Origin of the sequence: Tatumella sp. UCD-D_suzukii (assembly GCF_000611875.2) — a bacterium.
Taxonomy (GTDB): Bacteria; Pseudomonadota; Gammaproteobacteria; order Enterobacterales; family Enterobacteriaceae; genus Tatumella; species Tatumella ptyseos.
Genome location: NZ_JFJX01000012.1, coordinates 115,343 through 229,906 on the forward strand (window position 1 = coordinate 115,343; position 114,564 = coordinate 229,906).

Sequence of the window (114,564 nt, forward strand, 5' to 3'; positions counted from 1 at the left end):
GGCGCTTTGCTAATTCTTCCTGTGTTTTAGCAACATGCCTTGATATCGTATGGCCGCCGGGTTTCCCCCCTGGTGCTGATTCATGCTGGATCAGTTGGATTCTTCCCACCCGAACAGAAACTATTCTCACAGCTCCAAGCCCAAGAGAAAAAGCTACCGGCACACCTACATCTACGGTTAATCCAATGTTCCAGGCAGTGTCATCATCAGCGCCGAATTTTTTAGCCATAGCAACGGCTAAACGGAAAGTTGCACTTTGTACATTTTGACCTGAAAAAACCCGTACAGCAGTATTAATACTGTCCATACTATGGGCTCCAATAACGACACATGCAGCCTTGGTCAGGCCGGTGGGTTCCGGCACCATGCACAATGCGCTCGCGCCAGCAAGCTCCAACGTCCCCATTACAAGTCCCAGCCCTCCATAAAGACGATTACTTAGCGTTTCACCGTCTGTGACTGAGCTATCGGTCAGCACTGCAGCAAGCTGAACCGGAGAAATCACGATTTTTATGCCATCATCCATGATTAATCCTCATGTAAGTAGAAGATATATGTTCAGTGAGTTTCCATTTTTCTGGCTAAAAATACAGAGCCAGCTGTTGTTTTAATGTATTAGAAATTCCCGGATATCTGCTGCAGAAGGCATCTGAAAACAACGTCCGGGAGTCGTCGCTCCCGGAAAGTAAGGCTTAATCATATAACCAGCGTCCTGCTCTGGCAGATTCAGCAAACATTCTCAGCGTGAATGGAGGGCGCTCAGAGATTATTTTTTTCATGATTTCACGGCCTTCAGTTAATCGCTTCAGTAATGGTATTTTTATTATCGGACAGTAACGATTCATATTGATTTTAGAAACATCAATATCAAATTTCTGACCAAAATCTTCGATCACATAAGGAAGTTCATCGGGAGCGCAATAGTCCTGTAGATGCGTGTCTAATTCCAGAGGGATCGGACGCCACTTCCGGTTAAGCGGAGTTGATAGCTCGTTACGAAAAAATTCAAGAACCTCTTCGTCTGTTACCATACCTTATCATTACCCCTGGCAATTTTATTGTAATCACGAACGGTTTTATATGAAATTTGTGACACGTCAGAGGCTAAAATTACCCAGCCAATGACAGGAATAGTTCGGCCAACAAACGTACCTACTTTGGCTACCATTAGGGGTTTCATTGTCCAGGGAGTGTAACCGCCGATGAAGGTTGGTAATCTGATCCCGTACGGTAATTTAGCGTTGCCAAAGGCTCTGCGTGATGCTTTTGATAGGTGCGAGATTCCGTCGATTGCATCGCGAGGCTTGGTTCTCGTTGGCTGATCATTCCTTCCAGCCAGTAAAGCTACAACAGCGGAAAAATCAGCTACCCCTAACCCAAACGGCCCTACAAATTTTTCACAAAAAATCATGAAAAATAGTTCGCTTGCTTTGAGGTTAGATCTTCCTGCGAAAAAATAAGCTCCATTTAGTTCTGCAACCGTGTCCATATGATCTCCCTATCTTCCCCGGTCATATTTACCTTACGGTAAGACCAAATTTTGTACAATTGCTACTTTTACAGGCTCCAGATATTTTTGTAGCAAAAATCTGATTAACCATTGGGAACTGAGGCAAGATTGCGCCTGAGCGCCGCTTGCAACAATGCTTTTAATTGGGAGTGTGGAAGTTACTCATCATTAGGCGATGTTGAAGCATAAGGCTATTAAACTGCCGGGAACGCTACAGTATTCAGTTGAGCAGAGTGGATACTGGTACTGCAGATATTTCCTGGCCTTATGCCCCAATAACGACCGGCTAAAGAACAGAAGCCAGCTGTTGTTTTAACGTATTAAAAATTCCCGAATGTTTGCTGCAGAAGGCATCTGAAAACAAGGTCCGGGAGTCGTCGCTCCCGGATAGAGAGGGTTAATCATATAACCATCGGCCTGATCTTGCGGATTCAGCGAACATTCTGACGGTGAGCGGTTTTCTGGATTGGGTTACTGGTTTTTGGGTAAACCAGCTTCGGAAAAACCACGGAATATTCCACGGGAGATAATTTTCAATATTTAATGATGAGACATCAATATCAAATTCTTCAGAGAATTTATCTATCGCAAGCGCCAGGTCTTCCGCTTCAGCATATTCCTGCAGAATGGTATCTGCATCAAGTGGAATGGATTTCATCAGTAACGATTTAACCACCGGTAGCTCCCGGCGAAAGCAATTGAGGACTTTTTCATCGGTCAGCATATCCTTTCCTCTGCAATTTATTTCAAGACTGTTATCAGTCGTGGCCTATACCTGTAGTGGGTCATTCAGGGTACGAAGCCAGACAAGCAGGTCTGCCTGCAGGCTGCCAGGCTCAAACGGCTCCGGAGATAGCAGGTAGTAGCGGGAACCGTCCTCTGCGAAACCCAACGGAGCAGACAAAACGCCGCTCTCAAGATCGTCACAGACCTGATACCACGAACCAATGGCTACGCCAAGTCCGGCAACGGCGGCCTGCAGGCTAAAGTAAAAATGATCAAAACTCTGGCCTCCCGGGCCGACTGCAGGCTGACCTGCGGCGCGGGCCCACGCCTGCCATGCATCGGGGCGTGTGCGGGTATGCAGGCACTCAGTCCCCGGGGTAAGGACGGAGCCGGAGGCATTAGCGGTAAACCAGCGGGAAACTTTCTCCGGGCGACATACCGGTCCTACCTTCTCTGCGAAGAGAGGCGCGGCATAATAGCTTTCCGGCCAGTCAAAGTCATCGCGCCGGATCGCCAGGTCCAGGCCGCCGGCAAATGAAAAAGGCCCGCCACCGGCCGCAAGGCATATCTCAGTCCCTGCATGCTGTGCCTGGAACGCGGGCCAGCGAGGTAGCAGCCAGCGCATTAGCAGTGTGGGTTCGCAGGAAAGTACCCACCGCTGGCGCTGCCGTACGCTGGCGCGCAAGGCATCAACAGCCTGCTGCATGACGTCTAACCCTTCGCCGACCGCACTGGCAAGTTTATGACCGGCATCGGTCAGAAAGACGCGCCGGTTGCGCCGCTCAAACAGCGGAACGCCCAGCTCCTCTTCAAGCAGCCGAACCGCCCGGCTGACCGCGCCATGGGTGATATGCAGCTCAGTGGCGGCCCGGCTAAAGTTTTCGTGGCGTGCCGCCGCTTCAAAACTGCGTAAGGCGATCAGAGACGGCAGACGTGCCGACGCGAATGGTGATCCAGACTCACAATCTTTGTCAGATAACATCGTTATTCACCGGAGGCTATGTACAGTAAAGTCGGTACATTCATTAAGTTACAGAGGAAGATATTATGACTGAACTGCTAGCTGTAATCACTATAACAATACTCGCTGTTATCAGCCCCGGTCCCGATTTTGCTATGGTTTCACGCAACAGCTTGTTGCTTTCCCGTCGCGCGGGACTGCTGACGGCATTCGGGATTGGACTGGGTGTGCTTGTCCACGTCTCTTATACCTTGCTTGGCGTAGGGCTGCTGATACAACGGTCGCTCTGGTTGTTTAACGGCATCAAGCTGGCAGGCGCTGTTTATCTTCTCTGGCTGGGCATAAAAATGCTTCGCACAAAGGCGGGCGGTGCAGTGACGGATAAGCGGTTGGTACCCCTGTCAGATGCGGGAGCTTTACGTACTGGCTTCCTGACCAATGTGCTGAATCCCAAAACAACTATTTTTATCGTCAGTTTGTTTATGCAGGTAGTAAAGCCTGAAACCCCGCTGATGGTGCAAATCGGGTATGGACTTTTTATCTCGGTGACTCACATGGTCTGGTTCAGCCTCGTGGGACTCTGCTTTTCTGCGGTAGGGATCCGTGAGCGCTTTCTGGCGGTGCGTCACTGGATAGACAGAACTTTTGGTGGATTGCTGGTGATTTTTGGTGTGCTGCTGGCAGTCGCCTCCGGGACGCGTTAAGCCATCACGGCGATTAAAACAATAGATAGTCAATATTGCAGGGGAGTTAACATGCAGGAGGGGCACTTCCCGGGTCAGTTATACAGCAGCATAAAACGGTATTTTTCCTAAGGTTATAAAGCGCTTTCAACTAACCGGCCTGAATATCAGATTTTCTCATCGCTGACCACAACCCGGGCCTTACCGCTGGCATCGTGGTATTCAGACATACCGGCGGAAAAAACTGTCGGATTGTTTTTAAACGATATTCCACACCGGATTTCCTTAATATTCAATGGTTCTGTAACATAGTGCTTCCGGGTTTAAGTAAGTGTTATTATTGGATTTAGTGACATCAATAAGGTTACTATAAGAGGATTAATTTTCTCTAAGGAAGGCCCTATGAGGATAAGAATCGAAGGAAAGTTTTTTAAAGTAATGGTACCGGTTCCTTTTTTCGTGCAGTCAGGTATTAAGTAATGCAAAGTATTATACTGGGTGTATTCGCAAGCTTGTTATCTGCTGCAACTGCCTGGGTAGTTTCTTATTCCAGCAATGATTATATTAGTCCTCTTTGGTTGTTATTGGGGCAATATATCGTCGGGATAATATTATCCCCTCCTAAGCTGAAACCTGTTGCGCCTTTTACGCTTCATGGGATCAGGTTAGCTGCCGGGATTTGGGCATTTGCCGGATATTACATCGCCCTGGCGACTCCCGGCGCAAGTGCTGCAGATGCGTCAATGCTATTGAATACTGCCCCCATTTTCGCAACGTTCTATGCTGTAAAACAAAACCGGGCAAGGCTCAGTGCAATACTTGCCTTTGTTGGTGTCGCTCTGACGATAATTTCCGAACATAAAGGCGGGTTACATTTTGCTATTTGGCAGTTTTTAGCGTTAACTTCAGCTCTTGCTTATGCGGCATCTTTTATTATATTGGGTCTGTTGGCGGATAGAGGTGAAAATCCTAAAACAACCAGCTCGGTCTATAACTTACTTTCAGTGCTGGTCATCATTATACTCATTGCGATTTACAGGCCATCATTGCCGATACATTGGTGGCCAGTGATAGTGGTCGGTGGGATCGCAGCATTGAGAATACAGGTTCTTACTATTGCTGTAACATCCCCTGAAGCTTCTGCAAAAGTATCCATTTTGACAAATTTAGCGTTCGTATGGTTAGCCATTGCAGAGGTGATTCAGGGAACTCATTATACGTTGTTACAATGGGTTTCCATGGCACTTGTTATTCTGGGGGTTGGGATCAGTCCCGGAAGTAATGCGGCTCAGAAAAATAAGATCCGGAATCGGACCCGACGCTCTCAACGGACTGATGGGCAACATTAATCTGCTGAAGTCCTCCAGGTTCGTTAATGCGATTATTCGTCGCAGGTAATCCGGAGTGATTACCATTACAACCGAAAGATAAGTGCGGGCTCTGAAATGAGCCCTTTTTTTCCCGTCATGTTCTCCTCATCCACATTCCGTATTCACCGGCATTCTTTACTTTCCCGTATCCGCCAGCCATTCAGGCAGGAAGGGGCAAAAGAGTTTAGCTGGCGAATTGGTGACCCCGGGGACATGTCCGGACAGTGTTCGAAGGTGAGTCAGGGGGGCACTGTACAGATGTCCGGAAAGCAAGCATTGTTTATTAAAGGTCGGGGCAGCACCCGGTGGCCGGCTCAGGCCGGAGTTATCCCGGGTTTCAGAGAACGCGATGGTAAGGTATCCCGTCAGTGACCCGACCACCCCCGGAGCCTGTGAACCGTCATGTTGATAATGCGCAAGGTACTCACTCATATTAAGGCCCTGGCATTATGTGATGGCATTCACCGCATCAGGATACATGCGGAAATATTGCTCCTGAATTTCTCTAGAGACAAGGACATAAGGAAAATGTCTATATAAAATAAAATCCTGATTTGACAGTGATTAATAATTGATATTTAATCAAAAAATAACCAATGCAGATTATCGTTATGCTTAATTCCAATGAATTATTGTCAGCCATCGGAAGTGAAGATAGAGGTGCTGTTATCTGATGTATTTCGGGTAGGGAGACCAAAGTTTTTTTAATGATGACGACTACGGTAGGAATATCAGGGAGATTAGCATCATTTGGTTATTGACCTCCTGAGGTGACAGGGAAAAGGTTGGCAGTTATTATTGAGTTGATGATGAGACCATCCTGCATGGCATGGATTTTATAAATTTTGAGAAAATACAGAGAGGTTTCCGGGGATGTAACTAATAGCATGTAAAAATGATTTTACCTATCAGGGATGCTATTTTTTATTGTTCCGGGAGTGCTCTTATGATTGTAAAAAACAGGTATTTTTTCGTATGCGTATTACTTATTATTATCCAGCAGGCGCTGGTGGGCTTATCGACTTACTTTATAGGGTTAGCCGGGAAGTTTGCTTACCTTGCACCCGAACATTCTTTTCATTATATAGTCATTTTCTTTTCAAGTATTGCTGTCTGTTATCTTTTTGGTTCTTGCTCACTTTATTTCAGAGTGAAGTTATCAAACTCCGTCTGGTCTGGCTACTACAGGGAAACTCTGAGTCGTGCTAAGGAAGACTGGGGGGTGAACTCTGCTAAAAATAAAGAAAAAGTGAGTCATTGGATTATCGGAGAGTCGCTTCCTACTATTGAGGAGGCTTCATTTTATTATATAGAAATAATAGCTCTGTATTTGAATGTCATATTTACAGTTGCAGCACTGTATGCAGTTCTGGGGCAGATGATAACTATCTCCATACTTTCCTGTATGGTGGCATCATTGTTCCTTATTTTTTTAACAAAAACAAAAATAAATAAGCTATCGACAGAGATACAATCATCCAGGATAGAGGCGTTCAGAGCAATAAATAAAATATGGGATAATGCTTTTTTCGGAATGATTAAGCATTTCGATGCATCGCTGGCTAACGCCAGGGATAAAGAGAAAGTATATTTTGATAATCAGTTAAAGTATAAGTGCATTGAGCAGGTTGTTGCTTGTTTACCTGTACTGACATCCATCCCTCTGATCATTTATTCCTCGCATCATACTGTAATGATGCACCCGTATATAATGGGGTCATTGGTAGCTGTACTCCCAAGGAGCTTACAGTTATATCAAAGCATTCATGCAGCAAGTATGCATACAACACAATTGATGGTGATAAGAAGTAAGGTTAAAAACTTAGAGCATTTTCATACGACCCTGGAGAGGGCTGATTTTTTCAATGACGCAGATGACAGGATAAAAATTTATTGTCATAGTTCGGGATTGGATATCAGTCCAACGGAGCTGTGTGCCGTTTTATTTTCTGATAGCGCCGATCCGGGCAGGTATACCATCACAGGGCCGAACGGTACAGGAAAGTCTTCATTTTTAAAGAAATTAAAGTCTCAGTTAACTAACGCAATATTAGTTAGTCATGAAAATCAGATAGGAGTTAATGATGATGTCGGCTCCTCCGGTGAAAAAATAATGAAATCATTAGGCAGGTTGTTTGCTGATGATGCAGTGAGGTTTTTTCTTCTTGATGAGTGGGATGCTAACACCGATAGTGAAAATACTAAAAAAACAGATGATATAATAGGGGGGCTTTCAAAAAGAGCAATTGTCATTGAAGTCAGGCACAAAAAATCGATAGAAAGATAATTGCATCTGTTCCTTATGCCGGTAGCGTGCCTGTTCGGACTCTGCCGGCCGGGTTAGGGCTGTTTACCCCACGGGATAAGAGAACCAAGAATAGGGCTTCACGGGATCCTTTCTTATACAACGGTATCATTGATAGTGTATGCTGGTCGTTCCGCGATGTGATTCAGAACAATGCTACAGCGGATGAGACTATGTTCTGCTTAACTTCAGGTATTCCCTTCTGAAGTCAGAATTCTGCCAGTATTTGTTTTCGGCGGAGGTTTTAGTAAAAACAGGAGTGGTGGTTAAGGAGGTTAGAAAAATAACCTCTTATTCTGAGCGGATAAGTCCTGAACAATGCGGGTACCAGTGACATGAATACAGCTATCTGAACCCTCCGGCAATATCAGTTTTGCTGTTCGCGGAACGCGACATCCAGCCAGACGACAAAACGCATCACTCTGTTTTTAAAAAAAGCGATATCTCCGTCAGGCTCATGACCCATAGCCATCAGGTAATCCATATCCTCCGCTAATGCCGGAAAGCGAAGATTGAATTTAACCCGATGTTCATTGAGTGTCTCCGGCCAGTCCAGATCCTGTTCGTCGCGAAGAATGCTGGTCGCCCGGATTAGCTTTCGAGCAACGGCACGTTGTAGCTGTAATCTGACTTTATCGTCGGTTGTGGCATCAGTTTGCGCAATTAATTGCTCCGCTACCTGCCGGAAGTCACTATTCACGGCAATGGCAATGGTTTTTGACGGTTTAAATGATTCAAACTGGTCTCCCAGGTCTTCACCGTAAATACAGACACAATGATGCCTGAGCCAGTACCCCCAGCTAAATTTATTTTCCGGGAGCATAACCTGATGCAGCAGACCGCAATCGAAATCGATTTTGCTGATAACAGGGTAAGTTATCTCAAGTTCATTTTTAATAGCTGCCAGATGTTCTGAAGTTACCCCGTCAGGCTCATCGTTGAAAATGAGTGATACATCGAGGTCAGACTTTCCTGGCGTTGCGCGGCCTTCGGCGACGCTCCCGTACAGGTAAAGGCTGTGTATGAGGTCGGGAAAAGAGCAGGTGAGTTTTGTGACCAGATCTGCAACGACCTCAGAGAATACCGGTTGCATTTCATTGCTTTTCGACCGGGTAATATAGCCATGGCAATCAACTGCCATCAATGTCTCGCTTCATCACATTATTCTCCGGGGGATTGTTTGGCACGGTTCTGAAATTATCATTGGAGACAGAATGCTGCAAGGTCTGCGTCTTTCAGCCAGCAATCCGGTTGTTCAGTGGAGAAAATATAAAGTTATCCTCAGCGCTTATCTTTACGTCTTACCCCGGGGCATTTTAACGGGTAAAACAGCAATAATGGGCAGCACAGTGTGTAGTCCGTGAGAAGGAAAGTCTCCGAAACAGCAAGATAAACAGCCACCCCGGAGACGTTCTTAATGTCCGCAGAACCAAAATCCCATTGAAAATAAATGTTTTTCTCAATCATTCCGGTTTGCTGAACGGTGTTTTTATGTAGTGAATAACAAAAAATATCCGTTTACTACTACACCGCCTTGTGGTGGAATGATTCTCAATTACATTAAGGGATGCTGCTGATCGCCTTTCACCTACCGGAAAGATGCCCGGATAGTTGTGCCCAAAAAGCCTGATGCGTTTCCTGAAAGCTCTCAACAAAAAAGCGTAGATAATAGTCCGGGAAAAAAGTAACAATGAATCAAAACAGAAAGTCTAAATACTGTATGCCTCCCCTGTGCAAAATAGGGCTTGCAGTGTGTAGTGGTTTATTAATTTCGTCAGCTGAAAGCTACGCCGCTGAAAATACCAATGTGTTAACCGTAACGGCTTCTGATAAAAAAGCGCAGACGGGTGACAGCTATTCCAGCCCGACCACGTCGGTCGCCAGTAAAACACCGACCTCTAAACTGGATGAGGCGCAGTCCATCAGTGATGTAACCAATAAGCAACTGGAAGACTATCAGTCGACGAATTTATCGGATGCTATGCGTTTTGTCAGTGGTACGTCACAAGCGAATACCTTAGGCCAGACTGAAGATGGTATTGTTCGCCGTGGGTTTGGCTCAAACTCCGACGGTTCAGTCTTCCGTGATGGTATCCGAAGCAGTCAGGGGCTTAATCTTGATGCCACAACGGATCACGTCGAAGTATTAAAAGGTTCGTCTTCTCTGCTGTACGGAATTTTAAATCCGGGCGGGATGATCAATGTGGTCAGTAAAAAACCACAATATGAATGGCATACCATTGTTGGCGGTCATTATAATAGCACCGGCGGCGGTGCAGGAAATATTGATATCACGGGTCCCTTAGGAGATGGTTTTGCTTTCCGTTTGATTGCCGAAAAGCAGGACCAGAATTACTGGCGCGGATTCGGTAATGACAAACATAACCTGATAGCACCTTCCCTGCAGTGGTACGGCGATAAAGCCAGTTTTAATATCAGCTATGAAGATTATCAGTACGATATTCCCTATGATCGGGGAACAGCGTTTATTAATGGTAGTCCTATCGATATCGGCTATAAAACACGTCTGGACGATTACTCGAATCATGCATGGGGACGTAACCAGACATTCAGCTCTCACTGGGATTATCAGTTCAATGATATCTGGTCGACCCGGGTGACTGTCGGCCTTAACCAGCGTAAGTATAATAGCAATACGATGACTGCGACGGCGGTGAATACCACGACCGGTGTTGTCACCCGACGTCCGGATGCTTTCCGCGGGTTTAACCACAAAACAAAATATGTCTCCTGGGACGCCATCGGCACGCCTGAAATCCTGGGTATGACGCATAATATGGTATTCGGGACTGATTATGAGATGAATCAGACTTATCGTGCCCATGCGTATAACGGTACAAAGAATAACGATTTCACGCTGAGTCACCCGGTCTATGGTCTGGAAACCATCACTGACAGCTCCACCGAAAAAACGGCGGACAGTAATTTACTGAACCGGTTACACAGCCGTTCGGTTTATTTCAAAGACAGTATCGACCTGACAAACGACTGGACGGCGGTAGCCGGAGCCCGTTATCAGCATTACGAGCAGCGTGAATCCCGTGGAGCGCAGTCCACGCTGACCTATAGCGACACAGGGAATAAGTTTCTGCCGCAAACCGGGCTTATTTATAAGCTGACTCCGGATGTTTCGTTTTACGGCAGTCTGAGCAAATCATTTACACCGTCAACGACGCCTGATGATTATGGCAATGTCGCGGCACCGGAGCAGGGAACCACTTATGAGGTTGGCAGCAAGTGGCAGATAACGCCTGCATTGTTGTCGACGATTGCGTTGTACCGTATCGATGAGCGTAATGTTGCTCTGGCTCTGAATGGCAGTACCTATGCTGTGGATAGAGCACGTTCCAGCGGGGTCGAGTTCGAAGTGAATGGTGAAATTTATCCGGACTGGGATATCAGTGCCAATTACAGCTATGACCAGGCTGAAATTGTTAATGATAAGACGAACTCAGATAACAATGGCAACCGCCTGCAGAATGCCCCGCGCAATTCAGGGTCACTTTATTTAAGTCATAATATCCGGTTTAACGCTCTGCCTGGCAGCTTCCGTATCGGTGGTGGTGTCCGGTATATGGGTACCCGTGCCGGTGATGCGGATAATAGTTTTACCCTGCCAGCCTATACCGTGGCCGACAGCTTTATCGGCTGGGATAACCAGTTCATGGGTCAGAAAACCCATTTACAGCTGAATCTGAATAATCTGTTTAATAAAGAATATTACACTTCAAGCGGAGGCAACCTGCGGGTCATCGAAGGTGAAACCCGTAACGTAGTTCTCAGCGCAAGCGTTGAATTCTGATACTGAAATCTGCTGGCCACTGATACCCGTGAGTGGCCTTATTTGACTTACGATACCGCAGGGATCCGTGTCTCTGCGGTATTTAATCGATACCGGCCGGTATCCTGGGTATTCTGCTGCCGTGGTCGCCTGTTAATTATAGCTCCTCCCTTTTCCGGTTATCCGGTGTCATTTCTTTGTATCTGTAGAAAATCACGGCCGTGAGAACCGGGCAGAGAGCATGCTGTTTTCTTATTCCAGGCCCGCCTCACGGATCACTGCTGCTACCCTGGCGACGTCATCCCGGCTCAAGGCTTTCAGAGGACGAGGCAAACATTCCGGCGACACCAGCCCGAGAAGGGCGGCTGCGGCAGCCATTACCCGGATCCCTCCGCCATGCTGAGTAAAAAGCGCCCATAAAGGCGTTAAGCGCTCACTTAAAACGGCGACCTGCTGTTGATCATGACGAGCTGCTGCTTCGGCAATGGCCATTGCGGTGCGGGGAAACAGCCCTCCGCAGACAGAAAACCAGACGTCACAGCCCGCATTCAGTCCGTCAGCCGCAAAGGCATCAGCACTCACCCCGAGAGCAACGCGCTCTGGTACACGGGTACGCAGGCTCCGGACCCGGTCGGCAATCGTCCCGGCATCAGTCGGTGCCCTCGGCATTTTTATGGCGCTGATCTGCGGCAACGAAGCAACCCGGCTGAGCAGGGATCCTGAGAAACTGAAATGTGTACAGCGGGGATTATCATAAACACAGATCGGCACGGAAACATGGGCAGAGACGTCTTCATACAGGCTGTAAACTTCGTCATCGGTGAGCGGCTGGTAAGACATTACCGGCAGCAGTAAAGCATCTGCACCGGCTGACTGAGCATCCTCCGCCAGGCGCAGGACTTCGGCAGTACTCACCGCACCAATACTGGTCATCACCGGAATATCGCCGGCATGTGCTTTAGCGATAGCAGTGACGCGTTTACGTTGCTCCCGGGACAGATAAGCATAGCTGCCTGTAGAGCCCAGCACACCCAGTGAGTTTACCTTCGCGGCAGCCAGTCGCTGAAGCAGTCGGATAAACGCTCCCTCATCAATATCATCATTTAAGAGAGGCGTCAGGGGAAACGCGCTAAGACCTTTAAACATTATTTAACCTTACCCGGAAGGTGCAGAGGAACGGGGATCCAATATAAATAGCGTTAACACTTAATTCAACGCCCCTCTCCGGCCGGTTTATGCAAGTCAGAGGAGAGAATAGCGGAGCATATCCGGACGCTGGCCGCTACGTCAGTGTATTTGTGACGAAATTATAACCAAGTGGTGTGGCGTTTCCGCAACCTCCTGCCTGCCAGTCCCCCCTTAACCCTGGCCGTGGCCGTTACGTATTTGATCCTATTGTTAAGAATAACTCCCCATACGTTGGAATGATCACAAGATTAGCCTATGCTTTATACGCAAGTGATTACTAGGGTATTTGTGTTTTAAGGAAAAAGAATGCTTAAAATAAAACGTAAAAAGGTAAAGCCCATGCGGCTGAAGGACGTCACGATTATCGATGACGCCCGCTTGAAAAAGGCAATTACTGCCGCCGCATTGGGTAATGCAATGGAGTGGTTCGACTTCGGGGTTTATGGATATGTTGCAACGGTATTAGGTAAAATCTTTTTCCCTGATGCCTCACCGGGTATCCAAATTATCGCCGCATTAGGGACGTTTTCTGTACCCTTTATTATCCGTCCGTTAGGGGGGATGTTCTTTGGTGTTCTGGGAGACAAATACGGGCGTCAAAAAATTCTGTCCATCACCATTATTCTGATGACCCTGAGTACCTTCAGTATCGGGTTGATCCCCTCCTTTGCCTCCATTGGTGTCTGGGCACCTGTCCTGCTGTTAATTGCCAAAATGGTGCAGGGTTTCTCTGTCGGAGGCGAATATACCGGGGCTTCCATCTTCGTGGCGGAATACTCCCCCGACAGGAAGCGTGGCTTTATGGGGAGCTGGCTTGATTTTGGTTCTCTGGTTGGCTTCGTCTGTGGCGCGGGGATTGTGGTATTACTTTCCACAATGCTCGGCCATGAAAGCTTCAACGAATGGGGCTGGCGTATTCCGTTCTTCCTGGCTCTGCCGTTAGGGTTTGTTGGCCTGTATCTGCGTAATGCGCTGGAAGAAACTCCTGCCTTCCAGAAACACGTTGAATCGCTGGAAGAGGGCTCTAAACAGGGCCTCAGTGAAGGTCCTTCTGTTCCTTTCAAAGAAGTGGCCCGTAAACACTGGCGTAACCTGATTTCCTGTATCGGTATCGTGATCACCACTAATGTCGCTTATTACATGCTGCTGACGTATGTGCCAAGCTACCTGACACATGATCTGCACTATTCTGAAGATCGGGGCGTATTAATTATCGTCGTTATCATGCTGGCAATGCTGTTTGTTCAGCCAGTGATGGGCTTGCTGAGTGATAAGTTCGGACGTCGTCCGTTTATCATTATCGGCAGCATCGCGATGGTTCTTTTCTCTATCCCGTCGTTTATGTTAATCACGCATCACAGTTTAGCGGCGCTGTTTTTCGGCCTGCTGATCCAGGCAATTATTCTTAACTGTCTGATTGGTGTAATGGCATCAACGCTGCCGGCATTGTTCCCGACCGAAGTGCGTTACAGTGCGTTAGCCAGCACCTATAACATCTCTATTCTGGTCGCCGGTATTACCCCGACACTGACCGCATGGATGGTTGAGGCGACGGGTAATCTCTACATGCCTGCCTATTATCTGATGATTGTTGGTATCATCGGGGTAGTCACCGGTATCAGCATGCGGGAAACCGCGAACAAACCCCTTTACGGAGGAACCCCTGCAGCGTCTTCTATTGAGGAAGCCAAAGAGTTACTGCAGGAGCACCATGATAATATCGAACAGCGTATTGAAGATATTGACGAACAAATTGAGACATTACAGAGTAAACGTCGCAATTTAGTCGATCAGCATCCGGATATTAACGGCTAACTCTGAACCGCCGCTATCCTGTCGGATAGCGGTTTTTTTTCTGCATCGCGCAGAGTCGGTATTTCTTCTCCTGCCGTATTCCTGATAGCGGGTGACCATGCAACAGCACACGCTGTCCGCCTCATTTCACGGCATCCGTCCTTCGCTTTTCCCTGTCTGATCATATTCACCATCTGCTCTGTAAATATGTGTTATTTTCACGTAGCCTGGTACCCGCACAAGTGGTTTCTCCGGTAAGAATATCGTGCCGGCAGAGTTCAGCGCCCAGGTATCGCGAAGGCGGGGCTGGCGTCCATGATTTCATGGCACTCGCTCCGGTTATCGTGCTGGTCGCAGGAATATTTCTGACAGGATAAGATCGTTATGAACGCCTTTTTTTCGCCAACAGCACAATGTATTGTTCGCTGGCAGGATCTCCCGGGAACGGGTATCCCGCTGGTGTTTGTTCATGGTTTGGGGTGCGCATCCTCATATGAATATCCCCGGGTGGTCTGCGACCCTCAGTTCGGAAGACGGCGGGCGATCCTGATCGATTTACCAGGTTGCGGTTACAGTGAGAAACCGGAAGCTTACAGTTATGCCCTCACAGACCAGGCGAAGGTTGTGGCTGAAGTGGTGGAGCATCTGCAGCTTGAAAAATGCTATCTGTACGGACACAGCATGGGCGGAAGTATCAGTATTGAAGCTGCCGGAATGCTGAACCCGCGTTTACAGGGACTGATCGTTTCAGAGCCTAATTTCCATCCCGGCGGCGGATTTTTTAGCCGTAAAATTTGCAGTTACAATGAATACGCGTTCATCAACGGCGTCTGTCAGCAGATGGTAAAGGACGAACCAGGTCCCTGGGCCGGTAGTCTGGCGGTGGATGCCCCCGAGGCTGTCTGGCGGGGAGCCGCAGATATGATAAAGGGCAAAGAGTGGCTGGCGGATTTTATCGGATTGCCAGTGCGTAAGCAGCTAATTTTTGGTGAAAACTCGTTACCTGATGATGATTTCAGCTTACTTTGTGAGGCAGGGGTTTCTGCTGTCGTTTTGCCGGAGTGCGGTCATTGTATGTCATGGGAAGCTCCCGCAGCATTGGCCCGGGCGCTCTCTGCGTTTTGCTGCGGGGAACGGGAGTGAGAATGCTCTCTTATCTGTAATCTATTGATTTATCATAGGGGATAAGTGCATCTGTCAGCGGCTACCTGCCTGCATGTACAGTCGCAGGGTTTTGAACCTCAGGCAGCGGTATATACTTTCCCCGAAGGGTATTACACACAGGAGAGGTCATGAAGGTCACCCAATGTACTGCCAGCGAATGGAGGATGCTGGTGGATATTTTTATCGAAATGGAAACCTATTACCATGGCCCGGTACCGGTCACTCCGGAGGAGATGTCGGATTATCTGCAGCAGAAAGTCTTTCATCCGCAGTCCGGAACACGGGTGTTTAAAGCAGAGCAGGAGGGTGTGGTGGCCGGATTCGCCTGTGCCGCTATCCAGTTCCCGGCACCTCGTTACAGCGGGCAGATGTTTATTAAAGAGCTGTTTGTCTCTGAAAAATTCCGGGGGCAGGGGACGGGAACGCTGCTGATGAAAACGCTGGCGGCGGCAGCTCTGGATGCCGGTTGCCTGCGGCTGGACTGGCTTTCGGATAAACATGATGCGGCAGTACAGCTATTTTATCATGGCGTGGGCGGAGAGGTGATTGAATCAGTGAATTACTTCAGATTATCGGGGGAGCGTTTACGGTCACTGGCGAATAAGGAGCCTTCCGGTAACTCAGAATTTCCCTGATCTTCCCGATGTTGCTCCCTTTGACTGCGGGGGCTACCTGCGTTCACTGAAGAGATGTTGCAGTCAACGGTTTTTTTATGCCTGCCTACTCACCACGGTGACTGTGGCCATCTGCATCTGACCGGGAGTACGACACGGGTTCAAAACAGTATGCAGCAGGCCTCGCATTATCATCTTTTATGATGGCGCTGCCGGCTTCCATAAGGGCTTCACCGGCGTAAGTTTCCGGAAAAAGCCCTTATCACGGCAGGTAAGCAGGACGGTCATACCCGCCTTACTTTGCGGGGATCGCGGCAAATACCTCACTCACTGCTTTGGCTCCCGGATCAATATGTCCCTTCAGGCTTCCGGCACTCAGGTAAGAAGAACGGCCTGCACCCGCTTTTTGCATTTTTGACGTAGATTCAGCGCCTTTCTTCGCGGCCTTAACTACGTTAACCCAGCTTTTTTTACCGGCCAGTGCTTCCAGGGCAGGTTGCAGGGCATCGATCATTGTGCGATCACCGGGACCGGCACCACCGTATTTTTTCATTTGTTCAAGACCGGTCAGTAAACTTTTACCGATATCTTTGTCTTTTTCATAACCCTCTGCGGCAGTGCTGAACAGTAATGACAGCAACACCCCGCCGGAGCCTCCCATCGGCGTCGTAATACTTTCCCCCAGCCAGCGCAGCAGTGCCGGGGTATCATCCAGCGGAAGTTTGCCGGCTTTCAGGGCTTTCCGGACAAACCGTGCTCCGGTGGCCAGTGTGGACCCGGTATCACCATCACCCACATGGCTGTCCAGACTGTTGAGCTCATCTTCATTATCTGTCAGCGCCTTGCAGGCCGCATTGAGGATGGCAGCCACCCGGGCATTATCTGACGGAGTAACGTCGGTATTGTCAGGTAAAGATTTGGCCTTTTGCCAGGCCATTTTTGACGGGGTATAGAGCGGAACCCAGCCACTGACTTCCACCGGAGCCTGCAGGGCTTCAGTCAGCTTCGCTGTGAGCGGAAGAACGGTCAGTGAGATCCCTTTCATATCCAAAGCGCTTACCAGGGTGGCGGGGCCTTGCAGAAAGCGCACACGTTTCCCCAGCGGGGAGTCAAGTACCGCCTGACTGACCAGCGCCAGTTCCAGGACGGAAAATCCGCCCAGATTGTTAATCATCAACAGAATATCAGAGGTTTTGTTCAGGTGCTCTGTTAAAGCGTCACACAACCGGGTGACAATTTCCCGACTGTTCTGAGTCTCCAGGGTAATAATACCGTGCTCGCCATGGATCCCCATACCGAGCTCGCTCTTCCCGGCCGGAACACGTTCACTATCCTCAGCACCCGGCTGATGGCAGGAGGAAAGCGCGACACCGATAGTGGCGACTTTTTTCAGTGCTGCCCGCGTGATACGTGCGACTTCTTTCAGTGAAGCCCCCTGGCTTGCGGCATAGCCTGCAATTTTGTGGGCCAGGATCGTTCCTGACAGCCCGCGAGGCTGAGGATTATCCGGCAGGGCGATATCATCTTCCACCATTACTATCCCGACATCATAGCCGAGCGCCCGGGCTTTTTCGGCGGCGAGTCCGAAATTTAAACGGTCTCCGGTATAATTTTTGACGATCAGCAGGCAGCCTGCATCGCCGGTGACATTGATGATTGCGCTAAGGACCGCATCGACGCCCGGAGATGCAAAAATATCGCCACAGATAGCCCCGGTCAGCATTCCTTTACCGACAAAGCCGGCATGCATCGGCTCATGACCGGACCCGCCACCGGAGAGGATAGCGACCTGAGACTTGTCCCAGTCTTTACGCACCACAACCCGTAATTCCTGATCTGTTTTCAGCCGGGCCAGATTTCCGTACGGCGAAGTACGGATAATTCCTTCAAGGGCATCGTCTATAAGGGTCTCTTTCTTGTCATAGAAAAAATGACTCATCACTATCACTCCTGATAACTGCATTAAGTCGTGTGTAGAGTGTGGGTCAGAACGGGGTTTCCGGCGGGGATTTGAGTTCTTTATGTGATGCAGATCACTTTCCAGTCAGCGAACGGTGTGGGTGGCCCTCCCCGGGGGATGGGCGGTATCGGTTCTGCAGAGGACAGCAAAGGATCCGCGAACGAGGGATTTCCTTTATGCCTGCGATATCAATACCGCTCAGTTCACATCAGTTTTTCTGCCAGAAATGATACACTGAATTTTCTGCAGATGTCCGGGGGAGGTGGCTGTAACCCTCCTGCCGGCCCTGTTTATATTGACCAGAGAGGATAATAGTGACCGTTTCTATAGGTGTGCTTGCCGGGATGGGGCCACGTTCCACCGCTCCGTTTATCGATATGCTGATTTCCGCCTGCCAGTCTCAGTACGGGGCCTGCAACGATGAAGATTTTCCACTGATGCATATTATCTCATTACCCACACCTTTCCGGCCAGGGCATCCCATTGACGAGGCTGCGATGACTCATGCTCTGTGTCAGGGGATCGAGTCTCTGGTCAGTGCACAGACAGATTTTATAGTGGTGCCATGTAATCTGGCACACTGCTATTTCGCAGAAATGAGCCGTGCTGCCGGAACGACCCCTTTACTGCATATTGCGGAAAGTGCAGTACAGCAGCTTCCGGCAACGGTGAAGAACGTTGCGATATTGGCGACGGAACCCGTTATGGCAGCGGGGTTCTGGCAGGATAAGATACGGGCTGCCGGCAAAGAGGTCACCGATTCAGCGCAATTAAGAACGTCAGTGACAACGCTTATCCGGCGGATTAAAGAATACGGTTTTTCAGACCCGGTGGTCAGGGAGTGCTGGCAGACCGTGTTATCACAGCCCGAATTCTGTCAGGCCGACGCCGTTCTGGTTGCCTGCACAGATATCAGCCCGTTGATACCACGACACACCGGCCGGCAAATATTTATTGATACGGCGGAGAACCTCGCGGGATCTGCAATTCGCTACTATACTCAATTAAGATCATTGCAGGGTGACGATTGACGTCACCGTTCTGGTCAGGAAAGGCAGGCCGCAGGTGCGGCCCGCAACGGCTCCCGCAAGTGCAACAAATACGACGCCGTCATCCGTTTTCTCTGAAAAGATATTCCTCACGGTACTGAAGAGCCCGTCACGTTACGCCGTTACAGACTCAGCTACGGCTACGTCAGGGGACCGATGTCGTTATCTGAATTTATCGCGGGCCATTGGCTCACGAATATGTTCATCGGGGATTTCTGCAGTGTCTGATACCGTCGGTTGCCGGTAACCTGCATGTACCGGAGCTTCCAAAGAATGAAACTGCAGAGATTTTGCAAAAGGCGCAACAGAAATAAATAAAAGCAGTAAGGCAAAGGATTTTTTCTTCATGCATTGCTCTCCGTGAAAGTGTCCACAGCATCCTAAATGACCGACAGTAAATTACTGTCATTGAGATTTAAATTACTGGCAGTCGCTGTAACAGCGGGAGAGCGCCATGTTTCTGGTGCTCATAGCTATCGGGATTACCGGAGGGTTAAGCGCTGACCAGAGATGTCCTGGTGCCCGGACGCGTCAGAGAATAGCGGTGGATCCGGCTTAATCGGCAGATTTTACCGGAGAATGACGTTTTTATGATCCGGGTCATGGGGGTTATCCCTTCGATAGGGCATGTTATGGTCGCAGAATCTTTCTGTTGCCACTTTGGAAAAAACACACTGCAAACTGGTTGTAACATTGGTAAAGGATAATTTACCTGTAATCAAAAAGGAGTCTTTATGCTGGCAAAAATGTTTTTACACGGGCGTTATTGTTATGTGGCTGTCACGGAAATGACAGAAATTGAAAACGGTCACCTTAACAGCGATAACAAATCGTTTATGGTCAAACTGGCCAACGGCATGCAGGAAAAAGTTGAAATGAATCCTGCCGGAGTCGCAAACCTGGCCAATGGTTGTATCCACCTCGGCTAATACTTATCATCCTGAGTGCTGTCAGTGCTTCTGACAGGCTCTGTCAAACGGACCTTTCCCTCCTCTGTCATCCTTTCCGTAAATTTCACGACGTGCTGACCTTTTTCCGGGCAAAAAAAAGCCCGCGGTCAGCGGGCAAAGATAACTGGAAGCAATGTGAGCAATGTCGTATCGAATACCTGATTAAATCAGTCAACTATTCGATAGGAATAAAGATAGTGGTAATCATTCTCAATTGCAAGCCCGTTCATTCAATTCATTGAAATTTTTTTCGATGTGTGAATGAAAATGATAAAAATAATTTAATTTCAATGGGTTACATTGAATTTTACGGGCGGTTTAGGTTGTTGCTCACGGGCGGGGAAAAGGGTATCAATAGCGGCGGACAATGGGTGAAGAACGCCATACTGCGAAAATAAAAACCCCGCAACCAAAGTCACGGGGTAAGGGAGTGATACCTGATCCGAAAGAGCCTTGCGGATCAGGGACTCATTCAAAAAATTATTTACGGCCCAGCAGGTAACCGAAGACGACGCCTACCGCCGCTGCAATAGCAACACCGGCATAAGGCTTATCAGATACCTGAGTTTTAATTGTATCTGCAGCATCGCGAACAGCATAGCTTGCTTGAGAGGCATATTTACGTGCCGCACCTTTGGCAGAATGTTCCGGTGAATCAGTCACATCACCAAAAGCTTCCTGTGCTGAGCCTGCCAGTTCTTCAGCTTTATCCTGTACTTTACCCATCATGCAAACTCTCCTTTTTTTCACTGTTATGTAAAATCAATTTAAGTATAGCAGGGGTTTTGTCACTGACTATGGAACCAGAATTTTCTGATGAATTGATGTTTATTTATACAGTCCGGAACCCTTAGCGTACCAGTAATCCCTGAACAAGACTGGCTTTTACCAGTGTGACTTCAGGAATATTCAGGGCGCGCATATAGCCTTCCACCAGCAGGAGGTTACTGACATCGGTGGCCCGATAATCACCATGCAATTCATCATCACGCTTCATTACCTGTTGACCCGCCAGGGTGGATAATTGTGTCAGCGTATAGCTGTCAGGCTTGTTCCCGAATTGCTGACGTATGGAATAATCATGCACTCCGCCAATGCCTATAATTTTACGATGCGGGATCAGTCGCTTCAGTGAGGCATCTACGTCGTTGCTGGCATAGAATTCAACAAACTTCACGGCATTACCGGCATCATTACCAATAGGGTTGGGCGAACTGTCAGGACGCAGTGGCTGGTGTTTTAGCAGGCTGACGATATAATTTTTCAGTGTGACTGACGCCAGTTTTCCCTGGTAAATAACGGGGTGAGGGTGCCCGTGCTGCTTATCCCAGGTGGTCATCTGCATGGATCCTCCGCCGATATCCCAGACAAGAATATCGTCTTTCTGTACACCGGATTGATTCAATGCTGCCCTGGCCGATGCAAAACCGAGCAGGGCTTCCTGCTGCTGGCTGATAATACGAATATGCGCCGATGATTGCTGATTAAATAACTGAATAATTTGCTGTCCGTTTTCTGCATTGCGGAAAACAGCGGTAGCGACGCCTTCAATACTGACCGGATGGAAACGACTGGCCTGTTTTATTTCCTGCTTCAGGGCACTCAGTCCCTGACGGATGATGCTATCCGGTAAGCGATTATCTGCCGCATGCATCAGCGCATCATTATAAGACACCGGGAGCTGCTGCTGATAAAGCATCTTGCGAATTTGATGCTGGCAGGTATCGACCTCGGCCACCGCAATTTTCGTACTGCCGGAGCCGATATCAATCGCTGCACGATTTTGCAGACATGGGGAGGCTGAAACTGAAACGCAAAAGACGACCGGCACAACACTCAGTAGTAAGGTTGCCCATTTTGGCAGCGTCTGCATGGCTTAACTCCTTGTTATCTGTAGACGGATAGAAAATTACTACAAAATATGTCACAGCAACAGAAGAACCTTCGCCTGCCAGCGACTATTACAATCCAACCGAAAAGTGCGGGCGTGACCTTATCACCACAAGATCCCGCGGGGCATCGGGTCGCCGAAAATGTTTCCCCGTCAGTCCCGATGGATTTCCTGTTGTAACCAGCTAAACAGAACATCACAGATGTATTGCTGCAGGTGCTCATCCAGGGGCTGATGTTGCGCTATGTTGTGCCATTTTTGCAGGCATCCCCGGCAACAGGTCGCGGTCGCATGTTGTGCAATAAATACCGGATGTCCGCGCATCGGTGTCTGCTTGCCGTCATTCACCGGTTCAGCGGCGGAAAGCCGGTCGCGGACAAAATCCGCAGCGTGACTCATCACGGTAACGGCACCTTTTTCCAGACAATACTGCCTTTCTTTCTCGCCGAGATGAAAGCGACTGCGGAATCGTGAGGCGGCCAGGCGCCGGAACAGTTGTGGGCGGGCAGGTAACGGCCCGGTCTGAATGCTCATGAGATAGTCATAACCCGTCATGAATTTTATAACATTGTAACGCACTGCGACTTTTTCTGTCGTGCAACAGAGATATTCTGGGCAAGACAATACAGATTTTTCTGACAGAAGATATTTCGGGATACACGATGAAAAAAATACTTGCCACCACACTGGCAATATTTCTGCCGCTGACCGCTGCATTTGCATTAACCCCGCCCAATGATGGTGACGAATTTCAGATCTCCTGTCCGGGACGGGATACCATGACCGTTGACCGTGCGGAGTACGGCATTTCAACACTGATGTGGGGAACCGATAATTTCCAGATAGCGGCAGGGCAGGAAAGGACCCGGCTCAGTGACGGACAACCGGTATGGATCACCATGTTTCGTAACGGAGACCAGTTGATGGTAGATAAAGCCACGCAGAATACCTTCTTTGTTTATGCAGGCACCACGGCACTGGTACCTTGCGAAAGAACGTTTACCCGGCCTGACCCGCTACTGACTCTGACACCGTGGAGTGACACCCACATGGCACAAAATAACGATTCCGGGAACGGGCGCCGGGGAGAACATCGTTACTCGTGAGTCAGTGACGCGGGCGGAAGCGGATGGCCGGTCAGTGTCAGTGAACAACTGTGACCCTGTACCTGCAGGTGAGCGTTAGCGCCGATAGGGAGTGTAACGGTGTCCTGCTCGTGCCCGAAGGGTAATCCGGTGATAAACGGGACTCCGCTCAGGTCACGCAAAGTTTGCCATACCGTGTCGTGGCTGAACCCCTGATCGTACTCAGAGAGTGTGGCGCCACTGAAGTTACCGAGGATCACGGCCTGTTGTTGCTGCAGGATACCGGCATGCCATAGTTGCAGCAGCATCCGCTCAATACGGAAGGGATGTTCATTCACATCCTCAATCACCAGGATCCCTTGTTTCACTTCCGGCATCCAGGGAGTCCCCGTCAGTGAGCAGAGCATGGTCAGGTTACCTCCCCAGAGAGTCCCTGTCAGTGACAGATTTTCTGTTGTCTTTGCGCGCCAGTGGATGGTATAACTTTTTTTCCTCAGGATCTCCCTGAAGTGTTGCAGGGTAAATGCTGAAGGGCTTTCCGCCCCGAAATTTCCGGCCAGCATCGGTGCACTGTAGGTAATTAACCCGGTCTGAGCGAACAGCGCCAGTTGTATGGCAGTAAAGTCACTGTGTCCGCAGAGGGCAACGGGATGATGTGACAGGCGGTCAGCCAGGGCGGTATAACGGATGTCGCTGAGTAATCTGCCGGCACCATATCCTCCCCGTACCGCGAGAGCGATATCAGGCAGTGATGTGCTTCCGGTCAGTTCATTCAGGTCTGCCAGTCGTTCAGCATCGGTTCCGGCAAAACGCTGGAAACGGCGAGTGATAATGTCTGTGTTTTCCAGCCGGTGGCCCTGGTCTCGCAGGTGTTGTACGCCGCGCCAGGCCGCTGCCTGATTGATGCAATAACCGGAAGGGGCAATCAGTCGGATAATATATCTGGCAGTCATAGCATTATCTTCTTCAGGAGAAAGTAAACAAAACACAGATATCACATCATGAAGAAAACAATCGTCGAAGTCACGTTTTTAAACCCCAGGTGATTTCAGACAAACGGTAATTTTACCCGGTTTATAACCCTGTATCATAGGCGACGCAAAATTATCAGGATAAAAACACGTGAAGATAAAGTATCTTGTGCTTTCTGCCTTATTTCTGGCAGGTTGTGCCAGTCAGCCACCCCGGCAACCCACAGAACAGCAAAAATATACACCGTTAATAGAAGCTCCACCTTCAAGAGTACTGACCAATAATGATTGGTCTATTTTCACTGAAGACGCTGCCAGTCATTATGGTGTTGATCAACGTTTAATCAGCGCCATTATTAGTGTCGAGTCCGGTGGAAATCCAAATGCGGTAAGTCGTTCTAACGCCATCGGCCTGATGCAGATAAAAGCGTCTACCGCCGGACTTGAAGTCTATAGGGCTCAGGGAAAGCACGGTGAGCCAACCCGCAGGGATTTGAAAGATCCTGCGAGAAATATTGAGATCGGTACGGCTTATATCAAAATCCTGCAGAAGACCATGCTGTCAGGTATCCATAATCCTGTGACGCTGCGTTATGCGACGATAGTTTCTTATTCAAACGGCGCAGGAGCGTTATTACGTACGTTCTCACCTAACCGCGAACGTGCGATTGCGATGATCAATGACATGACGCCGCAGCAGTTCTATCGCTTTATTGAGCGCAGTCATCCGGCCAGCCAGGCACCCCGCTATTTATGGAAAGTGACCAACGCATACGAAGATAGCTAATGTCTGTGATTGGGCAGAGGCTGAACGCCTCTGCCCAATCATGCATTATGCACCCGGCCGGGCATTATTTCCTTTTTGTTACATGGCTGACGTTTAGTGGCTCCGGGGGGGGATTTTCTGCCGCTTTTTATAGCAATCACTCCGGGGTAACGTGACAATACCTGAAAATGTGCCAGGCTATATCTCTGATAACTTCGGTGTATTGTGAAGTTATCGTTACCACTGGACGGGGACCCGGCCCGGTGGATTAATAATTAATGCTGATTAATTTATGTAAGGAGCAGTTATGGGCATTATTTCATGGATTATCTTTGGTCTGATTGCAGGTATCCTCGCCAAATGGATTATGCCAGGTAAAGATGGCGGCGGTTTCATTGTAACCGTTATCCTGGGGATTATCGGTGCCGTTGTCGGTGGTTGGATCAGTACACTCTTCGGTTTCGGAAAAGTGGATGGATTTAACTTCGGAAGTTTTGTCGTCGCAGTGATTGGTTCACTGGTCGTACTGTGGATTTACAGAAAAATCAGAAGTTAATTCGTCTTTCAGAAAAAGGCCATCTTCGGATGGTCTTTTTTTATGGCATTTTCCGGCGAGTACCGTTGTTATCCCCTCAGGCTGAACCCGTTCACCGGGAAAGCACAAAATGGCCCGTGAAGTCAGCTAGCCCCTCTGTCGGCGAAAGGGGCGGGGTTATCCGGATCTCCCCGGAGGAACAATGCCTCAGGGGATAAATCCCCCCCGGCATTGACAAGGCGGGGCAGGCAACATTAAATACGGCGCTTTGAGAAAGCGTGGGGTGAATCGCTGAGTTTGGTGATCTGCGGCCCGCATCAACACTGAACTTTGCAAGAGATAACCTGAATGAATGAATTTTCGCTGATTTGCCGTATTCTTGGCTCATTGTTTAACCGTGCCCCGAATGATCCGGTGTTACAGCCCCTGTTCACACTTATCCGCGAAGGTAAGCTGCAGCCCGTGTGGCCGCTCGAACAGGACGACCTGCTGAAAACATTACAGAATAACTGTGACCAGCCTGCGCTGGAAGCCGACTACCAGGTCTTGTTTGGCGGTGAACAGCCTGCAGTTTCCCCGTACGGCTCTCAGTGGGAAAATGGTCCCCGGGAAGAAGACGTACGGGCGTTTCTTCAGCAGCGTGGTATGCCTCTGACCGATGCCCCGGCAGATCATTTCGGTATGCTGTTACTGGCAACGTCCTGGCTGGAGGACCAGTCTCAGGAGGATGAATATCTGGCGCAGTTCACGTTATTTGATGAGTATCTGTTGCCATGGTGCGGAGCATTCCTGGGGAAAACAGAAGCCCATGCACGGACTCCGTTTTACCGCACGCTGGCATCCATTGCCCGTGGTGCGATTCAGGCGATGTATGAAGAGCTGGCAGAGCAACAGGATCCGGAGCCGGCAGAGTAATCTGCAGGAAGCCCGGGCCGGGTGTTCTCTTCTGACACCCGGAATACCGCACCCGTCAGGTGTCGGACCAGTGGTGAGTACAACTGTAGACCCAGGCAGGTGGCACGTTTTTTAATACCCGTCGCCTCTGCCAGGTGAAATAGCGTGAAAGCTCTGACTGGGTGAGTGACGTATACTGAAACTGCACGAAAACCCCGCCGGGTGTCAGGGCCTGATGAACCGCGGAAAGTATGGTATGCCGCACCGGGACCGGCAGCGAAAGCAGCGGTAAACCGGAAAAAATCGCATCATACTGACCTGTCAGACGTTCAGCAGATTTGGCGTGAACCTGCAGGCGGGGATCATTGATTGTCCGTAACCGGGAGACCAGGGGCTGACTGATCTCAAATACATCTATCGTCGCTTCTGCTGACATACGGTTCAGCAAAATTTTAGTCAGAACACCGTCACCGGCACCCAGTTCAGCCACTTTCTGAATAGCTCCCCAGTCGGCACAGCCGGCCATAGATTCACACAAGGCCATCGATGATGGGGTAATGCTGCCTACTTTCCGGGGGTTACGGATAAACTGTTGAACAAAACCTGCCTTAGAACGTACCAGACTGATGGCAGAAGCCAGCATGTAAACCTCCATGATCAAGTTAACCTTATTACTATGTACCCGATCCACAGATAAAGTGCCTGCACTGATGACAAAAGAGATCATTATCAGAATAGTCTGCACGTTGTAAACGAGGCCGATGTTGCCGGAAGTATACTGGCGACGGCAATCTGCAGCAAAAATCACTCTCTGCAGGGCTGTCTTTCTCCTCAGGCCGGATATCTCTTCCGTCAGTCAGAAAGGGTTTTCGGGGACTTAGGGAGACGAGTGGTGACGTTCTTCTCCGCTCTGGCGGCTTGCGGCAACCCCGGTCATCACTCTGCTATAAGGTGTAAACCGTCAGGCCGGGGATGTGGCCGGAGGGGAGAGTTGCGGATCCGGCAGGAGAGCCACGGTACAGGTCTGTGGCGGAAAACATGAGGGCGGAAGGTGGCCCGCCAACTGACGGGCCACAGAACAGCTTATTTAAAAAACATCACCGAAACACATAGCAGACCCACAACCAGCACCAGGAAATTGGCCACAGACCGGTAAGGGCGTAACGCGGGTACCAGCCAGGTCGAAAGCGTCGGCATAATAAACAGGATCAAAGCGATCAACGGGCCGCTGATGGCATAAATCATCGACAGTGCATTCGGGTTAATACAACACACAATGAAGGTGAACAGAGACACTATCGCCAGTGATAATCCGCGGCTCAGTTTAGGTCCGGGGTTAAAACCGGCAAACTGTGCAGTGGAAGATACGACCTGGGTTGCACCTTCAATGACTCCGAAATAGGTCCCAAGGAATGATTTCGACATCGCTACCACGGCGACAATGATCCCCGAGGCGCTGAGCCAGCCCGCCGACGAAGACATCATCGATAATGCAGATAAAATGGTCAGCCCCTGGGTTTTAGCGATTTCCACATCCTCTGCCGGGATCGCCATAAAACAACTAAAGACGAAGAACAGTACACTCAGGCAGATGATCAGATAGGCCACTTTCATGATTTTTTTGCATTTGGCCATCGCCTGATCATGATATTTCTCGCGCTGAGCCACGGAAAAAGTAGAAATGATTGGGGTATGACTAAACGCGAAAACCATCACGGGAATTGAGAACCAGATGTCATGCAGCGTATCCGGCGTGTAGGTTAACCCGGAGGTGAGCAGGGAAGGCTGCCAGTGACTGCTGAGATATACCGAAAGAAACAGGAAGTAGGCAATCAGCGGGAACACCAGGAATCCCATGACTTTTATGGTGACATGGCGGCCGGTCAGGAAAATCAGGTTCAGAGTTGCGACCACGCCCAGACTGAGCAAGACTCTGGTGCCTTCACCGACCACCTGATGTCTGGCCAATTGTTCAGCCAGTGAATTGGTGATGGCGACAGCATAGATCAGGATAACGACAAAGAACGCGACAAAGTAAAGGATCGAAATCAGATTACCTATTTTTTTACCGAAAAATTGCCGGACTGCAGAGGTGATACCGTCCTGCTGATCACCGGCTTTTGAGGCCAGAATAAACTGACACAAGGCTTTGTGCGGCCAGTAGGTTAAGGGCCAGGCCAGTAAGGCTGTCAGAAATAACACTACCGCTCCGGCCGATCCTAACTGAATAGGCAGAAATAACGTCCCGGCGCCGACAGCAGTACCATATAGCGCAAAGCTCCACAAAGTCTCTTCTTTTGACCAACATTTAATCATTCTGCGAATGTATCCACCTGGTGAGAAAAAGTAGGGTAATTTACCATAATAAAAACTTATATGTTATCGGGCTAAGGGCTGTGATGGAATGAACGGGAAATTAAAGTGATAAATCGGTGTCAGAGGTTCTGATTTTAGGAGTAATTCGGCATCATTCGGGCTGTCATTGTTGTGACGTTATCAGATAAAATAGTAAATAAATCGTCAGGTTATGGCAGAGCCCTGAGTATTTAGCGCTATAATTTCCCTCCCGGCCCTCTGTCGGTGAAGATTTCAGACTAAAAAATAAAATGAAGCGTCGGGCTGTGGATAATGCGCATGGCTGGCCATCAGTAATGAGGATATATGATGAAAATTTGGGCCCTGGGTGACGCCGTCGTCGATTTACTCCCTGCCGGTGATATGAATTACCAGGCCTGTGCCGGAGGAGCGCCACTGAATGTTGCCGTGGGTGTTGCCAGACTTGCGGGTGACAGTGCGTTTATCGGCCGGGTCGGTAATGATCCTTTCGGCCGCTTTCTGAAACGTACGCTCGAAGAGCAAGGGGTCGGGGCGGAATTCATGCTCACCGATGAAACTTACCGTACCAGTACGGTGGTGGTGGATCTGGCAACCAGCGGTGAACGCAGCTTCTCATTCCTGGTGAATCCTTCCGCTGACCAGTTTCTGACTTCCCGTGACCTGCCGGTATTCGGTAAAGATATCCTGCATTACTGTTCACTGGCACTGGCGGCTGAAAATTGCCGTGAGGCGGTGGTTCAGGCCACAAGCAAAGTGAAAGCCCGTGAAGGCTGGGTCAGTTTTGACTTAAACCTGCGTGAACAAATGTGGTCAGATAAAGCAGAGATGCGCCGCGTTATCGAACAACAGTGCCGGAGTGCAGATATTCTCAAACTTTCAGATGAAGAATTACTCTGGCTGACGGAAGAGGAAACCTCAGACTGGGAGGAAGCGCTGGCATTACTGGAGCGCTATCCGGCCCCGCTGAAAGTGATCACCCGTGGTAAAGAGGGCGGGATCGTCTTCTGCGGGCAGGATAAATTCAGCTTCCCGGGCTACAACGTCAAAAGCATTGATACGACCGGTGCAGGCGATGCCTTTATGGCCGGCCTGTTATCATGGCTTGCGAGACACGGGCTGCCTGAAACTGAACGTCTGAGCGCTCTGCTGTCGCAGGCGGGGGCCTGCGGGGCACTGGCCACTACCCATAAGGGGGCCTTGCCGGCCTTACCGACACCCGCCCGGCTGAACGATTTTATCCGTGCGGCTGGCCTGCTGACGCTTCACCCGTTGTGATCTTCCGGCAGATAAGCCAATACAAATTCACGGCTTATCTGCTTTTACCCCCTGACTGACCTCTGCTGATAAATTCCTTTTTCTGACGTTTTCATTTTTCTCCCCGCTTGTCTTATATCAAATTTCATGAGAACGATTCTCATTATACTAAAGATCTACCGCCCGTGACGGGGGATCATCAAGTGAGGACGGCTTATGCCAATAAAACCTTTCTGCCGCTATCGGATCCGGGCTATCAGCCCTCAGACACCACCGGCATTCCGCCAGAAACTCTTTTCGCTGGGCCTGCTGCCGGGGGCAGAGTTTGATGTCGTCAGGGTGGCACCGCTGGGCGACCCGCTTGAAATCAGTGCGCCGACGATGACTATCATGCTACGCCGCAGAGATCTGGCCCTGCTGCAGCTGGAACCTTTGCCGGTCAGTGAAGGGAGCCCGTCAGCATGAGTCAGCAAGCATTAACTATCGGGCTGGCGGGTAACCCGAATACCGGAAAAACCACATTATTCAACCAGCTGACCGGTGCATCGCAGCGGGTAGGGAATTGGGCCGGGGTGACCGTAGAAAGAAAAGAAGGCTTCTTTACCGCCGGGGAGACACTGGTCAGACTGGTGGATTTGCCGGGGCTTTATTCGATGACCATGACCTCGCCGGAAAGCTCACTGGATGAACAGATTGCCAGTGCGTTTATTCTGCAACAGGATGCTACGTTACTGATTAACGTTATTGATGCCGGTGCACTACAGCGGGATCTCTGGCTGACGTTACAGCTCAGGGAAACGGGGATCCCCTGTATTGTGGTCCTGAACATGATGGATGTTGCAGAGCAACGCGGAGTCTTACCGGATATTGAGCGGCTAAGACGCGCACTGGGCTGTCCGGTGATCCCGATGGTTTCAACGCGCGGGGAAGGGATCCGGGCGCTGAAACATGCCATCGATCACCTTCAGACATCCGGCCCCGGTACCGCCTGTTCACTGGCTCTCCCGGCGGAAACAGAAGCTATTCGCCGGCAACTGTCAGACAATATTACCGGACATTTCTCACCACAGATACAGCGCTGGATGGGGCTGCAGGTACTGGAAGGTGACCTTTACAGCCGCCGGTTTCTGCCACCGGACATAGTCTCAGAGATACTTCCTGATGCAGATCTTGCGGATAAGCTGGCGTTACAGATAGCCGGATATCGTCAGCAGCGTTGCCGGGAGCTGGCGCAGGAAGTGACCCACCGGCAGGTGGCGAAACCCCATCGACTGACTCTCCGGCTGGACCGGCTGGCAATGGATCGCTGGCTGGGGCTGCCGGTATTTTTACTGCTGATGTACCTGATGTTTTTCCTGGCCATCAATGTCGGCGGGGCCCTGCAGCCTCTGTTTGAAAACGCGTCGGTCACGCTGTTTGTGCATGGGATCCAGTGGCTCGGGTGGATTTGCCAGCTCCCGCCCGGGGTTACCGACTTTTTTGCCAGTGGCATTGGTGGCGGGATCACTACCGTATTACCCCTGATACCGCAAATCGGGATTATGTACCTGTTGATGGCGTTTCTGGAGGATGCCGGCTATATGGCCCGGGCGGCCTTTGTGATGGACAGACTGATGCAGTCTCTGGGGCTGCCGGGGAAATCCTTTGTCCCGCTGATCATCGGCTTCGGGTGTAACGTCCCCTCGGTAATGGGATCACGGACACTGGATGCACCCAGAGAGCGATTAATGACCCTGCTGATGGCACCTTTTATGTCCTGTGGTGCCAGGCTTGCTATTTTTGCTGTCTTTTCATCGGTCTTTTTTAGCAGCCACGGGGCCCTGGCGGTCTTTGGTCTCTACCTCTGCGGCATTTTCGTGGCGGTACTGACCGGATTATTACTGAAATATACCCTGCTGCGCGGTGAAGCTACACCTTTTATCATGGAGTTACCGCTATACCATTTGCCGCACCTGAAGAGCGTTGGCTTACAAAGCTGGCAGCGTCTGCGTGAGTTTGTCTGGCGTGCCGGTAAGGTCATTGTGCTGGTCAGCCTGCTTATCAGCGGGCTGAACAGCTTTACTCTGCAGGGGCACCCGACCCGCCCCGGAGATGAGGCTGCTCTGGAAACGGTCAGTAAAGCGATAACACCGCTGCTGGGGACTTTCGGGGTACAGCCGGATAACTGGCAGGCAACGGTCGGACTGATCACCGGGGCGATGGCGAAAGAGGTGGTTATTGGTACGCTGAACACACTCTATACTTCTCAGGCCATTGATGAAGAGCGCTTTGATCCTGAGACGTTCAGTCCTCTTAGTGAACTCACCGGGGCCTGGCAGGCGACCCTGGAGAGTCTGGCGACAACCTTTAGCTGGCAGGTGCTGGAGAACCCTATCGCCGCCAGCCAGGGAGATACGGAGATCAGCAGCAGTGCATTAGGGGTAATGCACCAGAAATTCCCCGGTAGTGGCGCGGCTTTCTGTTATCTGCTGTTTGTCCTGCTCTATGTACCCTGTGCCTCTGTAATAGGGGCAATTGCCAGAGAGAGCAGCCGTGGCTGGATGTTGTTTTCGGTGTTCTGGGGGCTCAGTATTGCCTGGTCGGTATCGACTCTGGTCTGGCAGCTCATGATTTTCTCATCTTCCCCGCTCAGCGCCGGGCTCACACTTTCTGCGGTGATTATTTATAACCTGATCCTGGTCGGGATACTGGCGAGGTGTAAACCCCGCATTTCCATGCCATCTGTGCCGGTCTCAGCCTGCGGGGGATGTCGGGGATGCGGTTCACAGTCAGGATGCCATTAAGCGGTATATCGCCACGGACGTCACGGTATGGTAGGGTTCCCGGACAGCACTGACCGGTTATTTCAGGAGATCCTATGCGCAAATTGATGTTGATGATATTGCTTGTCCCGCTTTCAGGCATCAGTCTGATGACACAGGCAGCTACCCGCGATGATGGCCGGATGATGAAACCCTATCCGCTGGCAGAAGCTGAAATGCAACGTAATGTCATAGTATTACCGGCAGTCAGTCATGAGCAGAACTACCGTGTGGAGCTGATTGTCGGTAAAAAAGTGATGGCAGACTGTAATCTGGTACATCTGGCCGGGTCGTTCAGCGAAGAAACTGCAAAAGGATGGGGATATCCCTATTATCGCGTCACGCTGCAACCCGGGCTTATCTCTACACGCCGGGCCTGCATTCCTGCACAGAAGACCTCCCGATGGGTGACTTTACCGGCTGCCTCCGAAAAGCTGTTGCGCTATAACAGTAAACTTCCGCTGGTGGTGTATGCCCCGCAGGGGATACAGGTCAGTTATCGTCTATGGAAAGGCGGTGATGATGTGGTGAAGTCAGAGCCGCGTTAAACGTTCTGCTGTGCGGGGCCTGGCTGAATGGTTATTATTGCAGCGATCATCAGGCCACAGACCGGTTTCTCTGTAAACGTACAGAATGCTTTGTGGCGGTTTTTCGGGGGGCGGATATTTCAGCAAGATTACGCTATGTCTGCCGGGAAGAAGACGATGCAGAGTCATTGTTTCGTGACGGGATCATTGACCGGCAGAGCGGATGACTGGTTGTCCGATATTCCGGTGATGTGCAGCAGGTCACGTAGTTTCAGAAGGGGGGGCACATTGTGCCCCCCCTTGGTGTTCAGGAAGGAACCGCGCTCTGTACCGGTGCCCGGCGCAGCAATGCGTACATTCCGCCGGTCACCAGGCTGCCGGCAATGATAGCCACTAAATACATTCCGACATGCCCGACGGCATGGGGAATGGCCAGGACAAATAATCCGCCGTGAGGTGCCATCAGCGTACACCCGAAATACATCGATAACCCGCCCGCCAGGGCACCACCCGCCATGGTGGACGGAATAACCCGCATCGGGTCGCGGGCAGCAAACGGGATAGCACCTTCAGAGATAAAGCACAGCCCCAGTACAAAGGATGCCTTACCCGCCTGAAGTTCCGGAGGTGTGAACCGGGATTTTGCAAGCCAGGTGGCAATGCCCATCCCCAGGGCAGGAACCATCCCGGCCGCCATAATGGCCGCCATTGGCTCATAAGACTGTGACGCCAGCAAGCCGACACCAAAGGTATAGGCTGCTTTATTGACCGGACCACCGAGGTCGAAACATTGCATAGCCCCGAGCAGGACGCCGAGTAACACTGCATTGGCGGTGGTCATACCGGCCAGAAAGTGGGTCAGCCCTCTCATTACAGCCGACACCGGCCCACCCACGACATAAATCATTACCAGCCCGGAGATCACGGTCGCCAGCAGCGGGATCACCAGTACCGGTTTCAGCGCCTCCATAGACGAGGGCAGGGTGATTTTCCGGGTCAGGAACCGGGCCGTATATCCGGCCAGGAAACCGGCGATGATCCCGCCAAGAAAGCCAGCTCCGCTGGCGGAGGCCAGCATTCCGGCGATAAGGCCGGGAGCGAGGCCGGGACGGTCGGCAATGGAATAAGCAATATAACCCGCCAGCACCGGCACCATTAGCGCAAAGGCCGCCTTACCGCCAATCTCCATCAGAGCGGCAGCCAGTGTTCCGGGTTGTTTAAATGCATTGATCCCGAAGACGAAGGAAAGGGCAATACATAATCCCCCGGCCACTACCAGCGGTAACATATGCGACACTCCGGTCATCAGATGTTTATAAATCGCCGGCAGTTCAGTCCCCCGCGCCTGACTGTCCACCGTGTTATTCTGATAAGGCGTTGCCAGCCGCAGTGCCTCCAGCAGTGTTTCTTCCGGTTTTTTCAGTGCCTGGCTGGTGCTGGTGCGGTAAAGGCGCTTACCGTGAAACCGTGAAAGATCAGTTTCGATATCAGCGGCGATGATCACCACATCAGCTTCATGGATATCTTTATCACTGAAGGTGTCACGGGCCCCGACAGATCCGCGGGTTTCTGCTTTGAACGGAAACCCTCGTTTTGCGGCTGCCGTTTTCAGGGCTTCTGCCGCCATAAACGTATGAGCCACACCGGTCGGGCAGGCGGTCACTGCAATGATACGTTCGTTCATCAGATACACCTTTTTATATTGAGGCCAGTATTATCAGTAAAAACAGGTGCCTGTCAGAGGGGGACAGAGACTGAGCCGTTACTGCCGTGACCAGGCTGCCGCCTGCCGGAACAGCTCATCTGAAGGGCGAACCCCGGTATATAACGCAAACTGTTCTACGGCCTGGATAGCAAAGACTTCAGAGCCGGTGATCACGGTCTTATTCAGCGCTCTGGCCGCGTTGATCAGGGGGGTGGTCTCCGGCAGTGCCACGACATCAAACACGGTATCCGCTGCTGCGATTTCTTCCTCGCTGTAGGCGAGTGTATTTTCATCGTGGCCGCCGGCCATCCCTATCGGGGTGGCATTGATCAGCAGTTGCGGATGCAGCCCTGCAATATCACTTCCGGCCTCAAAACCATAGAGATCGGCCAGTCTGGCCGCATTTGCCGGATCCCGGTCAATAATTCTGCCACGGGTGAAGCCTGCATCCCGCAGGGCGCAGGCGACCGCTTTTGCCATTCCACCGCTGCCGCGCAGCACAAAAGTTAACCCGTTATCGACCTGGTACTGTCTGAGCAGCGTCGCGATAGCGATATAATCGGTGTTATAGGCCTTCAGGTAACCTTCGGTATTTACAATCGTATTTACGGAGTGGATCGCTTTCGCCGAGGCATCCAGCTCATCCACCAGGGCGATCACCTGCTCCTTGAACGGCATAGAGATGGCACATCCCCGTACGCCCAGCGCGCGTACCCCGCTGATTGCCCCGGCTAAATCGGTGGTAGTGAACGCTTTGTAGAGGTAATCAAGGTCCAGGGCATCGTAGAGGAAATTATGAAACCGCGTACCGAAGTTACTTGGACGCGCGGCGAGAGACATACACAGGGTGGTATCTTTATTCAGATGACGGGTCATTTACTGCTCCTTGTCTTTCAGTCAGCCATACCGGAAGCCGGACACGGGGTCTGTCCTCCGGGCAACGGTATCAATACTTGCCGCTATCTTTATAATGGGCTAAAAAGAGGAAGTTAAAAACGGCTGTCTTTTTATTCCGGGAGTTCCGCTTTTATGACTGTCCAACGGCTCGAACAGCATTACCGGCGTCTGCTGGCGTTTTACCCTCAGCGTGAAGTGACACTGACGCTGGGAGAGTTAGCTGATAAAATCTGCTGCTCAAAGCGCCATATGCGGGGGGTATTGCTGCGAATGCAGCAAGCCGGCTGGCTTAGCTGGCAGCCTGGTGTCGGGCGTGGTCATCAGTCGGTCCTGACCCTGCACTATAGCGAAACGCAGTTGCTGTTCAGAAAAGCGGAACAGCTACTGGATGAGGGCGATATCCGTAGCGCGGTCACGCTGCTGGGGGATCAGCAGCAACTGGTGGCGGGGCTTCTGCGTCAGAAACTGGGGTATCAGGTCCGTGAAGATTACCAGTCGCTGCGTATTCCTTATTACCGTACCATGCCGAACCTTGCCCCCGGCACGCCGCTACGCCGTTCTGAAATCCATCTGGTAAAACAGATATTCAGTGGCCTGACCCGGGTCAATGATCAGACCGGACTTGCTGAAGCGGATTTGGCACATTTCTGGTCACAGCGTGATTATCGTGACTGGACGTTTCATTTGCGCCCGGCGGTACGCTTTCATGATGGACGGGAGCTGACCAGTGACGATGTCGTAACATCGCTGGCGCGCCTCGTTTCACAGCCGTTGTTCTCCCATATAGCCCGGGTCCATGCCAGAGGACGTCTGACGGTAGAGATAACGCTGAGTCAGCCCGATGCCTGTTTACCCTTATTGCTGACCGACAGCGCGGCGCTGATTTTACCGGCTGACTTTGCCAGCCGTCCTGACTTTGCCACATTACCGGTAGGGACCGGCCCCTATCGGGTGGAGGAAAATAACCGGCTACACCTGAGAATGCGGGCTTTTGACCACTACTTCGGGTTGCGAGGCTTGCTGGATGAAATTGAGGTAATTGTCTGGCCGCCTGCGCTGAAACAGGCAGCAGAAGCCTCTCAGGGAAAAGGTGATGTCAGAGGACAACCGTCCGCATGGCTGAGTTCCAGCCTGAGTGATATCGAGTATATTTCAGGGCAGGCGGTCAGCCTCACCGGGCATCCCGGCGAAGACAGCGGTGATATGTTCCCCGAGAAAGGAGGCTATTTTCTGCTCTGTGACAGCCGTTCACCCCACTGGCAGCAGAGTCCGGCACGACGCTGGATCCGCGAAATTCTGAACCCTTATGCGCTTATTCAGCGTTTTATACCGGCCATTCGTCCCTTATGGATCCCTGCGGCCAGCCTGATGCCGGACTGGTTACATGCGATGTCTGAAGGTGAGGCTATCCGTCCGGCATCCTTACCCGTCGGGGGGGCCGGAAACATTCTTCGGCTGGCGTTTCACCGCCAGCATCCTGAGTTTGAAATGCTGGCCCGGGAGATGCAGTTTCTGCTTAAGCAGCAGGGGATCATCCTGCAACTGATGGAGCAGGATTATGAAGAATGGGCTAACGGAGAGGGGAATGTCGATCTCTGGCTGGGCACGGTCAATTTCCCGGTCCCTGAAGTCTGGAATGCCGGTGCGTGGCTGTTAAGTCTGCCGCTACTCAGGTATTCGGTTGCCGGGGGGGATGCTGAACGCTTTGCCCGATGGCAACATGCCTGGCGGGTGGGATCTCTGCAGGGGAAACAACTGACTCAGCAGGTGATCCACGACGGCTGGTTACAGCCGCTGTTTCATCACTGGATGCGCCTTAAAAGCCCGGGACAGGCTCAGGGGATCCGTTTGAATAATCTTGGCTGGTTTGATTTCACCCGGGCCTGGATGGCACCTGCCGCCGGCCCGGGGACAGAAAAGGAAGAGCAATGACTCAGAGAAGGCGGCTGCGCATAACCTCGCCGCAGAGCAACTGAGCCTCCGGACGCTGTTTCTGGTCCTGCTTCAGCGCAGACTGACACTGAGTTTCGGTCGGATAGAGTGCTTTGGTTACAGGGAGCACATGGGAATGAGAAATCATCAGTGCGACGAATCCGGCTAACATAATTATACCTCCGGCAGTTCAGGCCTCAGATACTGTTAAGTGTAGCGGATGACAGGTTTTTTGCCGCACTTTATTTTCAACGGGGCCGGTTTTTACGGGAAAAAAGATGCGCGCGATCAGCGCGAATAACACATTATCTTCTTCTATCACCGGAGATATTCTGCGGTAATCCCGGAGCTTTCGACGACACATGCCGAAGCCGCATTCCGGGTGTTCAGGAAGGCATCAATACCGGTGATCACAGCGTTACCCGGTAACAGAGTATCTGCGTCCTGATCTGTGAGAGTCTCTCCGGATGACGCTGTGAAAACGGGCACCCGCAGGTACCCGTTTTATACTGTGACTGAAGGTTGGGCCGTGACTCAGAACATCTCAGCCATATTCAGCTGGCTCATCAGTAATGCGTTGGCGCTGTAATCAACAGGAATAGCAACGACGGCCGGGCCCTGTACATCCATAGCGGCACGCAGTGTAGATTCCAGCGTCTCTGACGACGTCACCGCGAAGCCTTTGGCACCAAAAGCTTCGGCATAGGCTTTGAAATCGATAGGTCCGAAATCCACGCCGGAAGCACGGTTATATTTTTTCTCTTCCTGAATCGCGACCATGTTGTAGCAGTTATCGACCCAGATAATATGCAGGATATTTACCCCCAGACGGACCGCAGTTTCCAGTTCCATGCTCGACTGCATAAAGCCGCCATCGCCGGAGACAGAAACAACTTTACGTTGCGGATCCACCAGCGCGGCACCAATCGCCCAGGGCAGGGCAACCCCCATCGTTTGCTGGCCGTTAGAAATCAGTACCTGGCGGGCGCGGAAGCTATACAGGTAGCGGGCAATCCAGATATGGAAGCTGCCCATATCCACACACAGGGTGACATCACTGTTAACGATGTCCTGCATAGCGCGTACCAGACGCAGTGGGTGGATAGCAAATTGCTGCAGGCTGCGGCCTTTCTGGGCCAGTAACTCACGCTGTTGCTGACGTTCCTGCAGGATAAGCGTTGTGCTATGACTGAGTGCATAACGGTGGTTAATCTGTTCGGCCAGCAGATCCACCGTGCCAGCGATATCCCCGATCAGTTCAATGTCCGGAGAATAGTGGCTGTCGGTCTCTGCCGGTAAGACATCGATATGGACCAGCCGGGCGGTTCCCTGATTCCATTTCACCGGTTCATATTCTACCGGGCTGTAACCGACGGTGATGATCAGGTCTGCATTCCGCAGTAACTGGTCACCGGCCTGGTTATTGAACAGGCCCACACGTCCGGCAAAACGGGAGAAGTGGTTCTGGTCAATCACCCCGGCGGCCTGATAGGTACTGGTGACCGGAATTTCACTGCGGGTCAGCAGACGGCGAACAGCATCGGCGTTACGGGGCTGGCTGGCCATCAGGCCCAGCAGAAGCACCGGGTTTTTCGCCTGAGCAATCAGCGCGGAAACTTCATTGATCTCTTTCTGCGGTGCCGTGCCCAGGGAAGGTAAGCGTGCGCTTAAGACATGTCCGTTGGCAGGTTCATTCACAATGTCCATCGGCAGACTGATAAAGGATGCCCCCGGACGACCAAACTCAGCCGCACGGAAGCCGTTGGAGAGAACCTCTGCAATCGCAGACGAGGAAGTGACCTCGGCGGAATATTTTGTCACCGGACGGAACATAGAGACAGTATCCATGGTCTGGTGAACCTGTTTCAGATGATCCTGACGACTGACCGCACCGCCGATAGCCACAAAGGGGTCACCTTCAGACGTGGCAGTGGCCGCACTGGTGATAAGGTTTGAGCAGCCGGGGCCGGAGGTGACCAGTGCCACTCCGGCTTTACCGGTCAGACGGCCAATCGCACCGGCCATAAATCCGGCATTGGCTTCCAGTCGTACCGGAACGGTAATAATCGAAGAATCTTCCAGTGAATCGAAGACACGGTCAATTTTAGCGCCGGGGATCCCGAACACATATTTGACCTGCTGTTCTTCTAACTGGGCAACGACCAGGTCGGCACCACATTTCCACTCAGTTTTTTTATCACTTTTGTTCACAATAGGATCCTTACTCGCCTGTTCGATAGCGGATTAACCTTCAACAGATTGGATAGCTGCACTCAAATCTTCAGGATTAAGATCGGCGTTACGGAAATCTTCATCCTCAGGAAAATCGATCACCAGTTTTTCAATAGTACCAAAGGTGAGCCGGCCTTCCCGGACCTGATAGTCGAGCACATGACCGCCACTACTGCGTTGCTGGTTAATAAAGTGTTCGTGATAACCGGCGACATTGATCCCCTGCATAAATTCCGGGGTCAGGAAACCAATCAGCACCCCGTCCTGTTGCTCAATGTGAAACACCGGTTGTTCTTCAACCGCCTGCATCATGGGCTTATAGGGACGGTGCTGTTCCGGCACGGTTCGGGTATCGACTTTGTCGAAGTGACCATCAATTCGCAGCGCACAGAAGATATTCTGACTGGCGACATTGGCATCGATAATGTCGTGGATCTGCTGACGACTGTGAGGTTCTTTGATGGTGTATTCGTGTGTCGGATTGAAAAAGGTCATCACGGCAAACGGTGTTTTCTGATCCGGCGAGGCACTGCGTGCACTGCCATCACTGCGTAACTGAAACACATCACTATTGAATGCGATCATCTCGCCATCCAGATGATTAAATGTGCCCAGCCCGAAATCACCGTGCTCCAGTAACTGGCGGATAGTCGTCTCACCTTCATAAACGCCACTGAGTAATGCACTCATCAGTGAGGCCTGATAGATAATATTTTCTCCGCGATCTTTTTCTAATTTTAACGCTGCCCTGGTAATATCACTGATGCAGGAACACCCGCAATGTCTCGTTTCCATGATTAATTCCTGAGGTTTTATGACTTAACCTTGTGGCCTAAAGGTTGACAGGATGGCGAAGATAATTCCAATATGATGCACTACTCACTTTAAGACGTTTTTGATATGGAACTTCGGCATTTACGCTATTTTGTCGCGGTCGCAGATGCGGGTAATTTTACCCGTGCTGCCGAAAGCCTGGGGATCTCTCAGCCACCGCTGAGTCAGCAGATACAGCGGCTGGAGCATGAAATCGGCAGCCCGTTACTGCGCCGCCTGACCCGCAGTGTCGAACTGACACCGGCAGGAAAAGTGCTATATGAAGATGCAATTAAAATTCTGAAAATGTCTGATTCGGCGTTTGAGAAAGCCTGCAGCGTCGGACGGGGGCTTAGCGGGTCGCTGAAGATAGGTTTTGCATCCTCGACGGCACTGAATCCGCAGGTATTTACCCTGTTGCATAATTTCCGCGACCATTATCCGATGATCAATCTTTTGCCTGGTGAGTTGCATATGTCAGCGCTGATCAATGAATTGCTGAAAGGCGCCATTGATATCGCGTTTATCCGTCTGCCCTGTGACAGAAGCCGGGAAGTGGACTACCGGGTCATCGATAATGAAGAGATGGTGGTGGCATTACCGCTGAATCATCCGCTGGCAGAGCGTCCTGTACTCAGCTCACTGGCAGAATTGCGCGATGAAACGCTGATTATTTTCCCGCGGGAAATCTCGCCCGGGCTCTATGATTCGGTGATCACTGCCTGTCATCAGGCGGGCTTCACACCGCCGACGTTTGCACAATCGCCCCAGACAACCTCGGCCATCAGTATGGTGGCGACCGGTTTTGGTTATACGATAGTGCCGGTATCACACAGTAAAATAGATCAGGCCAGTGTCTGTTATCTGCCGATTGAAGGCGCACCGCTGAAAGCTCAGGTCGCGCTGGCCTGGCGGCGTCATAGCCTCAGTAAAGCGGGCGAACATTTTCTGGCACTGTTATAAGCGTAACCCTGCGCGGGAGGGCGAAACAATGCCGGAGGATTTTCTGTCATCGCATGAGGTGATGTGATGGGAAATCGTTCTGACTGTTATGGACGAGGAACCGCACTTGAAGGTGATAAAACCAGCACGGGCGCGGTCTGCATAGCCTCCATGTCCAATGATACCGAGCACGGTCTCCGCGTTATCCGTGTGGGTGATAAAACAACCCCCTGCCCGAAATGCGGCGAGGTAGGGATTATTGTATCCGGTGAACCCCGTGATACTAACAATGGAAAAATAGCGGCGGTGGATGGTTCAGTCGTTCGCTGTGGTTGTCCTTCAGGATCAAACTGGATTATAGCGCCAGCAGGACAGTGGGTTGGCAGAGGACCGGATCCCTCTGTTGCAGCCCGGGAAAAATTGTTTGCTGAACGCAGAGCTGCGGACGAAGAAAGAGCCAGAAAACGGGCAGAGGAACGTGATCGCAATCGTGTATTCGCCAAATCCTGCCTGCGTGGTGAAGGTTGTAATGACGCGGGAGCGGAGCCGGAACCGCATACCAATTTTGCGAGAATGGCATTTTATCAGGCTGTTTCTCCTGCCGATCCGGCATCAGATACGGATTTTCCCCAACACGCCCAGACGGCGAAAAAGAAGAAACCAGCAGACGAAATTCCAAAACCGAAGAAGCGAAGTTCCCTGTATAAATGGTGGTTTGGTAATCATGAGGAAGTTGAATACCCGCGGGCAACTGCCGCTGCCACAAGTGCAGCCAACGCTCAGACAGCGGTTGAAGGAGCCAGCGTCCTTGGCCTGGTAGGTGGCAGTGCAATAACATCAGGAACGTGGGCGGTCAGACTGGGTGAAATGGTAACCGGACTGGGAAGGATTGCGGTCAGCGGCCCCGGTGCTCCCATAGCAGCCGTGGTAATGGGGATGATGCCCGGAAAGCTGAATGAGGGTGAGCAGGATTATTTCAACCGGACGCTGCTGGAACAGTTACGTGAAGCGCCCACCCGGGTGCGTTATACCTGGGAGCAGGATGACCGCGGTAATCTGACTCCACATGGATGGCATACCCCACCGGGTCAGGACAGGGTGCGTGTGCGTAAAATGGAGTGGGACAGCAGCCGGAAAGCGTATACGTTCACGACCGGGGAAGATCCGCGTATTACTATTATCTGGACGCCCGACAGCTCAGGGGTAAATGTTCCTATGTTTATCTTAGTCAGGGACGATCAGGTATTCCTGATAAAGATCATGACTATCATCCGGCACCGGAAACGAGTGAAATCGGTATTTCAGGTCTTAGAGAAGCTAAGAAAAAAACACCTAAGCAAGGTGGTGGCGGGCTCAGAGAACGCTGGGTTGATGCCAAAGGCAGACGAATTTACGAATGGGATTCACAACACGGTGAACTTGAAGAATACAGAGCGAGCGATGGTGAGCATTTAGGAACTATCGATTATAAAACAGGTGAGCAGCTAAAACCTGCGGTTAAAGGCCGGAATGTTAAAAGATATTTATAAGAGGGAATCATGGGACTGATATTGATATTAGAATGGTTTGATAAATCTGATGAGGTTTTGATCAGCAAAGAGACTTCCGCAGATTTAGGGCAAAATGGGAGTATAATAAAAAAATTTAATTTACCTTTCGATGGAAGAATATATGATGGCGGGTTTGATGTATTAATCTCGTGGATAGATGATTTGCAACCATTATTTTCACATCATATTGATTTCGAAAAATATGACTATCAGCTGGTTTTTAAGCGAACTGAATGAAATAATATACTATTCCATAATAAGTATTTGCTATTAATCACGGGTGTTATTTTTTAGTTGCAGCATGTTGCCCTTATGTGCTGCTTCATTCCTAATCCTTTCCAATATTCAGTGAAAAAATAGTCAAAAGAAATAAACATATCGATCTGTAAACATGATCAGCATTATATATTTATAGCCTATAAAATTTAGCACATTTTATATATGGTTATCGGATGCTAACACGGGTAATGGTTCCCCGATTCCAATACAAATAGCAGATAAGCTTCGAGGGCGAACTTTTGGAAACTTTGACCAGTTCCGCAAGGCATTTTGGTTAGAGGTTTCCAAAGATCCTGAACTCTTGAAACAATTTAAACCTCATAATCAAACTCATGTCCGCAATGGCAATTCACCTTTTACACGCGCAACAGATTGTGTAGGGGGAAGGGAGCGTTATGAAATACATCATATCAAGCCAATAAGCCAGGGTGGGGACGTTTACAACGTTGATAATATGGGAGTAACCACGCCAAAGCATTATATTGAAATTCATTCAACAAAACAGGGTAGATCATATGAGTGATAAAAAAACATTATCTGACTATTCAGAAAGTGAGTTTTTAGATTTAGTCCGTAAAATATGCAGAGCAGAAGGACCAACAGAAGAGGATGATAATCGGTTGGTCAGGGAATTTAGGCGTATTGCTGAACATCCATCAGGTTCAGACCTTATTTTCTATCCAGAGGATGGGAAAGATGATAGTCCGGAAGGTATTGTTCAGGAGATAAAAAAATGGCGTCAAGCTAATGGCAAGCCTGGATTCAAAGATTAAGATAATCTTGTTTATATTCTTACTATTCCGTGCCTTGGGGCGCGGTTTGTTTTTTATTATCGATAGTCAGGGAAATTTTAACCGTTTAATTGCTGTGATAACTCTTCCGATACTCTTACTATCAAACTCTCACCAGTGTACGAAATCCATTCATAAGCGTCATCTGGCTCCTAAGTAACGGGAAAGTGCGTAACCTGCCGGTCGAACCTTTAACTCTTACCACGGTGTCCGGGGACCAGCAGTATGCCTGCAAAGGGATCACGCAGAGTCATTTTCTTATGGTTATGACCAGGACATCAGTGATTTATCACAGGGAAAACTTACCCCTATGGCAACGGGTAGCGATAACCACGGAACTCCGACAGACGGCACGGGCAGACAGGCCCTGCCACCCGACAGGGCCTGTAAGGAGTCAGCGGATAAAGTCCTGATCGTCGATGATCCTCAGCGGTTCGATATCGCTCTCCTTCTTAATGACCAGCGTCGGATCTGAACGCAGACAGGCCCCGCCGTAGTGCCCACCGACAGTGAACGTACACACCTGGATATATCGTCCGGCTACCTTTGGCAGACACCAGAGTTGCTGATAGATATTGGTTTGCCCTGCAAATTTGCCGCCGGTCTCACCGAGCAACTGTTCGCGGTGACTTACCAGCCCGATATTGCTGCCGCAACGCCCCCCGATGGGTTTAATGGCATAGCCGGTCTGTTGCAGTTCCTCATTAATGGTGAAGTCAGTATCCAGCAGATATTTATGATGCGGGAACAGCGACCACAGCACCGGAAGGATCGCTTTATTTCCGGGGATCACGGTCCACAGGGGTTCAAAAACCATCACCTCGGGCCGCAGCAGCACATCCATCAGCCGGACCTGATGATCGGCTTCTCCGGTACGGATAGGTAAAGCGGCCGGCGGTTCGGCTTCACATTCGGCCCGCAATTGCTCCAGCACGGTTTCCCAGGCCCAGGTTTTCCAGACACAGTTCACTTCGCGACCCTCCGCGTCGATCAGCTGGCCGGTGGCGTTCCAGTGTAATTCACCGAGGCCGTGCAGAATTTTGCTTTTGAAGCCGGCATCGGTTAATGCTTGCTGCATCATCAGAGCATGATAATTTTCTTCAATATCGTCATCCTGAAGAATGTGTACGAACGGCAGGGCATCACTGTGTTTCCAGGCATCCGCCAGCGTATTGATCAGGCGGCGGCAGGGATCTTTACCCTTATCGACACCTCCCTGGCGTGCCCATTTCCCCAGTACAATACCGCCTTCTGTATGACAGGAAGCCGAATCCGCGTTGTATTCATAGACTTTCAGACCCCGTTCATCCAGACAAAAATCGAGCCGGCCGGTGATCATATGATGGCGACGCCGCTGCCAGGAAAGACGCAACCGTGGCCAGAGAATTTCAGGGATATCGAACAGGCGGAGCAGGCTGTCGTCCCGCAATACTTTATCGGTAGCATGAAGGTACATCAGGTGCAGTTCGTTGGTCGCGCTGATCAGTTCCTGTTCTGCACTGCGGGAGATCGTAAAATACTGACAGGGATCCGCATTGATCACCGCACCGTTATTCGCCTGCATATACGCATGTTCAACCGGGTTATTGTTATCCAGCCACTCACCGGAAAATCTGTCCGCCTCCGGTACGCGTTCAGCATGGATAGCCAGATAAGCGGATTCGGTTTCCGGGGCAGGCAGACTGTCCACACTGTCACAGGTCTGCACCATCCAGCCGAGGATCTCCGTATCATCAAAGGTGTCTTCGATAACATAGCGGCCATTATCACAGCGCAGCACCAGCTCACGGGTCCATTGCTGTCCGGCGGGCAACGGACTGTGGATCACGTTCTGTTCAACTATCTGGATTTTGCCTGCATAGACGCGGGTAATAATCGCGACATGGCCGGTTGTTTCAAATTCACCGCCTTGTTGCCAGATCAGTAACGCGCCGGAGACTGGCGGACGGGCACTACCGTTAGCAAAAGCCTGTAAGGGGAGAATATCGTCATTAACGACCTGGCGGAGAAAACGCAGAGCGAAGATTTCGTAAGCCATCCGGACATCGGTAAACACCACACCATAGTTCAGATACAGAAAGCGGCGGGCAAATTCGACACATTGCCATTTATAGCCCATGTATTCGTTGCCAAGATAACTACGCAGTGAAGCATCGTCCGGAAATTCTTCGCTATCCAGTGAATCGTAATCAGAAGAATAGATAGCGACACCGCCGGGGGCGTAACCTAATACTGTCCCGAAAGGAGCGTGATTTTGCGTAAGTTCCACAGTCATTTTTTGCCTTAATCGAAAAACAGCCAGCCTGAGGCATGGAGTGTTCAGTATCCCTGACATCAGGAGAGTCCCGGACGGGGCTGGTTCAGGGAGTCTTTCCCGGAGCAGGGTGCCGGACAGAGCGGACGGCAGACGGGGCGGGCAAAATAATCATAGCACTAAAATCCGGGAAATAAACCGGCATTTATGTGACGTTGTCACTTTGTTTTTAATCAGAAATAAAAGGCTGCCCGCAGGAACTGCGGGCAACGGAAACTCAGAGTGCGATAGTTAATTCACCCAGCGTTTTTACCAATGCCATGTTCTCACGGTAGTCTACCGGGCAGGCAATGACCGTCACACCGTCGCCCGCCAGAGCTTCTTTCAGCACCGGCAGTAATTCCCCGGCAGAAGTGATCTGATGACCACGGGCACCAAAACTTTCAGCGTACTTCACGAAATCAGGGTTTCCGAAATCGACCGAATCGTGGGCACCTTCTTCAATGTCCATTTTCCATTTGATCAGCCCGTAGCTGCCGTCCACCCAGACCAGCACGACCAGCGGAATACGTTCACGGACGGCTGTTTCAATTTCCTGTGAATTCATCATAAAGCTGCCGTCCCCCATACTGGCCAGCACTTTACGCTGAGGAAACGCCAGTTTTGCGGCAATCGCGCCAGGCAGGGAAAACGCCATGGTGGATAAGCCGTTCGAGGTCAGGCAGGTAAGGGGCTGATAGGTAGGGTAGAGACGTGAAACCCACATCTTAATGGCCCCGGTATCCGCCAGCACAATATCGTGGTCATCCAGTGCACTTCGCATATCAGCCACCACCCGTTGTGGTTTCAGCGGGAAGCTATCGTCATGACGGCCTTTCTCCAGTTCCTGCTCACGCAGGTGGCGGATAGTTGCGCTGCCGGGCTGAGCATGCAGTGGTTCTTCACCCAGCGCCTCGCTCAGTGCGGACAGTGTGAGTGAAATATCCGCGGCAAGGGCGATATCGGTGCGGTAGTGACGATCGGTATCCGGAAGGAAGCTGTTGATGTGGATGATCTTTTTATCGGCATCCGGGTTCATCCTTTCCGGGGCAAATTCCTGAAGCTCGTAACCGACCGCCAGGATCACATCGGCTTTATCGAAAGCAAAATTCTCGTAATCATGGCGCATAAAGCCCATCACACCCAGCGCATGCTGACTGCGATCGCTGATCACCCCTTTGCCCATAAAGGTGGTGGCCGCCGGTATCTGATAACGTTCGGTAAACTGATTCAGCGCACTCGCGGCACCGTTTCTTGCCACGCCGTGCCCGGCCAGGATGACGGGGTAGCGTGCCTCACGCAGCAGCTTCGCGATAGCAGAAACTGTTTCAGCCGGCGGAAGAGAAATACTGCTGCTTACCGGCAGAATGGGCTGCAGGTTTTCAGGTACCGGCATCGCTTCCACATCCTGCGGGATAGCCAGATAAGTCGCCCCCGGCCGCTCCTGCTGTGCTATCTGAAAGGCTTTACGAACCATTTCAGCCGAGGCGGCGGGAGTGTAAAGGGTATCAGCCCACTGAGTCACTGGCCGGAACATGGCGGTCAGGTCGACAATCTGATGGGATTCTTTATAGATCCTGTTCAGTCCTACCTGGGCTGAGATAGCCACCAGCGGACTGGAATCGGTCTGCGCGTCTGCGGTTCCCAGCAGCAGATTAATGGCGCCGGGACCGAGAGTCGCTGTGCAGACCCCGGCTTTCCCGGTCAGGCGACCGTAGATGTCGGCCATAAATGAGGCTGCCTGCTCATGGCGAACCAGAATAAAACGGATATTTTCTGAGGCAGTGATGGCGCGAACGAATTTGATATTTTCCTCGCCCGGGATCCCGAAGACGTATTTCACGCCTTCGGCTTCAAGACAGGAAACAAGAAACTCTGCGACATTTTTCGTTTTAACGGTCATACATTATCTCCGGGATATCGGTTATCTGTTAAAACCGCACACGAATGGTTATTTACCCGGCCAGGTAATATAACAATCCGCCCATGGTCAGAATCGAGAAAAGTGTACTAAAGAAAAGAATGGAAGCGATTTCCTGCCCGGCAGTTTTGTATTGTACGGCCAGGATGACACAGACTGAGGCGGTCGGAATGGCCATGCTGATCACCGACAGGCTAAGTGTCTGACGGTCGGTATGCAGCCAGAGTGCCAGCGCCATAATCAGCAACGGCAGGATAATATTTTTAGCCACAATCGACAGGATAACCGTGCGGTTAAACACCACGTGATAGGAATACAAAATCACTCCGGAAGCAAACAGTGCAACCCCGCCGGTGGTACCGCCAAGCAGTTGTAGTGCGCTGCGAAAAGCCGCGGGAATATGCAGATTGCACAGTAAGAGAAATAACGCCAGCACCGGGGCCCAGACCACAGGTTCTTTCAGGGTATGGACGATATGCTGTAAGAAGGAGTCACCTTTCTTTTCTGTGTCGGAAGAGGAAAGGATCAGAATAGTCAACGGCACCTGAAACAGGTTCATAATAATACTGCATAAGGCGATGGGAATGGTGCTGATCGTCCCGTACAGATGACCCAGGACCGGGACGCCGACAAAAGGAACCGCCGGGCCGGACACCGAAAGTGCCAGCAAGGCCGCCAGGCCGGGTTTCTGACGAAACAGATAGCGTACCAGCAGAAAGACAAGAATATATCCTCCTACCATGCCGGCCAGCAGGATAACGGCGATCAACCCCTGGGAGAGGAGTACCGAACGGGAGAGGCCCATCATCCCCGCAAACAGGGTTAACGGCAGGGCATACAGCATGACCATCCGGTTAAGTACCGCCCCCTGACCGGCATCAAAATCATGGTGCCAGCCGGCAATAAAACCCAGCAGCAGTGTGACGACTATCGGCAAAAGTGCCGGGATAATCAAATCAATCATTATTATTCTCCCGCATCAGGTCAGGCATCATCACAGGCCAGTGCAGTGGCCCGAAAGGGCCTATAAAGTAGCTCTGATAACCTATGATGTATAGCGGGTGGCATACTGAACATTCACGGCACATCGATAAGTTTCGCTGATGAAACAATTCCGTAAAAAAATATTATTTTTGCGCCAACAGCGTCATCCTGCAGGATTTAAGGGCCGGTTTCAGCAAGCAACGTAAAACGGGCAGGAGCCAGGAAACAGACAGATAACCCTGAAAATAGCAAGGTTAAATAATAAGAATAGATTTTTTTCAATGGGTTATTGATTAACACTTTAAAAATTAAGCTTTTCCTGATGCGGATCTCACCGTGCTTTCAGAAAATAATGTAAGCTGGTATGAGTGTGTTATTTTTACACATTAGTGAAGAATATCTTTTGTATTTATTGGCATTTTCCGGCCTTCTGTTCAGGCTGATATAAGGCGAATGACCCGGAATTTACACTGCAAACAGGCAGGCTGCGGTCTATATTTATTATTTATTACCCGGCAGGTCGTGGTGACTGACCTGACCAGAATATTTGCTTCATACTGACCCGAAGGCTAATGCTATGGAACTGAAGGATTACTACGCTATTCTCGGGGTAGAACGTACTGATGATACTAAAGCCATTAAGACCGCTTATCGCCGTCTGGCCAGGAAATATCATCCCGATGTCAGTAGCGAGAAAGATGCAGAGACAAAGTTTAAAGAGATCGCCGAAGCCTATGAAGTGCTGAAAGATAAAGAGCGTCGGGAAGAATATGACACCCTCTGGCAGCACCGTAATGATCCCCGTTTTAATGAGTATTCTTCCACCGGTTCGGCCTATTCGGATGCCGGAAGTGCCGGACAGGAAGACTTCTCTGACTTCTTTAGCTCCGTTTTTGGTCAGCAGTCACGACAGGCCCGGCAACCCCGCGCGGAACGCGGCCAGGATATCGAAACCGAAGTTGCCGTTTTCCTCGAAGAGGCTCAACGGGGTGAAACCCGGACCATTCAGTTCAGCTTACCGGTACGTAATGCCTTCGGGATGATCGTGCAGGAGATCCCGAAAACGCTGAAAGTCAAAATCCCGGCCGGCATCTCAGACGGTGAGCGGATCCGTCTGAAAGGACAGGGCGGACAGGGCAGTGGCGGTGGGCCTGCCGGTGACCTTTATCTGGTCATCCGTATTGCTCCGCATCCTCTGTTTGATGTGGCGGGGAATGATCTGGAGGTGGTTTTACCGCTCGCCCCCTGGGAGGCGGCGCTGGGCACCAAAGTATCGGTGCCGACACTGCAGGACAGTATTCTGCTGACCATACCGCCGGGGACTCAGGCAGGACAGCGTCTTCGGGTCAAAGGCAAAGGACTGTCTGCCAGGCAGAGTCAGGGAGATCTCTACGCCGTGGTGAAAATTGTTATGCCACCCCGACCGGATGAAAAATCACAGGCGCTCTGGCAGCAACTGGCTGACGCCGGGTCGGCTTTCGATGCCCGCCGGGGCTGGGGGAAAGAATAATGAGTCATGTCGGGATCACCTTCACCGTCACCGAGTTTTGTCTGCACACCGGCTTAACCCGGGCAGAACTGACCGAAATCATCGGGCTGGGTGTGCTGGAACCGCAAGGGGAAGCTTCTGAGCAGTGGCAGTTCGATGATGGATCGCTGGCACTTTGTCTCCGTGCTCAGCGTCTGCGCCGTGAACTGGAACTTGACTGGCCGGGGATAGCGGTGGCGCTTACCTTACTGGATGAGATAGAACGTCTTAACAGTGAAAACAGGCAACTGAATCAGCGCTTGTTGCGATTCACTTCACCTTAACAGTAAACCGGGCGGCTCTTACGGCGCAAGTCCGGGCGATTATCCGGCTCTTATGCAGCCTGTTGCCTGGTGAACGGGGCAGAGGGTCGTTATCTCAGTCAGTCGGTTTTCTTTGCAGGAAAGCCGAACCTTTCCTGCGCCTTTCCGGCGTGAAGTGCGTCGATATTCCCCTTTATATGCCCCTTTATTGCAGCCTTCGGGGCGTTAACTGTCTTTCTGAACCGGTATGGCCGCCCGGCAGTTTATACACCTTGCTGGCCCCGGTAAGTTCAGCGTGTTATCGGAGATCACGGACGGCCGGAATAACGTCATGAGGGCACAAGATGGCCCTGTTGAACCCGGAAAGAGGGTTTCCTCACGCAGATGATAGTAAACAACGTAACTTTATGGTTTATAAGGAAAAAACTCGCAGTGCGGCGGTGTTTTTTTAACCGGATTGTTTGATCGTTATTCATGGTACCGGTTCCTTTTCGGGCGGATTTGCAATTCAGATTTAAGCCTATTAGGGTGTGCGCCAGACAATGACAGAGCTTTAATTACCCATGTTGGCATTAAGCTTGCTTGTTAATAAGACAGGTCCTCAGATAAGAGAACTGACCTGCGGTAGCCGCTGCGATTGCGCAGCATTTAAGTCAATACATTAACCTGCAGAGTAAATAATTATGTGGCTCAGGGAAACCAACAGCGGCGAGCGTAAAACACTCGCCGCTGCTTTTATGGGATACGGGATCGATGCCTTCGACTCCATGATTTACACTTTTATGATCCCGACGTTTATTGCGTTGTGGGGAATGACAACCACCGAAGCCGGTTACATCGCGACCGGTGCGCTGATTTCGTCTGCTGTGGGCGGATGGCTGGCAGGGATCCTGGCGGACAAATACGGCCGCGTCAGAATGCTGCAGGTTACCGTCCTCTGGTTCAGTTTCTTTACTCTGTGCAGTGGCTTTGTTCACTCACCGGAACAACTGTTGTTTACCCGCGTTATGCAGGGGCTGGGGTTCGGGGGAGAATGGTCGGTCGGCTCCGTACTGATTTCTGAAATGATCCGCGCCCGTCACCGGGGGAAAGCGGTAGGTCTGGTACAGAGTAGCTGGGCGGTAGGCTGGGCAGTGGCGGCTATTGCTTACTGGCTGATCTATTCTTCATTCTCTCCGGCACTGGCCTGGAAAATGTTGTTCTGGGTCGGTGCATTACCTGCGCTGATCCTGGTCTGGTTACGTCGTAACCTGCAGGACCCGGAAATTTACTTGCAAACGCGCCGTCGTCAGCAGGAGACCGGTGTATCGGAAGGCAGCTTTATGCAAATCTTCCACCCGAAAATGCTGCGTATCACGCTGTTTTCCAGTCTGCTGGCCACCGGTATGCAGGGAGCTTACTATGCGGTCACGACCTGGCTGCCTACGTTCCTGAAAACTGAACGTCACCTGTCCGTGCTCAATACCAGCGGTTACCTGGTGGTACTGATTGCGGGCTCCTTTGCCGGATATCTGACCAGCGCCTGGGTCTCGGATGCATTTGGCCGTCGCCGCTGTTTTATTCTGTTTGCTCTGTGCGCCATCGTGCTGGTGGTCAGCTATACCTTACTGCCGGTGACCAATACGGTGATGATGGTACTGGGTTTCCCGCTTGGCTTTTTCCTGTCCGGTATTTTTTCCGGGATGGGGGCCTATCTCAGCGAGCTATATCCGGGGCATATCCGTGGCTCGGGGCAGGGGTTCTGTTATAACTTTGGCCGTGCTGTCGGGGCTATCTTCCCGGGAATGATTGGCTATATGAGCGGACACATGCCTTTGGGAACCGCTATTGGTTATATGGCTGGCGGCTCGTATTTGCTGGTCATCATTGCCTGCCTGGCATTGCCGGAAACCCGCGGCAAACAGCTGGATGCCGATGTGGCAGGTGAACGTCAGGGCTGAGGTTGAGGACGGCGATTTATGCCCGTCGCTTTATGATGAAGCGACGGGTTAAAAAGCAGAACAGTCACAGCCGTTATGCCTGCCGCCGGTGTCGCCCCCGGTATTCCTGGCCTGCACAGTCACCCCGCAGACAGCGGTAATGGCCATCCGGGTACCGTTTGCCGTCAGCCATGCGCCAGCTCGCCGAGTATTCGCTCACCCTCCGCATCCTGTGGCAGAAACACCAGCAAACGGGAACCATCGCGGGGGGCAGAGAACCAGTTCATCTGCTGCAGGGTAAAGTGACCGTATTCCGGATGGTTAAAATGCTTAATATGATTTTCGATACTGCGGATTTCATAATGCTGTTGCCAGAGCTGATAAAACCGGGGCGAGACGGAAAAAAAACATTCCAGTAACTCTTGCCAGCGCGGATCCTCACGATATTCAGCCATGCCCGCACGGAAATAAGCCACATAGAGGGGCAACACCGTGGACTCATCAGACAGACGACTGCGCCACTGTTCATTGGTCAGGTACTGATAAATGCAGTTACGCTCCCCGACCGGCACCGTATCAAGATCCACTCCCATCAGACGGCAAAACGCCGCGTTACAACCGAGAATATCGAAATTGGGCCGTTGCAGCGACGCCGGATTAGGCATCAGCGACTGAAGCAAGCGCTGTGAGGCCGGGCCTGCCTGCCGGCATTCCGCGGCTAACGGTCCGTCCGGTACCGGGAGCCCGGCCAGGATAAACAGGTGACGGGTTTCTGCCGGCGTACATTGTAATGCCTTGCTGATCGCCGATAAGACGGCGGCCGACGGTTTCATTTCCCGGCCCTGTTCAAGCCAGGTGTACCAGGTTACACCGACGTCCGCCAGCATCGCGACTTCTTCCCGGCGCAGGCCGGGGGTACGGCGACGGCCGGTATTCGGTAACCCCAGACGTTGCGGGTCCAGACTCTCCCGGCGGGTACGCAAAAAGGCGGCCAGCAACTGACGGCTGTTTTTTTCCTGTCTCACCGGGCTCACAGCGGAAGGCTGCATTGTCATTCTGTACTCCAGCATAGTAGTGCTGGTACCAGTATAAGCAGGAACTGGTACCCTGTTAAATATTCCTCAATACTACGGGCAGATAATAAAACACACAACGGAGCTTTCATGAAAGCGACACCTGCCTCGCCCGGGAAAACCGGTCTGATATTGTTACTGACGGCGCAAATGTTACCGCTGATCGATACCTCGATCACTAACGTAGCACTGGAATCGATCACCCGTTCACTGGCCAGCAGTGCCACAGACCTGGAGCTGATTGTCGCGCTGTATGGCGTTGCATTCGCCGTCTGTCTGGCGGTGGGCAGTAAACTCGGGGACAACTACGGCCGGAGGCGTATGCTGCTGACGGGGGTGATTATTTTTGGCCTGGCCTCACTGTTCTGCGGTCTTTCGGCCAGTGTGACTCAGTTACTGATCGCCAGGACGGTTCAGGGGATGGGGGCAGCGCTGATTGTGCCGCAAATTCTGGCAACTCTGCACGTGACATTGTCAGGACAGGCCCACGGGCGGGCAATCAGTCTGTATAGCGGCATCGGGGGGCTTGCGTTTATTATCGGACAGGTCGGAGGCGGCTGGCTGGTATCGGCAGATATCGCCGGACTGGGCTGGCGTAATGCGTTTTTTATTAATGTGCCTATCTGTCTGCTGGTACTGATCTTCAGTCTGCGCTTTATTCCGGAAACCCGCAATGAACAGCCTTCCCGTATCGACTGGCAGGGCACGGCATTACTGGCAGTGATCCTCTGCTGTCTGCTGTTTCCGCTGGCTCTTGGGCCGGTAATGCACTGGCCGTGGATGATGCAGCTGGCCTGTATTGCCGTGCTGCCGCTGGGTTTGCTGATGCGTTACGGCGCTATTTTGCAGCAACGGCGCGGTCTGAACCCGCTATTGCCCCCACGCTTACTGAAACTGCCGGGGGTACGCTTCGCCTTATTGATTGCGGTGCTGTTTTTCACCTGCTGGTCCGGGTTTATGTTCTGTATGGCGTTAACCCTGCAGGCGGGGGCAGGCATGGGGGCACTGGCTTCCGGGAACAGTTTTATTGTGCTCGGAGCCTCTTATTTTATTGCAGCCCTCTATGCGCCAAAACTGATTGCCCGTTACACTCCGGCACCGGTATTACTGGCAGGAGTGCTGGTACAGGTCAGCGGTGTCGGGGTGCTGATAGCGACTCTGGCCTGGCAGGGAAATGCGCTGACGCTCTGGTCGATTGCGCCCGGCACATTACTGATGGGGATGGGGCAGGCGGTAATAGTGAACTGTTTTTACCGGATCGGTATGCGGGATATTGCCACCCGGGATGCGGGCGCAGGCAGTGCCATTCTTAGTACGTTACAGCAGGCGTGTCTGGGGATAGGGCCTGCGGCGGCTGGCGCACTCTACCAGTATCTGCATCAGCACCTTAATGGCAGTTATGCCCATGCCATGTCGGGTTTCCTGATGGCTGAAGCACTGGTCATGATGGGGCTGGGGCTTGCCACTCTGCTGAAACGTCACACACTGCATCTGTCGCCGGTGCAGGCAGAGGCACAGGACGGCGGCAGGTCTTAATGCCGGACAGAAAAAAGACGCCCCGGGAGGCGTCTTTGCTGTCGTTGCGACTGGCAGTACGGGGTCAGTCCTTGTCTCTCTGCGGCTGAACCCGGGTGGTCAGTGCCATAATGGCACTGGCAAGGCTGAATACCCAGATGATCCAGGCCATGGTCCAGGGAGTGCCGTCATTGAACATCGCCAGCAGTAACGAGGCAAAAATACCGCTACCGTACTGTAAAGAGCCAATCAGGGCAGAGGCAGAACCGGTGATCTCCCCGGCATTATCCAGGGCTGCCGCCGTAGAACCGGCCGCGATGATACCGTTCATCGAAAAGAAGAACAGCACGGTGATCACAATCAGTACCATCCCTGCCGGATGTCCGGCCGAGACCAGAGCCAGAAGCGTTGCCGCAATCGCAGCAACGACCGCTGCAACTTTCAGCAGCTTCTCCAGCGGATAATGCCGCACCAGATGCCGGTTAGCCTGACTCATAATGACCACCCCGACGATGTTCACCGCAAACAGCCAGCCGAAATACTGCGGGTCAACCCCGAAATAGCTAATGTAGACAAACGGAGAACCGGCAACAAAGGCATACACACCGAGGTAATAAAACGCCAGACACAGGGTAAAGCGCATAAAAACAGTATTACGCAGCAGTGAATAATAGTTAGTCACGGCCCTGACGGGAGAAGATTTCACCCGTTTCTCCGGCGGCAGTGTTTCCGGCAGCCAGTAAAGTGAAATCAGCATCAGTGTGCCCAGCACGGCCAGTAGCCAGAAAATGGCCTGCCATGAGGCGAAACGGATGATTTGCCCCCCCATCAGCGGGCCGGCGATAGGCGCCACCGACATAATCATCATTAATACCGACAGCATCTGCGCTGCCCGGGTTCGCGTGAACAAATCCCGTATCATCGCCCGTGCCAGCATGGGGCCGGTACAGGCCCCCAGGGCCTGAAATACACGCCAGAAAACGATCTGCGTAATATTGTGCGATAACGAACAACCGATGGAGCCGACAATAAACAATACCATGCCAATGATCAGGGGCTTGCGGCGGCCCAGATGGTCACTGACCGGGCCCCAGACCAGTTGTGCAATACAGAAACCCAGCAAGAAACCGGTGATGGTCAGTTCGGTATTTCCCTGCAGATCTTTCTGCATAGCCGGTAATGCCGGCAAATAAATATCTGTCGAGAGCGAGGTAAAGGCCATTAACGCGCTGAGGATCAGCACGAAAGGCATGCCGGTGACCGGCAAAGCAGCATGACGCGGCTGCGATTTCATGTCAGACATAAAAATCCTGATGCAAGGAAGCTGTGTATGTAAGCCGTATTAGCGGTGAAGCAGGCAGGTTTGAACGGGTAAGGCCCGGGAGCTGAATTTACCACGGATAATTCCCGGCGATCTTACCTGACAGACAGCGGCGGGACAAGCCTCAGGCCGCTGCCGCCTTAAGGGTAGCAGGTATTTTCTGTAAAGAAATATAGCCAGTGAAAACGACGGCCTAAGTGGTGTGGATACTCAGAGAATGCGCAGCCGACAGCGTCTTTCGGCTGTTCAGGCCGGGCTACGGCTGGAATACCAGCAAAGCAGCGAGCCGGCACAGACCATAATGGCACCTGTCCAGAAGTGATGACCGAGTGTTTGCCCCAGCAGCAGTGCCGCGAACAACGAGGAAATCACCGGAATAAAATACGATGCGGCTGCCAGCAGGGTGACATTGCCATGTAAAACACCGACATTCCAGGCAGCATATCCCAGCCCCATCGCCACCGCAATGCCGGCCAGACAGCCCAGCACTCCGGGGCTGAAGTGCATCGCCGGGGTATCGGAAAAAAAGAATTTAACCCACAGCGCCACGGCGGTCAGAGCGAAAAAAAGCGTGATCCCGTTATTGCCATTGGCCAGCTTTTTGGTCAGTACACAATATATTCCCCAGATAATGGCACCGGCAAAGGCCATTCCGTAGCTCAGGGGGTTGGAAGCAATGTTCTCGGTCACCTCATGCAGTGAAAAACCCTGTTCACCGCCAAGCACTTTACCTACGCCGGCAAAACAAAGCAGAATTCCCGGCAGCATCAGCAGGCCGGGCCGCCGTTTATCGGCAATCAGGGCGAAGAGCAGGGTCAGGCTGGGCCAGAGATAATTCACCATCCCTACCTCAATCGCCTGGGCATCCGTCTGTGCAAAGCCGATGGACAGCGAGAGACAGATTTCATAGGCCACAAACAGCACGGCCCCGGGGATCAGGTATTTACGCGGGAAGGAGGACAGCGCAGGGATCCCGACCACGAAGAACAGTAATAACGAGCTGCAGGTATAGATCATCGCTGCGCCGCCAATCGGTCCCAGACCTTGCGTCACTCCGCGAAGAAATCCGACCAGGGTACTCCATAATATGACGGCGGTCAGGCCGATCACGGTGGCTTTTCTGACTGGCATCCCTGAACTCGCTCCGTAACTGTAATGAGGAAATTGCGGGTTACCCTGTAGTTTACCGGCCGTTACCGGGCGAACACGGGGGTAATAAAAAGTAAGAATAAATTAACAATAAATAAATAAAAATCAAACGGTTTTCGGAGGCAGACAGCGGGGGCCGCATAGCTGAAACGTAACGGCCCGCGGGGGATGAACACAGCAAGCCCGGTGGCGTCGTGGCTGACAACAAATTTTCCGCAAGCGCATTCACGGAGTAGTGATCAGATGAAAACGTAACCGATAATAAGGCGCGGGACGACAAAAGGGCGGCCGGGAGTGCGTGATACAGGCACAGCCCGGCACCGTCCGCATAACGGGTGTGATTAAGGGACTTTTGACATTTTCCTGTGACGCAGTGCAGAGGAAACTTTAGGTATCATCATACTGATAACAATAATCAGGCAACCGACAATCTGTGACATTGTAATTTTCTCTGCCAGGATCAGATAGGAGAAAACATAGGCCGCAGGTAACTCGAGGGTCACAAGCATTCCTGCCAGTGTCTGCGATGTCCGCGGCATCCCCAACCCGAAAAGCAGCACCGGCAATACAGACGAGAACATGGCCGTCAGCAGAGACCAGAAACTGTCGGTAGTAAACGGTGAAATAGTGACGTGATCCTTCATCACACAGATAGCCGTAATAAAAGCGCCCAGCGTCAGTAACTTTGCCTTGTCCGTGACACGGTTACTGGTCGCTATTTGTGAGGAACAGAGGATCACCATACTGTAGCAACAAGCGGCGGATAATCCCCAGAGGAGGCCGGTCATATTCAGCGTGACATGGCCACCGAAAGCGCCGGTCGCAATCACCACGCCGGAGATAATGCAGAGCAGTGCCACTATATCCTGCCGTGCAATACGACTGCGTTTGATAAGAGAGGTCATCAGCGGGGCAATCCAGGAAGATTGCATGATCAGCAACGTTGCGGTCGGGACGCCGACATAGGCGACGGCACTGAAAAAACAGTAGGTGACACCGAATAACGGCACTCCCGTGAACAGGGCGATACCTTTCTCTTTCGGCGAGATAACGCCTTTTTTATTACTACTGAACTCAGAAAGGACAAAAAACAGGATAAAAGAGAACAAATACTGAGTCGCGATAATATTGCTGATATGTGCGCCATGCCCGATGGCCAGACTCATAATGATGCCCGGCAGTGCATAACAAATGGCTCCCAGGATGATCATGACCGCCCCGGAGGCATGTTTATTTAGCATAATAATGGCTCCCTGACTGTTTCCCGGCACGGCTACCCCCTGTACCGGTAAAGATGACGTCGTAGTGAGTTCCCGGGTACTGAGGATCAGTGAGTGTCGCCCGGGGAAAGCGAAGTATAGCAGGGCATTACGGATAACTCAGCGGCAGACAGAGGTAAATAAGGAAAGCCTATTACGGGGGAGCCTCCCGGGCCGATCGTGAGTGATTAACCCGGATAAGGCGTAAGGAATGTACTGACTTCTGATGCACATAGCCCGATCTCTACCCGTGGTACATCTTTACGCACAATATCGATGCCTTTTCCCTGATTACGGGGGTGTGGGTCGATCACAGAGACAAATAAACGGCCAATATTGCGCTTTACCAGTGCCCTGGCACAGGAGGGGGTTCTGCCGGTAAATGAACAGGGCTCCAGCGTGACATACATATCACAATCTTCAAGTGACCCTGACACTTTGGACAGGGCATCCATCTCTGCATGATGTAAACCGGGGGCATGGGTATAGTCCGTGGCAATCACCTTACCGTCCCGGACAATCACACACCCGACCGGAGGGTTAGGCAGACAGTCCGGCAAGGCTTGTTCTGAGACGGCTAAGGCCAGCAACATAAAGGCTTCGTGGCTCACAGATGATATCCCCTGAGTAAATTAAGGTGTGAAGATAAAATTACATGCCTTGCCCCTATCCTCTCAGGATAGTGAATAAACATCTTAAACTCCTTATGGTCCCCCGGGAGCACGGCATTCCTGCCAGTATCGCGAAATAGTGATATCGCTGGCGAAAATCACCAGCCCCCGGGAGTCTGATTACAGTAGTTCAATAACTTCAAATTCTTCTGCCACAATCTCCATATCGTCGGAATAGGTTCCTTCCCGGGTGAAGAACTCTTTATGTTCCTGTCGCCAGTATTCCAGACTTAAATCGCCTTCACCTTCTTTGATGGCCAGTGCTTCGGTCGCTTCTGAAAAGCGTAACAGGCGGGTTGATATCGTCCGGATAACACAGACCGGCACACCTTGTCCGTTAAGGATGATATTGGTGCTGCCAGGTCGCGGCGCATCAGGATCTTCCCGGAATGAAGCCAGGGACCCGCAGGATGCCGTTTTTAATCCCCGACAGACCAGGTCTGCCAGTTCATCTGCCATTTCAGGGCTGTCACCGAACGCCCATGCCAGTGACTGCGGATATTTTTTTTTGAGTTCGTCGATCAGTGCCATCGTAACATTCCTTTATTGAAGCGTTGAGTCTGTCGGGTCAGATTCAATAACTGCCCTCAGTACCACAGAGGCTGAATAAGAACTGTTCATACATGCGTGCCGCTAATATATCAGACCGATAAAATAAAAGGAGTAATTAAACGGCGGTGGAAATCTGCCAGCCGGGTGATCCCTGATGTTCTCCGGGTTCCTTATGACCGGAATATCGGTCCTGATTCAGGCATAGCGGCTTCGCCGTGAGTGAAAGAAAGAAGATTGAAGCGATGCCCGCGGGTGGCGGACGGGATAGCTGGTGGGTTCTTTGCGGGGCGCGAAAAATCGCTTCATCCGGTCCCTGATATAAGCCGCAGCACTCTCTGTCAATCTGCCTGCGGAGAAAATCATATTACAGTTATTTTTCTGCCAGGCGGCGGGTGTAACCCGTTGCTTTTGATAAATAAGGTGATCAACGTGGCGGTATTTTGTGATAGATATAACTACCCGATCACCATCAAGATGGAATAGCCATGAAAATCAGACAAGCCCTCGCTGAAGAGGCGGAAGAATGCTGGAATATAAGAAACCTTGCAATCCGGGAAGGGTGTAAAGCGGTTTATCGCGCCACGGTAATTCATGCCTGGACCCCTGACGTCATGCCGGAAAATTACAGGGAAGAGATCACCCAAAACCCTTTCTTTGTGGCGGAAGACCCCCGTGATGGTCTTGTAGCCACCGGATATCTGGATCTGGCCGCCGGAAGTGTAGAGGCTATTTTCACGCTACCGGACTATTTTGGAAAAGAAAGGTTGTGCCAGTAAGATCATCGAAGCGATTAAAAGTGAAGCACAGCGACGTGGATTTAAACGACTGACGTTGTCTTCCACCCCGAACGCGCAGTCATTTTATCAGAAACATGGCTTCTTACTGATCGGCGAAGACAACCATTTTTCCGGACTCGCTCAGGCCGGGCTTCGCTGTATGCATATGTTCATTGATCTTGTCGACTGAAAGAATGAGTATCGGTTTGAATGATCGGATCTCCGGCCCAACTATCCGCAATGGCAGGATCCCTGACAGAAGAATACTCTCGCCAGCCATGATATTTGCCGGTACCGTATACCCCGGTATCCTTTTTATTGCCGGTCGGAGCATTTATGCAACTGATAGAGAGTCATTCAGAGTATCCGGACAGGGTTTTTACTGAAACAGATTTTTCTGGCCTGAGTGTCAAAGACACGATCTTCGAAGAATGTGAGTTTTCACATTGTAATTTTTCTTCTGCTAAATTTTCCGGGTGCAAATTTACCGGTTGTACCTTTAATTATTGCAACCTCGCGGTTGTTGAGATCCCGCAGTCCCGTTTCTATGATATTCAGTTCCATGAATGCAAACTGACCGGCATCGACTGGACGAGGGGAGACTGGCCGGTGTTTAATCCGGATCCCGATCTCCGTTTTACCCATTCACTGCTGACTCATGCTTCTTTTATGGGATTAACGTTGCACCGGGTGAGAATGGAAGAGTGCAGGCTGGTCGGGGCAGACTTCAGAGAAAGTGATCTCTCCGAAGCCATCATGACGGGGTGTGATTTTTCAGAAAGCTTATTTAACCAGACTATCCTGCGTAAGGCAGATTTTACCAATTCGTGGGGCTTTAACCTGGACGTACGGCATAATATCGTGACCGGGGCTACGTTCACCAAATGGGAGGCACTGCCACTGCTTGAGAGTTTAGGGATCCGACTGGTGGAGTAAAGGTCTTACGGTAAAACGCAGTTTTACCCCCTACTGGTATCGAATCAGGCCGGTCAGTGGTCTGATAAGGTGCAGGATCCTCACCGCAATCAGCCGAAATGCTGTCAGGAACATCTCTGATTAACCTTATCAGTCAATAGAAAGCAGACTCTACAGGGTCGTCCGGCCTCTGAACTTATGGGCAGAGCTGATCCTTCTCCTCTGTTCACCGGTATAGTGATTGCGATAACCTGGCCTCCGGGATAAAGCAACAGCTTCTGATGATCGGGCTTCAGTTCATAGTACAGCCGTTAAATGTATTTAAGACGAAAACGTTCGGGACGATATAACTTGCGCTGACAGAGGATACCGACAAATGACGATAAAGCCGAAGCTGCTTGCACCTGCTTTAAAGCCCGGTGATACGATTGGTTTTTTTTCACCCTCATCTCCGGCAACGATGACTGCACCTAACCGTTTTAATCGTGCAAAATTGTTTCTTGAAAACAAAGGATTTCAGCTCAAAGCCGGAAGTCTTACTGGCCGGTCAGATTACTATCGTTCAGGCTCTATTAAAGAGCGGGCTGAAGAACTTAATGCGCTGATCCGCGACCCCGATGTACGCTGTATTATGTCAGTTATCGGCGGCACTAACAGTAATTCGCTTTTGCCCTATCTTGATTATCAGGCGCTGACAGAGGATCCGAAAATAATCATTGGTTACTCCGATGCGACTGCACTGCTCGCAGGGATTTACGCCCGAACAGGTTTGATTACCTTTTACGGACCGGCCCTGGTAGCTTCTTTCGGCGAATTCCCCCCACTGGTCAACGAAACCTGGCAGTCGTTTTCTGAATTATTGATGCAACCCCGGACAGGCTCCTATGAATATCGTCTTCCGGAAAAATGGACGGATGAACGTCTGAACTGGGATGACGTGGAGCCTGTCAGGCCTAAAATACTCTATGAAAACAACTGCCTTTTTACAGGGGCTGGTATCGTGGAAGGGCGCGTAACAGGCGGTAACCTGAATACTCTTTCGGGCATTATGGGCACTGAATGGATGCCTGAAATACAGGATGGCGATATCCTGTTTATAGAAGACAGTCTGAAAGATATCGCGACTGTTGAACGCTTATTCTCTATGCTAAAACTGAACGGTATATTGGATAAAGCAGCAGCGATCATTTTAGGTAAACATGAACTGTTCGATGATGCAGGCACCGGCCGACGTCCTGCTGATGTATTACGGGAAGTGCTGGAATATAAGCCGTTACCGCTGGTCGATGGTTTTGATTGTTGCCATACACATCCGATGCTGACTCTGCCATTGGGAATTCCGATACGCATTGATTTCGATAATCAGACCATCGCTATTACGGGGCAATATTTGCGTTGATGAGTTATCACCTGCCGATAAGCGCAGGTGATCCCCCAGGATATACCTGCCGCCAGTGTTTAATATTCTTCCGGTTCTGCTGCATCCCCTTATTCATTTATTCAAACCTGTTAATAGTTACACATTATTCATCAGGATTATCTGATTGAACTATTGAATATTTTGCTCGTTTAGTTAGCATCTGACTCTTATAACCCCGCAGGGTTTTACGCTTATAGATGGTATGCCGCAGAGTTAAACCGGTACTTTGGCTGGTAAAGGACATTACCACTATTTATTACACAGCCGGGTAACATGTGAGGTTCAGGTGACTCAATACCCTACGCAGGTCCGACAGGTTTTTCCTTTCTGGAGAGCCATTGAGGCATTAACACCACAGATGCTTGACAGGGATAATCCTGGCGACAGGCGGTCTCCGGCATATAAAGTTGCTTTTGATTCGCCCTTACCCTGGGAGGATCCGAATCATATTCGTAAACCTGTGCCTGATAAAAAGGTGTGGCGTTACACCGCTCAATGCGGTGCGTATGGATTGTCACTGCTCTCAGAGCTGCTCGAAAACAAGATAGGGCCGCATGAGGATGTATTTACTGACAGGACGAACGGGCAAAGCCGTCTGTTTGATGTCAGTTTCAATGAAAAGGGTATACCGCAATTTGAATCGTTCACGCTGTCACTTTGTGTGTGGTCTGCCGGACAAATTCTCCGGCATGAACGGGGGGTTGTAGCGTTAACGCAAAGCCTGAGCCCTGATTTATCCTGCTTTACCGTACCCGGTGACACTATACCGATGGCAGACAGCGGTTTTTCTGGTTTTGATGAATTAACCCGCTACCTTATGCAATGGATTGCAGACGAAGCCGTACGGATGGAAAAAGAAAATACCCGCGCGGATTTACGCTGGATAATACAACTTGCGGAAATGGTGCTTGAAAAAACGTATTTTCCCCGTGAAACAATGTCGCCAAAAATTGTCGCCCTTATTAAATGCGTTCAGGTAAAAGCGCCTCAGCCGGACGGAGCCGGCGGATCTTCTGATACAAACCTGAAAGGTAAACCCTCCCCGGCCGTTGCGGATGATTTGCTAAACAGTTTTTTCATTCAGGAATTACGCAATCTCGGTATCGCCTGGCAACTAAAACATTACGGGCCGGGATTCGCGGAATATATGAACGCAATTTCGCAACCTGCGCGGCATCGGACAGATCTTCGATCACCAGAGGGTCTGGAGATGGCTTTCCGAAAGCTCTTACCGGCTGAGGTGCCCCGGGGAGCATGGCCTTCTGAGCATCCTCTGGCCTTTAGTCAGCAATTAGCGGTTAATGAAATCTGGAACCGGAATGCTGAAAAGGCGGGTATTTTTGCGGTTAATGGTCCCCCGGGAACCGGAAAAACCACTCTTCTGAGGGATGTGGTTGCGGCAGTGGTGACATCACGGGCAGAAAAGCTGATGACTCTGGCGGATGGTGTTACGGGAGACAAAGAGAAAATCAAGCTGGGAAATTACTGGATACCTTATTACCCGCTTCATGCAGCAATAAAGGGGTCAGCAATTGTTGTCGCTTCTGCCAATAACGGTGCAGTGGAGAATATCTCTCTTGAGCTACCGGGAGAGAAGGCGGTTCCGGACTCTGTTCTTAAACAGAGTGATTATTTTACAGAACTGGTCTCTGAACTCACAGGAAAACCAGGCTGGGGCCTTTTGGCCGCAAGACTTGGCAATAAAGAGAACCGGGAAGCATTTTTAAATATTTTCTGGTGGCGCAAGCCTGAAGAAGAAGATGATGACATCACATTAAGACCCGCCACTTTTACACCCCGGCGCGGAGAGGGGCTGTTATATCATCTGAAAATGCTCGCTGAAGGTTCGCGTGAGCCCCGCATGCTGTGGAGTGAGGCCATTTCGCATTTTCGGGCGGCACAAGAAAATGAGAGCGCGCTACGTCAGCAACTCATTCGATACTCGATGCTGGATGAAGAGATAAGTTTGCTCAAAAACAGGATCCACGAAGCAACGAATGCTTTCGGACAGCTCAACAAGAAATTACTTCGCAGCAGCGAACAGTTGGCCGTCCTTGACGCTGAAGTTTTGCAACAAAAAAATTACTGTGACGGCTTACTTGCCGGGCTCGACGCGGCCGAAAAACGTCTGCATCAGCATCAATCTGCGAAGCCAGGGCTGATACTATTGATTGCAACTCTTGGCCGTTCACAACGCGAATGGTGGGAAAGATATCGACGTTTGACCGATGAAAGTGATGCAATCAGAGACGAAATCTCTTCAGAACAAAAACACCTCAGTATCCTTAAATCTAAACAGTCCGACGCGGCTAAAGAAGTCGCGGAGTCCGGGTTAAAGAGGCAACAGGCTGAAGACACTTTGACGGAATACCGGAAAAGTTTGTACACCAGGGAACAGCAGTCAGAACAGGCTAAATCTGAAGTCGGGTCTTATTGGCCGGATCGTCATTGTTCAGAGAATGTAAGGGAAAAATCTGCACCGTGGGCAATGGAAGCCTGGCGAAAAGCCAGAGGATCTCTGTTTCTGGCCGCTCTGGATGTACAGCGGTCTTTTATCGAAAATCATCCTAAGGAGATGATTAGCAACATTAATCTCGCCAGTAACTGGCTCAAAGGAAAACCGTTACCTGAAGCGGAATCAGCATTGGCACTGGATTCCCTTTCTCTGATCGTTCCCGTTATTTCTACAACATTTGCTTCCATTCCGCGAATGTTTAAGAACATCGGTCAGGAAGCTATCGGTTGGTTGCTCATAGATGAGGCCGGGCAGGCATTACCTCAGCAGGCGGCAGGAGCTATCTGGCGGGCATCCAGAACAGTTGTCGTTGGCGATCCGAAACAGCTTGAACCGGTGAGTGGCGTACCCACCGTTGTTGAAGCTTCGCTTGGGCAACATTTTACCGTTCCTCCATGCTGGTGGCCCGGGGAAGTCTCTGCACAAATTCTTGCTGATCAATCGATGGATTTAGGGACATATCTGCCGGATGCTGAAAAAAGCGCTGTCTGGGTCGGATGTCCGCTACGTGTTCATCGTCGATGTGATGATCCGATGTTTACCATCAGCAATCGGGTTGCCTATGATGGTTTGATGGTTCATGGGAAAAAGCCTGCTGCAACGTCTCTTCCGGAGAGCTGCTGGATTGATGTGGTGGGTAACAACTGTGAAGGTAACTGGATTGTGGAAGAGGGTGATGCTGTCCGGAAGTTACTGCTCGATTTGCAAAACGTTCACCATATCCGTCCTGAGAACATTTTCCTGATATCTCCTTTCAAAGATTGTTCCAGGAAATTATGGCGGCTGGCTTCAGAACTGGGATTTGACACGAATAAGACGGGAACCGTTCATACGACTCAGGGTAAAGAGGCCAATATTGTGGTTTTAGTATTGGGAGGCAATTTGCAAAAGCCGGGCGCGAAAGCGTGGGCCGCCAGTCGTCCAAATCTGCTCAATGTTGCGGTGAGCAGAGCTAAACAACGGCTGTATGTCATTGGCGATCGTTCACAGTGGCAGAAACTGCAGTATTTCTCGACGCTGGCGAAAAACTTGCCTGCCTGTGACGCACTCTCGCTTGATCCACTCCGCCAGGAAAGCAGGGTGCAGTGATACGACTAAACCGGTACCGACCCAAATCGTTATGCCGATTGTCTGCGACCCACAAAGGTGGTTGACTCATCCAGTCCGTATCTTTATCAAGATACCTGCGCCGGGAAATACTTAAAATCCGCAGAGCTTAAATTCTATCGAATTAATCATGCAGGGCAGTAAAAGGAATACTTCAATACCTTCCCGGAAGGTACACGAATTATCAGCGTCGTGCTATATAGGGAAGATATAAAGGATGCCGATAATCAGTATTATGACCACATGGAAGCGGTAAAAATGGCTTATGACAAAATCACCTGGCATTATCCGGGTGGGAATATCATCCATTCGGACAGCCTGAAATAACGCAGTGCAGCATAAGGGAATATATATCATGACATGGATCTACTACCAGAGTACCGGCGAGTTATGGCACAAAGGGGAGTTAGTTGGAAAGGGGTATTCCGGCAATTTAACCAACAAGAACAACCCGGACCGTCAACATGTAAGAGGTATGGGACCACTACCGCGTGGGGCGTATCATATCAGCGGACACAGCACGTCAAAAGGACCGATGACAATTATTCTTAAAATGACTTCCGGCGAGAGCTTTGGGCGTTCGGCGTTTCGTGTTCATGGCGAGCGCAAACCGCCTAAACCGCCGGGCTTCGCGTCGGAAGGCTGTATTATCATGGGCCCGCATGTACGCTCAAAAATTATTTTGTCGTCTGATCGTACGCTTGAGGTAGTACGATGATGCGGCGGGCGGTAATTTTTGCCATCTGCGCACTTTCTGCGTCCTGTATGGCGAACAGCGAAGACTGGAACGCGTATATCAGCCAGGTAAGCAACGCCGATCGCTACACTCTGCGGGAGCTACCCACGCGGGTTAAGAACATCGGCGACCAGCTGGACGACGAACACGCCGCGCAACTGGCTAACGCTATCGGCCTCGCGCTTCTCAAAGACCCGGTTAACGTTCTAAAGGCGGCAGACGTGATTGATGCGTACCCGGACGAGCTGCAACAACGTTTCGGTACGTCTTTGATCTGCGCCATCCCCTCACAAGCCGAAGGTACACCGGCGCAGATTGAGCGCTATTTTTCGCAGGCTGAACCGGTGTTAATAAAAGCGGGAGCAACCGCGACAGCTTGTCTGGAAGATATGCGCGCTATCATGGACGAGTTCCGGCAGGAATATAATCAGTTCCGTCTGCATTCTTCGTTAAATAACCTGACTCCGGCAGAATTTGCACGAAGTCATCAAAAAGGTCTGGGTCTCTGATTTAGCCTGGTACGGAAATTAGGGCGGGGTCAGTGCTGCTAAAAATTAAAGGTGCGATCGAAAAATGTGCAGTGTTCGCCAGTATTGTGCAGAGGTATTCCGTTATTTTATAACGATGGCTAGGGATGAAAGCAGTACAGGAGCCAATCTATCATCTTTGTTAGCTGTCAGTGGTGCTGAAACCTGAAATACGGACACCCTCTGAGAGCCTGTTTTTAATCAGATGAGGTTTCATTATGGATGATGAAATAAAAATCGTGATGTCCCCGATTCAGCTTACAGCTGCGATTTCTGATAAAAGTATTAGTGAAGGTGAGACATTAAGTCACCGTCTATATGGAGGACTGGCTCTTGCGTTGGGAACACTTGAGTTAACAGGCGCGACTGCACTTGTATGGTACCAGAACCAACCGGACTGACTAAAGCTGCCTGTGTTGTGGTCGGTACACACAGTCTGGATAGTATTAATGCTGCGGTCAGCCAGATATTAACGGGCAAGGATACTCGTACGGCAATTTTCGGGCAACAGCCGCCTTAGCGAGGCAGTTGGGCGCTGATGATAAGACAGCTATGAATGTCGGGCTGGCTGTTGACCTGTCTGTACCGGTGTCGTTTGCGCTCGCTGCCGGAGCGACACGTGTCGCTTCTGTTCGTTTTGGTAAGTTAAAACTGGCTGAGCATGAGGCTGCTAATGGTATTAAAGCTGGCGGACATGCTATTGCCAGGCATGTGAATATTCCTGAAGCGGATTTACTTGCACGCCTTGCACGAAGCCCTAAAACGCCCCTGGCAAGTTCGTTTGTCAATATTGAACAAGCAGAGAAATTCATAAGTGCTGGTTTGAAAGCCAATCGCGGGAAGATAATCTATTGGGCTGCTGCTAAAAGCGAAAGCGTATTGGAATTAACCTGGCAGGCTCGAACCGTAGTGGGTTATGGTTTCAGGCAGGGAAGCACAACCCGGCTTAAGGCTTACTCTGTCAGGATTGTTTTACTCCGTAAAGTGTTTAACGGCAAACCTTATTATCTTCTGACGTCATATCCATCTTTCTGAGGCTGATAATGAATAACAACTATAAAAATATTGGTACGCTTATTCGGGTGTTTTTTGGTCAGGATTACGATCTGTTTGGCGAAACGGTAGAGGACGTACTGGACAGTTATTTGCAAACTGAGAACCAAAAAACGGCAATTAACGTTTGTCAGGAGACTGAAAAATTACTGTTATTAAATGATGAAACACTGACAAAGACATTTGCAATTCTTAGCCAGGGAGAGTGTTTTCCTGAATCCTGGGGTGAAACCGTTCGCACTTTTTTGGAAAAAATAAAAAGGCATTTAGCTGGCAGGATCCAACTTCCCTGATTAAAGGATTATCTGGGTCATGTCGTTTAAATATAATTATCTGCGCTTTCGATAAGGGCATAATACATTGTCGATCATAATGGGCTATTCGCAGAAAATTCCCATGTGCATGATCAGCAAGCTATCCATATCCGCTCAGAGCGAACAGCAAACATCATGCCTTATTATCAGGACACCTTATTGTTAAAATTTTAATCGCATAGCTAAGTGCTGCGCCGGGTTGAAGCCCGTTTTTACCTCCTGCTTTCGCTTTCCAGTGATAATAGCTGGCTTCAGAAATAGTTCCTACGCAGAGTAGGCCTTCGGATACAGCTTAATGTAGTGGCTATCCAGGTCATTATTATCCAACTGAGCCATCAGTCTGAAATCTTTTGATAGCCAAACGGCTAAAGCAGATGAGAAAATTAATGCAGAGAATAATGCCAGCGAGAGCTCTAAATCACCAGAATTAACCATTAAGGTTGATATGGCTACACCAGCCGGAATTGGAAGTATGCATATCGCAAGGAAAATTGACTCAAATGAGGATCTTAAGTCAGACGGCGTTGCTGAACAGCGAATTTTAGTGGTGTTTATGTTGTAAATAACAACGCCTGAACCTGCAAATAATAAACCTATGAATAAAGCGTATATGTTATCAGCAAATATTATTAGCAACAAGCTCAATCCTACAGAGGTTATACTAATGACTGTTGTTAATCTTACGCCAAACGAATTGTTTAATCTTTGGCAAAAAAGAACGCTACCTAAAAGCATACCTAAACCAAACATTGCTTCAGAGAGTCCTACTTCTAATGCAGTATAGCCATATTTATCTATAATCAATATCGGTGTTATATACATTAGCGTTGGTGTCAGAATAAAGTTTGATATGGCAGAAACTATGACCATCATTCTCTCTACTTTATTTTTTTTCAAAGCATTGATGGCTGATGTCTTTATTTTTTTAGCGTTTTCAATTGCAATGTCGGTTGTTTTTGTTATCAGGAATGCAAAAAATGAAATGCCGATAGATACCATCAATATTCTGATTGTTTGTTCGACAGAAAATACGCTAATTACAAATCCTGATATAGCTGCACCCAGGATTGTATTAATTGAGTTTACAAAGCCTCGAACTCTGAAAGCTCGCTCTATGTTTTTCCCTTTATATATATTCGGAATGATGCTGGAGCCGATAGGCTGAATAGCTATACTAAGCAGAGATGTTGCAATATAAATAATACCTAGCTGAAATGGTTTTGCGGTTGTGGATAATTCCATTGTTGCCAGACATAAAAAACTTGCGGCAGAGCAAAATATAGGAACCTTTATTTTTTTTATTCGATCAGAAAAAAAGCCCATTAATATGAGAGTTAAAACTTGCAGTATCCAGGAGGTTGATATGAACCAACCGAGTTCAACTTTTAATTGGTAGTGTTGTATCATGACCCAGGCAAGCAACATGCCTATAGCGCGACAAGAAGATGTGAAAATTATATCTGCTGATTGGTATAAGTAAAAATATTTATGCTTCATTGTCGTTTCCACTCTGAAATTTTTCCAGGTATCATCAAAGATAACTGCGGCATTATAGTCTGGTAAAGCCAGGAAAATGGAGTTTTGTATCAGGATTTCCACCATGTGAACCTATCAAAATAGTCTTCTTAGCTCAATAATTTTGTTTAAACTATTTTAACTAATTTTTTTTGTTACTGTCGCAATTCCTTGCGCGCTGATAATGAGGAATGGGGGGAGCTGTGTGGTGTTTAGGTTGGGGCTGCGGTTCAAATGATCCTGATCGGATCCTCTGAACCAGCGTAACCTGCCAGCCAGAAAAAAATACCGTAAGGTGGGTTCTTTGCCTGGTGTTCCCTGGCTTGCCGGCCTTGGAGTCAGGTAGGTAACAGCGTCAGGCGAGAAGCAGATACCTTAAAGTGTCCCCTCAGTTTAGCGGAGTATAACCGCGAACGAGCTCATGAATCCCTTAATAATCTTACCCCGGAAGAATACTGTTTGATGGCTGAAAACCGGAAACCTCAAAAAAATCCCGGAACCAATACAGGTATGCTTACATCAGTCAATCTGACTGGTATATACTTCCTGCTGAAAGCAATTTATTTAATTCAAATTCTTCGGCTTAAGACGCGTTGAGGGTAGCCTCTGAACTTTTTGCAGACTATGAAGTTATCATAGAAAACTTAGCGTACCTACAAGATGAGAAGGTGTAATGCAAAAGAGGATCTATTTACTTAATGCTTTATTTCTGTTCCCGATGTGGATATCGAAAACTCTCCAGCCTCTATTCTGGGCTGGAGAAGGTAAGTTAAATTTATTTTCGCTATCGTATGTTGCAATGGCGGTGGCGGGTTCACTATCAATTTTTTACTCATCGCTGCTGGCAAAAACAGGCATTCGGTGTGCCCTTCTTATCGGCTATGCCTTATACGGCGCCGGTCTCGTGATGAGAGCTTACCCTCAGAATGCTCTTTTAGCCATCCTCACCGGGCTGACTGCCGGGATAGGAGCCAGCGTAACAGGCATTACGCTCAGGGCACTGATCCTTGAAACTGATGAAGTTAACCGAAAGAAAGCGGTTCTCCATACTGATAACATCAGCACGTTATCGCAAAGTTTTGGCGCTATGCTGTCAGGTTTACTTGTTTCATTTGTGTCTTTGTATTTTCATAATGGATACCAGATATCGTTATGGATCACCGGATTACTGGCAATGTCTGGTATGCTCTTTGTGCCGAAAACCGGCTATAAAGATGATTTTTCTACGCATAAAAAAGATAGGGCATCCTTATCCCTAAAGAAAAAACCTGACACAATAACCACTTTTATTTTCATAGCTTGTTTTGCACAAGGTTTGTGCTGGGCTATTTTTATCCCTCTGGTACCTATATATTTAAAAGATATGGGATATTCAATTAATAGTATTGGCGTTATTTTATCTTCAGGTGTTGCTTTAGGATTTGTTTTAAAAAATATCTACGTCTCTCTGACAAAAAAGTATGAAATTAATAACTCTCTTATGCTTTTCACATTGCTTTCGTCAGTGTCTGTCTTCTTGTCTGCATGCTTTCTTTCAGAGAAGCTAAAGCTTTATTTCGCGCTCACCATTATTGCATTTTATACTTTTAAAGCGACGATGTCGCTGATCCTCAATTTCATTGAGATGAACATTGCTGAAAAGGGGCGGGCACATGCTGTATTTGGCATCAGGCAGACTGCGTTCCTGACCGGTGACATTGCAGGTGGAATATTAATGCCTGTTGTTTACCATCATAATATCCTGACGCGATATTCCATAATCCTGCCTGTCTTATTACTGATCGCGTCAGCGCTTATTGAGAAATGCGATCAATTAGCCAGCAGGGATCGGTAAGTATCCCTGTAGCCATTTTCAACCCAGCTGACGCCGCAACAACCCAGCCTCCGTAAAAACAAAAATCCACGCAACTGCGTGGATTTTATGGGGCCGTTCCGTCTTAATCAGGGTCAATAACCCCTGATAAGACAGCAGAACCGAATCAGACGTTAAACAGGAAGTTCATAATATCGCCGTCTTTAACGATATATTCTTTACCTTCCGCACGCATCTTACCGGCTTCTTTTGCACCTTGTTCGCCTTTGAAAGCAACAAAGTCATCAAAGGCGATGGTCTGAGCACGGATAAAGCCTTTTTCAAAGTCAGTATGGATTTTACCGGCGGCCTGCGGGGCCGTTGCGCCGACAGGGATGGTCCAGGCACGGACTTCTTTAACACCTGCGGTGAAGTAAGTCTGCAGGTTCAGCAGGGAGTAACCGGCACGGATCACACGGTTCAGACCCGGCTCTTCAATACCCAGTTCAGCCATAAACTCATCGCGGTCAGCATCGTCCAGTTCGGCAATGTCAGATTCGACAGAAGCGCAGACCGGAACGACCACAGAACCTTCCTGAGCGGCAATTTCACGCACCTGGTCCAGGAACGGGTTGTTCTCGAAACCGTCTTCATTGACGTTAGCAATGTACATGGTCGGCTTCAGGGTCAGGAAGCTCAGGTAGCGGATCAGCGCTTTTTCGTCTTCATCCAGGCCCAGGGCACGCAGCATGCCAGCGTTTTCCAGCTGTGGCAGGCATTTTTCCAGCACTTCCAGCTCGGCTTTAGCATCTTTATCGCCGCCTTTGGCTTTTTTCTGTAAACGCTGGATCGCACGTTCACAGGTATCCAGGTCAGAAAGTGCCAGTTCGGTATTGATGACTTCAATATCGTCAGCCGGGCTGACTTTACCGGCAACGTGAATGATGTTGTCATCTTCAAAACAACGTACCACGTGACCGATAGCTTCGGTTTCACGGATATTGGTCAGGAACTGGTTACCCAGGCCTTCACCTTTAGACGCGCCTTTTACCAGACCGGCGATATCGACAAATTCCATGGTGGTGGCGATAGTACGCTGAGGTTTAACAATCTCAGCTAGTTTGTCCAGACGCGGATCAGGCATGGGAACCACACCGGTGTTCGGTTCAATCGTACAAAACGGAAAGTTTGCCGCTTCGATACCCGCTTTTGTCAGCGCATTAAACAGAGTGGATTTGCCCACATTCGGCAAGCCTACAATACCGCATTTAAATCCCATGCTTGAGTTACCTTATAACGTATTGGTGGCAGCGCTTATGACTGCCACCGGAACTGAAAAAATTTGCCGCATTATACACACAACCGCCCCTGATGGCGCGGATTTCCGGCGAACCTTAGCCGGCTTTAAAAGAGTGCAGCCGGTTCATTGCTTTCAGACGATCTTCCTTCAGCCACACTTCGGTACAGCGTGCGGCTTCATCGATAGCCTCATCAATCAGTTTTTGTTCACTGGCAGGGGGTTTACCCAGTACAAAACCGGTCACTTTATTCCGGTCGCCGGGGTGGCCGATACCGATGCGCAGGCGGTGGAAGTCGGCATTATTACCCAGCTTGCTGATGATATCTTTCAGGCCGTTATGCCCGCCGTGACCACCGCCTTGTTTAAATTTCGCCACACCTGGCAGCATATCCATTTCATCATGCGCCACCAGGATTTCCTGCGGAGCGATACGATAAAAGGTGGCCATCGCGGCCACTGACTTACCACTGAGGTTCATAAAGGTCGTAGGAACCAGTAAGCGGACGTCGTTTCCGGCCAGGTTCAGGCGGGCGGTGTAGCCATAAAATTTGGCTTCTTCTTTGAGAGACTGGTTATAGCGTCCGGCCAGTAAATCCACATACCAGGCCCCGGCGTTGTGTCGGGTGGCGGCATATTCCGCACCGGGATTCGCCAGACCGACGATCAGTTTAATGCTGCTCACAATCTATACTCTGCCATTATTCCAAACCCCTAGTTTACTGTGTGTCGCCTCTGAGTACAAAGGTCTCTGCCGAAAGCACAGAGTGTTCATTTTATCGCTTTTTTGTGATCTGTGTAGCAGTGTGTTTTAAGGTTGTTAATTAAAATTTATTTAACGATTCAACATTTTCTGTAGTAAAGACGGGAGAGCAGGCATGAAACATAAACAATCACTGTTTATCGGCAATGTACTGATGGGGGCAGGGATGGTGGCTATGATCGGAGGTATCGTTGCCGCAGTAATGAATCAGCTACCGTCGATGCATCTGTCTGAACTGGCGGTCGGGGGGGCAATCTTTGCTATTTTTCTCGGGGCATTATTGTGGCTGACCGGGGCACAGGTCGGCGGCAGAGAAAAAGTCTGTGATCGGTATTTTCTGTTGCGTTATGACGGTTGTCGTCTGCATCCGCGTCACAAATAGTGACAGTGCCTTCACTGCGGCGGGGAACGGTGGGGTGTAAACCGCGGTGCAGGATGCCAGGCAGCGTATTACCTGCATAAAAAAACCGGGCATAATAGCCCGGTTTTTTACTGCTGACGACAGCGCATCATTAATGCTCAAACATCGCAGAGATAGATTCTTCGTTGCTGATACGACGGATCGCTTCGGCCAGCATGCCGGATAATGTCAGAGTACGGACATTCGGCAGGGCTTTGATTTCCGGTGACAGAGGAATAGTGTCACAGACCACCACTTCATCAATCACTGAGTTACGCAGGTTTTCCAGCGCATTACCGGAGAAAATCGGGTGGGTTGCATAAGCAAAGACGCGCTTCGCACCACGATCTTTCAGGGCTTCTGCCGCTTTACACAGCGTGCCCCCGGTATCGATCATATCGTCAACCAGTACGCAGTCACGGCCGGCAACATCACCGATGATATGCATCACCTGAGAAACGTTAGCACGCGGACGACGTTTATCGATAATGGCCATGTCAGCGTCGTTCAGCAGTTTTGCGACGGCACGGGCACGAACTACACCACCGATATCCGGAGAAACCACAATAGGGTTTTCCAGGTTCAGTTGCAGCATATCTTCCAGCAGGATAGGGCTACCGAACACGTTATCCACCGGGACGTCAAAGAAGCCCTGAATCTGTTCTGCGTGCAGATCAACTGTCAGAACGCGGTCAACACCGACGCTGGACAGGAAGTCAGCCACAACTTTCGCAGTAATAGGGACACGGGCAGAACGAACGCGACGATCCTGACGAGCATAACCAAAGTAAGGGATAACGGCAGTAATTCGTCCGGCGGAGGCACGACGCAGAGCGTCTACCATCACCACCAGTTCCATCAGATTATCGTTAGTCGGAGCGCAGGTGGACTGAATGATAAAAATATCACCCCCGCGCACGTTTTCATTAATCTGTACACTCACTTCACCGTCACTGAAACGGCCAACAGCGGCGTCCCCGAGGTTAGTGTATAGGCGGTTGGCTATGCGTTGCGCTAGTTCCGGGGTGGCGTTACCAGCAAAAAGCTTCATATCGGGCACGAGAAAAACCTCAGGCTTTACGTCCAGAGAACTCCCTGCGCTGTGTCACAGGGAAGATTCACACAGGTGTATAAATGCGATACGTGCAGTACCTGGAACAGGTGATACTGTCACGCACACGCTGATCACTCAGATAAGCGTTCTTGCAGCGGCGAAATATTCATTCCACGGGCGACAAAGGCGGTTATCCATTCAGGAGCGAGTTCAAGGACCCGACGGGCAGCTTCCTCTGTGTCGAATTCGGCAAACACACAGGCACCTGTCCCTGTCAGGCGCGACGGCGCGTATTCTAACAGCCAGACGAGCAATTCATCAACCTTACGAAAACGTTTTCTTACGACAGCTTCACAATCATTGTGCCAGGGATCATCCATAAGCTGGTTTAATGAGCGTCGTGGCGTGTCACGGGTTAGTGCCTGATCACCGAACACCGCCGGGGTAGGAATGCTGACGCCAGGGTGGGCCACCAGGTACCATTTCTCCGGCGGGCTGGCGGGGTGTAACCGCTCGCCGACGCCTTCGGCAAAGGCAGCATGCCCGTCAATAAAGACCGGCACATCCGCGCCTAACTGCAGTCCGAGTGCCGCCAGCGTCTCTGCAGAATAGCCGCAGTTCCATAACCGGTTCAATGCCACCAGCACGGTAGCCGCATTTGAAGAGCCGCCACCCAGTCCGCCCCCCATCGGGATGCGCTTTTCAATTGAAAACTCAGCCCCGGCAGAAGCTTCAATGCGCTGGTCCGCCAGCGCAGTGGTTTTCAGTAGCCGGGCCGCCCGGATAATGAGGTTATGCTCGTTATCAACCTCAGAAAACGGGGTGTGCAGTGTCAGAGTGCCCCGCTGAGTAGTCTCAATCGTCAGCGTATCGCCAAAGTCCAGAAACTGAAACAGCGTTTGTAAGTCATGGTAGCCATCGGCACGCTGACCGGTGATATACAGAAACAGGTTCAGCTTTGCGGGAGAAGGCCAGGTCGTGATCATTGCAGTTTCCAGCTATCCATACGCAGTTTAATCTTCAGATCACCGGCCGTCAGTTCGAGATCTGCCGGCAGGGCAGGGGTGACATCCTGTTTATAGTCATTGATAGTCACATGCCAGGTCTGGCCGTCCTGCTGATACGTGGCGGTACGCAGCTGGTAGTGATCATTCAGGGTAAAGCTGTCTGCGGTGCCCGGCAGGCCAAGCATCCACTGACGAAGATTCTCCAGTGGAATATTCATGCCCGTCAGCTCAGAAATCATCTTAGAAGCATTGTTGCTGGTATAACGTTTACCGTTATTGTCTACCAGTTGTACGGTTTGGCCCTGGGTATCCAGTTGCATTTCGGTACTGCCCAGCGGATTGGTCAAAATCAGCCGATAGCGGTCACTGGCGCTCTGTTGCCAGTTATAACGGGCATAAACGTTCTGTCGCTGTGATATATAGGCAAAGGCACCACGGGTCTGGAAAGCCTGCACCTGCTTCACTTCATTGACGTGTTGTTTCCATTGGGGAGAATCAGGACTCTTGCCCGGCCCCTGTGATGGCAGGGTGGCACAGGCACTTAACAACAGACTGGCCAGAGGCAGTAAGAACGCCCCCCGGCGAAGATTCAGTATACTCACGTAGTCGTCTCCCTGGACATGGTATTTTTGCAGCGTAACCGTTAACGCTACAGCCATGCTATTTAACCGTCAATGCTATTCAGGGATTATTCTTTGTCTTCGGCGTAATCTTATTACTGTCTGAGCTTTTGTATGGCTTTTCATGATCTGCTGCATCTTGTAGAATAACTCTATAACCCTGACATTATTGGGACAACCCAACCAGAATTGCCATGACGCTTCTAGCACTCGGAATCAATCACAAAACGGCACCTGTCGCTCTGCGCGAACGGGTATCTTTTGGGCCGGACACACTTGATAAAGCGCTGGACAGCCTGTTATCACAGCCACAGGTAGAAAGTGGTGTGGTACTCTCCACCTGTAACCGTACTGAGCTTTACCTCAGTGTCGGCGAAAATGAGGATATTCAGGAACAACTGGTTCGCTGGTTATGCGATTACCATCAGTTGCGGGAAGACGACGTCCGTGAAAGTCTTTACTGGCATCAGGACAACGCGGCCGTCAGCCACTTGATGCGCGTTGCCAGCGGGTTAGATTCGCTGGTGCTGGGCGAACCGCAAATTCTGGGCCAGGTAAAAAAAGCGTTTGCTGAATCGCAGCGCGGCCATGCACTGAGCAGTGAACTGGAACGCATGTTCCAGAAAACCTTTTCGGTGGCAAAACGGGTACGAACAGAGACCGAAATCGGTGCCAGTGCCGTCTCGGTGGCGTTTGCTGCCTGTACTCTGGCACGTCAGATCTTTGAATCCCTCTCATCCGTTAATGTGTTGCTGGTCGGGGCCGGTGAGACCATTGAACTGGTGGCCCGTCACCTGCGCGAGCACCAGGTCAAAAAGCTGATCATAGCTAACCGTACCCGTGAACGTGCACAGGTGCTGGCAGATGAGGTGGATGCGGAAGTGATTGAAATCGGCGAACTGACTTCCCGCCTGCAGGACGCGGACATCATTATTTCGTCTACGGCCAGTCCGTTACCTATTATCGGTAAAGGTATGATGGAAAGGGCGCTGAAAGCCCGCCGTAACCAGCCAATGTTGCTGGTGGATATTGCCGTTCCCCGTGATGTGGAACCTGAAGTCGGCAAACTGCCGAATGCTTATTTATATACGGTTGACGACCTGCAAACCATTATCGAGCAGAATATGGCTCAGCGTCAGGCGGCTGCCGTGGAAGCAGAAAATATTGTCGTTTATGAAAGCGGCGAGTTTATGTCCTGGTTGCGTTCACAGGCCGCGGTCACGACTATCCGTGATTACCGTTCGCACGCGGATCTCATTCGTGAGGAGCTGGAATCCCGGGCCTTGCAGGCATTACAGCAAGGGCAGGATGCGACTAAAGTGCTGCACGACCTGGCACACAAACTGACCAATCGTTTGATCCATGCCCCGACCAAATCCCTTCAGCAGGCAGCCCGCGATGGCGATGGCGAACGCCTGCAAATTTTACGCGACAGCCTTGGCATTGAATAATGCCGGGTTGCCCTTTTCAGTTATCGGATAAACCTCAAATACATGAAGACATCAATTGTTGCTAAACTCGAAGCGCTGCAGGAACGTCATGAAGAAGTGGAAGCGTTACTGGGTGATGCCGGCGTTATCTCCGACCAGGAGCGTTTCCGGGCCTTATCGCGTGAATATTCACAGCTGACTGATGTGACGAAATGCTTCCGTGAGTGGCAGCAAGTTCAGGAAGATATCGAAACCGCAACCCTGATGCTGGACGACCCGGAAATGCGGGAAATGGCCTCGGATGAATTACAGCAGGCAAAGGCTCAAAGTCTGGAGCTGGAACAGGATCTGCAGGTGCTGTTACTGCCTAAAGATCCTGATGATGAACGTCCGTGCTTTGTTGAAGTCCGTGCCGGTACCGGCGGGGATGAAGCGGCACTCTTTGCCGGTGATTTGTTCCGTATGTACAGCCGTTATGCTGAAACCCGCCGCTGGCGGGTAGAGATTGTCAGCGCCAGTGAGGGTGAACACGGGGGTTATAAAGAAGTGATCGCCAAAATCGTCGGTGAGGGGGCTTACGGACGACTGAAATTTGAATCCGGAGGGCACCGTGTACAGCGTGTGCCGGAAACCGAATCACAGGGGCGTATCCATACCTCTGCCTGCACGGTGGCCATCATGCCGGAAATCCCGGACGCTGAATTACCGGAAATCAACCCGTCGGATCTGAAAATCGATACCTTCCGTTCTTCCGGCGCTGGCGGACAGCACGTTAACACCACCGATTCAGCCATCCGTATCACCCACTTACCGACCGGGATCGTGGTGGAATGTCAGGACGAGCGTTCACAGCATAAAAACAAAGCGAAAGCATTGTCGGTGCTGGGTGCTCGTATTCATGCCGCTGAAATGGCCAAACGTCACGAAGCTGAGGCCTCTGCGCGCCGTAACCTGCTGGGCAGCGGTGATCGTTCTGACCGTATCCGCACCTATAACTTCCCGCAGGGCCGTGTGACCGACCACCGTATTAACCTGACTATCTACCGTCTGGATGAAACGATGGAAGGGAAACTCGATAGCCTGATAGAACCGATTGTTCAGGAATATCAGGCCGATCAGCTGGCCGCACTGGCAGGCCAGGACTAATGCTTGTACGTGAGTGGCTGACACAGAGCCGGACCGTTTTAGCTCAGAGTGACAGCCCGAAACGGGATGCTGAAATCCTGCTGGGCTTTGTGCTCGGCAAACCCCGTAGCTGGATTATCGCGTTTGACGATACCCGGCTGACGGACGCGCAGTTATCCGTGCTGGCGGGGCTGTTGCAGCGCCGCCAGGCCGGGGAACCGGTAGCGCACCTGCTGGGGGAACGCGAATTCTGGTCACTGCCGCTAAAAGTGAATAACAGCACTCTGATCCCCCGCCCGGACACGGAAGTCCTGGTCGAGGTTGCGCTTGAACTTATCCCGGAGTCTCCGTCGCCGCTGCTTGACCTGGGGACCGGGACCGGTGCTATCGCCCTGGCGTTGGGCAAAGAGCGGGGGGATTGTCAGGTCACCGGCGTGGATCGTGTTGCGGAAGCCGTTGCGCTGGCGCAGGAGAATGCGGCCCTGCTGTCGCTTGCCAATTGCCGGTTTCTGCAAAGTCACTGGTTTGATGCCCTGACAGCCAGTCGGTTTGCCGTGATTGTCAGTAATCCCCCGTATATCGATGCGACGGATGAACATCTGCAGCAAGGGGATGTCCGTTTTGAACCTCTGAGTGCGCTGGTCGCCGATGAGGGGGGACTGGCAGATTTACGGATTATTATCGATAAGAGCCGCGACTGGCTCCTTCCCGAAGGCTGGCTGGTACTGGAACACGGCTGGCAGCAGGATGCTGCGGTCAGAGCATTACTGACAGACGCCGGGTTCCGCCAGGTGAGCACACGCGCCGATTATGGCGGTAATCCCCGTGTCACCTATGGACAGTATATTAAACCGACTACAATGAGCTGATATGTACACTCTTTTTCCGTTAGTTAAATCTATTCACCTGCTGACAGTGTTTCTCTCTGTTGCGCTTTTTATTCTGCGCTTTTACTGGAAAGCGGCACATTCTGCCATGTCAGATCGTCGCTGGGTAAAAATAGTGCCCCATATCGTTGATACCTTTTTGTTACTGAGCGGCATACTGCTGGTGCTGATCACCCATCAGTATCCGTTTACCGAAGGCAACGGCTGGCTGACTGAGAAGCTTTTTGCCGTGGTGCTGTATATCGGCCTTGGGTTTATCGCCTTCGGTCGTCGCCAGTATTCACTCCCGGTCAGGGGCGTTGCCTTTATCGCGGCACTGATTATGGTCGGGATCATTGTCAGCCTGGCAACACAAAAAATGCTGCTGGCGGTGTGATAATGAGTACGACAATGAATTACGATTTCAGTGAATGTTCCCTGTGTGAAGCCATGATGACGGTAATGGCCGGTGTTCGCCCGGATTTCCCGACGCAGGAAGTGCACACCCGGCTGGCAGAGATGGTGGCTGAGGCCAGAACGCATGTCTCAACCGATGTGGACCAGGAACAGCAGCTGGAACAGCTGATGGATCTCTTCTATCGGGAGTGGGGGTTTACCGGGGCCAGCGGGATTTACCGTTTGTCTGATGCCCTGTGGCTGGATAATGTGTTAAAAACCCGTCAGGGAACGGCGGTTTCTCTCGGTGCTTTATTACTGTTCATTGCCGGAGAACTTTCATTACCCCTGTTACCGGTTATTTTCCCGACCCAGCTGATTGCGCGGGCCGACTGGGTCGACGGAGAGATGTGGCTGATCAATCCCTTTAACGGCGAGACGCTGGACGAACATACGCTCGACGTCTGGGTTAAGGGCACTCTGGGGCCGACCTCCGGGTTATACGATGAAGACCTGGAGGAGGCAGATAATGCCACGGTGGTCCGCAAGATGCTGGATACGCTGAAAGCCTCTCTGATGGCAGAGCAGCAGCTGGAACTGGCCTTACAGGTCAGTGAAGTGCTGTTAAACATGGACCCGGAAGATCCCTACGAAATCCGTGACCGGGGCCTGATTTACGCACAACTGGAATGTGAACATATTGCGTTAAATGATTTAACGTATTTTATAGAGCAGTGTCCTGAAGATCCGGTCAGTGAGATGATTAAAGTTCAAATCCACGCGATTGAGAATAAACAAGTGACGTTGCACTGAGCAGCGCATCAGTAACTATAGGAACAACAGTATGACAGAGAAAGTCGTCGCCATCGGTGACATCAAGGTAGCTAATGATCTGCCGTTTGTGCTGTTCGGCGGTATGAACGTGCTGGAGTCCCGCGACCTGGCCATGCGTATCTGCGAACACTACGTCAAAGTGACAGATAAGCTGGGGATCCCTTATGTGTTTAAGGCCTCGTTTGATAAGGCAAACCGTTCTTCAATCCATTCTTACCGTGGCCCGGGCCTGGAAGAAGGGATGAAGATTTTTGCTGAACTGAAAGCCGCTTTTGGCGTAAAAATTATTACTGATGTGCATGAAGCAGCACAGGCGCAGCCGGTTGCCGAAGTGGTTGATGTGATCCAGTTACCGGCCTTTTTAGCCCGCCAGACTGATCTGGTTGAAGCGATGGCAAAAACCGGTGCGGTTATCAACGTTAAAAAACCGCAGTTTATCAGCCCGGGTCAGATGGGCAATATCGTCGATAAGTTTGCTGAAGGTGGTAACGATAAAGTTATCCTGTGTGATCGTGGCAGTAACTTTGGCTATGACAATCTGGTCGTGGATATGCTGGGCTTTAATGTAATGAAAAAAGTCTCCAGCAATTCCCCGGTGATTTTTGACGTGACTCACGCGCTGCAAACCCGTGACCCCTTCGGTGCGGCATCCGGCGGGCGTCGTGCACAGGTTGCTGAACTGGCTCGCGCCGGAATGGCGGTGGGGATTGCCGGTCTGTTTATTGAAGCGCATCCGGACCCGGTGAACGCGAAATGTGACGGTCCTTCGGCATTACCGCTGGATAAACTGGAGCCTTTCCTGGTCCAGATGAAAGCTATTGATGATGTGGTGAAATCTTTCCCGGCGCTGGATACCAGCAAATAAGCGGGTCAGAGGCCATAAAAAACGCTGTCAGATGACAGCGTTTTTTTTGCGTTATTCCGGAGGAGTACCGGACGCGATAGCGGACTACAGCATGACGGTAATCAGATAACCGACAAACAGAGCCAGGTGGGCAGCACCGTTAAGAACATTGGTCCGGCCGGTAGAGAAGGAAATCTGACTCAGTAGCAACACACTGCACATGATAATCATCTGCGGGGCTTCCAGCCCGAAAATCAGCGGCTGACCGGTGATCACCGATATCAGCGTCACAACCGGCACGGTCAGCGAGATGGTGGCCAGTACCGACCCGAAGAAAAGGTTCATCGCCCGCTGAACCTGGTTGGCCAGGACGGCTTTTATCGCGCCTAACCCTTCAGGAGAGAGGATCAGCAAGGCAATCAGGAACCCGGTAAACTGCTGCGGTGCGTGTAAATCGCCCAGCAGTTGTTCAAGGACCGGCGCATTCATTTTAGTCACGCTGATCACCGCCAGCAGGTGGATGACCAGCCACAGACCATGCCATCCGCTGCTATGGGCAGAGGGCTTGCCGTGATGCGGGTCACCGTCGTCGCTGTCATCTTCATGCTCATAGATAAACAGGCTCTGATGCGTTTTCGTCTGGATCAGCAGGAAAACGCCATACATCGCAGCAGAGACCAGCGCAATAAGCAGTGCCTGTCCGGTGCTGAAGTTACCGCCCGGTAAGGCATTCGGAAACACCAGCACCAGAATGGCCAGCGGGAAAATCGCAATCAGGTACTGCTTTACGCCCGCGAGGTTGACATATTGGGTGGCAAACTTACGGCCACCGAGCAGCAGAGCAAAACCGACCAGCCCGCCGGTCACAATCATAATGATTGAATACAGCGTATCGCGCATCAGGCCCGGAGTCGCGCCACCGGTCGCCATTAATGCCGAAATCAGACTCACTTCCAGGATAACCACCGACAGCGTCAGGATCAGCGAGCCGAAAGGCTCACCCAGCCGGTGTGCCAGTACGTCGGCATGACGTACCACGCTGAAAGCGCTGCACAGGATAGCGACAAGTGTCAGCAGGTTGATAGCGATCACAATAGGTAATGAAGTCTGATGACTAAAAAACCAAAGTACGATCAATGCCACTATCGGGAAAATAAGAGAATATTCCGTGTGTCGGGTTTTTTCATGCGCTGGCATTCTGTTTCCTCACGCGTTAAAAATGAACTATCTTCTTAGGGGGTAAGGCTGTCGGATAAAACGTATGCGGCATAGTAACTGTCAATAATAGTATCATTTATCTGTAGTATTGATAGGTTTTTTTACGGTATTTTACCTTATTACAGTGTTGTCTTCTTTTTCAGGAGATATTCTTCTGAGGTGACTGTTTATTCTTAATTTTTATAAATCATTAACCCATAATATTTTATGGTTTGTTTACCTTTCATTGGTGTTTTGCTGTGTTTTATAGGATTAACCTCTCTGTTCCGGGTTGAGGTTTTCATTTAAGGCTTCTTTTCGGGGAGAACCCGGGGAAAGACGTTCAATGAATCTGATTTGTTGTCAGGATAAAGAGTTATTATTTGTGAAGCACTTCACATAACTGGCTGTTTGCTGTAATGATAACACCGGGTTTCACTGAAAAAGCAGAACGAGAAGGGAGGGAATGTGCTGACCCGGGATTTTTTGATTAATGCTGATTGCCAGTCGTCGTTTGGCAGTATTGAGCCGCATCTGGTACTGAGTACGGAACAGCGGAAAGCCTCTCTGAGCCGTTTTCTGGCAGAACTCCCTCCCCGCGAGCCGATTTGGGTCTTCGGTTACGGTTCACTGATGTGGAATCCGGTACTTGACTACCGTGAAGTTCAACCGGCGCAGCTGGACGGCTGGCAGCGTGCCTTTTGTATTCGTTTGATTGCCGGGCGGGGTACCGGTTGTACCCCTGGCCGTATGCTGGCCTTAAAGGCCGGAGGACAAACCCGCGGGTTGGTGTTCCGCCTGAATGAGACGACCCGGGCCACAGAACTGGAATTACTCTGGAAGCGGGAGATGATCACCGGTTGTTACTGCCCGCGCTGGCAGAAAGTGACACTGGACAATGGCCGTGAGATCACGGCACTGGTATTTACCATTAATACTGAACATCCTTTGTATGAACCGGATGACTCGCCTGCCATTATCGCACCGCTGATCGCTGCAGCCCGGGGGCCACTCGGCACCAATGCCCGCTACCTTTATGAACTGGTCAACAGTCTGGCCGCGCTCGGTGCACCGGATGAGAAACTGAACATGCTTGCCTCGCAGGTCAGAGCCTGTTGTCCGGAACAGGACGCGTACTGACCTGCCGCCGATGGCCTCATTGTGCGGGAATTGCGCTGAACGTTATACCTTCCGGCAGGCTATGATATACTGTGCGTTCACACTGATCAGAGTATTCAGGTTGTTCATCGTCAGAGAATCTTTCTACCGGAAGCTGTTAATATTATTTATGCCCTTAAACAGATCCCGTCTCCTTTGCTGTTTCGTCACACTGCTTCTTTCAGCACAATTCACTGCCAGGGCTGACAGTGACCCGACCCTCTCAGAAACACCGTTTGATGATTCTGCAGCCCGCTTTGCCAAAGAAGCCGATCAGCTTCCTGATTTAGGCAGCAGTGCGGTAAGCAACGATTTTTCACGCCAGCTGGCTGAAATTGCTCAGGCTATTGCTGCCGCGAATAATAGTGATACTGATACCAGTCTCGGACATAGCGCCGGACTCTGGGCGTTTGATCATTTCCGCGACCAGTTGGGGAAGCGGCTGAACCAGGAAAGCCAGTCTCTGCTCTCGCCTTACGGTCATGCCAGTGTGGATCTGAATGTGGATATCGACGGGAATTTTGACGGAACTTCAGCCTCACTGCTTAGCCCGCTGGCAGAAAATGATCGCTACCTGACATTCAGTGAAGTGGTACTCAGCGACAGCTCACCCGGGACGACAGGCAGTGTCGGACTGGGACAGCGCTGGGGAGCCGGTGACTGGCTGTTTGGTTATAATGCCTTCCTCGATCACCTGTTTAATAAGGCGCTGAACCGGGCCTCGGTCGGTTCGGAAGCCTGGGGAAGTTTTCTCCGTTTTTCTGCAAACTACTATCAGCCACTGTCCGGCTGGCGTGATGTCAATACCACACAGATGGCCCGAATGGCACGCGGTTATGATATTAACAGTCAGGGATATCTGCCCTTTTACCGGCAACTCGGCGTCACGGTAAGCTGGCAGCAATATCTGGGGGATAATATCGATGCCTTCGATAGTGGTAACTATTACCATAATCCTTCCGCGCTTTCGCTGGGGGTCACCTATACGCCGGTACCGCTGGTAACGTTTTCGGCCAGCCATAAAACGGGAACCGGTGGCGAGAGCCAGGATCTGTTTGGTCTGAAGTTTAATTACCATTTTGGCGAGTCGCTACGTGAGCAACTGTCACCGGATGCGGTGGCGGCGGCCCGTTCACTTCGGGGCAGCCGGTTTGATGTTGTCAGTCGTAATAACAGCCCGGTACTGAGTTATCGTAAACGCAGTTCACTGAGTGTGTTCCTCGCAACCCCTCCCTGGCAGTTATCCGCAGGGGAGAGCCTGATGCTGAAATTGCAGGTGACACCGGATAAAAACATCACATCGATCCACTGGGAAGGCGATACCCGTGCGCTCAGCCTGACACCACCAGCGGATGCCACAGGGACCCGGGGCTGGAGCATTATTATGCCGGCCTGGAATAATGACCCGCAGGCGACGAATGAATATCACCTCGCTGTTACGGTAACGAATAATCATAATACGGTGACGTCTAATACCATTACGCTGAAGCTGACCCCGCCTATGCAACTGGATGATACGGTCAATCCTGAACAGTATGATCTGATGGCACCTTGAGCCGTAGTGAGCGGATCGCTACCGGCCGGTGGCCCGATCTCAATCCGCTATCTGTACTGCAAATCTGTCCGTTTTCGTTCCCGCTGCCAGCCAGCGGCGGGGGGCCTGTGTGTTTATAGTGTGGGCGGTCGCACTGTTTTGGTTCACTGTTTGCCGGGGAAGGCAGCCACCTGCACCTGAAAGGTGCGCTGCCCGGTGTTTTTTATTCCTGAAAGTGATAAAAATCAGCAAATAAATAATTTTTCCTTTTTTTGCATAAATCTGCTCTTCTCCGCTCGGCCTGTCTTATCCCGTCATCGTACTATTCATTTTTTATTCATAAAAAGTGAATACAGTAATAACGTAACCCATTGATTTATTTTAATGTTGATAATTTTATGCATTTTATGACGCTCTGGCACGTTAACTGCAATCTGTACTGAATCCAGCCTGTCTGAGGCTGACATGTAAATAATCGTTTTTGATATTCAGTCCGGAGACGCTCATGAGACCACACCCTATCCGCAACGAAGAAACCTCCGCCAGATATCCGGACGGTGACGGTATTGCCTTGCCGGGCCAGGCCGGTAAGCGTCTGCCCGCAATCGACGGTTCCGTTCTGTCAGGGAGGAATGACTGATGATGGTGATCCGTCCGGTATGCCATGCAGACCTGGCTGGCCTGATGAGGCTTGCTAAGAAAACCGGTGGGGGGCTGACGTCCCTGCCTCAGGATGAGAAGACCCTGGCAGAGCGTATTGAGCGCTCAGTGGAGACATGGCAGGGAGAGCGATGCCGGGCGCAGCAGGGATACGTGTTTGTTCTGGAGGATACCGAAAACGGCGTGATTGCCGGGATCAGTGCGATAGAAGTCGCGGTCGGCCTGGAAGAGCCCTGGTACAACTACCGCGTAGGGTCGCTGGTTCATGCCTCACGCCAGCTGGATATTTATAATCCGCTGGCGACATTATCACTGAGTAATGACCACACCGGAGCGACCGAACTCTGTTCATTATTTCTGGACCCGGACTACCGGATCCGTAAGAACGGCCAATTGCTGTCGAAATCACGCTTTTTGTTTATGGCCTGCTTTCCGGAGGCGTTCTCTCCGCAGGTCGTCGCGGAGATGCGCGGGGTACTCGATGACGCCGGTAATTCACCGTTCTGGGACAGTGTCGGCAGCCATTTTTTTTCGATGGATTTCAGCCGGGCAGATTTTCTCAGCGGTACCGGGCATAAAGCGTTTATTGCAGAGCTGATGCCAAAACACCCGCTATATATCCACTACCTGAGCGCAGAGGCTCAGGCGGTCATAGGTAAGGTTCATGAGCAGACGGCACCGGCCAGGGCGTTACTGGAAGCTGAAGGGTTCCGCTATCAGAACTATGTGGATATTTTTGATGGCGGCCCGACGCTGGAATGTGAGTTACCGGCAATCCGTGCGGTTAATCAGAGCAGGGTGATGTCTGCCGTCACAGGGACACCCGGCGAACAGCATCCGCTTTGTCTGGTCGCCGGTATGGACTACCACCATTTCCGGGCCATGCTGCTGCCCGTCGACCCGCAGGCTGAAACGCTGTTGATCCCGCCTGCCTGCGCTGCCCGGTTACAGATAGCTGCCGGTGACCCGGTACGCGTAGTCTCTCTTAACCCGCAAGGAGCCCGTTTATGACATTACTGATCAATGGCCAATGGCTGACCGGCCGGGGTAGCACTCTGACAAAATATGACCCGGTCAGCGGTGAGGTTATCTGGCAGGGACACTGTGCGGCACAAGAAGACGTTGCCGCGGCCTGTCAGGCCGCCGCTGAGGTATTCGACGACTGGGCCGCACGGGAATTCAGTGAGCGGCTGGCGGTGGTTAACCGTTTCGGAAAAGAACTCGAAAAACATCAGGAATCGCTGGCCGCCTGCATAGGCAGGGAGACCGGAAAACCCCGCCGTGAAGCCGCCAGTGAAGTGACCTCTATGATCAACAAGATCGACATCTCGGTACGGTCATGGCATCAGCGGACCGGCGACATCGAAACGCAGGACAGCAGTTTGCATCACCGCCCCCATGGCGTGATGGCGGTGTTCGGCCCCTATAACTTTCCGGGCCATCTGCCGAACGGACATATTATTCCTGCCCTGCTGGCCGGGAATACCGTGGTATTCAAACCCAGTGAACTGACGCCTGCGACGGCTCAACTGACGCTGGAGTGCTGGCTGAAAGCCGGACTCCCCGCCGGGGTCATTAACCTGATCCAGGGAGGTAAAGAAACGGGGCAGGCACTACTGGCGCAGCCTTCGCTGGCCGGGGTACTTTTTACCGGCAGTGCCGCCACCGGCTATCAGATCCATCGCCAGTTTGCGGGACGACCGGAGGTGATTCTGGCGCTGGAGATGGGGGGGAATAATGCACTGATCGTCGAAGATCCTGCGGATATTGATGCCGCGGTCAACATTACCCTGCAATCTGCTTTTATCAGCGCCGGTCAGCGATGCACCTGTGCCCGCCGCCTGCTGGTCAGGCGGGGTCCGCAGGGGGACCGTTTTCTCGCCAGGCTCACAGAGGTCGCCGGAAAAATTGTCCCGGCCGCCTGGGATGCCCTGCCTGAACCCTTTATGGGCAGCGTGATCTCACCCGCCGCGGCCGCTCATATCTGGCAGCACTGGCAGCAGACCGAACAGGCCGGAGGGGAGGTCTTGCTCAGGATGCGCTGGCCGGACCCGGACTCTGCGTTGATTTATCCGGGGATCATCGATATCACGGGTCTGCCAGCGGCGGAGGATGAGGAAGTCTTCGGGCCGTTACTGAACGTTATCCGTTATGACGACTTTGAACAGGCGATCACCCTGGCTAACCGCAGCCGCTATGGCCTTTCCTGCGGGCTGATCTCAGCGGATCGCCGGCAGTTTTTATTGCTGCAAAAACGGGCGCGGGCAGGGATCGTTAACTGGAATAAACCGCTGACCGGGGCTGCAAGTAATGCACCTTTCGGCGGGGTAGGCGCGTCCGGTAATCACCGTCCCGGCGCTTTTTATGCGGCAGACTATTGCGCCTGGCCGATGGCCTCACTGGAAAGCCCGCAGTTAACATTACCGGAAACACTGCCGCCGGGTCTCGATTTTTCACGTTAAGGATACGCAATGAACAGAGATATGCAGGTGACAGAAGCCAATTTTGACGGCCTGGTGGGGCCGACACACCATTATGCCGGATTATCCTTCGGGAATGAGGCTTCTGCCCGTCATCAGTATCAGCCGTCCAATCCGCTGAAAGCCGTGCTGCAGGGGCTGGAGAAAATGAAAGCCCTCGCGGACCAGGGGTTTGTGCAGGGCGTGATCCCGCCAGTGGCTCGTCCGGATCTGCGCCTGCTGAGGCAGATAGGTTTTACCGGCAATGATGTACAGATACTGCAAAAAGCCCGTAAACAGGCCCCGGAGCTTTTATCCGCCGCCTGTTCTGCCTCCTCCATGTGGGTGGCAAATGCCGCCACCGTATCGCCTTCAGCAGATACTGCCGATAACCGAGTACATTTCACGGTCGCGAACCTGAATAATAAACTGCACCGGATGTCTGAAGCCCCGGGAACGACAGCAATACTGCGTGCGCTATTCGCCGATGAACGGCGGTTTATTGTTCATGACGCTTTACCCCAGACCCCGGCCTTCGGCGATGAAGGGGCGGCAAATCATAACCGTCTGTATCACCGCGCAGGCGATCCGGGGCTGGAGCTGTTTGTGTACGGTTATGATGCCGGAAAGCCATCCGACGGGCCGGTACGCTATCCTGCCCGACAGACCCGTCAGGCCAGTGAAGCGGTAGCGAGGCTGCACCAGTTGGATCCGCAAAGAACCCTTTATGCACAACAGAACCCCGCGGTGATCGATCAGGGAGTGTTTCATAATGATGTGATTGCCGTCAGTCACCGCGAAGTGCTTTTTTGTCATGAACATGCCTTTACCGGACAACAGGCACTTTTTGATACCCTCCGGGAACGCCTGCCTGAGTTTCATCCGCTGGTGGTGCCGGATGAGGCCGTGACGGTCAGTGATGCAGTAAAAACCTATCTCTTTAACAGCCAGTTACTGAGCCGGAAAGATGGCAGTATGTCGCTGGTGCTGCCGCAGGAAGCCCGTGAACATCCGGCAGTATGGCAATATCTGCAACAGCTGCTGGCCGATGACAATCCGGTCACCGATTTACAGGTCTTCGATCTGCGCGAAAGCATGCGTAATGGCGGCGGGCCTGCGTGTCTGCGTTTGCGGGTTACTCTGACAGAAGAAGAACGTCAGGCCGTCAATCCGGCTGTCATGATGAATGATGCACTCTATGCCCGGCTGACGGCCTGGGCACGGAAATTTTACCGTGACCGGCTGACGGCGGATGACCTGGCAGACCCGCAACTACTGACGGAAAATTATCAGGCTCTGGATGAACTGACGGGCATACTGAACCTCGGGGCGGTGTATGACTTCCGGCAATCACAGTAAGGATAAAAACGAATGACCGATTATCTTCAGGGCATGTTATCCGGGCAGCCGGCTCTGCCGGGAGAGGGAGAAAATGCCACACTTTACTGGCGTGAAACAGGGGAGGGGATACTGGAGTTTACCCCCCGCACACCCCGTGAGCCGGGATCGCTGATTATTTCTGCCGGGATCCACGGTAACGAAACCGCGCCAATAGAGATCCTGAATCAGCTGGTGACGGAATTACTGGCCGGCGAATGTCCGGTTGCGCAGCGATTGCTGGTGATCTTCGGGAATCCGCAGGCAATACGTCAGGGTGTGCGCTATATCGATTATGATCTGAATCGCCTGTTTTCAGGTTACCGGGACACATTACCCTCCTGCGATGAATCGCAGCGTGCAGCGCAGTTAGAGCAGGCGGTCTGTGACTTCCGTCGCGGGGATGAAGCACAGTCAGTCTGCTGGCATCTCGATTTGCATACGGCTATTCGCGGATCACTCTACCCGCAATTCGGATTGTTGCCGGCAAGCCCCCGACCACGGAATGCGCCCTTTATCGACTGGCTGGGCCGTGCCGGTCTGGAAGCGCTGGTTTTCCATCAGGCCCCGGGCGGGACCTTCAGCCACTATACCTGCCATATGACGGAAGCGGAGAGCTGTACCCTGGAGCTTGGGAAGGCACTGCCGTTTGGTTGTAATCAGCTGTCGGAATTTGATCGTGCCCGGAGGGCACTGCGGGCCAGGATCTGTGGTGATACCGGAACTCCGCAGGCGCCGGAAAGCCCGCCACGCTGTTTCCGGGTGATCAGGCAGTTAACCCGTACCGGCGAACATTTTCATCTGCATATGACAGACACGACGCCGAACTTTACATGGTTTCCTGCAGGGACGGTACTGACTGAAGACGGCGATCACACTGAGGTAGTGCAGCATCCGCAAGGCGAGCGGGTACTGTTTCCTAACCCCCGGGTGGCATTTGGCCTGCGGGCAGGGCTGATGCTGGAAGAAGAGCCATAAACCCGGAAAATCTCAGCCCGGAGGCGGTTTTGCCGGGCTGTTCCCCTTTCTGCCATACACTTTCTTATCACTCTGCTGCGGCTTCCTCATTTTTTCTCCACGATTGCGGATTTTTTCACATTTATGTTTTCAGTGTTTTACGCAGCCTCTGAATAATTGACGTTGGCAGGCGTAAAGTGGGTTCTGACGACGACAGTGTCAACAGACATCGTCAGACAACTAAAAACATTAAGGATATGACTCTATGCGTAAACTCACTTCACTGATCCTGGCAACATCACTGGCCTTTGGTGCTGCCAGTGTGGTACACGCGCAGGCCGAAAATCTGACGCCTCCTCCGGCTTCCCAGCACCGTCCGATGCATCCTCACGGACCTGACTTCTTCCATGGCATTAAGCTGACGGATGCCCAGAAACAGCAGGTGCGTGAGATCATGAAGCAGAGCCATCAGCAGATGAAACGTCCGTCAGTTGAGCAGCGCCGTGCGGCTCATCAGATAGTCGCATCAGACAGTTTCGATCAGGCAAAAGCAGAAGCTGAAGCGGCCAGCCAGGCCGCGGGTGCTAAAGATCGTGCATTCCAGCGGCTGCAGACAGAAAACAAACTGTACAACGTCCTGACTCCGGAACAGAAGAAACAGTACAACGAAGACTTTGAGCGTCATCTGACCGAAAAACATGACCATAAAGGACATGCGCCACAGAATTCCGCTGGCTAATTCCGGCACAACATAGATCCCCTGAGACCGCCCTGAGGGCTGACGGACAGGAAACGCCGTCAGCCATTATGGCGGTTTTATTATCATGAGGGGGCGTTGTTATCAGGCCACTCTGAGCGTACCGGCAGGAGACGGAATCAATACTATCAGGCCGATCCCGGTGGGCGACCGGAAAGTGACAGAGACCCCGCGCCGGAAGCATAAAAAAACCACCTTCTCAGAAGGTGGTTTTTGACGTTGTCCGCAAGGTGACTATTTTTTCCAGAAGTCGTCGAAGACCGTGATGGGTGGCTGACGTTTGTGTTCTGTTTTCAGGTACCAGCCTTCGATGATTTTCGCCGCTTCAGGCGCTATCGTTTTACCTTCCAGATAGGCATCGATCAGGGCATAAGTCACTCCCAGAGCTACCTCATCCTGCAGGCCCGGACGTCCGTCTTCCAGATCCGCTGTCGGATGTTTCAGGTAGAGGTGCTCAGGACAGCCAAGCTGCTTCAGCAGCTGTTTGCCCTGACCTTTGTTCAGGCGGAAGATAGGGTTGATATCGGTACCGCCGTCACCGTATTTGGTAAAAAAGCCGGTCACAGCTTCGGCGGCATGGTCGGTTCCCACAACCACACCGTGGGTCATCCCGGCAATACTGTATTGTGCTTTCATTCGTTCGCGGGCTTTTTCATTCCCCTTCACAAAATCAGATAACACAATTCCGGCCTCTTTCAGCGCGCGCTCGCTGGCCAGCACGGTTTCTTTAATGTTGACGGTCAGTGTTTTGTCCGGCTGGATAAAATGCAGCGCATCCTGACAATCCTGCTCGTCGGCCTGGTCGCCGTAAGGCAGACGCACAGCAATAAAACAGTAATCCTGATCACCGGTTTCAGCACGCAGTTCTGAAATTGCCGTCTGGCAAAGTTTACCGGTCAGGGTTGAATCCTGACCGCCGCTGATCCCTAATACCAGACTTTTTAGCCCGGGGTAGGTTTTCAGATAGGACTTGAGGAAATCCACACTGGTGCGTATTTCCTGTTGAACATCAATCACCGGTTTTACACCCAGTGCACGGATAATTTCTTGTTGTAATGTCATACAGGACTCCTCGGTTCAGGGGCGGTGCGGGACCGCCGTGTTACAACATTCCTTCTGTGCGGCCTGTTTATTTTACCGCGGCCACAGGTTTTTTTGCCACAAAGGTAAACATCAGTATCGCCAGCATAAAACAGCCAAAAATCGTCGATGTCATACTGATAACCGATGTTCCGCCCAGCCCTGTGACAGGAATACTGAGGGAACCCAGCGTGAACATCGTGACTCCGATCACCGCAGAGGCACTGCCGGCGCGTTTACCCTGACTCTGCATCGCCAGAGAAGATGCCGTGGTGGAAATGACGGCATTGCTGGCAATGCTGAAGAACAAGGTAAACAGTATCACCGGTAACGGCGCGTGCATAATGCCGGCAATCAACAGACTAAGAGACGCGACAAACGCCAGTGTCAGTCCGCCTTTCAGCACCCGGTATTCTCCCAGTCGCGGACTGAGACGGGCGCTGGTTTGTGAGGCAATCACCAGGCCCAGCCCGTTCAGTGCAAAGCAGTGGCTGAAGGTTTGCGGTGACATTCCGTAAATCTGTTGCAGGACAAACGGTGATGCGCCGATATAGGCAAACATACCCGCCATCATAAACCCCTGCGTCAGGCAAAAGCCCATAAACGGGCGGTGGGTGATCACCTTCCCCAGTGCACCCCAGGCAGAAAGCAGAGAACCCTGGCTACGTTTTTCCGGGTGCAGCGTTTCATGAATATGTAAACGACTGAGGGTCACCAGCAGAATGGCAATACCGGACAGAACCAGGAAAATTCCGCGCCAGTTCATAATGTTCATCAGTGCGCCGCCAATCACCGGAGCCGCAATCGGGGCCAGACCATTCACCAGCATCAGCATAGCAAAGAAGCGAGTCAGTTCATGACCACTGTACATATCCCGGGCGATGGCACGGGATAATACCGCCCCTCCGGCGCCACCCACCCCCTGGAACAGGCGGGCAATCAGTAGCTGATCCAGGCTATGAGCCATTGAACAGGCGATGGAGGCTAACAGCAGTAGCAGTAATGACAATGCCAGCGGCAACGTTCGCCCGTACTTATCACTCATCGGGCCAAAAAGCAGTTGCCCGAGCCCGAGGCCCAGCAGACCTGCGGTCAGGCTAAGCTGTGCGCTGGCCGTCGCAATATGCAGACTGTCGGCCAGTTGTGGCAGCGCGGGGAGGTATAAATCAATACATAAAGGGCCGAGTCCGGCCATCAGGCCAAGGATCAGCACAAAAGAGAAACGGTGCGGGGGGGCTTTGTACATTTTTCCTCTGAATCTATGGTGTTTCCGTTGAGTAACATAAGTATGAAAATTAACAGATTATCTCTGTCAGAGGCCAGAGGCACGCTGGTTTCCCGCGATGGACTCTGCAAGAGAATATCGATTTAAGGCGCGTCAGTCCATGCTAACCATTTGTTTTATCGTTATTACCTATTACACTTTAAGGACGTCAGTTGAACAGCTCATCTGATCTCTTATTGTGTATTACGATTACAGTGAGGTAAATAATGCATAAATTCACCGGACTTATCGCAGCCGGCGCTGTCATGGCTATTCTTTCCGGCTGTACGACGTATCATCAGGCAGAAAGCTATGTCACCAAACCCGTGGTAAAAGACGTCAAAAAAGGAATGACACGTGACCAGGTTCGCCATATCGGCGGGCAACCGGCCTCCGTGATCACCATGATCCATGCCCGTGGAACCTGCGATACTTACATTATTGGTCAGAGCGAAGGTAAACCGCTGACCTATTTTGTCAGCTATAACGAGACCGGACATGTGATGAATTACGGCTTCCAGAGCTGCAGCGAATACGACACAGATCCCCAGGCACCGCAAGCGAACTGATCCTTCGCTAATACGACAAAAGGCCAGCATTATGACTGGCCTTTTGTCTGTTCAGGATGCTCTGTGGCTACAAACCATCAGGTCGCGGGACCTCGATATAATCACCGTCGATATTACGCTGATAATAATGGCCTGCCTGCACATAATAACGTTTACCGTTAAAGTCCAGCACCTGCAGATGTTGCGGTGTACTCTGTGGAGGCGGGTTGACCACGACATAGTCATTCCCCTGACGCTGATAATAAATACCGTTGAGAAGATAGTAGGTCAGGCCGCCTATCAGAACTCCGGTCGCTAAGTCAGGCAGAAAGCCGCCGCCAGGGCCGGGACCACCATGCCAGCCTGGCCCGCCACCGGGGCCAGGGCCGCCGAAACCAGGGCCGGGACCATGCGGGTAAGCCAGCGCTATACCTGGCATAGTCAGGGCTAACGCCAGCAGAGATGGGATAACTTTTTTCATATTCTATCTCCGACAATAATTGAGCAAATGATCGGCGCGGATACCCGAAAACTCAAGGGTTATAGCTCGGATTTTTCCTTCCATTACACTAATTAACGCTTTCTTAACGGGCTTCCCCGTTACGCCTGGCACTTCTTTACTCAACATTCACTATGCCGCCGTACAGCGGTTAATGCAGGGACTGCGTCAGCTGTTTTTGCCAATCGATAGCGGTTGAATAAATTTGTTTGCCGGTCGTGCTGACGACCTGTTTCGTCAGAGGACCTGGCAGTAATACCGCACAGGCAACCAAGGTGATACAGAACCATCGTTCCAGCAGATTACTTTTTTGCGGCTGTAACACCGGAAAACGAAACCGCCAGCGACAGGGCCATAGCAGAGGCACACCCGCGGGTGTCAGCATATCGGCGACAATATGGCTCAGATAACCCAGGACCATTCCCTGCATCACGTCAGCGGGCAGCCACAGAGCCTCCGGCAGTTTCAAATGCAACAACCACAATCCGGCGACGATGGCTATCAGGCTATGGGTAAATCCCCGGTGACCGAATGCACGGGAGACCGGGACAGAAATCCAGCGTAAACGTCTGCCGAGCAGGGACGAAGGGTGATCAATATCCGGCAGCAGACATGTCAGTAATGTTGCCGGGAGTAAATGCCACCAGTCTGCGTGGGCAATAACGGGGGTCAGATCGCTGCGTTTAGCAATAATGGCGCTGGCAACAGCGAAGAGAATATGGCCTTCGGCCGTCATGAGATATCCTGCAACTTCCTGATTAACTGTCAATGTATACAGTATAGGGATTTATACAGCGAAAAGGTATATGTGACGCTGTAACAAATAATAAATGACATTGACACAAGCAGAGAAAACTCCGCTCCTGCGGGGGCGATGAAGCGCAGGAAAAGGCCACGGAAATTTCTGCACAGGCGGCGCAGATAACGGAAAAGGATACCAACACTGCTGAGTCAGTGATGCTGGTTACGTCGGGAGCCGGGCGGAGAGACGGAATTCCCCCCGGAAGTCATGATCCTCACGTGTGATCGTTCGTGCCCGGGAGAAGACCTTTAACGCGGCGTACAGAAGTCTGTCGTCTGACCGCAGGGAGCCTTGGCTCCCTGCACCGGCTCAGCGGATAGCCGGTAAGTAGCCCAACAGATCCGGTGTCAGATCATTAAGGGAGTCTACGCGGGCGTGTGCCAGACTCCAGACGGGCAAATGGGCTTCTGCAGCGGCAGGCACGACCAGCGTACGCATTCTTGCGGCTTTCGCCGCAACCATACCGTTAAGTGAGTCTTCCAGAGCCACGCAATGTAACGGGTCTGTCGCCAGTGCTGCTGCGGCATTCAGATACACCTGAGGATGAGGTTTGCTGTAAGGAAGTTCGCCTGCGGAAGCGACCGCGTCGAAATAAGGCTGCAGAGAAAATAGTTCGAGGACGCTCTGAATTAAACTCAGCGGAGAGGCGGAAGCGAGGCCGATTTTAAAACCACATTCGCGACACATCTCCAGAGCTTCACGGACACCCGGCATCAGCGGGCGCTGTTGGCGAATTTTCTCTGCCACCTCAGCGATAATCTGCTGTGTGATCTCTTCAGCATTCAGATGGCGGATATTGCCCGCATCAAACCAAAGTCTGACCACCTGGTCGATACGTAATCCTGTGGTTTCCGGTAAGGAGTCACGCAGGCTGATATCGATGCCAGCACGTGAGAATACGTCCAGTTCAGCCTGATGCCAGAACGGTTCCGAGTTGATCAGCAATCCGTCCATATCAAATATTGCTGCTTTGACCGGGCGATGATAGGCCATAAAACCCTCCGTGAATGGTTAAAACATTGCAAAAAACTAACAGGGTAACGAAAATTATGCGTCCGGTTGTATGAAATATCTCAGGAATTATTATTTTAGCGGTATAAAACAGGAAAAATAACCGGGGCGCAGGTAGACTTGTATCACAAAAACCGCTGCAGGAGAGAGCATGAATTATCAACAAACAGGCAGGATCGCCATCGGCAAAAAAGTTGCCGGCTGGTTGTTATTTATTCCTGCTGTGATATCGACCCTGATATCACTCATGAACTATTTGTACATCCACAGTGATAACCAACCCGGTATCGATGCGGTATTAACAGATTTCATTCATGTCATGATCAATATGGTGAAATTTAACACGCCGTTTCTGAGCTTTTTATGGCAGAACTCACCGGTCCCGGACTTCGGGACACAGGCCGATGTTTTGTTCTGGGTGATTTACTTCATGATTTTTGTCGGGCTGGCCTTACAGGCTTCGGGTGACCGCATGTGGCGCCAGTCCTGTTTTATTAAAGAAAGCATTGATGATCAGCTCATCCTTGAACAGGTTAAAGAAGGCGGTGGTCTGACCCGTAAGCAACTGACCGAAAAACTGCAGACACAAAATCACTCTATTTTCAGGCAGTATTTTCATTTGTACATTCTGCCGGTGATTGTGATTGTCATCGGGTACTTTGCCCTGCGACTCACCGGCTTCCTCTGAATTACCGCGATCAACGATAATCGCGCAACAGGTTATCAATCACCTGTTGCGCTTCTTCCTGCCAGGAGCCTCCGAAAGCACAGGCACGGTTCAGTAAATAGTATAACCGGTAGGCCGGTTGCCGGTCTGTATAGTCCTCAGGCAACGGGCTGATTTGCTGATAAGCATTGAGCAGCGGGGCAGTTAACACATTGTCCGTTTGCCACAAAGCGAGATCACACTCCCTGTCTCCCCAGTAACATGAGGGATTGAACAGCCAGGGCGCATTATGTGCTTCAGCGCAATGTCCCGGCCAGAGATCCCCATGCAATAAGGAGGGAGAGGGATGGTGATTTGCCAGACATCGCGACACACTGGCAATGATTTGTTCCGTATCGCCAAAGAATAACTTTTTCCCGGCAGCTATCTCCAGTTGCCAGCCGATGCGTTGTTCCGCGAAGAAAGAGGACCAGCGCTTCTGCCAGTGATTGGGCTGAGGTGACAGTGTCACTGAATTATCAAAATCAAGACCAAACTTGGGCTGTTCACCCCACTGATGGAGCCTGGCAAGTTGTTCACCGAGCAGGGACGCGGAAACTTTACTCAATGGCGCCGGAGGAAGATATTCCAGAATAAGAAAACTATGATGTCGCGAGGTACCGCTGCCGTAAACTTCGGGGACCCTGACGCACCCGGTCCGGGCCAGCAAAGCAAGCTGGTCTGCCTCTTCGATAAAGCGGGGAAGCATCTCGCGATGGTTGGATTTAATAAAATAGTGCGTATTGCCGCTTACCAGCTGCCAGGACTGGTTAACTTCACCTCCGTCGCATTGATGGTAATGAGATATTCCTGCAAAGTCGCGTTGTTGCTCTTCTAACAGTCGATGAATGGCTGACCACATAGTGTTGTCCTCACTTTTCGCTGTGTGGTCGAATTGTAACCTGCATTGAACCAGAGATTCCAGCAGCCGGATCTCACCGGTGTGAATTTTTTATTGCCGGCGGGGCGGATCGGTACATCAGCGGCTTAAGCATTAAATCTGTTTGCTAAAATTAATTTGTATTTAATTAACGTTATACTTAGAAACATTCCGGCCAGTATTTTCTATAAATATGCTTTCTATTTTTGTATTCGCGTCTATCATACCTGCTACTATTCAGATCACTCTGAATCACGCTAAGGCCTGTCACTTTTTTTTGACAAGTAAAGTGGATACATGCTTTTTTACAAACTCGGGTAAATAGCATGCCACGCTATTTAAAAGTGTTCAGACTTAGCTTTTAACAACGTCGTCAGTACAGGTTTTTCAATGAAAGCATTCAATAAAATCTCAGCAGCGCTGCTGCTTACCGCCGGAGTGTTCGCCCAGCAGGCATATGCTGATAACTCAGTATTTACGTCGATGGATGATCCTTCTACCGCAAAAACACCTTTTGATGGCTCAGCGTCTGCAGGCTATCTGGCCCAGAGCGGTAACACCAGAAGTTCCTCTCTGACGGCTCAGACCAATATGACCTGGTATCAGCAGGCGATGGCATACAGCCTGTGGGGTAATGCGTCAAATACCTCATCCAACGATCAACGTTCTTCTGAAACCTACTCTGTGGGTGGCCGTTCACGTTATAACCTGAACAGCAGCGATTACCTGTTCGGTCAGGCAACCTGGTTAAGTGATCGTTTTAACGGTTACGATAGCCGCGATACGCTGACTGCCGGTTACGGTCGTCAGATCCTTAACGGCCCTGTACATTCACTGCGTGCTGAATTGGGTCCGGGTGTACGTTATGATGACTATCATGATGGTGGTCACCAGACTAAAGCGCTGGCTTACGGTGCACTGAGCTACCAGTGGCAGCTGACAGATACGACCAAGTTTATTCAGGGTGTATCCGTACTGAGTACTCTGGGGAATGATACTACTCTGAACTCCGAAACCGGTTTACAGGTAGCGATTAACTCTCACTTCTCACTGAAAGTAGCCTATGATGTGACCTGGAACAACAATCCGCCATCTTCTGCGCCGGATCGTACCGACAGTAAAACGTCTGTCCTGCTGTCTTACGCGATGTAAGCCAACAGATGAGACAAAAAGGCCCGCTATGCGGGCCTTTTTACTTTCAGCGTTACCGGAGCCTGACCAGGGACAGGCCATCCCGGCGGATGCAGTGCGCTCAGTCTTTTCAGGGAATTCAGAGCAGTGCGCTGTCGATTTTTGCGACAATCTTCCGCAAGGCGGCCGGTGTGGTACAGGTACTCATCGGACGGTGAAGTTCCTGCGGGAAAATAATTGCCAGTTCACCGGCCTGTAGATGGATCAAAGTCTCTCCCGGGATGGCTGCACAGAACCCAAGGTCGTGTGCATCATTAAAAGGTTCACTCAGATCCAGCGGCAGTCCGCGAACGCCGGCACCAATCACTTCATTACCGTCCAGCACAATATGAATATCCAGATACTGGCGATGAAACTCAGGTTTCTGGTTTTCCAGTGGACGGGTTTCCCCTTCAGCGACATTAAAGAACATTTGTTTGCCCTGAACCTGATAATGGCCGGCAGGCAGGCTGTACGGGTCACTTTCGATAATGGTTGCCAGCATCTTACGAATGGCGGCAGGATAAAGCGGATTTCCAGCTGCGGCGGCTAAGGTATCAATGATCATAATATTCGTCTCTGAGTTCAGGCGGTGTGTTACCGCAAACAGGTCATATACTGGCTGACGATATTGTCCACCGGTGGCATGATACTTACTGCCATGACATCCGGCTCATCGTTCCCGGGGGCTTCCAGGTTGGAAAACTGGCTGCGAAGCAGCGTCTCCGGCATAAAATGACCTCTGCGCTGACGCATACGGGTCATTACCTGCTCGAAATCGCCTTGCAGCCATAAAAAACGCACATGCGGACTGCCCGCCCGTAGCTGATCCCGGTAAGACTTTTTAAGTGCAGAACAGACCAGCACGCCGGTTTCATTTTTCTGTTCCAGGCTGTAGATCACATCGGCCAGCCGGCAAAGCCAGGGCTGCCTGTCGGCATCATCCAGCGCCTGACCGGCCGCCATTTTGTCGATGTTCTGTCGGGGATGAAGATCATCCCCGTCAATAAATTTGGCGTTCAGGGCCCGCGAAAGCGCCTGGCCTACCGTAGATTTTCCGGTACCGGACACGCCCATCACGATAATGCACTGACCTGTCATAGTCATATTCCTCCAGGTTATCAACGGTATGCTGTTCTTCACTCAACGGCGGATTGTGGCTTTTGCCGGCCTGTCCAGGCCATGCTACAAGCGTCGTCACCGCAGTCTGGCTTCGGGAGAGTGTTCCGTCGCCGGCGCCTTGCTGAGGCTGAATGGGCCGCCCGGCCAGTGACTGACTTCTGTGCTGTGGGTTACAGAGCCTATCTCACGTTTTTCACGACGTTTAAACTGTGATGCTGATCACTAAAAAGTGATGTTACAAAACAACGTTACAAGTGCTGTGATCGATGACATAAAATCAGTGGGAGATCCCGACATTTACGGCCCGAAGCGAAGATTTTCATTTCGGATTCGGACAGGCATAATGACATTACCGCTTTCCGGTACTGACTGGCAGAATGAATGAAATTGCAACGCATCACACTGAATGATATTGCGACTCTCGCAGGCGTAACAAAAATGACCGTCAGCCGGTATTTACGTACGCCCGAAAAAGTGAAACCGGAAACGGCACGGCGTATTGCCAGCGTTATCGAAGAGGTGGGCTTTCAGCCTGATCCTGATAATGCCGCCATGAACAGCAATGCGATTGCGCGCATTGGGGTGCTGGTACCTTCATTTCATAACCAGATTTTTGCTGATGTGCTGGCCGGGGTAGAAACCGCCGCGGCGGCCAGAGGCTACCAGACACTGGTGGTGAACTACGACTACAACAGCCAGAAAGAAGAAGAACAGATTGCGACTGTACTGGCGTTTAATGTTAAAGCTTTGTTGCTTACAGAAAGCGTGCACAGCATACGTGCAGAGAAGTATTTACGCTCGGCAAAAATCCCCGTGGCCGAAGTCATGGGGCTGACAGAAAACAGCGAACGGATTAATGTCGGTTTTGATAACCAGCGTGCCGGGCTGGACATGACACGTATGCTGCTGGCCAGTGGAAAAAAGCGAATTATCTATTTTGGTTCCATGGCTGATCTCCGGGATGAACAACGCTATGCCGGTTACTGTCAGGCGATGGCGGAGGCAGGTCTGCATCCCGGGCGTATTACCCCTGGCAAGGTCTCATCCGTCACCATCGGTGCGGGCATGATGACCCTCGCACGTCAGATGTATCCTGAGATGGACGGTATTTTGTGCACCAATGATGATCTCGCCGTAGGTGTACTGCGCGAATGCACCGCCTGCGGTATCCGTGTGCCGGAGCAGCTGGCCGTTGCCGGGTTCCACGGCCTGGAAATCGGTCAGGTGACGACCCCGAAACTGGCCAGCGTACTGACGCCGCGTTTTGAAATGGGCAAGGTTGCCACAGAGATCCTGATTAAAAAAATTCAGGGACTGCCCACCATCGAACGGGTCGATTTGCATTACCGGTTGTCGATGGGAGAAACCATTTAACCGACTGATTGACTCTTTTCTCTACTCTCCTGAGCCCATATCCCCCCGATACCCCTGTTACATGTCAGTAAAATGTCTGTCAGATCACGCCAGAAGTAACACAAATTTTTAACATTATCTGGCGTGACGGAGATCGCAACAATCAGCGGCAAAAACACGTTTGATACATAACACACGTTACAGGCTTATCAGACAGGACCGTTGCTATGCATACAAATACTCAACCCGTTATTTTGCTCATCGCACCGGTGATGGACGTCTTACAAACTTCTCTGGACGCCAGCTACCGGGTATTCCGTCTTTATGAGCAAACCGATACTACAGAATTTCTCAACCGTCACGGGGGAGAAGTTCAGGCCGTCGTCACCCGGGGCGATACAGGCGTCAGCCGTGACATCCTGGAGCAGTTGCCGCAGGCCGGTATGATCGCCGTGTTCGGCGTTGGCACCGATGCTATCGACCTCAGTTATACCCGGGAGCGGGGCATCCATGTCGGGATCACTGCCGGCGTACTGACCGATGATGTTGCTGACCTGGCGATGGGATTACTGCTGGCTGCCAGCCGCCGGCTGTGTCAGGGAGACCATTTCGTGCGTACCGGGCAGTGGGAAAAGACAGCACCGCCACTGGCGACCAAAGTCAGCACTAAGCGTCTCGGTATTCTGGGTATGGGGAACATTGGCCAGGCCATCGCCCGCCGGGCCAAAGGTTTTGATATGACCATTCTTTATCACAGCCGTCAGCGTAATGATGCGCTCGATGACCAGTGGTGTGAGGATTTGCACAGTCTGGCGAGTCAGAGTGATTTCCTGGTGATTGCCGCCTCGGGGAGCGCCGAAAACAGCGGCATCATTAATGCCGCTGTCTTTGAGGCGATGCCTGAACACGCCTGGCTGATTAATGTTGCCCGCGGCAGTCTGATTGATGAGCCGGCACTGTTGCGGGCATTACAGGAAAAAGTGATTGCCGGGGCAGCGCTGGATGTGTTTGAGCACGAACCGCATGTGCCGGAGGCTTTCTTCGCACTCGATAATGTATTGCTGCAACCCCATGTGGCCAGTGCCACAGTGGAGACCCGCCAGGCAATGAGCCAGTCGGTGTCCGACAATCTGGCGGCTTACTTCTCAGGCCGGGCGATCCCGGGCTTAATTCAATAACAAAAGAGTACCGGTATTACGAGGGAACATGCCTTTTTCATTGATGATCAGCCTCTGCCAGACAGTCTCCGGGGGTGGCTGATGTAACCAGGACATTATTATGAACGATAAAATACCAGGAACCCGCTGGGTGCGGGTTATCGCACCGATCCTCATTGCCTGTATTATGTCATTTATGGACCGGGTCAATATCAGTTTTGCATTGCCTGGCGGAATGGAAAAAGATTTAGGGATCACCAGCCAGATGGCCGGTGTCGCCAGCGGAATATTTTTTATCGGTTATCTGTTTCTGCAAATTCCCGGTGGGCGTATTGCCGTGTACGGTAGTGGTAAACGCTTTATCGCCTGGTCTCTGTCGGCCTGGGCAATTGTCTCGATTGCAACCGGATTTGTCACCCATGAATATCAGTTACTGGCGCTGCGTTTTTTTCTCGGCGTCGCGGAAGGGGGGATGTTACCGGTCGTCCTGACCATGGTCAGCAACTGGTTTCCGGAAAAAGAACTGGGCCGGGCCAACGCATTTGTGATGATGTTTGCTCCCCTGGGAGGGATGCTTACCGCCCCGGTGTCCGGAGCTATTATCGCCGCGCTCGACTGGCGCTGGTTATTTTTTATCGAGGGCTTGCTGTCTGTGGTTGTTCTGGCGGTCTGGTGGCTTGTGATCAGTGACCGTCCGGAGGAAGCCCGCTGGCTGCCTGAAAAAGAACGGGAATATCTGCTGACCGTCCTGGGGCGCGAGCGTAAAGCACGTGAAGAACTGGCCCCGGTCGCTAAAGCGCCGTTAAAAGCGGTACTGAGGAATAAGGGGCTGATGCAGCTGGTGGCACTGAACTTCTTTTATCAGACCGGGGATTACGGTTATACCCTGTGGTTACCGAGCATTCTGAAAAACCTGACCGGCGGCAATATGGCCAGTGTCGGATTACTGGCGGTTCTGCCGTTCCTGGCGACTCTGGCGGGGATTTATGTGATTTCTATGCTCAGCGACCGCACAGGTAAACGCCGCTTATGGGTACGGGTTTCGCTTTACTGCTTTGCGGCAGCGCTGGTGGCATCAGTGATCCTGCGGGACCATGTGGTGGCAGCCTATATCGCGCTGGTTATCTGTGGTTTCTTCCTGAAAGCGGCGACCAGTCCTTTCTGGTCTATTCCCGGCCGTATTGCCTCTCCGGAAGTGGCTGGCAGCGCCCGTGGGGTGATCAACGGACTCGGTAATCTGGGCGGATTCTGCGGACCTTATCTGGTGGGGATCATGATTTATCTGTACGGACATAACGTCGCGGTATGTGCGCTGGCAGTATCGCTGTTAGTGGCCGGGACGATTACCTTCGTGTTGCCGAAAGAGTGTGACTTGTCCTCAGGAAAAAAGCCGGATGACCGCTCTGCGGACAAATCAGCGAAGGCACCGCTGCGCTCAGCTTCGCTGAAACGGGTCTGATCGCTTTGCATTAAAGGGATATCACCTTACGGCCGGGAACATAGCAACTATGACTGTGTTCCCGGCAGAACATATTCGTTCTATGGTCAGACATTAGGGTCACAAGGCTGGCGACGGGATGAGCGCGACAGTATCGGCCCGTTTTACTGACCGACATGTAATGCCGACGAAATATAATTGTTTAGCGATAGAGAATACCTTTACGGAATTGACGGGTGCAGGCAGACGCGGAGGAATAAGATCCGTTGTGAATATCAGACACCGGTAAAGGTCACAATGAAGGGCAGAAAATCACGCAGGTGATACGGATGCCTGCAAGGAGTTTGCCGCAGAGGTGCAGGGGAACGCGAAGAACGGGCAATAAAAACAGCTCCCTGGATCCGGGAGCTGTAAACGCATGATTACTGATTGGCCTGCTGTGCATCCTGCCGTTTTTCAGCAGCTGCGCGCTGGGCTGATTTTTTAGCCATGTGATGGCCCACAAAACAACCGGCCACTGCACCCGCAACCGCGTGATGATGAGCCAGATGACCCGCAACACCCCCGGCAACCGCGCCTTTGATGCAGCCTGCTGCCATCGCTGTCTGGGACAGCAGTAACGTACCGGCCAGTGCCAGTGCGGAAATACTTTTCTTCATAATAAAACTCTCCTGTTATTGCCGCATAAGAATAACATCCGCTGACAGAACCACGATGGACTAATTTATTAATTTAATTGTTAAATTGTTTCAGAACAGTAAGTTTGTAAAAGCAGACATAACGCTAAGCCGTGACGTGCCCGGTCAAGGCGACAGTGAAGCAGTTCTTTTGCTGCTGAGCGATCCCTCCTGCAACGTCCTATAGCTTTGAAAAGAGCGTTGCACTAAAAAACGGAGTTTCCCCCGTGACAAAGTATCCTGCAGTTTTTTTGTACAGATCATGAGGCGGGTACTGATAAAATCCCTTTGATGTTAATCCCATTCTTTTCGTCAGGCGGATTAGCATGTACCATTACCAGACTGCAGCACATCAAAGAAAACATAGAGTTACTTTTGTGTACCTATGAGTGTACCAGACAGATAATTTTGTGTTGTGATGGTAGTGTAACTTACTGAATTTAAATAAAAATCAATATTTGCATGTAGCCTTTCGTGTGGGTTACCACTGCAATTAAGGATATGAAATGCCTGTTATTACTCTTCCTGATGGAAGTCAGCGTTCTTTTGACCATGCGGTCAGTGTCATGGATATTGCTCAGGATATCGGTCCGGGGCTTGCTAAAGCCTGTATCGCGGGTCGGGTAAACGGTGAGCTGGTGGATGCGGTTGATCCTATTACCGAAGATTCTGAGGTTGCGATCATTACCGCGAAAGATGAAGCCGGTCTGGAAATCCTTCGCCACTCCTGTGCTCACCTGTTGGGGCATGCTATCAAGCAACTGTGGCCGGATACCAAAATGGCTATCGGTCCGGTGATTGATAATGGTTTCTACTATGATGTGGATATGGATCACACCCTGACCCAGGAAGACATCGAGCGGCTCGAAAAACGTATGCACGAGCTGGCTGAAACTAATTATAACGTCATTAAAAAGAACGTTAGCTGGCAGGAAGCGCGGGATACCTTTGAGTCACGTGGCGAAAGCTACAAGATGGCGATTCTGGATGAGAACATCAGCCATGATGACCGTCCCGGCCTGTACCATCATGAAGAATATATCGATATGTGCCGCGGTCCGCACGTACCGAATATGCGTTTCTGTCATCACTTCAAATTACAGAAAATTTCCGGTGCTTATTGGCGCGGTGACAGCAATAACAAAATGCTGCAGCGTATCTACGGTACGGCCTGGGCGGATAAAAAACAGCTGGCTGCCTACCTGAAACGTCTGGAAGAAGCGGCGAAGCGTGACCACCGTAAAATCGGTAAACAGCTTGACCTGTATCATATGCAGGAAGAAGCGCCGGGTATGGTGTTCTGGCATAATGACGGCTGGACTATTTTCCGCGAACTGGAAGTCTTTGTCCGTACCAAGCTGAAAGAGTACCAGTATCAGGAAGTGAAAGGTCCGTTTATGATGGACCGGGTGTTATGGGAAAAAACAGGTCACTGGGAAAACTATAAAGAGGCGATGTTCACCACCTCTTCAGAGAACCGTGAATACTGTATTAAGCCAATGAACTGCCCGGGCCACGTGCAAATTTTCAATCAGGGTCTAAAATCTTACCGTGACCTGCCATTACGTATGGCGGAATTTGGTAGCTGCCACCGTAACGAACCGTCAGGGGCATTACATGGTCTGATGCGTGTCCGTGGGTTTACCCAGGACGATGCGCATATTTTCTGTACCGAAGACCAGATTCTGGATGAAGTGAATAGCTGTATCCGGATGATTTATGACATGTACGGCACCTTCGGCTTTGAAAAAATTGTCGTTAAGCTGTCTACCCGTCCTGAAAAACGTATCGGCAGCGACGAATTGTGGGACCGTGCGGAGCAGAATCTGGCCGAAGCACTGAAAGAAAACGACATTGAATTCGAGTACCAGCCGGGTGAAGGGGCGTTTTATGGCCCTAAAATTGAATTTACTTTGTATGATTGTCTGGATCGTGCGTGGCAGTGTGGTACAGTACAGCTCGATTTCTCATTACCGGGACGACTGGACGCTACCTATGTCGGCGAAAACAACGAACGCCAGACCCCGGTAATGATCCACCGTGCTATTCTTGGCTCTATGGAGCGCTTTATCGGTATTCTTACCGAAGAATATGCAGGTTTCTTCCCAAGCTGGCTGGCACCGTTACAGGTTGTCGTGATGAATATCACCGATAATCAGGCGGATTATGTCAACGAATTGACCCGTAAATTACAAAAAGCGGGTATTCGTGTAAAAGCAGACTTGAGAAACGAGAAGATTGGCTTTAAAATTCGTGAACACACATTACGTCGTGTCCCTTATATGCTTGTCTGCGGTGAAAAAGAAGTGGAGGCCGGTAAAGTTGCCGTGCGTACCCGCCGTGGAAAAGATTTAGGATCTATTGATGTCGACGTATTTATAGATAATCTGCAGCAGGAAATTCGCAGCAGAAATCTTAATCAATTGGAGGAGTAAGGTATTAAAGGCGGAAAAAGAGTACAACCAACACGTCCGAACCGTATCAATGGTGAAATCCGTGCAACAGAGGTACGTCTGACGGGTGTTGACGGTGAGCCGCTAGGCATTGTTAGCCTGCGCGAAGCTTTAGAAAAATCTGAAGAAGCAGGCGTGGATTTAGTTGAAATCAGCCCTAACGCCGAGCCGCCGGTTTGCCGAATTATGGATTACGGCAAATTCCTCTATGAAAAAAGCAAATCTTCTAAGGAACAGAAGAAAAAGCAAAAAATTGTCCAGGTTAAGGAAATTAAATTCCGTCCTGGTACAGATGAAGGCGACTATCAGGTCAAACTACGCAACCTGATTCGTTTTCTGGAAGAAGGCGATAAAGCCAAAATCACGCTGCGTTTCCGTGGTCGTGAGATGGCGCACCAGCAGATTGGTATGGAAGTGCTTAACCGCGTGAAAGAAGATCTGTCTGAACTGGCTGTTGTTGAATCCTTCCCATCAAGGATTGAAGGACGCCAGATGATTATGGTGCTCGCACCCAAGAAGAAGTAGCAGGCATTCAAGTAATACTGCCGCTCTGTCCGTTTACGGCTGAGCGGTTTTATTCGCCTGCTGGTTCATTTTATTAACAATGCGAAGTGGATATTTTTTAAAATGCCAAAGATTAAAACTGTACGTGGAGCGGCCAAGCGCTTCAAGAAGACCGCTTCTGGCGGCTTCAAGCGTAAACACGCTAACCTGCGCCATATTCTGACTAAAAAGTCTACTAAGCGTAAACGTCACCTGCGCCCTAAAGGCATGGTTTCTAAAGGCGATCTGGGTCTGGTTATTGCCTGCCTGCCATACGCATAAGTTAACTTTTTTTTTCACAGAATATAAAACAGGAGAGCTAATATGGCTCGTGTAAAACGTGGTGTAATTGCCCGCGCTCGTCACAAAAAAATCTTAAAACAAGCTAAAGGCTACTACGGTGCACGTTCACGTGTTTACCGCGTTGCCTTCCAGGCTGTCATCAAAGCTGGCCAGTACGCATACCGCGACCGTCGTCAACGTAAGCGTCAGTTCCGTCAGCTGTGGATTGCTCGTATCAACGCAGCAGCCCGTCAGAATGGCATGTCTTACAGCCGTTTCATTAATGGCCTGAAAAAAGCCTCTATTGAAATCGATCGTAAGATCCTGGCTGACATCGCAGTTTTCGACAAAGTAGCATTTACTGCTCTGGTCGAAAAAGCGAAATCAGTTCTGGCATAAGTCAGTTAGAAAAGGGAGCTTGCTCCCTTTTTTATTTCTGCCAAGAAAAGCTAACTCTCTGACTTTAATCTGTTATTATAGTAGTCCGTTTTCTTTCTCAGCAACTAAGGTAACGCAAGCATGAATGCTGCTATTTTCCGTTTCTTTTTTTACTTTAGCACCTGATGTCAGGGGCTTTTGCGCAGCAGAAAAGAAACGAAAAATCGCGCTAAAAGCCTCCCTGGTGGAGGCTTTTTTCGTTTTGGCGAAACAGCCCCGGGAGTCATCCCGGAGTGGAACAAATACCAGACTAACCGGAAGAAGAGGAAAACATGTCCCAACTCGCAGAATTAGTTGCCCGCGCCCGGGCTGCTATAGACGAGGCGACGGATATCGCCACCCTGGATGCAGTTCGCGTCGAATACCTGGGTAAAAAAGGCCATCTGACTCTGCAGATGATGACATTGCGCGAATTACCGGCCGAAGAACGTCCGGCAGCCGGTGCGGTGATCAATGAAGCTAAGCAGCAGGTTCAGGAACACTTAAATGAACGCAAACAGACGCTGGAGTCTGCTGCACTGAACGCGCGACTGGCGGAAGAGACCCTTGATGTTTCGCTGCCCGGACGTCGTATCGAAAACGGCGGTCTGCACCCGGTCACCCGGACCATCAACCGTATCGAAAGTTTCTTCGGTGAGCTGGGCTTCCGTGTGGCTAATGGCCCGGAAATTGAAGATGCATACTATAACTTTGATGCACTGAACATTCCGGGACACCATCCGGCTCGTGCGGATCACGATACTTTCTGGTTTGATGCAAAACGCTTACTGCGTACCCAGACCTCAGGGGTACAGATCCGTACCATGGAAAACAGCGCACCGCCTATCCGCGTTATCGTTCCGGGACGTGTGTATCGTAATGACTACGACCAGACTCACACACCGATGTTCCATCAGATGGAAGGCCTGATTATTGATAAAGACATCAGCTTTACCAATCTGAAAGGGACGCTGCATGATTTCCTGAATAACTTCTTCGAAGAAGATCTGCAGGTACGCTTCCGCCCGTCTTATTTCCCGTTCACCGAGCCTTCTGCTGAAGTGGATGTGATGGGTAAAAACGGTAAGTGGCTGGAGGTTCTGGGCTGCGGTATGGTCCACCCGAACGTATTACGCAATGTCGGCATCGACCCGGAAGTTTACTCCGGTTTCGCCTTCGGCATGGGTATGGAGCGTCTGACCATGTTGCGTTATGGTGTGACCGACCTTCGTGCATTTTTTGAAAATGATCTTCGTTTCCTGAAACAGTTTAAATAAGGGCAGGTTATCCAATGAAATTCAGTGAACTCTGGTTACGTGAATGGGTAAATCCGGCCCTGAACAGTGAAGAACTTTCCGGACAAATCACCATGGCCGGTCTGGAAGTGGACGATGTTACCGCGGTTGCCGGGGCATTCCATGGCGTTGTGGTCGGTGAAGTGGTTGAATGCGGGCAGCACCCGAATGCCGATAAGTTACGTGTCACTAAAGTCAATGTCGGTGGTTCCCGTCTGCTGGATATCGTCTGTGGTGCGCCTAACTGCCGGCAGGGACTGAAAGTTGCTGTTGCGACCGTCGGTGCTGTATTGCCGGGTGATTTTAAAATTAAAGCCGCAAAACTGCGTGGTGAGCCGTCTGAAGGGATGTTGTGCTCATACTCTGAACTGGGTATCAATGTAGAATCTGACGGTATTATGGAATTACCGGCAGATGCGGTGCCGGGCACTGACTTCCGTCAGTTTCTGAAACTGGATGACAACACCATTGAAATCAGCGTCACGCCTAACCGTGCTGACTGCCTGAGCATTATGGGGGTTGCCCGTGATGTTGCCGTTCTGAATGGTCTGCCACTGACGGAGCCGGAAATTGCGGCGGTCACACCTTCCACCGATAAAACATTCCCGGTTGAGGTTCAGGCTACCGATGCCTGTCCGCGCTACCTGGGTCGTGTTATTACCGGTATCGACGTCAGCGTGGAAAGTCCGCTGTGGATGAAAGAAAAATTACGTCGTTGCGGGATCCGTTCAGTCGATGCCGTGGTGGACATTACTAACTACGTCCTGATGGAACTGGGCCAGCCAATGCATGCCTTCGATCTCGACCGTGTGCAGGGCGGCATTGTTGTCCGTCAGGCCGTGGAAGGTGAAAAGCTGACACTGCTGGACGGTAACGAAGTCACGCTGACCTCAGATACTCTGGTGATCGCTGACCAGCAAAAAGCACTGGCGATGGCCGGTATCTTTGGCGGGGCAGACTCCGGGGTGAATGAAAGCACCACCAATATCCTGTTTGAAAGTGCGTACTTTGACCCGTTAGCGATCACCGGTCGTGCCCGTCGTTATGGTCTGCATACCGATGCTTCACACCGTTACGAGCGCGGTGTTGATTCTGCACTGCAGTACCGTGCTATCGAGCGTGCAACGGCGCTGTTGCTGGAAATCTGCGGCGGTGCAGCCGGTCCTGTGATTGACCGTAGCCATCAGGAAACACTGCCGGTACCGGCGACTATTACCCTGCGTCGTGAAAAACTGGACCGCCTGATCGGCCATCATATTGCAGATGAGCAGGTGACCGATATCCTGCAACGTCTTGGCTGCCATGTAGTCACCGCAGAAGGACAGTGGACGGCAACGGCACCGGCCTGGCGTTTCGATATGGCTATCGAAGAAGATCTGGTCGAAGAAGTCGCGCGTATTTACGGATATAACAATATCCCCGATGTCCCGGTCCGGGCTGATCTGGTGATGCCTCCGCACCGTGAAGCTAACCTGCCGCTGTCACGCGTGAAAGCCATGCTGGTTGATAAAGGTTACCAGGAAGCCATTACCTACAGCTTTGTGGATCCTAAACTGCAAAACCTGGTTCACCCGGGTGAAGAAGCCTTACTGCTGCCTAACCCGATCTCTGTCGATATGTCTGCGATGCGTCTGTCACTGCTGACCGGCTTACTGGGTGCGGTGGTGTATAACCAGAACCGCCAGCAGAGCCGTGTTCGTCTGTTCGAAAGCGGCTTACGTTTTGTTCCGGATACC

General features: G+C 51.1%; 112 protein-coding genes, 4 pseudogenes and 1 other annotated feature (2 of these 117 only partly in view). Of the genes and pseudogenes, 69 read left to right on the forward strand and 47 right to left on the reverse strand.

The genetic code is table 11. From position 1 onward, the window contains the following. The 5 genes from CG67_RS04620 to CG67_RS04640 form a co-directional block, all read right to left on the reverse strand. Positions 1 to 526: the 5' portion of an RNase A-like domain-containing protein gene (locus CG67_RS04620; RefSeq protein WP_025901812.1), read on the reverse strand. It extends 302 nt beyond the left edge of the window; the window shows 526 of its 828 coding nt (coding positions 1–526); it begins with the start codon at positions 524 to 526; the stop codon falls past the left edge of the window. A gap of 166 nt (positions 527 to 692) precedes the next feature. Continuing rightward, entirely contained in the window at positions 693 to 1,031 is a 339-nt protein-coding gene (locus CG67_RS04625; protein ID WP_025901813.1) for a DUF1493 family protein, read from the reverse strand. Continuing rightward, the gene (locus CG67_RS04630) at positions 1,025 to 1,489 is read right to left on the reverse strand and encodes an STM2901 family protein (protein WP_025901814.1); all 465 of its coding nucleotides are present in this window, start codon (positions 1,487 to 1,489) and stop codon (positions 1,025 to 1,027) included. The genes CG67_RS04625 and CG67_RS04630 overlap by 7 nt, the downstream gene beginning before the upstream one ends. Positions 1,490 to 1,907: 418 nt before the next feature. Then, the gene (locus CG67_RS04635; protein WP_025901815.1) at positions 1,908 to 2,234 is read right to left on the reverse strand and encodes a DUF1493 family protein; all 327 of its coding nucleotides are present in this window, start codon (positions 2,232 to 2,234) and stop codon (positions 1,908 to 1,910) included. 45 nt (positions 2,235 to 2,279) lie between these two features. Beyond that, on the reverse strand, positions 2,280 to 3,218 hold the full coding sequence (locus tag CG67_RS04640) for a LysR family transcriptional regulator (RefSeq protein ID WP_025901816.1): 939 nt from the start codon (positions 3,216 to 3,218) through the stop codon (positions 2,280 to 2,282). A 65-nt stretch (positions 3,219 to 3,283) separates the two neighbouring features. Between CG67_RS04640 and CG67_RS04645 the strand changes: the two genes are divergently transcribed. Continuing rightward, complete coding sequence (locus tag CG67_RS04645) at positions 3,284 to 3,901, forward strand: LysE family translocator (RefSeq protein WP_025901817.1); 618 nt, start codon at positions 3,284 to 3,286, stop codon at positions 3,899 to 3,901. 458 nt (positions 3,902 to 4,359) lie between these two features. Then, on the forward strand, positions 4,360 to 5,229 hold the full coding sequence (locus CG67_RS04650) for a DMT family transporter (RefSeq protein ID WP_025901818.1): 870 nt from the start codon (positions 4,360 to 4,362) through the stop codon (positions 5,227 to 5,229). Positions 5,230 to 5,385: 156 nt separating this feature from the next. Here the strand turns inward: CG67_RS04650 and CG67_RS04655 are convergent, their stop codons facing one another. Continuing rightward, positions 5,386 to 5,682, reverse strand: coding sequence for a hypothetical protein (locus tag CG67_RS04655; RefSeq protein WP_025901819.1), 297 nt, complete (start codon positions 5,680 to 5,682; stop codon positions 5,386 to 5,388). Positions 5,683 to 6,196: 514 nt separating this feature from the next. On the opposite strand from CG67_RS04655, the gene CG67_RS04660 reads away from it, so the two are divergent. Next, a complete protein-coding gene (locus CG67_RS04660; protein ID WP_025901820.1) occupies positions 6,197 to 7,537 on the forward strand; it encodes an ABC transporter ATP-binding protein/permease in 1,341 nt (446 codons plus the stop codon). Between the two features lie 385 nt (positions 7,538 to 7,922). On the opposite strand, the gene CG67_RS04665 is transcribed toward CG67_RS04660, so the two are convergent. After that, a complete protein-coding gene (locus CG67_RS04665; RefSeq protein ID WP_025901821.1) occupies positions 7,923 to 8,696 on the reverse strand; it encodes a nucleotidyltransferase domain-containing protein in 774 nt (257 codons plus the stop codon). 579 nt (positions 8,697 to 9,275) lie between these two features. On the opposite strand from CG67_RS04665, the gene CG67_RS04670 reads away from it, so the two are divergent. Continuing rightward, positions 9,276 to 11,378, forward strand: coding sequence for a TonB-dependent siderophore receptor (locus CG67_RS04670; protein WP_371190671.1), 2,103 nt, complete (start codon positions 9,276 to 9,278; stop codon positions 11,376 to 11,378). A gap of 231 nt (positions 11,379 to 11,609) precedes the next feature. Here CG67_RS04670 and CG67_RS04675 read toward each other — a convergent pair whose 3' ends face one another. Beyond that, complete coding sequence (locus CG67_RS04675) at positions 11,610 to 12,503, reverse strand: dihydrodipicolinate synthase family protein (RefSeq protein ID WP_025901823.1); 894 nt, start codon at positions 12,501 to 12,503, stop codon at positions 11,610 to 11,612. Positions 12,504 to 12,851: 348 nt separating this feature from the next. Here CG67_RS04675 and proP point away from each other — a divergent pair, with 348 nt between their 5' ends. The 3 genes from proP to CG67_RS04690 all read left to right on the forward strand — a co-directional run bounded on the left by proP (position 12,852) and on the right by CG67_RS04690 (position 16,138). Beyond that, positions 12,852 to 14,360, forward strand: coding sequence for a glycine betaine/L-proline transporter ProP (gene proP / locus CG67_RS04680; protein ID WP_025901824.1), 1,509 nt, complete (start codon positions 12,852 to 12,854; stop codon positions 14,358 to 14,360). A gap of 363 nt (positions 14,361 to 14,723) precedes the next feature. Continuing rightward, positions 14,724 to 15,482 carry an alpha/beta fold hydrolase gene (locus CG67_RS04685; protein ID WP_025901825.1) on the forward strand — a complete coding sequence of 253 codons (759 nt, stop codon included), beginning with the start codon at positions 14,724 to 14,726 and terminating at the stop codon, positions 15,480 to 15,482. A 149-nt stretch (positions 15,483 to 15,631) separates the two neighbouring features. Then, entirely contained in the window at positions 15,632 to 16,138 is a 507-nt protein-coding gene (locus CG67_RS04690; RefSeq protein WP_025901826.1) for a GNAT family N-acetyltransferase, read from the forward strand. A 274-nt stretch (positions 16,139 to 16,412) separates the two neighbouring features. Here CG67_RS04690 and CG67_RS04695 read toward each other — a convergent pair whose 3' ends face one another. Beyond that, a complete protein-coding gene (locus CG67_RS04695; protein ID WP_025901827.1) occupies positions 16,413 to 18,056 on the reverse strand; it encodes a dihydroxyacetone kinase subunit DhaK in 1,644 nt (547 codons plus the stop codon). Between the two features lie 335 nt (positions 18,057 to 18,391). Between CG67_RS04695 and CG67_RS04705 the strand changes: the two genes are divergently transcribed. Then, positions 18,392 to 19,108 (forward strand): aspartate/glutamate racemase family protein, encoded by a 717-nt coding sequence (locus CG67_RS04705; RefSeq protein WP_051546324.1) that lies wholly within the window; start codon positions 18,392 to 18,394, stop codon positions 19,106 to 19,108. Between the two features lie 180 nt (positions 19,109 to 19,288). Here the strand turns inward: CG67_RS04705 and CG67_RS04710 are convergent, their stop codons facing one another. Next, positions 19,289 to 19,474 carry a hypothetical protein gene (locus CG67_RS04710; protein WP_025901830.1) on the reverse strand — a complete coding sequence of 62 codons (186 nt, stop codon included), beginning with the start codon at positions 19,472 to 19,474 and terminating at the stop codon, positions 19,289 to 19,291. 386 nt (positions 19,475 to 19,860) lie between these two features. On the opposite strand from CG67_RS04710, the gene CG67_RS04715 reads away from it, so the two are divergent. Further along, the gene (locus CG67_RS04715) at positions 19,861 to 20,055 is read left to right on the forward strand and encodes a hypothetical protein (RefSeq protein ID WP_025901831.1); all 195 of its coding nucleotides are present in this window, start codon (positions 19,861 to 19,863) and stop codon (positions 20,053 to 20,055) included. 501 nt (positions 20,056 to 20,556) lie between these two features. Here CG67_RS04715 and CG67_RS04720 read toward each other — a convergent pair. The 3 genes from CG67_RS04720 to CG67_RS04730 form a co-directional block, all read right to left on the reverse strand. Continuing rightward, complete coding sequence (locus CG67_RS04720) at positions 20,557 to 20,805, reverse strand: CsbD family protein (RefSeq protein ID WP_025901832.1); 249 nt, start codon at positions 20,803 to 20,805, stop codon at positions 20,557 to 20,559. A gap of 121 nt (positions 20,806 to 20,926) precedes the next feature. Beyond that, positions 20,927 to 21,949 carry a Ppx/GppA phosphatase family protein gene (locus tag CG67_RS04725; RefSeq protein WP_084764911.1) on the reverse strand — a complete coding sequence of 341 codons (1,023 nt, stop codon included), beginning with the start codon at positions 21,947 to 21,949 and terminating at the stop codon, positions 20,927 to 20,929. A gap of 171 nt (positions 21,950 to 22,120) precedes the next feature. Continuing rightward, on the reverse strand, positions 22,121 to 22,501 hold the full coding sequence (locus tag CG67_RS04730; protein WP_051170998.1) for a DUF4186 domain-containing protein: 381 nt from the start codon (positions 22,499 to 22,501) through the stop codon (positions 22,121 to 22,123). A 128-nt stretch (positions 22,502 to 22,629) separates the two neighbouring features. Here CG67_RS04730 and CG67_RS04735 point away from each other — a divergent pair, with 128 nt between their 5' ends. After that, the gene (locus tag CG67_RS04735) at positions 22,630 to 23,073 is read left to right on the forward strand and encodes a hypothetical protein (RefSeq protein WP_051170996.1); all 444 of its coding nucleotides are present in this window, start codon (positions 22,630 to 22,632) and stop codon (positions 23,071 to 23,073) included. Here CG67_RS04735 and ldcA read toward each other — a convergent pair. Continuing rightward, positions 23,064 to 24,005 (reverse strand): muramoyltetrapeptide carboxypeptidase, encoded by a 942-nt coding sequence (gene ldcA / locus CG67_RS04740; RefSeq protein WP_025901836.1) that lies wholly within the window; start codon positions 24,003 to 24,005, stop codon positions 23,064 to 23,066. The two genes, CG67_RS04735 and ldcA, sit on opposite strands and share 10 nt — an antisense overlap. 169 nt (positions 24,006 to 24,174) lie before the next feature. On the opposite strand from ldcA, the gene CG67_RS04745 reads away from it, so the two are divergent. The 3 genes from CG67_RS04745 (at position 24,175) to CG67_RS04755 (ending at position 26,239) form a co-directional block, all read left to right on the forward strand. After that, positions 24,175 to 24,810, forward strand: coding sequence for a transglycosylase SLT domain-containing protein (locus CG67_RS04745; protein ID WP_025901837.1), 636 nt, complete (start codon positions 24,175 to 24,177; stop codon positions 24,808 to 24,810). A gap of 286 nt (positions 24,811 to 25,096) precedes the next feature. Next, the gene (locus CG67_RS04750; protein ID WP_025901838.1) at positions 25,097 to 25,345 is read left to right on the forward strand and encodes a GlsB/YeaQ/YmgE family stress response membrane protein; all 249 of its coding nucleotides are present in this window, start codon (positions 25,097 to 25,099) and stop codon (positions 25,343 to 25,345) included. 327 nt (positions 25,346 to 25,672) lie between these two features. Continuing rightward, entirely contained in the window at positions 25,673 to 26,239 is a 567-nt protein-coding gene (locus tag CG67_RS04755) for a molecular chaperone (protein ID WP_025901839.1), read from the forward strand. A 55-nt stretch (positions 26,240 to 26,294) separates the two neighbouring features. Here CG67_RS04755 and CG67_RS04760 read toward each other — a convergent pair whose 3' ends face one another. Then, positions 26,295 to 26,861: a class I SAM-dependent methyltransferase gene (locus tag CG67_RS04760; protein WP_025901840.1), complete on the reverse strand. Its 567-nt coding sequence runs from the start codon at positions 26,859 to 26,861 to the stop codon at positions 26,295 to 26,297. Between the two features lie 440 nt (positions 26,862 to 27,301). Next, entirely contained in the window at positions 27,302 to 28,534 is a 1,233-nt protein-coding gene (locus CG67_RS04765) for an amino acid permease (RefSeq protein ID WP_025901841.1), read from the reverse strand. Positions 28,535 to 28,882: 348 nt separating this feature from the next. On the opposite strand from CG67_RS04765, the gene CG67_RS04770 reads away from it, so the two are divergent. The 4 genes from CG67_RS04770 (at position 28,883) to CG67_RS04785 (ending at position 33,158) form a co-directional block, all read left to right on the forward strand. Next, on the forward strand, positions 28,883 to 29,830 hold the full coding sequence (locus tag CG67_RS04770; RefSeq protein ID WP_025901842.1) for an aminoimidazole riboside kinase: 948 nt from the start codon (positions 28,883 to 28,885) through the stop codon (positions 29,828 to 29,830). Positions 29,831 to 30,025: 195 nt separating this feature from the next. Beyond that, positions 30,026 to 30,274 (forward strand): FeoA domain-containing protein, encoded by a 249-nt coding sequence (locus CG67_RS04775; RefSeq protein WP_025901843.1) that lies wholly within the window; start codon positions 30,026 to 30,028, stop codon positions 30,272 to 30,274. Continuing rightward, on the forward strand, positions 30,271 to 32,592 hold the full coding sequence (gene feoB / locus CG67_RS04780) for a Fe(2+) transporter permease subunit FeoB (RefSeq protein WP_025901844.1): 2,322 nt from the start codon (positions 30,271 to 30,273) through the stop codon (positions 32,590 to 32,592). The genes CG67_RS04775 and feoB overlap by 4 nt, the downstream gene beginning before the upstream one ends. 74 nt (positions 32,593 to 32,666) lie before the next feature. Further along, positions 32,667 to 33,158, forward strand: a complete 492-nt coding sequence (locus CG67_RS04785; protein WP_025901845.1) for an ecotin family protein — start codon at positions 32,667 to 32,669, stop codon at positions 33,156 to 33,158. Between the two features lie 286 nt (positions 33,159 to 33,444). Here the strand turns inward: CG67_RS04785 and CG67_RS04790 are convergent, their stop codons facing one another. Beyond that, entirely contained in the window at positions 33,445 to 34,821 is a 1,377-nt protein-coding gene (locus tag CG67_RS04790; RefSeq protein WP_025901846.1) for a fructose-specific PTS transporter subunit EIIC, read from the reverse strand. A 78-nt stretch (positions 34,822 to 34,899) separates the two neighbouring features. Then, the gene (locus CG67_RS04795; RefSeq protein ID WP_025901847.1) at positions 34,900 to 35,718 is read right to left on the reverse strand and encodes a shikimate 5-dehydrogenase; all 819 of its coding nucleotides are present in this window, start codon (positions 35,716 to 35,718) and stop codon (positions 34,900 to 34,902) included. Between the two features lie 153 nt (positions 35,719 to 35,871). On the opposite strand from CG67_RS04795, the gene CG67_RS04800 reads away from it, so the two are divergent. Continuing rightward, entirely contained in the window at positions 35,872 to 37,671 is a 1,800-nt protein-coding gene (locus CG67_RS04800; protein ID WP_025901848.1) for an SgrR family transcriptional regulator, read from the forward strand. 1 nt (position 37,672) lies between these two features. On the opposite strand, the gene CG67_RS18240 is transcribed toward CG67_RS04800, so the two are convergent. The 4 genes from CG67_RS18240 to budA form a co-directional block, all read right to left on the reverse strand. After that, on the reverse strand, positions 37,673 to 37,843 hold the full coding sequence (locus tag CG67_RS18240; RefSeq protein ID WP_160318959.1) for a hypothetical protein: 171 nt from the start codon (positions 37,841 to 37,843) through the stop codon (positions 37,673 to 37,675). Positions 37,844 to 37,989: 146 nt separating this feature from the next. Continuing rightward, positions 37,990 to 38,160 (reverse strand): hypothetical protein, encoded by a 171-nt coding sequence (locus CG67_RS18245; RefSeq protein ID WP_160318960.1) that lies wholly within the window; start codon positions 38,158 to 38,160, stop codon positions 37,990 to 37,992. A 45-nt stretch (positions 38,161 to 38,205) separates the two neighbouring features. Continuing rightward, positions 38,206 to 39,882: an acetolactate synthase AlsS gene (gene alsS, locus CG67_RS04805; RefSeq protein WP_152975034.1), complete on the reverse strand. Its 1,677-nt coding sequence runs from the start codon at positions 39,880 to 39,882 to the stop codon at positions 38,206 to 38,208. A 33-nt stretch (positions 39,883 to 39,915) separates the two neighbouring features. Further along, positions 39,916 to 40,698, reverse strand: coding sequence for an acetolactate decarboxylase (budA, locus tag CG67_RS04810; RefSeq protein ID WP_025901850.1), 783 nt, complete (start codon positions 40,696 to 40,698; stop codon positions 39,916 to 39,918). 105 nt (positions 40,699 to 40,803) lie between these two features. On the opposite strand from budA, the gene CG67_RS04815 reads away from it, so the two are divergent. The 6 genes and pseudogenes from CG67_RS04815 to CG67_RS04830 all read left to right on the forward strand — a co-directional run bounded on the left by CG67_RS04815 (position 40,804) and on the right by CG67_RS04830 (position 44,260). Continuing rightward, positions 40,804 to 41,679, forward strand: coding sequence for a LysR family transcriptional regulator (locus CG67_RS04815; protein ID WP_025901851.1), 876 nt, complete (start codon positions 40,804 to 40,806; stop codon positions 41,677 to 41,679). 150 nt (positions 41,680 to 41,829) lie between these two features. After that, positions 41,830 to 42,816, forward strand: a pseudogene (locus CG67_RS04820) (S-type pyocin domain-containing protein); the annotation flags it as partial. Beyond that, positions 42,777 to 43,187 carry a colicin E3/pyocin S6 family cytotoxin gene (locus tag CG67_RS17330; RefSeq protein WP_235501105.1) on the forward strand — a complete coding sequence of 137 codons (411 nt, stop codon included), beginning with the start codon at positions 42,777 to 42,779 and terminating at the stop codon, positions 43,185 to 43,187. The pseudogene CG67_RS04820 and the gene CG67_RS17330, both read left to right, overlap by 40 nt. Positions 43,188 to 43,196: 9 nt before the next feature. Then, positions 43,197 to 43,445 (forward strand): colicin E3-like toxin immunity protein, encoded by a 249-nt coding sequence (locus CG67_RS04825; protein WP_025901852.1) that lies wholly within the window; start codon positions 43,197 to 43,199, stop codon positions 43,443 to 43,445. A 202-nt stretch (positions 43,446 to 43,647) separates the two neighbouring features. After that, positions 43,648 to 44,010, forward strand: a complete 363-nt coding sequence (locus CG67_RS18740; protein WP_371190672.1) for an HNH endonuclease signature motif containing protein — start codon at positions 43,648 to 43,650, stop codon at positions 44,008 to 44,010. After that, entirely contained in the window at positions 44,003 to 44,260 is a 258-nt protein-coding gene (locus CG67_RS04830; RefSeq protein ID WP_025901853.1) for a bacteriocin immunity protein, read from the forward strand. The genes CG67_RS18740 and CG67_RS04830 overlap by 8 nt, the downstream gene beginning before the upstream one ends. Before the next feature lie 412 nt (positions 44,261 to 44,672). Here CG67_RS04830 and gss read toward each other — a convergent pair whose 3' ends face one another. The 3 genes from gss to CG67_RS04845 all read right to left on the reverse strand — a co-directional run bounded on the left by gss (position 44,673) and on the right by CG67_RS04845 (position 49,456). Then, entirely contained in the window at positions 44,673 to 46,553 is a 1,881-nt protein-coding gene (gene gss, locus CG67_RS04835) for a bifunctional glutathionylspermidine amidase/synthase (RefSeq protein ID WP_025901854.1), read from the reverse strand. 256 nt (positions 46,554 to 46,809) lie between these two features. Next, entirely contained in the window at positions 46,810 to 48,474 is a 1,665-nt protein-coding gene (locus tag CG67_RS04840) for an acetolactate synthase large subunit (RefSeq protein ID WP_025901855.1), read from the reverse strand. Between the two features lie 52 nt (positions 48,475 to 48,526). Then, on the reverse strand, positions 48,527 to 49,456 hold the full coding sequence (locus CG67_RS04845) for an AEC family transporter (RefSeq protein WP_025901856.1): 930 nt from the start codon (positions 49,454 to 49,456) through the stop codon (positions 48,527 to 48,529). Positions 49,457 to 50,053: 597 nt separating this feature from the next. On the opposite strand from CG67_RS04845, the gene cbpA reads away from it, so the two are divergent. The 4 genes and pseudogenes from cbpA to CG67_RS18745 all read left to right on the forward strand — a co-directional run. Next, positions 50,054 to 50,986: a curved DNA-binding protein gene (cbpA, locus tag CG67_RS04850; RefSeq protein WP_025901857.1), complete on the forward strand. Its 933-nt coding sequence runs from the start codon at positions 50,054 to 50,056 to the stop codon at positions 50,984 to 50,986. Beyond that, complete coding sequence (cbpM, locus tag CG67_RS04855) at positions 50,986 to 51,288, forward strand: chaperone modulator CbpM (RefSeq protein WP_025901858.1); 303 nt, start codon at positions 50,986 to 50,988, stop codon at positions 51,286 to 51,288. The genes cbpA and cbpM overlap by 1 nt, the downstream gene beginning before the upstream one ends. Before the next feature lie 662 nt (positions 51,289 to 51,950). Further along, entirely contained in the window at positions 51,951 to 53,207 is a 1,257-nt protein-coding gene (locus tag CG67_RS04860; RefSeq protein WP_025901859.1) for an MFS transporter, read from the forward strand. A gap of 88 nt (positions 53,208 to 53,295) precedes the next feature. Next, positions 53,296 to 53,352: pseudogene (locus CG67_RS18745) on the forward strand (hypothetical protein); the annotation flags it as partial. Between the two features lie 19 nt (positions 53,353 to 53,371). Here the strand turns inward: CG67_RS18745 and CG67_RS18495 are convergent. Further along, on the reverse strand, positions 53,372 to 54,241 hold the full coding sequence (locus tag CG67_RS18495; RefSeq protein WP_025901860.1) for a helix-turn-helix transcriptional regulator: 870 nt from the start codon (positions 54,239 to 54,241) through the stop codon (positions 53,372 to 53,374). A gap of 108 nt (positions 54,242 to 54,349) precedes the next feature. On the opposite strand from CG67_RS18495, the gene CG67_RS04870 reads away from it, so the two are divergent. Next, positions 54,350 to 55,795: an MFS transporter gene (locus CG67_RS04870; RefSeq protein WP_025901861.1), complete on the forward strand. Its 1,446-nt coding sequence runs from the start codon at positions 54,350 to 54,352 to the stop codon at positions 55,793 to 55,795. 64 nt (positions 55,796 to 55,859) lie between these two features. Here the strand turns inward: CG67_RS04870 and CG67_RS04875 are convergent, their stop codons facing one another. From CG67_RS04875 to CG67_RS04895, 5 genes are all read right to left on the reverse strand, one after another. Continuing rightward, entirely contained in the window at positions 55,860 to 57,077 is a 1,218-nt protein-coding gene (locus tag CG67_RS04875; RefSeq protein ID WP_025901862.1) for a multidrug effflux MFS transporter, read from the reverse strand. Positions 57,078 to 57,341: 264 nt separating this feature from the next. Beyond that, positions 57,342 to 58,226, reverse strand: coding sequence for an aromatic amino acid DMT transporter YddG (gene yddG / locus CG67_RS04880; protein WP_025901863.1), 885 nt, complete (start codon positions 58,224 to 58,226; stop codon positions 57,342 to 57,344). Positions 58,227 to 58,585: 359 nt separating this feature from the next. Continuing rightward, positions 58,586 to 59,485 carry an EamA family transporter gene (locus CG67_RS04885; RefSeq protein ID WP_152975036.1) on the reverse strand — a complete coding sequence of 300 codons (900 nt, stop codon included), beginning with the start codon at positions 59,483 to 59,485 and terminating at the stop codon, positions 58,586 to 58,588. Positions 59,486 to 59,691: 206 nt separating this feature from the next. After that, positions 59,692 to 60,114, reverse strand: a complete 423-nt coding sequence (locus CG67_RS04890) for a bifunctional diaminohydroxyphosphoribosylaminopyrimidine deaminase/5-amino-6-(5-phosphoribosylamino)uracil reductase RibD (protein ID WP_235501102.1) — start codon at positions 60,112 to 60,114, stop codon at positions 59,692 to 59,694. 180 nt (positions 60,115 to 60,294) lie between these two features. Next, positions 60,295 to 60,705, reverse strand: a complete 411-nt coding sequence (locus CG67_RS04895) for an ASCH domain-containing protein (protein WP_025901865.1) — start codon at positions 60,703 to 60,705, stop codon at positions 60,295 to 60,297. Positions 60,706 to 61,211: 506 nt separating this feature from the next. On the opposite strand from CG67_RS04895, the pseudogene CG67_RS04900 reads away from it, so the two are divergent. From CG67_RS04900 to CG67_RS04935, 10 genes and pseudogenes are all read left to right on the forward strand, one after another. Further along, positions 61,212 to 61,692, forward strand: a pseudogene (locus CG67_RS04900) (GNAT family N-acetyltransferase). Positions 61,693 to 61,838: 146 nt separating this feature from the next. Further along, a complete protein-coding gene (locus CG67_RS04905; RefSeq protein ID WP_025901866.1) occupies positions 61,839 to 62,438 on the forward strand; it encodes a pentapeptide repeat-containing protein in 600 nt (199 codons plus the stop codon). A 355-nt stretch (positions 62,439 to 62,793) separates the two neighbouring features. Beyond that, a complete protein-coding gene (locus tag CG67_RS04910) occupies positions 62,794 to 63,816 on the forward strand; it encodes a S66 peptidase family protein (protein ID WP_025901867.1) in 1,023 nt (340 codons plus the stop codon). 496 nt (positions 63,817 to 64,312) lie between these two features. Further along, a complete protein-coding gene (locus CG67_RS04915) occupies positions 64,313 to 67,441 on the forward strand; it encodes a DEAD/DEAH box helicase (RefSeq protein ID WP_160318961.1) in 3,129 nt (1,042 codons plus the stop codon). A gap of 57 nt (positions 67,442 to 67,498) precedes the next feature. Next, on the forward strand, positions 67,499 to 67,603 hold the full coding sequence (locus CG67_RS18750; protein ID WP_160318962.1) for a type VI secretion system tube protein Hcp: 105 nt from the start codon (positions 67,499 to 67,501) through the stop codon (positions 67,601 to 67,603). A gap of 211 nt (positions 67,604 to 67,814) precedes the next feature. Next, positions 67,815 to 68,177, forward strand: a complete 363-nt coding sequence (locus CG67_RS04920; protein ID WP_025901869.1) for a tlde1 domain-containing protein — start codon at positions 67,815 to 67,817, stop codon at positions 68,175 to 68,177. A gap of 47 nt (positions 68,178 to 68,224) precedes the next feature. After that, positions 68,225 to 68,704 (forward strand): integrase core domain-containing protein, encoded by a 480-nt coding sequence (locus tag CG67_RS18755; protein ID WP_371190673.1) that lies wholly within the window; start codon positions 68,225 to 68,227, stop codon positions 68,702 to 68,704. Between the two features lie 236 nt (positions 68,705 to 68,940). Continuing rightward, entirely contained in the window at positions 68,941 to 69,123 is a 183-nt protein-coding gene (locus CG67_RS18760; RefSeq protein WP_371190669.1) for a hypothetical protein, read from the forward strand. Positions 69,124 to 69,274: 151 nt separating this feature from the next. After that, positions 69,275 to 69,757: an RNase A-like domain-containing protein gene (locus CG67_RS18765; RefSeq protein WP_371190670.1), complete on the forward strand. Its 483-nt coding sequence runs from the start codon at positions 69,275 to 69,277 to the stop codon at positions 69,755 to 69,757. An 8-nt stretch (positions 69,758 to 69,765) separates the two neighbouring features. Continuing rightward, the gene (locus CG67_RS04935) at positions 69,766 to 70,068 is read left to right on the forward strand and encodes a contact-dependent growth inhibition system immunity protein (protein WP_025901871.1); all 303 of its coding nucleotides are present in this window, start codon (positions 69,766 to 69,768) and stop codon (positions 70,066 to 70,068) included. A 285-nt stretch (positions 70,069 to 70,353) separates the two neighbouring features. Here CG67_RS04935 and CG67_RS04940 read toward each other — a convergent pair whose 3' ends face one another. Beyond that, the gene (locus tag CG67_RS04940) at positions 70,354 to 71,691 is read right to left on the reverse strand and encodes an MFS transporter (protein ID WP_025901872.1); all 1,338 of its coding nucleotides are present in this window, start codon (positions 71,689 to 71,691) and stop codon (positions 70,354 to 70,356) included. A 306-nt stretch (positions 71,692 to 71,997) separates the two neighbouring features. Between CG67_RS04940 and CG67_RS18770 the strand changes: the two are divergent. Together CG67_RS18770 and CG67_RS04945 are read left to right on the forward strand one after the other, a co-directional pair. Continuing rightward, positions 71,998 to 72,096: pseudogene (locus CG67_RS18770) on the forward strand (integrase); the annotation flags it as partial. A 181-nt stretch (positions 72,097 to 72,277) separates the two neighbouring features. Then, positions 72,278 to 73,438, forward strand: a complete 1,161-nt coding sequence (locus CG67_RS04945; protein WP_025901873.1) for an MFS transporter — start codon at positions 72,278 to 72,280, stop codon at positions 73,436 to 73,438. 145 nt (positions 73,439 to 73,583) lie between these two features. Here the strand turns inward: CG67_RS04945 and ychF are convergent, their stop codons facing one another. Both ychF and pth read right to left on the reverse strand, forming a co-directional pair. After that, positions 73,584 to 74,675: a redox-regulated ATPase YchF gene (ychF, locus tag CG67_RS04950; protein ID WP_025901874.1), complete on the reverse strand. Its 1,092-nt coding sequence runs from the start codon at positions 74,673 to 74,675 to the stop codon at positions 73,584 to 73,586. Between the two features lie 115 nt (positions 74,676 to 74,790). After that, positions 74,791 to 75,378: an aminoacyl-tRNA hydrolase gene (gene pth, locus CG67_RS04955; RefSeq protein WP_025901875.1), complete on the reverse strand. Its 588-nt coding sequence runs from the start codon at positions 75,376 to 75,378 to the stop codon at positions 74,791 to 74,793. A 193-nt stretch (positions 75,379 to 75,571) separates the two neighbouring features. On the opposite strand from pth, the gene CG67_RS04960 reads away from it, so the two are divergent. Further along, positions 75,572 to 75,838 (forward strand): DUF2583 family protein, encoded by a 267-nt coding sequence (locus CG67_RS04960; protein WP_025901876.1) that lies wholly within the window; start codon positions 75,572 to 75,574, stop codon positions 75,836 to 75,838. Between the two features lie 130 nt (positions 75,839 to 75,968). On the opposite strand, the gene prs is transcribed toward CG67_RS04960, so the two are convergent. The 3 genes from prs to lolB all read right to left on the reverse strand — a co-directional run bounded on the left by prs (position 75,969) and on the right by lolB (position 78,513). After that, positions 75,969 to 76,916, reverse strand: coding sequence for a ribose-phosphate diphosphokinase (gene prs / locus CG67_RS04965; protein ID WP_025901877.1), 948 nt, complete (start codon positions 76,914 to 76,916; stop codon positions 75,969 to 75,971). 125 nt (positions 76,917 to 77,041) lie between these two features. Beyond that, positions 77,042 to 77,896: a 4-(cytidine 5'-diphospho)-2-C-methyl-D-erythritol kinase gene (gene ispE, locus CG67_RS04970; RefSeq protein ID WP_025901878.1), complete on the reverse strand. Its 855-nt coding sequence runs from the start codon at positions 77,894 to 77,896 to the stop codon at positions 77,042 to 77,044. Beyond that, positions 77,893 to 78,513 (reverse strand): lipoprotein insertase outer membrane protein LolB, encoded by a 621-nt coding sequence (gene lolB / locus CG67_RS04975; protein ID WP_025901879.1) that lies wholly within the window; start codon positions 78,511 to 78,513, stop codon positions 77,893 to 77,895. The genes ispE and lolB overlap by 4 nt, the downstream gene beginning before the upstream one ends. Before the next feature lie 218 nt (positions 78,514 to 78,731). On the opposite strand from lolB, the gene hemA reads away from it, so the two are divergent. Genes hemA through kdsA form a run of 6 tightly spaced genes read left to right on the forward strand, consistent with a single transcriptional unit; the run spans position 78,732 to position 84,053 of the window. Continuing rightward, positions 78,732 to 79,988 (forward strand): glutamyl-tRNA reductase, encoded by a 1,257-nt coding sequence (hemA, locus tag CG67_RS04980; RefSeq protein WP_025901880.1) that lies wholly within the window; start codon positions 78,732 to 78,734, stop codon positions 79,986 to 79,988. 42 nt (positions 79,989 to 80,030) lie between these two features. Then, on the forward strand, positions 80,031 to 81,113 hold the full coding sequence (prfA, locus tag CG67_RS04985; protein ID WP_025901881.1) for a peptide chain release factor 1: 1,083 nt from the start codon (positions 80,031 to 80,033) through the stop codon (positions 81,111 to 81,113). Beyond that, entirely contained in the window at positions 81,113 to 81,961 is an 849-nt protein-coding gene (prmC, locus tag CG67_RS04990; RefSeq protein WP_025901882.1) for a peptide chain release factor N(5)-glutamine methyltransferase, read from the forward strand. Before prfA ends, prmC begins: the two co-directional genes overlap by 1 nt. Before the next feature lies 1 nt (position 81,962). Continuing rightward, the gene (locus tag CG67_RS04995; RefSeq protein ID WP_025901883.1) at positions 81,963 to 82,355 is read left to right on the forward strand and encodes a SirB2 family protein; all 393 of its coding nucleotides are present in this window, start codon (positions 81,963 to 81,965) and stop codon (positions 82,353 to 82,355) included. A gap of 2 nt (positions 82,356 to 82,357) precedes the next feature. Beyond that, complete coding sequence (sirB1, locus tag CG67_RS05000) at positions 82,358 to 83,167, forward strand: invasion regulator SirB1 (RefSeq protein ID WP_025901884.1); 810 nt, start codon at positions 82,358 to 82,360, stop codon at positions 83,165 to 83,167. 31 nt (positions 83,168 to 83,198) lie between these two features. Then, the gene (gene kdsA / locus CG67_RS05005; protein ID WP_025901885.1) at positions 83,199 to 84,053 is read left to right on the forward strand and encodes a 3-deoxy-8-phosphooctulonate synthase; all 855 of its coding nucleotides are present in this window, start codon (positions 83,199 to 83,201) and stop codon (positions 84,051 to 84,053) included. Between the two features lie 84 nt (positions 84,054 to 84,137). On the opposite strand, the gene chaA is transcribed toward kdsA, so the two are convergent. Further along, positions 84,138 to 85,229: a sodium-potassium/proton antiporter ChaA gene (gene chaA, locus CG67_RS05010; protein ID WP_025901886.1), complete on the reverse strand. Its 1,092-nt coding sequence runs from the start codon at positions 85,227 to 85,229 to the stop codon at positions 84,138 to 84,140. A gap of 468 nt (positions 85,230 to 85,697) precedes the next feature. Here chaA and CG67_RS05015 point away from each other — a divergent pair, with 468 nt between their 5' ends. The 8 genes from CG67_RS05015 (at position 85,698) to spy (ending at position 94,113) form a co-directional block, all read left to right on the forward strand. Next, positions 85,698 to 86,369 (forward strand): gamma-glutamylcyclotransferase, encoded by a 672-nt coding sequence (locus CG67_RS05015; RefSeq protein WP_025901887.1) that lies wholly within the window; start codon positions 85,698 to 85,700, stop codon positions 86,367 to 86,369. A gap of 148 nt (positions 86,370 to 86,517) precedes the next feature. Beyond that, complete coding sequence (locus CG67_RS05020; protein ID WP_038024697.1) at positions 86,518 to 87,942, forward strand: YchO/YchP family invasin; 1,425 nt, start codon at positions 86,518 to 86,520, stop codon at positions 87,940 to 87,942. Between the two features lie 484 nt (positions 87,943 to 88,426). Continuing rightward, the gene (locus tag CG67_RS18645; RefSeq protein WP_256360143.1) at positions 88,427 to 88,561 is read left to right on the forward strand and encodes a hypothetical protein; all 135 of its coding nucleotides are present in this window, start codon (positions 88,427 to 88,429) and stop codon (positions 88,559 to 88,561) included. Continuing rightward, a complete protein-coding gene (gene astA, locus CG67_RS05030) occupies positions 88,561 to 89,592 on the forward strand; it encodes an arginine N-succinyltransferase (protein WP_025901890.1) in 1,032 nt (343 codons plus the stop codon). The genes CG67_RS18645 and astA overlap by 1 nt, the downstream gene beginning before the upstream one ends. Then, entirely contained in the window at positions 89,589 to 91,043 is a 1,455-nt protein-coding gene (astD, locus tag CG67_RS05035; protein WP_025901891.1) for a succinylglutamate-semialdehyde dehydrogenase, read from the forward strand. Before astA ends, astD begins: the two co-directional genes overlap by 4 nt. 21 nt (positions 91,044 to 91,064) lie before the next feature. Continuing rightward, positions 91,065 to 92,399 (forward strand): N-succinylarginine dihydrolase, encoded by a 1,335-nt coding sequence (gene astB, locus CG67_RS05040; RefSeq protein ID WP_025901892.1) that lies wholly within the window; start codon positions 91,065 to 91,067, stop codon positions 92,397 to 92,399. A gap of 12 nt (positions 92,400 to 92,411) precedes the next feature. Next, the gene (gene astE / locus CG67_RS05045) at positions 92,412 to 93,395 is read left to right on the forward strand and encodes a succinylglutamate desuccinylase (RefSeq protein WP_025901893.1); all 984 of its coding nucleotides are present in this window, start codon (positions 92,412 to 92,414) and stop codon (positions 93,393 to 93,395) included. A gap of 244 nt (positions 93,396 to 93,639) precedes the next feature. Next, complete coding sequence (gene spy, locus CG67_RS05050) at positions 93,640 to 94,113, forward strand: ATP-independent periplasmic protein-refolding chaperone Spy (RefSeq protein ID WP_025901894.1); 474 nt, start codon at positions 93,640 to 93,642, stop codon at positions 94,111 to 94,113. A 252-nt stretch (positions 94,114 to 94,365) separates the two neighbouring features. On the opposite strand, the gene nadE is transcribed toward spy, so the two are convergent. Both nadE and CG67_RS05060 read right to left on the reverse strand, forming a co-directional pair. Continuing rightward, positions 94,366 to 95,193, reverse strand: a complete 828-nt coding sequence (gene nadE, locus CG67_RS05055; protein ID WP_025901895.1) for an ammonia-dependent NAD(+) synthetase — start codon at positions 95,191 to 95,193, stop codon at positions 94,366 to 94,368. A 67-nt stretch (positions 95,194 to 95,260) separates the two neighbouring features. Next, on the reverse strand, positions 95,261 to 96,457 hold the full coding sequence (locus tag CG67_RS05060) for a multidrug effflux MFS transporter (protein WP_025901896.1): 1,197 nt from the start codon (positions 96,455 to 96,457) through the stop codon (positions 95,261 to 95,263). Between the two features lie 245 nt (positions 96,458 to 96,702). Here CG67_RS05060 and osmE point away from each other — a divergent pair, with 245 nt between their 5' ends. Then, the gene (gene osmE / locus CG67_RS05065) at positions 96,703 to 97,044 is read left to right on the forward strand and encodes an osmotically-inducible lipoprotein OsmE (RefSeq protein ID WP_025901897.1); all 342 of its coding nucleotides are present in this window, start codon (positions 96,703 to 96,705) and stop codon (positions 97,042 to 97,044) included. A 67-nt stretch (positions 97,045 to 97,111) separates the two neighbouring features. Here the strand turns inward: osmE and CG67_RS05070 are convergent, their stop codons facing one another. From CG67_RS05070 to hxpB, 3 genes are all read right to left on the reverse strand, one after another. Further along, positions 97,112 to 97,504 carry a DUF6515 family protein gene (locus tag CG67_RS05070; RefSeq protein WP_025901898.1) on the reverse strand — a complete coding sequence of 131 codons (393 nt, stop codon included), beginning with the start codon at positions 97,502 to 97,504 and terminating at the stop codon, positions 97,112 to 97,114. Positions 97,505 to 97,673: 169 nt separating this feature from the next. After that, positions 97,674 to 98,258, reverse strand: coding sequence for a metal-dependent hydrolase (locus tag CG67_RS05075; RefSeq protein ID WP_025901899.1), 585 nt, complete (start codon positions 98,256 to 98,258; stop codon positions 97,674 to 97,676). Positions 98,259 to 98,633: 375 nt separating this feature from the next. Beyond that, a complete protein-coding gene (gene hxpB / locus CG67_RS05080; RefSeq protein WP_025901900.1) occupies positions 98,634 to 99,317 on the reverse strand; it encodes a hexitol phosphatase HxpB in 684 nt (227 codons plus the stop codon). A gap of 169 nt (positions 99,318 to 99,486) precedes the next feature. Between hxpB and CG67_RS05085 the strand changes: the two genes are divergently transcribed. Further along, a complete protein-coding gene (locus CG67_RS05085; RefSeq protein ID WP_025901901.1) occupies positions 99,487 to 100,023 on the forward strand; it encodes a YniB family protein in 537 nt (178 codons plus the stop codon). A 10-nt stretch (positions 100,024 to 100,033) separates the two neighbouring features. On the opposite strand, the gene CG67_RS05090 is transcribed toward CG67_RS05085, so the two are convergent. Further along, positions 100,034 to 100,903, reverse strand: coding sequence for a fructosamine kinase family protein (locus CG67_RS05090; RefSeq protein ID WP_025901902.1), 870 nt, complete (start codon positions 100,901 to 100,903; stop codon positions 100,034 to 100,036). A gap of 408 nt (positions 100,904 to 101,311) precedes the next feature. Between CG67_RS05090 and CG67_RS05095 the strand changes: the two genes are divergently transcribed. Beyond that, positions 101,312 to 102,073: a YdiY family protein gene (locus CG67_RS05095; RefSeq protein ID WP_025901903.1), complete on the forward strand. Its 762-nt coding sequence runs from the start codon at positions 101,312 to 101,314 to the stop codon at positions 102,071 to 102,073. Positions 102,074 to 102,191: 118 nt separating this feature from the next. Here CG67_RS05095 and CG67_RS05100 read toward each other — a convergent pair whose 3' ends face one another. Beyond that, a complete protein-coding gene (locus tag CG67_RS05100; protein ID WP_025901904.1) occupies positions 102,192 to 102,659 on the reverse strand; it encodes a YhcH/YjgK/YiaL family protein in 468 nt (155 codons plus the stop codon). 29 nt (positions 102,660 to 102,688) lie between these two features. Next, positions 102,689 to 103,192 carry a gluconokinase gene (locus CG67_RS05105; protein WP_025901905.1) on the reverse strand — a complete coding sequence of 168 codons (504 nt, stop codon included), beginning with the start codon at positions 103,190 to 103,192 and terminating at the stop codon, positions 102,689 to 102,691. Positions 103,193 to 103,594: 402 nt separating this feature from the next. On the opposite strand from CG67_RS05105, the gene CG67_RS05110 reads away from it, so the two are divergent. The 3 genes from CG67_RS05110 to CG67_RS05120 all read left to right on the forward strand — a co-directional run bounded on the left by CG67_RS05110 (position 103,595) and on the right by CG67_RS05120 (position 107,182). Then, the gene (locus CG67_RS05110; protein WP_025901906.1) at positions 103,595 to 104,587 is read left to right on the forward strand and encodes a LacI family DNA-binding transcriptional regulator; all 993 of its coding nucleotides are present in this window, start codon (positions 103,595 to 103,597) and stop codon (positions 104,585 to 104,587) included. A 206-nt stretch (positions 104,588 to 104,793) separates the two neighbouring features. Then, a complete protein-coding gene (locus CG67_RS05115; protein ID WP_025901907.1) occupies positions 104,794 to 105,744 on the forward strand; it encodes a 2-hydroxyacid dehydrogenase in 951 nt (316 codons plus the stop codon). Positions 105,745 to 105,844: 100 nt separating this feature from the next. Next, positions 105,845 to 107,182, forward strand: coding sequence for an MFS transporter (locus CG67_RS05120; protein WP_025901908.1), 1,338 nt, complete (start codon positions 105,845 to 105,847; stop codon positions 107,180 to 107,182). 401 nt (positions 107,183 to 107,583) lie between these two features. Here CG67_RS05120 and CG67_RS05125 read toward each other — a convergent pair whose 3' ends face one another. Further along, complete coding sequence (locus CG67_RS05125) at positions 107,584 to 107,820, reverse strand: hypothetical protein (RefSeq protein ID WP_025901909.1); 237 nt, start codon at positions 107,818 to 107,820, stop codon at positions 107,584 to 107,586. Between the two features lie 524 nt (positions 107,821 to 108,344). On the opposite strand from CG67_RS05125, the gene thrS reads away from it, so the two are divergent. The 7 genes from thrS to pheT all read left to right on the forward strand — a co-directional run. Then, positions 108,345 to 110,273, forward strand: coding sequence for a threonine--tRNA ligase (thrS, locus tag CG67_RS05130; RefSeq protein ID WP_025901910.1), 1,929 nt, complete (start codon positions 108,345 to 108,347; stop codon positions 110,271 to 110,273). Positions 110,274 to 110,276: 3 nt separating this feature from the next. Next, positions 110,277 to 110,816: a translation initiation factor IF-3 gene (gene infC, locus CG67_RS05135; RefSeq protein WP_025901911.1), complete on the forward strand. Its 540-nt coding sequence runs from the start codon at positions 110,277 to 110,279 to the stop codon at positions 110,814 to 110,816. Between the two features lie 102 nt (positions 110,817 to 110,918). Beyond that, positions 110,919 to 111,116 carry a 50S ribosomal protein L35 gene (gene rpmI / locus CG67_RS17350; RefSeq protein WP_004157374.1) on the forward strand — a complete coding sequence of 66 codons (198 nt, stop codon included), beginning with the start codon at positions 110,919 to 110,921 and terminating at the stop codon, positions 111,114 to 111,116. A 42-nt stretch (positions 111,117 to 111,158) separates the two neighbouring features. Beyond that, complete coding sequence (gene rplT / locus CG67_RS05140; RefSeq protein WP_025901912.1) at positions 111,159 to 111,515, forward strand: 50S ribosomal protein L20; 357 nt, start codon at positions 111,159 to 111,161, stop codon at positions 111,513 to 111,515. A gap of 115 nt (positions 111,516 to 111,630) precedes the next feature. Continuing rightward, positions 111,631 to 111,755 (forward strand) — a sequence feature (Phe leader region). Next, on the forward strand, positions 111,636 to 111,680 hold the full coding sequence (pheM, locus tag CG67_RS18030) for a pheST operon leader peptide PheM (RefSeq protein ID WP_001386830.1): 45 nt from the start codon (positions 111,636 to 111,638) through the stop codon (positions 111,678 to 111,680). Its footprint overlaps the feature before it by 45 nt. 71 nt (positions 111,756 to 111,826) lie before the next feature. Further along, positions 111,827 to 112,810 carry a phenylalanine--tRNA ligase subunit alpha gene (gene pheS / locus CG67_RS05145; RefSeq protein ID WP_025901913.1) on the forward strand — a complete coding sequence of 328 codons (984 nt, stop codon included), beginning with the start codon at positions 111,827 to 111,829 and terminating at the stop codon, positions 112,808 to 112,810. A gap of 14 nt (positions 112,811 to 112,824) precedes the next feature. After that, on the forward strand, positions 112,825 to 114,564 hold the 5' portion of the coding sequence (pheT, locus tag CG67_RS05150; protein ID WP_025901914.1) for a phenylalanine--tRNA ligase subunit beta. The gene runs 648 nt beyond the window's last position; the window shows 1,740 of its 2,388 coding nt (coding positions 1–1,740); it begins with the start codon at positions 112,825 to 112,827; its stop codon lies off the right edge, out of view.

What these genes read in the sequence shown, in the direction of transcription:
- CG67_RS04625 (WP_025901813.1), bottom strand. Translation starts at nt 1,031, where the DNA reads ATGGTAACAGACGAAGAGGTTCTTGAATTTTTTCGTAACGAGCTATCA.
- CG67_RS04630 (WP_025901814.1), bottom strand. Translation starts at nt 1,489, where the DNA reads ATGGACACGGTTGCAGAACTAAATGGAGCTTATTTTTTCGCAGGAAGA.
- CG67_RS04635 (WP_025901815.1), bottom strand. Translation starts at nt 2,234, where the DNA reads ATGCTGACCGATGAAAAAGTCCTCAATTGCTTTCGCCGGGAGCTACCG.
- CG67_RS04640 (WP_025901816.1), bottom strand. Translation starts at nt 3,218, where the DNA reads ATGTTATCTGACAAAGATTGTGAGTCTGGATCACCATTCGCGTCGGCA.
- CG67_RS04645 (WP_025901817.1), top strand. Translation starts at nt 3,284, where the DNA reads ATGACTGAACTGCTAGCTGTAATCACTATAACAATACTCGCTGTTATC.
- CG67_RS04650 (WP_025901818.1), top strand. Translation starts at nt 4,360, where the DNA reads ATGCAAAGTATTATACTGGGTGTATTCGCAAGCTTGTTATCTGCTGCA.
- CG67_RS04655 (WP_025901819.1), bottom strand. Translation starts at nt 5,682, where the DNA reads ATGAGTGAGTACCTTGCGCATTATCAACATGACGGTTCACAGGCTCCG.
- CG67_RS04660 (WP_025901820.1), top strand. Translation starts at nt 6,197, where the DNA reads ATGATTGTAAAAAACAGGTATTTTTTCGTATGCGTATTACTTATTATT.
- CG67_RS04665 (WP_025901821.1), bottom strand. Translation starts at nt 8,696, where the DNA reads ATGGCAGTTGATTGCCATGGCTATATTACCCGGTCGAAAAGCAATGAA.
- CG67_RS04670 (WP_371190671.1), top strand. Translation starts at nt 9,276, where the DNA reads ATGCCTCCCCTGTGCAAAATAGGGCTTGCAGTGTGTAGTGGTTTATTA.
- CG67_RS04675 (WP_025901823.1), bottom strand. Translation starts at nt 12,503, where the DNA reads ATGTTTAAAGGTCTTAGCGCGTTTCCCCTGACGCCTCTCTTAAATGAT.
- proP (WP_025901824.1), top strand. Translation starts at nt 12,852, where the DNA reads ATGCTTAAAATAAAACGTAAAAAGGTAAAGCCCATGCGGCTGAAGGAC.
- CG67_RS04685 (WP_025901825.1), top strand. Translation starts at nt 14,724, where the DNA reads ATGAACGCCTTTTTTTCGCCAACAGCACAATGTATTGTTCGCTGGCAG.
- CG67_RS04690 (WP_025901826.1), top strand. Translation starts at nt 15,632, where the DNA reads ATGAAGGTCACCCAATGTACTGCCAGCGAATGGAGGATGCTGGTGGAT.
- CG67_RS04695 (WP_025901827.1), bottom strand. Translation starts at nt 18,056, where the DNA reads ATGAGTCATTTTTTCTATGACAAGAAAGAGACCCTTATAGACGATGCC.
- CG67_RS04710 (WP_025901830.1), bottom strand. Translation starts at nt 19,474, where the DNA reads ATGAAGAAAAAATCCTTTGCCTTACTGCTTTTATTTATTTCTGTTGCG.
- CG67_RS04715 (WP_025901831.1), top strand. Translation starts at nt 19,861, where the DNA reads ATGCTGGCAAAAATGTTTTTACACGGGCGTTATTGTTATGTGGCTGTC.
- CG67_RS04720 (WP_025901832.1), bottom strand. Translation starts at nt 20,805, where the DNA reads ATGATGGGTAAAGTACAGGATAAAGCTGAAGAACTGGCAGGCTCAGCA.
- CG67_RS04725 (WP_084764911.1), bottom strand. Translation starts at nt 21,949, where the DNA reads ATGCAGACGCTGCCAAAATGGGCAACCTTACTACTGAGTGTTGTGCCG.
- CG67_RS04730 (WP_051170998.1), bottom strand. Translation starts at nt 22,501, where the DNA reads ATGAGCATTCAGACCGGGCCGTTACCTGCCCGCCCACAACTGTTCCGG.
- CG67_RS04735 (WP_051170996.1), top strand. Translation starts at nt 22,630, where the DNA reads ATGAAAAAAATACTTGCCACCACACTGGCAATATTTCTGCCGCTGACC.
- ldcA (WP_025901836.1), bottom strand. Translation starts at nt 24,005, where the DNA reads ATGACTGCCAGATATATTATCCGACTGATTGCCCCTTCCGGTTATTGC.
- CG67_RS04750 (WP_025901838.1), top strand. Translation starts at nt 25,097, where the DNA reads ATGGGCATTATTTCATGGATTATCTTTGGTCTGATTGCAGGTATCCTC.
- CG67_RS04755 (WP_025901839.1), top strand. Translation starts at nt 25,673, where the DNA reads ATGAATGAATTTTCGCTGATTTGCCGTATTCTTGGCTCATTGTTTAAC.
- CG67_RS04760 (WP_025901840.1), bottom strand. Translation starts at nt 26,861, where the DNA reads ATGCTGGCTTCTGCCATCAGTCTGGTACGTTCTAAGGCAGGTTTTGTT.
- CG67_RS04765 (WP_025901841.1), bottom strand. Translation starts at nt 28,534, where the DNA reads ATGATTAAATGTTGGTCAAAAGAAGAGACTTTGTGGAGCTTTGCGCTA.
- CG67_RS04770 (WP_025901842.1), top strand. Translation starts at nt 28,883, where the DNA reads ATGAAAATTTGGGCCCTGGGTGACGCCGTCGTCGATTTACTCCCTGCC.
- CG67_RS04775 (WP_025901843.1), top strand. Translation starts at nt 30,026, where the DNA reads ATGCCAATAAAACCTTTCTGCCGCTATCGGATCCGGGCTATCAGCCCT.
- feoB (WP_025901844.1), top strand. Translation starts at nt 30,271, where the DNA reads ATGAGTCAGCAAGCATTAACTATCGGGCTGGCGGGTAACCCGAATACC.
- CG67_RS04785 (WP_025901845.1), top strand. Translation starts at nt 32,667, where the DNA reads ATGCGCAAATTGATGTTGATGATATTGCTTGTCCCGCTTTCAGGCATC.
- CG67_RS04790 (WP_025901846.1), bottom strand. Translation starts at nt 34,821, where the DNA reads ATGAACGAACGTATCATTGCAGTGACCGCCTGCCCGACCGGTGTGGCT.
- CG67_RS04795 (WP_025901847.1), bottom strand. Translation starts at nt 35,718, where the DNA reads ATGACCCGTCATCTGAATAAAGATACCACCCTGTGTATGTCTCTCGCC.
- CG67_RS04800 (WP_025901848.1), top strand. Translation starts at nt 35,872, where the DNA reads ATGACTGTCCAACGGCTCGAACAGCATTACCGGCGTCTGCTGGCGTTT.
- CG67_RS18240 (WP_160318959.1), bottom strand. Translation starts at nt 37,843, where the DNA reads ATGTTAGCCGGATTCGTCGCACTGATGATTTCTCATTCCCATGTGCTC.
- budA (WP_025901850.1), bottom strand. Translation starts at nt 40,698, where the DNA reads ATGGAAACGAGACATTGCGGGTGTTCCTGCATCAGTGATATTACCAGG.
- CG67_RS04815 (WP_025901851.1), top strand. Translation starts at nt 40,804, where the DNA reads ATGGAACTTCGGCATTTACGCTATTTTGTCGCGGTCGCAGATGCGGGT.
- CG67_RS04825 (WP_025901852.1), top strand. Translation starts at nt 43,197, where the DNA reads ATGGGACTGATATTGATATTAGAATGGTTTGATAAATCTGATGAGGTT.
- CG67_RS04830 (WP_025901853.1), top strand. Translation starts at nt 44,003, where the DNA reads ATGAGTGATAAAAAAACATTATCTGACTATTCAGAAAGTGAGTTTTTA.
- gss (WP_025901854.1), bottom strand. Translation starts at nt 46,553, where the DNA reads ATGACTGTGGAACTTACGCAAAATCACGCTCCTTTCGGGACAGTATTA.
- CG67_RS04840 (WP_025901855.1), bottom strand. Translation starts at nt 48,474, where the DNA reads ATGACCGTTAAAACGAAAAATGTCGCAGAGTTTCTTGTTTCCTGTCTT.
- CG67_RS04845 (WP_025901856.1), bottom strand. Translation starts at nt 49,456, where the DNA reads ATGATTGATTTGATTATCCCGGCACTTTTGCCGATAGTCGTCACACTG.
- cbpA (WP_025901857.1), top strand. Translation starts at nt 50,054, where the DNA reads ATGGAACTGAAGGATTACTACGCTATTCTCGGGGTAGAACGTACTGAT.
- cbpM (WP_025901858.1), top strand. Translation starts at nt 50,986, where the DNA reads ATGAGTCATGTCGGGATCACCTTCACCGTCACCGAGTTTTGTCTGCAC.
- CG67_RS04860 (WP_025901859.1), top strand. Translation starts at nt 51,951, where the DNA reads ATGTGGCTCAGGGAAACCAACAGCGGCGAGCGTAAAACACTCGCCGCT.
- CG67_RS18495 (WP_025901860.1), bottom strand. Translation starts at nt 54,241, where the DNA reads ATGACAATGCAGCCTTCCGCTGTGAGCCCGGTGAGACAGGAAAAAAAC.
- CG67_RS04870 (WP_025901861.1), top strand. Translation starts at nt 54,350, where the DNA reads ATGAAAGCGACACCTGCCTCGCCCGGGAAAACCGGTCTGATATTGTTA.
- CG67_RS04875 (WP_025901862.1), bottom strand. Translation starts at nt 57,077, where the DNA reads ATGTCTGACATGAAATCGCAGCCGCGTCATGCTGCTTTGCCGGTCACC.
- yddG (WP_025901863.1), bottom strand. Translation starts at nt 58,226, where the DNA reads ATGCCAGTCAGAAAAGCCACCGTGATCGGCCTGACCGCCGTCATATTA.
- CG67_RS04885 (WP_152975036.1), bottom strand. Translation starts at nt 59,485, where the DNA reads ATGCTAAATAAACATGCCTCCGGGGCGGTCATGATCATCCTGGGAGCC.
- CG67_RS04895 (WP_025901865.1), bottom strand. Translation starts at nt 60,705, where the DNA reads ATGGCACTGATCGACGAACTCAAAAAAAAATATCCGCAGTCACTGGCA.
- CG67_RS04905 (WP_025901866.1), top strand. Translation starts at nt 61,839, where the DNA reads ATGCAACTGATAGAGAGTCATTCAGAGTATCCGGACAGGGTTTTTACT.
- CG67_RS04910 (WP_025901867.1), top strand. Translation starts at nt 62,794, where the DNA reads ATGACGATAAAGCCGAAGCTGCTTGCACCTGCTTTAAAGCCCGGTGAT.
- CG67_RS04920 (WP_025901869.1), top strand. Translation starts at nt 67,815, where the DNA reads ATGACATGGATCTACTACCAGAGTACCGGCGAGTTATGGCACAAAGGG.
- CG67_RS18755 (WP_371190673.1), top strand. Translation starts at nt 68,225, where the DNA reads ATGGCGAACAGCGAAGACTGGAACGCGTATATCAGCCAGGTAAGCAAC.
- CG67_RS18760 (WP_371190669.1), top strand. Translation starts at nt 68,941, where the DNA reads ATGGATGATGAAATAAAAATCGTGATGTCCCCGATTCAGCTTACAGCT.
- CG67_RS18765 (WP_371190670.1), top strand. Translation starts at nt 69,275, where the DNA reads ATGAATGTCGGGCTGGCTGTTGACCTGTCTGTACCGGTGTCGTTTGCG.
- CG67_RS04935 (WP_025901871.1), top strand. Translation starts at nt 69,766, where the DNA reads ATGAATAACAACTATAAAAATATTGGTACGCTTATTCGGGTGTTTTTT.
- CG67_RS04940 (WP_025901872.1), bottom strand. Translation starts at nt 71,691, where the DNA reads ATGGTGGAAATCCTGATACAAAACTCCATTTTCCTGGCTTTACCAGAC.
- CG67_RS04945 (WP_025901873.1), top strand. Translation starts at nt 72,278, where the DNA reads ATGCAAAAGAGGATCTATTTACTTAATGCTTTATTTCTGTTCCCGATG.
- ychF (WP_025901874.1), bottom strand. Translation starts at nt 74,675, where the DNA reads ATGGGATTTAAATGCGGTATTGTAGGCTTGCCGAATGTGGGCAAATCC.
- CG67_RS04960 (WP_025901876.1), top strand. Translation starts at nt 75,572, where the DNA reads ATGAAACATAAACAATCACTGTTTATCGGCAATGTACTGATGGGGGCA.
- ispE (WP_025901878.1), bottom strand. Translation starts at nt 77,896, where the DNA reads ATGATCACGACCTGGCCTTCTCCCGCAAAGCTGAACCTGTTTCTGTAT.
- hemA (WP_025901880.1), top strand. Translation starts at nt 78,732, where the DNA reads ATGACGCTTCTAGCACTCGGAATCAATCACAAAACGGCACCTGTCGCT.
- prfA (WP_025901881.1), top strand. Translation starts at nt 80,031, where the DNA reads ATGAAGACATCAATTGTTGCTAAACTCGAAGCGCTGCAGGAACGTCAT.
- prmC (WP_025901882.1), top strand. Translation starts at nt 81,113, where the DNA reads ATGCTTGTACGTGAGTGGCTGACACAGAGCCGGACCGTTTTAGCTCAG.
- CG67_RS04995 (WP_025901883.1), top strand. Translation starts at nt 81,963, where the DNA reads ATGTACACTCTTTTTCCGTTAGTTAAATCTATTCACCTGCTGACAGTG.
- sirB1 (WP_025901884.1), top strand. Translation starts at nt 82,358, where the DNA reads ATGAGTACGACAATGAATTACGATTTCAGTGAATGTTCCCTGTGTGAA.
- kdsA (WP_025901885.1), top strand. Translation starts at nt 83,199, where the DNA reads ATGACAGAGAAAGTCGTCGCCATCGGTGACATCAAGGTAGCTAATGAT.
- chaA (WP_025901886.1), bottom strand. Translation starts at nt 85,229, where the DNA reads ATGCCAGCGCATGAAAAAACCCGACACACGGAATATTCTCTTATTTTC.
- CG67_RS05020 (WP_038024697.1), top strand. Translation starts at nt 86,518, where the DNA reads ATGCCCTTAAACAGATCCCGTCTCCTTTGCTGTTTCGTCACACTGCTT.
- CG67_RS18645 (WP_256360143.1), top strand. Translation starts at nt 88,427, where the DNA reads ATGAGACCACACCCTATCCGCAACGAAGAAACCTCCGCCAGATATCCG.
- astA (WP_025901890.1), top strand. Translation starts at nt 88,561, where the DNA reads ATGATGGTGATCCGTCCGGTATGCCATGCAGACCTGGCTGGCCTGATG.
- astD (WP_025901891.1), top strand. Translation starts at nt 89,589, where the DNA reads ATGACATTACTGATCAATGGCCAATGGCTGACCGGCCGGGGTAGCACT.
- astB (WP_025901892.1), top strand. Translation starts at nt 91,065, where the DNA reads ATGCAGGTGACAGAAGCCAATTTTGACGGCCTGGTGGGGCCGACACAC.
- astE (WP_025901893.1), top strand. Translation starts at nt 92,412, where the DNA reads ATGACCGATTATCTTCAGGGCATGTTATCCGGGCAGCCGGCTCTGCCG.
- spy (WP_025901894.1), top strand. Translation starts at nt 93,640, where the DNA reads ATGCGTAAACTCACTTCACTGATCCTGGCAACATCACTGGCCTTTGGT.
- nadE (WP_025901895.1), bottom strand. Translation starts at nt 95,193, where the DNA reads ATGACATTACAACAAGAAATTATCCGTGCACTGGGTGTAAAACCGGTG.
- CG67_RS05060 (WP_025901896.1), bottom strand. Translation starts at nt 96,457, where the DNA reads ATGTACAAAGCCCCCCCGCACCGTTTCTCTTTTGTGCTGATCCTTGGC.
- osmE (WP_025901897.1), top strand. Translation starts at nt 96,703, where the DNA reads ATGCATAAATTCACCGGACTTATCGCAGCCGGCGCTGTCATGGCTATT.
- CG67_RS05070 (WP_025901898.1), bottom strand. Translation starts at nt 97,504, where the DNA reads ATGAAAAAAGTTATCCCATCTCTGCTGGCGTTAGCCCTGACTATGCCA.
- CG67_RS05075 (WP_025901899.1), bottom strand. Translation starts at nt 98,258, where the DNA reads ATGACGGCCGAAGGCCATATTCTCTTCGCTGTTGCCAGCGCCATTATT.
- hxpB (WP_025901900.1), bottom strand. Translation starts at nt 99,317, where the DNA reads ATGGCCTATCATCGCCCGGTCAAAGCAGCAATATTTGATATGGACGGA.
- CG67_RS05085 (WP_025901901.1), top strand. Translation starts at nt 99,487, where the DNA reads ATGAATTATCAACAAACAGGCAGGATCGCCATCGGCAAAAAAGTTGCC.
- CG67_RS05090 (WP_025901902.1), bottom strand. Translation starts at nt 100,903, where the DNA reads ATGTGGTCAGCCATTCATCGACTGTTAGAAGAGCAACAACGCGACTTT.
- CG67_RS05095 (WP_025901903.1), top strand. Translation starts at nt 101,312, where the DNA reads ATGAAAGCATTCAATAAAATCTCAGCAGCGCTGCTGCTTACCGCCGGA.
- CG67_RS05100 (WP_025901904.1), bottom strand. Translation starts at nt 102,659, where the DNA reads ATGATCATTGATACCTTAGCCGCCGCAGCTGGAAATCCGCTTTATCCT.
- CG67_RS05105 (WP_025901905.1), bottom strand. Translation starts at nt 103,192, where the DNA reads ATGACAGGTCAGTGCATTATCGTGATGGGCGTGTCCGGTACCGGAAAA.
- CG67_RS05110 (WP_025901906.1), top strand. Translation starts at nt 103,595, where the DNA reads ATGAAATTGCAACGCATCACACTGAATGATATTGCGACTCTCGCAGGC.
- CG67_RS05115 (WP_025901907.1), top strand. Translation starts at nt 104,794, where the DNA reads ATGCATACAAATACTCAACCCGTTATTTTGCTCATCGCACCGGTGATG.
- CG67_RS05120 (WP_025901908.1), top strand. Translation starts at nt 105,845, where the DNA reads ATGAACGATAAAATACCAGGAACCCGCTGGGTGCGGGTTATCGCACCG.
- CG67_RS05125 (WP_025901909.1), bottom strand. Translation starts at nt 107,820, where the DNA reads ATGAAGAAAAGTATTTCCGCACTGGCACTGGCCGGTACGTTACTGCTG.
- thrS (WP_025901910.1), top strand. Translation starts at nt 108,345, where the DNA reads ATGCCTGTTATTACTCTTCCTGATGGAAGTCAGCGTTCTTTTGACCAT.
- rpmI (WP_004157374.1), top strand. Translation starts at nt 110,919, where the DNA reads ATGCCAAAGATTAAAACTGTACGTGGAGCGGCCAAGCGCTTCAAGAAG.
- rplT (WP_025901912.1), top strand. Translation starts at nt 111,159, where the DNA reads ATGGCTCGTGTAAAACGTGGTGTAATTGCCCGCGCTCGTCACAAAAAA.
- pheS (WP_025901913.1), top strand. Translation starts at nt 111,827, where the DNA reads ATGTCCCAACTCGCAGAATTAGTTGCCCGCGCCCGGGCTGCTATAGAC.